The sequence below is a fragment of the Kistimonas ophiarachnellae genome (assembly GCF_057552235.1).
In genome coordinates this window covers 115,344-230,686 of sequence record NZ_BAAJPA010000007.1, presented here as the reverse complement: position 1 = coordinate 230,686, position 115,343 = coordinate 115,344, and the positions used below count along the sequence as shown (strand labels likewise).

At 52.5% G+C, this 115,343-nt stretch carries 103 protein-coding genes (2 of these 103 cut by a window edge); 55 read left to right on the top strand and 48 right to left on the bottom strand.

The annotated features are described in order from the left end of the window. Window positions 1-1,247 carry the 3' portion of a histidinol dehydrogenase gene (hisD, locus tag AC27K1_RS11165; protein ID WP_487150604.1) on the top strand. Its footprint begins 73 nt before the window's first position, so only the last 1,247 of its 1,320 coding nucleotides appear in the window; the start codon falls outside the window, past its left edge; it ends in the stop codon at window positions 1,245-1,247. Between the two features lie 51 nt (window positions 1,248-1,298). On the opposite strand, the gene AC27K1_RS11160 is transcribed toward hisD, so the two are convergent. Then, window positions 1,299-2,438 carry a S1C family serine protease gene (locus tag AC27K1_RS11160; RefSeq protein WP_487150603.1) on the bottom strand — a complete coding sequence of 380 codons (1,140 nt, stop codon included), beginning with the start codon at window positions 2,436-2,438 and terminating at the stop codon, window positions 1,299-1,301. 252 nt (window positions 2,439-2,690) lie between these two features. Continuing rightward, window positions 2,691-3,149, bottom strand: a complete 459-nt coding sequence (locus tag AC27K1_RS11155; RefSeq protein WP_487150601.1) for a pilin — start codon at window positions 3,147-3,149, stop codon at window positions 2,691-2,693. Between the two features lie 211 nt (window positions 3,150-3,360). On the opposite strand from AC27K1_RS11155, the gene AC27K1_RS11150 reads away from it, so the two are divergent. Then, the gene (locus tag AC27K1_RS11150; RefSeq protein WP_487150599.1) at window positions 3,361-4,122 is read left to right on the top strand and encodes a Nif3-like dinuclear metal center hexameric protein; all 762 of its coding nucleotides are present in this window, start codon (window positions 3,361-3,363) and stop codon (window positions 4,120-4,122) included. 75 nt (window positions 4,123-4,197) lie between these two features. Here the strand turns inward: AC27K1_RS11150 and AC27K1_RS11145 are convergent, their stop codons facing one another. After that, window positions 4,198-5,733, bottom strand: coding sequence for a YfcC family protein (locus AC27K1_RS11145; protein WP_487150597.1), 1,536 nt, complete (start codon window positions 5,731-5,733; stop codon window positions 4,198-4,200). A gap of 96 nt (window positions 5,734-5,829) precedes the next feature. Continuing rightward, window positions 5,830-7,131 (bottom strand): peptidase T, encoded by a 1,302-nt coding sequence (gene pepT / locus AC27K1_RS11140; RefSeq protein WP_487150596.1) that lies wholly within the window; start codon window positions 7,129-7,131, stop codon window positions 5,830-5,832. 438 nt (window positions 7,132-7,569) lie between these two features. Here pepT and AC27K1_RS11135 point away from each other — a divergent pair, with 438 nt between their 5' ends. The 3 genes from AC27K1_RS11135 (at window position 7,570) to cysN (ending at window position 10,907) form a co-directional block, all read left to right on the top strand. Next, window positions 7,570-8,070: a TIGR00645 family protein gene (locus tag AC27K1_RS11135; RefSeq protein ID WP_487150594.1), complete on the top strand. Its 501-nt coding sequence runs from the start codon at window positions 7,570-7,572 to the stop codon at window positions 8,068-8,070. Window positions 8,071-8,292: 222 nt separating this feature from the next. Continuing rightward, on the top strand, window positions 8,293-9,204 hold the full coding sequence (cysD, locus tag AC27K1_RS11130; protein ID WP_487150592.1) for a sulfate adenylyltransferase subunit CysD: 912 nt from the start codon (window positions 8,293-8,295) through the stop codon (window positions 9,202-9,204). 62 nt (window positions 9,205-9,266) lie between these two features. Continuing rightward, window positions 9,267-10,907: a sulfate adenylyltransferase subunit CysN gene (gene cysN / locus AC27K1_RS11125; RefSeq protein WP_487150590.1), complete on the top strand. Its 1,641-nt coding sequence runs from the start codon at window positions 9,267-9,269 to the stop codon at window positions 10,905-10,907. 36 nt (window positions 10,908-10,943) lie between these two features. Here cysN and AC27K1_RS11120 read toward each other — a convergent pair whose 3' ends face one another. Beyond that, window positions 10,944-11,735: a hypothetical protein gene (locus AC27K1_RS11120; protein WP_487150588.1), complete on the bottom strand. Its 792-nt coding sequence runs from the start codon at window positions 11,733-11,735 to the stop codon at window positions 10,944-10,946. Window positions 11,736-12,060: 325 nt separating this feature from the next. On the opposite strand from AC27K1_RS11120, the gene AC27K1_RS11115 reads away from it, so the two are divergent. The 4 genes from AC27K1_RS11115 to AC27K1_RS11100 all read left to right on the top strand — a co-directional run bounded on the left by AC27K1_RS11115 (window position 12,061) and on the right by AC27K1_RS11100 (window position 17,402). Beyond that, window positions 12,061-13,257, top strand: coding sequence for a glycine C-acetyltransferase (locus AC27K1_RS11115; RefSeq protein ID WP_487150587.1), 1,197 nt, complete (start codon window positions 12,061-12,063; stop codon window positions 13,255-13,257). Between the two features lie 27 nt (window positions 13,258-13,284). Then, window positions 13,285-14,310 carry an L-threonine 3-dehydrogenase gene (tdh, locus tag AC27K1_RS11110; protein WP_487150585.1) on the top strand — a complete coding sequence of 342 codons (1,026 nt, stop codon included), beginning with the start codon at window positions 13,285-13,287 and terminating at the stop codon, window positions 14,308-14,310. Window positions 14,311-14,448: 138 nt separating this feature from the next. Continuing rightward, window positions 14,449-15,303, top strand: a complete 855-nt coding sequence (locus tag AC27K1_RS11105) for a hypothetical protein (protein WP_487150584.1) — start codon at window positions 14,449-14,451, stop codon at window positions 15,301-15,303. Between the two features lie 41 nt (window positions 15,304-15,344). Beyond that, window positions 15,345-17,402 carry an LTA synthase family protein gene (locus AC27K1_RS11100; protein ID WP_487150582.1) on the top strand — a complete coding sequence of 686 codons (2,058 nt, stop codon included), beginning with the start codon at window positions 15,345-15,347 and terminating at the stop codon, window positions 17,400-17,402. A gap of 47 nt (window positions 17,403-17,449) precedes the next feature. Here AC27K1_RS11100 and folE read toward each other — a convergent pair whose 3' ends face one another. Further along, window positions 17,450-18,001, bottom strand: coding sequence for a GTP cyclohydrolase I FolE (gene folE / locus AC27K1_RS11095; protein ID WP_487150581.1), 552 nt, complete (start codon window positions 17,999-18,001; stop codon window positions 17,450-17,452). Continuing rightward, window positions 17,998-18,762, bottom strand: a complete 765-nt coding sequence (gene folM / locus AC27K1_RS11090) for a dihydromonapterin reductase (RefSeq protein ID WP_487150579.1) — start codon at window positions 18,760-18,762, stop codon at window positions 17,998-18,000. Before folM ends, folE begins: the two co-directional genes overlap by 4 nt. 185 nt (window positions 18,763-18,947) lie before the next feature. Here folM and AC27K1_RS11085 point away from each other — a divergent pair, with 185 nt between their 5' ends. Both AC27K1_RS11085 and AC27K1_RS11080 read left to right on the top strand, forming a co-directional pair. Beyond that, window positions 18,948-19,955 (top strand): amino acid ABC transporter substrate-binding protein, encoded by a 1,008-nt coding sequence (locus AC27K1_RS11085; RefSeq protein WP_487150578.1) that lies wholly within the window; start codon window positions 18,948-18,950, stop codon window positions 19,953-19,955. A gap of 101 nt (window positions 19,956-20,056) precedes the next feature. Beyond that, complete coding sequence (locus tag AC27K1_RS11080) at window positions 20,057-21,109, top strand: amino acid ABC transporter substrate-binding protein (protein ID WP_487150576.1); 1,053 nt, start codon at window positions 20,057-20,059, stop codon at window positions 21,107-21,109. Window positions 21,110-21,143: 34 nt separating this feature from the next. Here the strand turns inward: AC27K1_RS11080 and AC27K1_RS11075 are convergent, their stop codons facing one another. Beyond that, a complete protein-coding gene (locus tag AC27K1_RS11075; RefSeq protein WP_487150574.1) occupies window positions 21,144-21,353 on the bottom strand; it encodes a hypothetical protein in 210 nt (69 codons plus the stop codon). A gap of 51 nt (window positions 21,354-21,404) precedes the next feature. Between AC27K1_RS11075 and AC27K1_RS11070 the strand changes: the two genes are divergently transcribed. The 4 genes from AC27K1_RS11070 to AC27K1_RS11055 all read left to right on the top strand — a co-directional run bounded on the left by AC27K1_RS11070 (window position 21,405) and on the right by AC27K1_RS11055 (window position 25,157). Continuing rightward, a complete protein-coding gene (locus AC27K1_RS11070) occupies window positions 21,405-22,589 on the top strand; it encodes an amino acid ABC transporter permease (RefSeq protein WP_487150572.1) in 1,185 nt (394 codons plus the stop codon). 2 nt (window positions 22,590-22,591) lie between these two features. Next, window positions 22,592-23,692 (top strand): amino acid ABC transporter permease, encoded by a 1,101-nt coding sequence (locus tag AC27K1_RS11065; RefSeq protein ID WP_487150571.1) that lies wholly within the window; start codon window positions 22,592-22,594, stop codon window positions 23,690-23,692. A gap of 44 nt (window positions 23,693-23,736) precedes the next feature. Further along, window positions 23,737-24,507 (top strand): amino acid ABC transporter ATP-binding protein, encoded by a 771-nt coding sequence (locus AC27K1_RS11060; protein ID WP_487150569.1) that lies wholly within the window; start codon window positions 23,737-23,739, stop codon window positions 24,505-24,507. 119 nt (window positions 24,508-24,626) lie between these two features. Next, window positions 24,627-25,157 carry a TIGR00645 family protein gene (locus tag AC27K1_RS11055; RefSeq protein ID WP_487150567.1) on the top strand — a complete coding sequence of 177 codons (531 nt, stop codon included), beginning with the start codon at window positions 24,627-24,629 and terminating at the stop codon, window positions 25,155-25,157. 173 nt (window positions 25,158-25,330) lie between these two features. Here AC27K1_RS11055 and AC27K1_RS11050 read toward each other — a convergent pair whose 3' ends face one another. Then, on the bottom strand, window positions 25,331-26,269 hold the full coding sequence (locus AC27K1_RS11050; protein WP_487150565.1) for a lysophospholipid acyltransferase family protein: 939 nt from the start codon (window positions 26,267-26,269) through the stop codon (window positions 25,331-25,333). Between the two features lie 449 nt (window positions 26,270-26,718). Between AC27K1_RS11050 and AC27K1_RS11045 the strand changes: the two genes are divergently transcribed. Next, window positions 26,719-27,330: a trimeric intracellular cation channel family protein gene (locus tag AC27K1_RS11045; protein WP_487150563.1), complete on the top strand. Its 612-nt coding sequence runs from the start codon at window positions 26,719-26,721 to the stop codon at window positions 27,328-27,330. Between the two features lie 376 nt (window positions 27,331-27,706). Further along, complete coding sequence (locus tag AC27K1_RS11040; protein WP_487150562.1) at window positions 27,707-29,083, top strand: OmpP1/FadL family transporter; 1,377 nt, start codon at window positions 27,707-27,709, stop codon at window positions 29,081-29,083. 112 nt (window positions 29,084-29,195) lie between these two features. Here AC27K1_RS11040 and AC27K1_RS11035 read toward each other — a convergent pair whose 3' ends face one another. Then, window positions 29,196-29,360, bottom strand: coding sequence for a hypothetical protein (locus AC27K1_RS11035; protein ID WP_487150560.1), 165 nt, complete (start codon window positions 29,358-29,360; stop codon window positions 29,196-29,198). 372 nt (window positions 29,361-29,732) lie between these two features. Here AC27K1_RS11035 and AC27K1_RS11030 point away from each other — a divergent pair, with 372 nt between their 5' ends. After that, the gene (locus tag AC27K1_RS11030) at window positions 29,733-31,055 is read left to right on the top strand and encodes an OmpP1/FadL family transporter (protein WP_487150559.1); all 1,323 of its coding nucleotides are present in this window, start codon (window positions 29,733-29,735) and stop codon (window positions 31,053-31,055) included. Between the two features lie 115 nt (window positions 31,056-31,170). Next, a complete protein-coding gene (locus AC27K1_RS11025; RefSeq protein ID WP_487150558.1) occupies window positions 31,171-31,614 on the top strand; it encodes a flavodoxin in 444 nt (147 codons plus the stop codon). Between the two features lie 60 nt (window positions 31,615-31,674). Here AC27K1_RS11025 and yaaA read toward each other — a convergent pair whose 3' ends face one another. Further along, on the bottom strand, window positions 31,675-32,448 hold the full coding sequence (yaaA, locus tag AC27K1_RS11020) for a peroxide stress protein YaaA (protein ID WP_487150557.1): 774 nt from the start codon (window positions 32,446-32,448) through the stop codon (window positions 31,675-31,677). Window positions 32,449-32,579: 131 nt separating this feature from the next. Next, on the bottom strand, window positions 32,580-33,113 hold the full coding sequence (gene sodC / locus AC27K1_RS11015) for a superoxide dismutase [Cu-Zn] SodC (protein WP_487150556.1): 534 nt from the start codon (window positions 33,111-33,113) through the stop codon (window positions 32,580-32,582). A gap of 213 nt (window positions 33,114-33,326) precedes the next feature. Here sodC and AC27K1_RS11010 point away from each other — a divergent pair, with 213 nt between their 5' ends. From AC27K1_RS11010 to AC27K1_RS10975, 8 genes are all read left to right on the top strand, one after another. Further along, the gene (locus AC27K1_RS11010; protein WP_487150555.1) at window positions 33,327-34,697 is read left to right on the top strand and encodes an anaerobic C4-dicarboxylate transporter; all 1,371 of its coding nucleotides are present in this window, start codon (window positions 33,327-33,329) and stop codon (window positions 34,695-34,697) included. Window positions 34,698-34,847: 150 nt separating this feature from the next. Beyond that, entirely contained in the window at window positions 34,848-35,576 is a 729-nt protein-coding gene (locus AC27K1_RS11005; protein ID WP_487150553.1) for a hypothetical protein, read from the top strand. Between the two features lies 1 nt (window position 35,577). After that, entirely contained in the window at window positions 35,578-36,270 is a 693-nt protein-coding gene (locus tag AC27K1_RS11000; RefSeq protein ID WP_487150551.1) for an RDD family protein, read from the top strand. After that, a complete protein-coding gene (locus AC27K1_RS10995) occupies window positions 36,267-37,262 on the top strand; it encodes a stage II sporulation protein M (protein WP_487150550.1) in 996 nt (331 codons plus the stop codon). The genes AC27K1_RS11000 and AC27K1_RS10995 overlap by 4 nt, the downstream gene beginning before the upstream one ends. Next, complete coding sequence (locus AC27K1_RS10990) at window positions 37,243-38,793, top strand: DUF4129 domain-containing protein (RefSeq protein WP_487150548.1); 1,551 nt, start codon at window positions 37,243-37,245, stop codon at window positions 38,791-38,793. Before AC27K1_RS10995 ends, AC27K1_RS10990 begins: the two co-directional genes overlap by 20 nt. Continuing rightward, window positions 38,786-40,024, top strand: coding sequence for a DUF4350 domain-containing protein (locus AC27K1_RS10985; protein ID WP_487150546.1), 1,239 nt, complete (start codon window positions 38,786-38,788; stop codon window positions 40,022-40,024). The genes AC27K1_RS10990 and AC27K1_RS10985 overlap by 8 nt, the downstream gene beginning before the upstream one ends. Further along, window positions 40,021-41,010 carry an AAA family ATPase gene (locus tag AC27K1_RS10980; protein ID WP_487150544.1) on the top strand — a complete coding sequence of 330 codons (990 nt, stop codon included), beginning with the start codon at window positions 40,021-40,023 and terminating at the stop codon, window positions 41,008-41,010. Before AC27K1_RS10985 ends, AC27K1_RS10980 begins: the two co-directional genes overlap by 4 nt. Continuing rightward, complete coding sequence (locus AC27K1_RS10975) at window positions 41,007-42,338, top strand: DUF58 domain-containing protein (RefSeq protein WP_487150542.1); 1,332 nt, start codon at window positions 41,007-41,009, stop codon at window positions 42,336-42,338. The genes AC27K1_RS10980 and AC27K1_RS10975 overlap by 4 nt, the downstream gene beginning before the upstream one ends. A gap of 18 nt (window positions 42,339-42,356) precedes the next feature. Here AC27K1_RS10975 and truC read toward each other — a convergent pair whose 3' ends face one another. Together truC and AC27K1_RS10965 are read right to left on the bottom strand one after the other, a co-directional pair. Beyond that, the gene (gene truC / locus AC27K1_RS10970; RefSeq protein WP_487150540.1) at window positions 42,357-43,121 is read right to left on the bottom strand and encodes a tRNA pseudouridine(65) synthase TruC; all 765 of its coding nucleotides are present in this window, start codon (window positions 43,119-43,121) and stop codon (window positions 42,357-42,359) included. Between the two features lie 285 nt (window positions 43,122-43,406). After that, window positions 43,407-44,378, bottom strand: coding sequence for a pilin (locus AC27K1_RS10965; RefSeq protein WP_487150538.1), 972 nt, complete (start codon window positions 44,376-44,378; stop codon window positions 43,407-43,409). A 259-nt stretch (window positions 44,379-44,637) separates the two neighbouring features. On the opposite strand from AC27K1_RS10965, the gene AC27K1_RS10960 reads away from it, so the two are divergent. After that, the gene (locus tag AC27K1_RS10960) at window positions 44,638-46,428 is read left to right on the top strand and encodes an AMP-dependent synthetase/ligase (protein ID WP_487150537.1); all 1,791 of its coding nucleotides are present in this window, start codon (window positions 44,638-44,640) and stop codon (window positions 46,426-46,428) included. Window positions 46,429-46,502: 74 nt separating this feature from the next. Here AC27K1_RS10960 and AC27K1_RS10955 read toward each other — a convergent pair whose 3' ends face one another. Both AC27K1_RS10955 and rhlB read right to left on the bottom strand, forming a co-directional pair. Continuing rightward, window positions 46,503-47,906 (bottom strand): PhoH family protein, encoded by a 1,404-nt coding sequence (locus AC27K1_RS10955; protein ID WP_487150535.1) that lies wholly within the window; start codon window positions 47,904-47,906, stop codon window positions 46,503-46,505. 272 nt (window positions 47,907-48,178) lie between these two features. Then, window positions 48,179-49,384, bottom strand: a complete 1,206-nt coding sequence (gene rhlB / locus AC27K1_RS10950) for an ATP-dependent RNA helicase RhlB (RefSeq protein ID WP_487150631.1) — start codon at window positions 49,382-49,384, stop codon at window positions 48,179-48,181. A gap of 420 nt (window positions 49,385-49,804) precedes the next feature. Between rhlB and AC27K1_RS10945 the strand changes: the two genes are divergently transcribed. Further along, entirely contained in the window at window positions 49,805-50,794 is a 990-nt protein-coding gene (locus tag AC27K1_RS10945; RefSeq protein WP_487150533.1) for a pyridoxal-phosphate dependent enzyme, read from the top strand. Here AC27K1_RS10945 and AC27K1_RS10940 read toward each other — a convergent pair whose 3' ends face one another. The 8 genes from AC27K1_RS10940 to AC27K1_RS10905 all read right to left on the bottom strand — a co-directional run bounded on the left by AC27K1_RS10940 (window position 50,795) and on the right by AC27K1_RS10905 (window position 61,565). Then, window positions 50,795-51,049: a hypothetical protein gene (locus tag AC27K1_RS10940; RefSeq protein WP_487150531.1), complete on the bottom strand. Its 255-nt coding sequence runs from the start codon at window positions 51,047-51,049 to the stop codon at window positions 50,795-50,797. A 134-nt stretch (window positions 51,050-51,183) separates the two neighbouring features. After that, entirely contained in the window at window positions 51,184-52,098 is a 915-nt protein-coding gene (locus AC27K1_RS10935; protein ID WP_487150529.1) for a glutaminase, read from the bottom strand. Between the two features lie 375 nt (window positions 52,099-52,473). Continuing rightward, the gene (locus AC27K1_RS10930) at window positions 52,474-53,535 is read right to left on the bottom strand and encodes a hypothetical protein (protein WP_487150528.1); all 1,062 of its coding nucleotides are present in this window, start codon (window positions 53,533-53,535) and stop codon (window positions 52,474-52,476) included. A 369-nt stretch (window positions 53,536-53,904) separates the two neighbouring features. After that, window positions 53,905-54,366 carry an aspartate carbamoyltransferase regulatory subunit gene (gene pyrI, locus AC27K1_RS10925; RefSeq protein WP_487150526.1) on the bottom strand — a complete coding sequence of 154 codons (462 nt, stop codon included), beginning with the start codon at window positions 54,364-54,366 and terminating at the stop codon, window positions 53,905-53,907. Window positions 54,367-54,379: 13 nt separating this feature from the next. Then, window positions 54,380-55,303: an aspartate carbamoyltransferase gene (pyrB, locus tag AC27K1_RS10920; protein WP_487150524.1), complete on the bottom strand. Its 924-nt coding sequence runs from the start codon at window positions 55,301-55,303 to the stop codon at window positions 54,380-54,382. A 495-nt stretch (window positions 55,304-55,798) separates the two neighbouring features. Next, on the bottom strand, window positions 55,799-58,912 hold the full coding sequence (locus AC27K1_RS10915) for an efflux RND transporter permease subunit (RefSeq protein WP_487150523.1): 3,114 nt from the start codon (window positions 58,910-58,912) through the stop codon (window positions 55,799-55,801). Next, window positions 58,909-60,141 carry an efflux RND transporter periplasmic adaptor subunit gene (locus AC27K1_RS10910; protein WP_487150522.1) on the bottom strand — a complete coding sequence of 411 codons (1,233 nt, stop codon included), beginning with the start codon at window positions 60,139-60,141 and terminating at the stop codon, window positions 58,909-58,911. The genes AC27K1_RS10915 and AC27K1_RS10910 overlap by 4 nt, the downstream gene beginning before the upstream one ends. A 5-nt stretch (window positions 60,142-60,146) precedes the next feature. Then, the gene (locus AC27K1_RS10905; RefSeq protein ID WP_487150520.1) at window positions 60,147-61,565 is read right to left on the bottom strand and encodes an efflux transporter outer membrane subunit; all 1,419 of its coding nucleotides are present in this window, start codon (window positions 61,563-61,565) and stop codon (window positions 60,147-60,149) included. Between the two features lie 292 nt (window positions 61,566-61,857). Here AC27K1_RS10905 and AC27K1_RS10900 point away from each other — a divergent pair, with 292 nt between their 5' ends. Further along, window positions 61,858-63,930: a hypothetical protein gene (locus AC27K1_RS10900; RefSeq protein WP_487150519.1), complete on the top strand. Its 2,073-nt coding sequence runs from the start codon at window positions 61,858-61,860 to the stop codon at window positions 63,928-63,930. Between the two features lie 188 nt (window positions 63,931-64,118). On the opposite strand, the gene yfaE is transcribed toward AC27K1_RS10900, so the two are convergent. From yfaE to AC27K1_RS10880, 4 genes are all read right to left on the bottom strand, one after another. Beyond that, complete coding sequence (gene yfaE, locus AC27K1_RS10895) at window positions 64,119-64,412, bottom strand: class I ribonucleotide reductase maintenance protein YfaE (RefSeq protein WP_487150518.1); 294 nt, start codon at window positions 64,410-64,412, stop codon at window positions 64,119-64,121. Between the two features lie 74 nt (window positions 64,413-64,486). Next, complete coding sequence (nrdB, locus tag AC27K1_RS10890) at window positions 64,487-65,617, bottom strand: class Ia ribonucleoside-diphosphate reductase subunit beta (protein ID WP_487150516.1); 1,131 nt, start codon at window positions 65,615-65,617, stop codon at window positions 64,487-64,489. Between the two features lie 108 nt (window positions 65,618-65,725). Continuing rightward, window positions 65,726-67,999, bottom strand: coding sequence for a class 1a ribonucleoside-diphosphate reductase subunit alpha (gene nrdA, locus AC27K1_RS10885; protein ID WP_487150514.1), 2,274 nt, complete (start codon window positions 67,997-67,999; stop codon window positions 65,726-65,728). Between the two features lie 60 nt (window positions 68,000-68,059). Next, complete coding sequence (locus AC27K1_RS10880) at window positions 68,060-68,185, bottom strand: hypothetical protein (RefSeq protein WP_487150513.1); 126 nt, start codon at window positions 68,183-68,185, stop codon at window positions 68,060-68,062. Window positions 68,186-68,824: 639 nt separating this feature from the next. Here AC27K1_RS10880 and AC27K1_RS10875 point away from each other — a divergent pair. Next, a complete protein-coding gene (locus tag AC27K1_RS10875; RefSeq protein ID WP_487150511.1) occupies window positions 68,825-69,544 on the top strand; it encodes a winged helix-turn-helix domain-containing protein in 720 nt (239 codons plus the stop codon). An 8-nt stretch (window positions 69,545-69,552) separates the two neighbouring features. Further along, the gene (locus AC27K1_RS10870) at window positions 69,553-71,142 is read left to right on the top strand and encodes an ATP-binding protein (protein WP_487150510.1); all 1,590 of its coding nucleotides are present in this window, start codon (window positions 69,553-69,555) and stop codon (window positions 71,140-71,142) included. Between the two features lie 209 nt (window positions 71,143-71,351). Here the strand turns inward: AC27K1_RS10870 and AC27K1_RS10865 are convergent, their stop codons facing one another. Further along, entirely contained in the window at window positions 71,352-72,293 is a 942-nt protein-coding gene (locus AC27K1_RS10865; RefSeq protein ID WP_487150508.1) for a LysR family transcriptional regulator, read from the bottom strand. A gap of 145 nt (window positions 72,294-72,438) precedes the next feature. Between AC27K1_RS10865 and metE the strand changes: the two genes are divergently transcribed. Further along, window positions 72,439-74,745, top strand: a complete 2,307-nt coding sequence (metE, locus tag AC27K1_RS10860) for a 5-methyltetrahydropteroyltriglutamate--homocysteine S-methyltransferase (protein ID WP_487150506.1) — start codon at window positions 72,439-72,441, stop codon at window positions 74,743-74,745. An 18-nt stretch (window positions 74,746-74,763) separates the two neighbouring features. Here metE and glpD read toward each other — a convergent pair whose 3' ends face one another. Beyond that, window positions 74,764-76,314, bottom strand: a complete 1,551-nt coding sequence (gene glpD / locus AC27K1_RS10855; protein ID WP_487150505.1) for a glycerol-3-phosphate dehydrogenase — start codon at window positions 76,312-76,314, stop codon at window positions 74,764-74,766. Window positions 76,315-76,448: 134 nt separating this feature from the next. Beyond that, a complete protein-coding gene (locus tag AC27K1_RS10850) occupies window positions 76,449-77,207 on the bottom strand; it encodes a DeoR family transcriptional regulator (protein ID WP_487150504.1) in 759 nt (252 codons plus the stop codon). A 148-nt stretch (window positions 77,208-77,355) separates the two neighbouring features. Between AC27K1_RS10850 and AC27K1_RS10845 the strand changes: the two genes are divergently transcribed. After that, window positions 77,356-78,177 (top strand): M48 family metallopeptidase, encoded by an 822-nt coding sequence (locus tag AC27K1_RS10845; protein ID WP_487150502.1) that lies wholly within the window; start codon window positions 77,356-77,358, stop codon window positions 78,175-78,177. Window positions 78,178-78,186: 9 nt separating this feature from the next. Here the strand turns inward: AC27K1_RS10845 and AC27K1_RS10840 are convergent, their stop codons facing one another. After that, window positions 78,187-79,221 (bottom strand): ABC transporter ATP-binding protein, encoded by a 1,035-nt coding sequence (locus AC27K1_RS10840; RefSeq protein ID WP_487150500.1) that lies wholly within the window; start codon window positions 79,219-79,221, stop codon window positions 78,187-78,189. Between the two features lie 396 nt (window positions 79,222-79,617). Here AC27K1_RS10840 and AC27K1_RS10835 point away from each other — a divergent pair, with 396 nt between their 5' ends. The 5 genes from AC27K1_RS10835 (at window position 79,618) to AC27K1_RS10815 (ending at window position 84,393) form a co-directional block, all read left to right on the top strand. Then, the gene (locus AC27K1_RS10835) at window positions 79,618-80,928 is read left to right on the top strand and encodes an MFS transporter (protein ID WP_487150498.1); all 1,311 of its coding nucleotides are present in this window, start codon (window positions 79,618-79,620) and stop codon (window positions 80,926-80,928) included. Between the two features lie 48 nt (window positions 80,929-80,976). Further along, window positions 80,977-81,333, top strand: a complete 357-nt coding sequence (gene grxD / locus AC27K1_RS10830; RefSeq protein WP_487150496.1) for a Grx4 family monothiol glutaredoxin — start codon at window positions 80,977-80,979, stop codon at window positions 81,331-81,333. A 280-nt stretch (window positions 81,334-81,613) separates the two neighbouring features. Continuing rightward, window positions 81,614-82,216: a peroxiredoxin gene (locus AC27K1_RS10825; RefSeq protein WP_487150494.1), complete on the top strand. Its 603-nt coding sequence runs from the start codon at window positions 81,614-81,616 to the stop codon at window positions 82,214-82,216. Window positions 82,217-82,603: 387 nt separating this feature from the next. Beyond that, complete coding sequence (locus AC27K1_RS10820) at window positions 82,604-83,182, top strand: hypothetical protein (protein ID WP_487150492.1); 579 nt, start codon at window positions 82,604-82,606, stop codon at window positions 83,180-83,182. 269 nt (window positions 83,183-83,451) lie between these two features. Beyond that, window positions 83,452-84,393, top strand: coding sequence for a hypothetical protein (locus tag AC27K1_RS10815; protein ID WP_487150490.1), 942 nt, complete (start codon window positions 83,452-83,454; stop codon window positions 84,391-84,393). A 298-nt stretch (window positions 84,394-84,691) separates the two neighbouring features. Here the strand turns inward: AC27K1_RS10815 and AC27K1_RS10810 are convergent, their stop codons facing one another. From AC27K1_RS10810 to pyrC, 3 genes are all read right to left on the bottom strand, one after another. Further along, a complete protein-coding gene (locus AC27K1_RS10810) occupies window positions 84,692-86,017 on the bottom strand; it encodes a Na+/H+ antiporter family protein (protein ID WP_487150488.1) in 1,326 nt (441 codons plus the stop codon). 398 nt (window positions 86,018-86,415) lie between these two features. Then, on the bottom strand, window positions 86,416-87,018 hold the full coding sequence (gene rnt, locus AC27K1_RS10805) for a ribonuclease T (RefSeq protein ID WP_345194172.1): 603 nt from the start codon (window positions 87,016-87,018) through the stop codon (window positions 86,416-86,418). Window positions 87,019-87,133: 115 nt separating this feature from the next. Then, on the bottom strand, window positions 87,134-88,174 hold the full coding sequence (gene pyrC, locus AC27K1_RS10800; protein ID WP_487150486.1) for a dihydroorotase: 1,041 nt from the start codon (window positions 88,172-88,174) through the stop codon (window positions 87,134-87,136). A 298-nt stretch (window positions 88,175-88,472) separates the two neighbouring features. Here pyrC and AC27K1_RS10795 point away from each other — a divergent pair, with 298 nt between their 5' ends. Further along, a complete protein-coding gene (locus AC27K1_RS10795; RefSeq protein ID WP_487150484.1) occupies window positions 88,473-89,690 on the top strand; it encodes an argininosuccinate synthase in 1,218 nt (405 codons plus the stop codon). 55 nt (window positions 89,691-89,745) lie between these two features. On the opposite strand, the gene gloA is transcribed toward AC27K1_RS10795, so the two are convergent. Beyond that, entirely contained in the window at window positions 89,746-90,150 is a 405-nt protein-coding gene (gene gloA, locus AC27K1_RS10790; protein WP_487150482.1) for a lactoylglutathione lyase, read from the bottom strand. A 476-nt stretch (window positions 90,151-90,626) separates the two neighbouring features. Here gloA and AC27K1_RS10785 point away from each other — a divergent pair, with 476 nt between their 5' ends. Further along, window positions 90,627-92,333, top strand: a complete 1,707-nt coding sequence (locus tag AC27K1_RS10785) for a hypothetical protein (protein ID WP_487150481.1) — start codon at window positions 90,627-90,629, stop codon at window positions 92,331-92,333. Window positions 92,334-92,405: 72 nt separating this feature from the next. On the opposite strand, the gene AC27K1_RS10780 is transcribed toward AC27K1_RS10785, so the two are convergent. The 3 genes from AC27K1_RS10780 to purM form a co-directional block, all read right to left on the bottom strand. Further along, window positions 92,406-93,134 carry a DUF3108 domain-containing protein gene (locus AC27K1_RS10780; protein WP_487150479.1) on the bottom strand — a complete coding sequence of 243 codons (729 nt, stop codon included), beginning with the start codon at window positions 93,132-93,134 and terminating at the stop codon, window positions 92,406-92,408. Continuing rightward, window positions 93,131-93,799 carry a phosphoribosylglycinamide formyltransferase gene (gene purN, locus AC27K1_RS10775; protein WP_487150478.1) on the bottom strand — a complete coding sequence of 223 codons (669 nt, stop codon included), beginning with the start codon at window positions 93,797-93,799 and terminating at the stop codon, window positions 93,131-93,133. The genes AC27K1_RS10780 and purN overlap by 4 nt, the downstream gene beginning before the upstream one ends. Window positions 93,800-93,873: 74 nt before the next feature. Then, the gene (gene purM, locus AC27K1_RS10770) at window positions 93,874-94,920 is read right to left on the bottom strand and encodes a phosphoribosylformylglycinamidine cyclo-ligase (RefSeq protein ID WP_487150477.1); all 1,047 of its coding nucleotides are present in this window, start codon (window positions 94,918-94,920) and stop codon (window positions 93,874-93,876) included. 208 nt (window positions 94,921-95,128) lie between these two features. Between purM and AC27K1_RS10765 the strand changes: the two genes are divergently transcribed. Beyond that, a complete protein-coding gene (locus AC27K1_RS10765) occupies window positions 95,129-96,640 on the top strand; it encodes an ankyrin repeat domain-containing protein (RefSeq protein WP_487150475.1) in 1,512 nt (503 codons plus the stop codon). 76 nt (window positions 96,641-96,716) lie between these two features. On the opposite strand, the gene AC27K1_RS10760 is transcribed toward AC27K1_RS10765, so the two are convergent. Beyond that, window positions 96,717-96,983 carry a YihD family protein gene (locus AC27K1_RS10760; protein WP_487150474.1) on the bottom strand — a complete coding sequence of 89 codons (267 nt, stop codon included), beginning with the start codon at window positions 96,981-96,983 and terminating at the stop codon, window positions 96,717-96,719. A 198-nt stretch (window positions 96,984-97,181) separates the two neighbouring features. Between AC27K1_RS10760 and grcA the strand changes: the two genes are divergently transcribed. The 5 genes from grcA to AC27K1_RS10735 all read left to right on the top strand — a co-directional run bounded on the left by grcA (window position 97,182) and on the right by AC27K1_RS10735 (window position 103,331). Next, window positions 97,182-97,565: an autonomous glycyl radical cofactor GrcA gene (gene grcA / locus AC27K1_RS10755; RefSeq protein WP_395177699.1), complete on the top strand. Its 384-nt coding sequence runs from the start codon at window positions 97,182-97,184 to the stop codon at window positions 97,563-97,565. A 312-nt stretch (window positions 97,566-97,877) separates the two neighbouring features. Then, window positions 97,878-99,002 carry a DUF2066 domain-containing protein gene (locus tag AC27K1_RS10750; RefSeq protein WP_487150472.1) on the top strand — a complete coding sequence of 375 codons (1,125 nt, stop codon included), beginning with the start codon at window positions 97,878-97,880 and terminating at the stop codon, window positions 99,000-99,002. Window positions 99,003-99,077: 75 nt separating this feature from the next. After that, window positions 99,078-100,154, top strand: a complete 1,077-nt coding sequence (locus tag AC27K1_RS10745; protein WP_487150471.1) for an AI-2E family transporter — start codon at window positions 99,078-99,080, stop codon at window positions 100,152-100,154. A 44-nt stretch (window positions 100,155-100,198) separates the two neighbouring features. Next, the gene (gene hda / locus AC27K1_RS10740; protein ID WP_395182893.1) at window positions 100,199-100,906 is read left to right on the top strand and encodes a DnaA regulatory inactivator Hda; all 708 of its coding nucleotides are present in this window, start codon (window positions 100,199-100,201) and stop codon (window positions 100,904-100,906) included. A 181-nt stretch (window positions 100,907-101,087) separates the two neighbouring features. Further along, window positions 101,088-103,331, top strand: a complete 2,244-nt coding sequence (locus AC27K1_RS10735) for a DUF748 domain-containing protein (RefSeq protein ID WP_487150468.1) — start codon at window positions 101,088-101,090, stop codon at window positions 103,329-103,331. 99 nt (window positions 103,332-103,430) lie between these two features. On the opposite strand, the gene AC27K1_RS10730 is transcribed toward AC27K1_RS10735, so the two are convergent. From AC27K1_RS10730 to arsC, 3 genes are read right to left on the bottom strand one after another with little or no spacing between them, the layout of a single operon-like run. After that, a complete protein-coding gene (locus AC27K1_RS10730) occupies window positions 103,431-103,838 on the bottom strand; it encodes a DUF2069 domain-containing protein (RefSeq protein WP_487150467.1) in 408 nt (135 codons plus the stop codon). After that, window positions 103,831-104,442, bottom strand: a complete 612-nt coding sequence (gene wrbA / locus AC27K1_RS10725) for an NAD(P)H:quinone oxidoreductase (protein WP_487150465.1) — start codon at window positions 104,440-104,442, stop codon at window positions 103,831-103,833. The genes AC27K1_RS10730 and wrbA overlap by 8 nt, the downstream gene beginning before the upstream one ends. Then, window positions 104,442-104,792 carry an arsenate reductase (glutaredoxin) gene (arsC, locus tag AC27K1_RS10720; protein WP_487150463.1) on the bottom strand — a complete coding sequence of 117 codons (351 nt, stop codon included), beginning with the start codon at window positions 104,790-104,792 and terminating at the stop codon, window positions 104,442-104,444. The genes wrbA and arsC overlap by 1 nt, the downstream gene beginning before the upstream one ends. A 69-nt stretch (window positions 104,793-104,861) precedes the next feature. On the opposite strand from arsC, the gene AC27K1_RS10715 reads away from it, so the two are divergent. From AC27K1_RS10715 to AC27K1_RS10700, 4 genes are all read left to right on the top strand, one after another. Next, window positions 104,862-106,127, top strand: a complete 1,266-nt coding sequence (locus tag AC27K1_RS10715; protein WP_487150461.1) for a YihY family inner membrane protein — start codon at window positions 104,862-104,864, stop codon at window positions 106,125-106,127. 19 nt (window positions 106,128-106,146) lie between these two features. Then, window positions 106,147-106,596, top strand: coding sequence for a TlpA family protein disulfide reductase (locus AC27K1_RS10710; RefSeq protein ID WP_487150459.1), 450 nt, complete (start codon window positions 106,147-106,149; stop codon window positions 106,594-106,596). A gap of 17 nt (window positions 106,597-106,613) precedes the next feature. After that, complete coding sequence (yccX, locus tag AC27K1_RS10705; RefSeq protein ID WP_487150458.1) at window positions 106,614-106,889, top strand: acylphosphatase; 276 nt, start codon at window positions 106,614-106,616, stop codon at window positions 106,887-106,889. A gap of 477 nt (window positions 106,890-107,366) precedes the next feature. Next, window positions 107,367-108,170 (top strand): hypothetical protein, encoded by an 804-nt coding sequence (locus AC27K1_RS10700; RefSeq protein ID WP_487150456.1) that lies wholly within the window; start codon window positions 107,367-107,369, stop codon window positions 108,168-108,170. Between the two features lie 156 nt (window positions 108,171-108,326). Here the strand turns inward: AC27K1_RS10700 and AC27K1_RS10695 are convergent, their stop codons facing one another. Next, window positions 108,327-108,911, bottom strand: a complete 585-nt coding sequence (locus AC27K1_RS10695) for a lytic transglycosylase domain-containing protein (RefSeq protein WP_487150455.1) — start codon at window positions 108,909-108,911, stop codon at window positions 108,327-108,329. A gap of 23 nt (window positions 108,912-108,934) precedes the next feature. Further along, window positions 108,935-110,653 (bottom strand): proline--tRNA ligase, encoded by a 1,719-nt coding sequence (locus AC27K1_RS10690; protein WP_487150453.1) that lies wholly within the window; start codon window positions 110,651-110,653, stop codon window positions 108,935-108,937. A gap of 203 nt (window positions 110,654-110,856) precedes the next feature. Between AC27K1_RS10690 and AC27K1_RS10685 the strand changes: the two genes are divergently transcribed. From AC27K1_RS10685 to AC27K1_RS10675, 3 genes are all read left to right on the top strand, one after another. Continuing rightward, window positions 110,857-111,294 (top strand): PaaI family thioesterase, encoded by a 438-nt coding sequence (locus AC27K1_RS10685; protein ID WP_487150451.1) that lies wholly within the window; start codon window positions 110,857-110,859, stop codon window positions 111,292-111,294. Between the two features lie 75 nt (window positions 111,295-111,369). Then, a complete protein-coding gene (locus tag AC27K1_RS10680; RefSeq protein ID WP_487150449.1) occupies window positions 111,370-111,810 on the top strand; it encodes an HIT domain-containing protein in 441 nt (146 codons plus the stop codon). 15 nt (window positions 111,811-111,825) lie between these two features. Continuing rightward, on the top strand, window positions 111,826-112,023 hold the full coding sequence (locus AC27K1_RS10675; protein ID WP_395177761.1) for a SlyX family protein: 198 nt from the start codon (window positions 111,826-111,828) through the stop codon (window positions 112,021-112,023). A 33-nt stretch (window positions 112,024-112,056) separates the two neighbouring features. Here AC27K1_RS10675 and AC27K1_RS10670 read toward each other — a convergent pair whose 3' ends face one another. Further along, window positions 112,057-112,698 carry a cold-shock protein gene (locus AC27K1_RS10670; RefSeq protein WP_487150448.1) on the bottom strand — a complete coding sequence of 214 codons (642 nt, stop codon included), beginning with the start codon at window positions 112,696-112,698 and terminating at the stop codon, window positions 112,057-112,059. A 498-nt stretch (window positions 112,699-113,196) separates the two neighbouring features. On the opposite strand from AC27K1_RS10670, the gene AC27K1_RS10665 reads away from it, so the two are divergent. Further along, complete coding sequence (locus AC27K1_RS10665; protein WP_395177763.1) at window positions 113,197-113,535, top strand: HU family DNA-binding protein; 339 nt, start codon at window positions 113,197-113,199, stop codon at window positions 113,533-113,535. Window positions 113,536-113,589: 54 nt separating this feature from the next. Here AC27K1_RS10665 and AC27K1_RS10660 read toward each other — a convergent pair whose 3' ends face one another. After that, window positions 113,590-114,432, bottom strand: coding sequence for an SDR family NAD(P)-dependent oxidoreductase (locus tag AC27K1_RS10660; protein ID WP_487150447.1), 843 nt, complete (start codon window positions 114,430-114,432; stop codon window positions 113,590-113,592). A gap of 190 nt (window positions 114,433-114,622) precedes the next feature. Continuing rightward, on the bottom strand, window positions 114,623-115,343 hold the 3' portion of the coding sequence (locus AC27K1_RS10655; RefSeq protein WP_487150445.1) for an OprD family outer membrane porin. Its footprint extends 710 nt past the window's final position; 721 of the gene's 1,431 nt are visible here — the last part of the coding sequence; its start codon lies beyond the right edge, outside the window; it ends in the stop codon at window positions 114,623-114,625.

The following is a 115,343-nucleotide window of genomic DNA, read 5'->3' as shown; positions in this document are numbered from 1 at the left end:
ATCAGCTGCTGGCATGGGAATCGGTGTCTGATAACGATGTCCAGCAAACGGTGACTCAGATCGTCAACCGGGTTCGTGATGAAGGCGATGCAGCCGTCGTTGATTTTACCCGCCGTTTTGATCGTGTTGCCGTTGATACTATGCAGGCGCTGGAATTGAGTGAGCAGCGGATCGCTGAAGCCCTGAAAGCCATCTCTGATGCACAATTCGAGGCGCTGCAGTGTGCCGCAGACCGTATCCGCCAGTACCATGAAAAACAATTGCAGTCATCCTGGCAGTATGAAGAGCGTGACGGCACGGTGCTGGGACAAAATGTCACACCACTGGACCGGGTCGGTATTTATGTTCCCGGTGGGCGCGCAGCGTATCCTTCCTCTGTTCTTATGAATGCTATTCCTGCCAAGGTGGCGGGTGTATCCGATGTTGTCATGGTGGTTCCTACCCCTGATGGCATCATTAACGAGATGGTTCTGGCGGCAGCGGCGCTTGCCGGCGTAGACCGGGTCTTCACCATCGGTGGTGCCCAGGCGGTCGCGGCGCTGGCCTGGGGAACGGAATCCATCCCGAAAGTCGATAAAATTGTCGGCCCCGGCAATATCTATGTAGCGACGGCGAAACGGATGGTATTTGGTCAGGTCGGTATCGATATGATTGCCGGACCATCAGAAATACTGGTTATTTCTGATGGGGGTACGAATCCTGACTGGATTGCCATGGATCTGTTTTCCCAGGCTGAACACGATGAAGATGCCCAGGCGATCCTGATCGCCACTGACAGTGACTGGCTGGATCAGGTAGAAGCGGCCATGAACCGTTTACTGCCGGATATGGAGCGTCGTGACATTATTGCTGCCTCTGTGAATAACCGGGGAGCCCTGATCCATGTGCCTGACCTGGATGCGGCAGCGGCGCTGTGTAACCGGATTGCGCCTGAGCATCTGGAGTTGTCAGTGGCAGACCCGGATGCATTAGTGCCATCAATCCGCCATGCCGGCGCAATTTTCATGGGACGATATACCGCGGAAGCCCTGGGGGATTACTGTGCGGGTCCGAACCACGTACTACCGACGTCGGGAACGGCACGTTTTTCATCCCCCCTGGGGGTTTATGATTTTCAGAAGCGCTCTTCACTGATTCGCTTTTCCGCAGAAGGTGCTTCAGAAATGGGGAAAGTGGCGTCGGTTCTGGCGAGGGGAGAAAGTTTGACGGCTCATGCCCGATCAGCGGAATACCGTATCAAATATTAGGACGTACGTCTTAGGCAGCAGCCAGGTAAGCTGCTGCCTGTATCACCATTTTTAATGCCGGTTACTGAGTAAAGGGGGGCGCTCACCGACCCGGGATACCAGTTTGATGGTGTCGCCACCACGCAAAACCGTGATGGGAACTTCGCTGCCGGGGGCCAGGTTCGCTACCTGGTTCATGATCTGCTTGCCGTCATTGGCTTCCATATGATTGATACTGATGATGACATCGCCGCGCTGCAGGCCAGCTTCAGATGCCGGGCTGTTGTCATAAATGCCGGAAATCAGGATGCCGTTGCCGGGTTCAAGCCCGAAGGCGGCGGCAAGTTCCGGCGTCAGGGCCTGGGATTCTATGCCCAGCCAGCCCCGGATCACGCGGCCGTTTTCAATAATGGCACTCAGAACCAGGTTGGCGAGGTTGGAGGGAATGGCAAAACCCAATCCTTCGCTGCCACCGTCGCTGGTCAACAGGGCAGTGGAGATACCGACCAATTCTCCCTTCGCATTCACCAGGGCGCCACCGGAGTTGCCAATGTTGATGGCGGCATCCGTCTGAATGAAATTCTCATAGGTGCTCAGCCGAAGGTTACGTTGGGTTGCACTGATGATGCCCATGCTGACGGTTTGTCCCAGGCCAAACGGGTTGCCAATGGCCAGTACGACATCACCAGTGCGGATGGCCTGGGAGTCCGTCCAGGTGATGCTCGGCAGTTTGTCCAGCTGGATCTTTAATATCGCCAGATCGGTTTCCGGGTCGGTACCAATAATGGTTGCATGGGTTTCCCGGCCATCCTGCAGGGCAATAATGATATCGTCTGCGCCTGCGATGACATGGTTATTGGTCAGGATATAGCCGTCTGGCCGGACAATGACACCGGATCCGAGACTGGACTGGATGCGTTGACGGCGGGGAACCCTGTTATAACTGTACGCATCCTGTAGCAGCGGATTGTCAAGCTCGGCCGGGGGGCGCCGTATGGCGCGAGTCGTAAAGATATTGACGACGGATGGCGCGGCATGCTCTACGGCATCGTTATAGGAGACGGGGCCTGAAAAAGCGGTCAGGTGATTTCCCGGCTGGCCGTCTTGAGCGCCACGAAAACCATTCAGCCGGGGAAAGAGTTGCAAAAGCACGATAGCAAAAAGCAGCCCACACAAACCAGGCCAGCCGAAATAACGCAGAAAATGCTTCATCCGTTTGCTGATACCACTCCGGTGTTGATTTGTAATAAATTATCTTGAGAACGAAGACATGATGATCCACGAATTGTATGTAATTGTCTGATTGATGGCAAAACGAAGTTTTTATCCTGTACTGGTTGGGGAAGCGGTAAGGCGCGAGTTTCCCGAACCTTTTTCTGTTCCGTCCGGGGAACCTCTATCCGGGTGCTCCAGTGTCATTGCGCTTGATGCCAAATCAAGGCAGTGGACAGCTGTTTGACGTTTTTATGGGAGTGAGGGGCCAGTGGTATTACGGCAGCTTGTAGGCAGGTACTCAGTTTTCATGCCTGATGCCGGGAGAGCAGCGCATGTCCATATAATAGCGCCGTTGTGTATATTCGGCACAATAACCAGCATGGCGCCGTTGACAACTTTTGCGTTAAACATTATCGAGATTGAGCCACCAGATTGTATGCGCACACTGGTTACAGCATTTCCCGACGGCGTGTTGTCAAGACCCGCACTTTCATTGGATGTGGGCCACGTACCCTCAGAGGCGTAATACTCAGAAACCGCCGCTTTGACACCAGACGCCATGTTCAACCCCTCCGAGACATGGGCGCGCTTTGTGTAATCCTGGTAAGCAGGAATCGCTATAGCGGACAAAATGCCAATGATGGCGATCACAATCATCAGCTCTATCAAGGTAAAACCTTGTTTGCTGACCTGGCTGCCAGAGGGCATGACTCCTCTCCTTGGAATATGCGCTTTATTTTTTTGATTACAAAAAAGTGTGGTTGGCCTCTTCCATTTTGTCTAGAAACGTAACCTGCCTTGAGCAGACCGCAGGGAGGTGCATTGATGGCCAACTTCAAATAACACGGTTAGTTGGGCTTTTTGTCAGATGTTTTTGATAAAGTTATGGAAATACCGTTTGTCAGAATGGAAACCGTTTATGCCAGTAACGCTGAATGACCTGGTTGAAACCACCGAACAGAAACTCAAACCCTGGCTGTTCAAGGACTATGCACCCAATGGGTTGCAGGTAGAAGGACGTAGCGAGATAACGCGGATTGTCTCGGGCGTCACGGCCTGTGAGGCACTGCTGGATGCTGCCATCGCTGCCGATGCGGATGCCATTTTGGTGCATCATGGTTATTTCTGGCGGGGGGAAAATGCCTGTCTGACAGGCATGAAGCGCCGTCGTATCGGTAAACTGATCCAGCATGATATCAGTCTTATCGCTTACCATCTGCCGCTGGATGCTCACCCTGAACTGGGTAACAATGCCTGCCTGGGAAAGCGTCTTGGATTTGAAACCACTAGCGGCATGGATGCCGATGAACAAACCTCAATTGGCCTGACAGGACGCCTGACCAATCCACAGACGCTGGACGCGCTGGGTGGGCATGTCGAGCAGGTTCTGGGGCGAACACCGTTACTGGTGAGTGGTGGTGACCATCCGATCAGGACCGTTGCCTGGTGTACTGGCGGAGCCCAGGGTTACATTGAAAAAGCCCTGATGCTGGGAGTCGATGCTTATATCAGTGGTGAAATCTCTGAGCAGACCACCCACTTTGCCCGTGAAAATGGTATCCACTACATTGCTGCCGGCCATCATGCGACGGAGCGTTACGGCGTGCAGGCGCTGGGAGAATGGTTAGAGACAACGTTGGGGATTGATCATCAGTTTGTGGATATTGATAACCCGGTCTGAGTCAATGTTTGGTAATAGCGATTATCTATCCTGTCGATGATTAGCAGCCAGCCCGGAGGCTGGCTGCTTTGTCTATCAGAGGTAGGCCGTGATCAGAAGCAGCACGGCTGCGAGACCTGTCAGCATACCCAGCAGTGGTAACACGAACTTCAACCACTTATCAAAGGTCACGTTGACCATGGCCAGAGAGGCCAGTACCAGTCCAGTCGGGGTGATGAACGCCATCAGACCCATACCATACTGGTAGGCGCTGACAATATTATCCCGGGGCAGACCCACGACATCGGCCAGTGGGGCCATGATGGGCATGGAAAGTACAGCCAGGCCGGAAGAGGAGGGTACAAAGAAAGAGATACCGGCAAACAGAATCATCATCACAACGATGAAGAAGCCTTTATCCATGCCATCAACCAGACCGGCGCTGGCATGCAGGATACTGTCGCTGATCATGCCCTGATCCATCAGGATGGTGACGCCGCGGGCAATGGCAATAATCATGGCCACGCCCAGCAGATCACTGGCGCCCTGCAGGAATTCTCTGACAAAAGCCTTTTCGTCACTGCGGGAGAGTACCCCGACGACCAGTGATGCGACGAAGAACAGTGTGGTCATTTCCATGAACCACCAGCCCAGCTGGGAGACCCCGTACACCATGATAATGAAGGTCGCTGTAAACACACCAAGAATCAACTTGGTTTGAGAGCTCATCTGGGTATTGTCAGTTGAGTGGTTGCCGAGGAAGCGGGCTTCCAGTTCGGCTTTCTGACTGAAGATGAGTGATTTCTCGGGGTTGGCCTTTACTTTCTCGGCATAACGGATCAGGTACCAGATACACAGGGCGGTGCCCAGCACCAGCATGATCAGACGGGGTGTCAGGCCATCGGTCCAGTTAATGCCGGCGGCGTTGGAGGCAATGATAGTGCTGAACGGGTTGACGGTAGAGCACATGGTGCCTATGGATGACCCTAGGTAGATAGCCGCAAGGGCGACGATGGCGTCATAGCCGGCGGCCAGGAAAATCGGTACCAGGATCGGATAGAAGGCGATGGTTTCTTCCGCCATACCGAAGGTGGTGCCGCCAACGGAGATCAATGCTGTCACAATGATGATCAGCCATTTTTCACGACCTTCCAGAGCGGTAGAAAGGCTCTGAATGCCCGAGTTGAAGGCGCCCGTATGGTTGACCACCCCGATGAAGCCACCAATCACCAGTACAAAGAAAACGACGCCAATGGAGTCGTACATACCGGCGATAGGTGCCTGGAAGAAGGCTGACACGCCCTGAGGGCTGGGCTCGACCGTGGTATAGGTACCGGGAATGCCGATAGGCTTGCGGATATCGCCACCGGTGAATTTGTCGAGTTGTGCCTTGATATCAAACTGGTTCAGCGTTTCCTGTGTGGCGGGAAAGGCTTTCATCTCGCCGGACGCGTAAGTAACCGTGAACGTATTGCTGACGTCGTCGTACGACAATTTATCGTAGATACCCGGTGTCACCATCCAGGTCAGTATCGCGACCAGTGCGGCAACGATTAACAGAACCGTGTAGGCGGATGGAAATGACAGTTTTTTCTTCTGTTCAGAATGCGTAGCGGTCGCAGTACTGCTCACGGTAGAGTCCCCCTAATAGCAACAGGATGTGCGGTGTTTTTGGTGTTACCGCCGCTGGTGATGTCCCCCATGACCAGCGGCTGGAATAAGGTGGTTTTATTCGGTGTCCCAGTGTTTTTCAGCCGTCAGGCGGCAGATACTGATGATGGTTTCAATGGTTTTCAGCGCCGAATCAACACAGAGATATTCATACGGACCGTGGAAGTTATGGCCGCCGGTGAAAATATTGGGTGTGGGCAGTCCCATGAAGGACAGGCGGGAGCCGTCGGTGCCGCCCCGGATGGGCTTGATGTCCGGCTGAATGCCACAGGCTTCCATGGCTTCACGGGCAATAGCTACCACATGGGGCACTTTTTCCAGCTCTTCGCGCATGTTGGCGTATTCTTCCGTCAGCTTGACGATGACCCGCTCTTCGCCGAGCTGCTGGTTCATGCTGTCAGCAATGGACAGCAGGAGTTGTTTGCGGTGCTCGAAGTTGTCGCGGTCAAAATCACGGATGATGTATTCCAGCTGGGCCTCTGATTCACTGCCGGACATGCTGCAGAGGTGGAAGAAGCCCTCATAGCCTTCGGTTTTCTCTGGCACTTCGTTGGCCGGCAGCTCATTGGCAAACTGCCGTGCCAGATGCATGGCATTGATCATCATGTCCTTGGCGGTTCCGGGATGAACATTCCGCCCACGGAACAGGATATCGGCACCTGCAGCGTTGAAGTTTTCGCATTCCAGACCACCAAGTGCCCCGCCGTCGATGGTATAGGCCCAGCGGGCGCCGAAACCGGCGACATCAAAATGATCTGCGCCACGGCCGATTTCTTCATCGGGGGTAAAGCCGATGCAGATGTCGCCATGGGGAATATCTGTATGTTTAGTCAGATAGGTAATAGCGGTCATGATGGCGGCAATACCGGCCTTGTCATCCGCTCCCAGCAGGGTGGTGCCGTCAGTGGTGATCAGCGTCTTGCCAATATACTGTTTCAGCGTGGAGAAATCGCTTGGTGACAGGCGGAGATTCTGCTCCTGATTCAGCAGAATGTCCTTGCCATCATAGTTTTCAATAACCTGTGCTTTGACGTTTTCACCGGAGGCATCCGGTGCGGTGTCCATGTGTGCGATAAAGCCGATCGGAGGTACACGGTGGGATGTATTGGCGGGCAGTCGTGCGGTCACATAACTGTTGCCGTCCAGTTTGACATCCGCCAGTCCCATGGCTGCCAGTTCATCACGCAGCTGTTGTGCTAACACCTGCTGACCGGGCGTGCTGGGCACCGTGTCACTCGCGTCATCTGAGCGGGTGTTGAAGGATACGTATCGGAGAAAGCGATCTGTAAATGCCTGTTGCATACCTGCGTACTTCTTCTGGGCGAGAGAAAGGGTGCGGCATAATCTAGCGTGACTCATGGCCTGTTATATTGATTTGGATTAGGCTGATTTTGAAAACCGGCTTTCCGAGAATATTCGTGGTTTATTGTTGAAAACCCGGTAGGTAAAAGACAGAAATAATGCATATGCCGATAAAACGACAATTATTTTTATGCAGATATTGTCTTGTAAGTGTTAAAGGCAAAATGTGACAGGTTGTTTCTTACAATGATGCTATTGATTGCGCTGGTCTGCTCAACAGGATTTGAGTTTTTTAGTGCGTGACAAGGCGTCATGCTGATCAAGTGATACTTCCTGCTCAGTTGGCACGTTCCTCATTCAAGGCGCCAGTGTTTTTTATAGGCTGCCTGTAGCAGCAGGTTTACCCGAAAGGCACTAAGCTAGAAAAAGTTAATGGCTTACAGAGAGACATGACGGAATCCCCGCAGAAGGGGGCATCATGGAGGAAGGCATCATATGGAAAAATGGCTTGAGAACATGCTGTATGCATCCCGCTGGTTGCTGGCGCCAATATACCTTGGCCTAAGTCTTGTGCTGATTATTCTCGTTGCCAAGTTCTTCGAGAGCGTCTTTTTTTTGCTGTTGAATCTTTTTGAACTGACGGAAATTGCGGTCCTCCTCAAGATTTTGTCCTTGATTGATGTTGTGCTCGTGGGAGGGTTGCTGGTGATGGTGATGTATTCCGGTTATGAGAATTTTGTTTCCAAGCTGGATATCAAGGAAGGCGCAGAAAAGCTCAGCTGGCTGGGGAAAATGGATTCCGGTTCCCTGAAGGCCAAGGTGGCCGCTTCCATTGTAGCGATTTCATCCATTCACCTGCTGAAAATATTCATGAATGCAGAGCATGTTGATAATGACAAGTTGATATGGTTTGTATTGATCCACCTGACCTTTGTGGTATCCGCTATCGGAATGGGGATGCTGGATTTTGTCATGAAAAACAAAAAGCAGGTGTAACCCTTCAGGTTGTGGGAGGATGATGTTCTCCTCCCTTCCCGTCATATATATATAATTTAATCATCTAAATACCCTCTTATTTATGCCTTAGTCTTATTGGTATAGTGGCATTCCCTGACAGTACCCGAATAATCATAAGCCCGCACTGCAGACGAAGGGAGAGCGCTGATACAGGCCTCACCGGTCAATGGACGACTGCAGTGTCAGAAAACGAGTGACCGCATGAGCACGGATTACCACCAGAACCACCTCAAGCAGCTGGAAGCCGAAAGCATTCATATCATTCGCGAAGTGGCGGCCGAGTTCGATAACCCGGTGATGCTGTATTCCATCGGCAAGGATTCCGCGGTGATGCTTCACCTGGCCCGCAAGGCATTCTTCCCTGGTCGTCTACCCTTTCCCCTGTTGCATGTGGATACCACCTGGAAGTTCCGCGACATGATCACTTTCCGGGATGAACAGGCCAAAAAGCTGGATCTTGACCTGCTGGTGCACAGTAATCCACGTGGACTGGAAATGGGCATCAGCCCGTTTGTTCACGGCAGCAGTCGTCATACCGACATCATGAAGACCGAAGCCCTGAAGCAGGCGCTGGATAAGTATGGTTTTGATGCAGCCTTTGGCGGCGCCCGTCGGGACGAGGAAAAATCCAGGGCCAAGGAGCGGGTCTACTCGTTCCGTGACAAAAACCATCGCTGGGATCCGAAAAACCAGCGTCCGGAACTCTGGAATAACTACAACGGACGGCACGAGAAAGGCGAGAGTATTCGTGTTTTCCCGCTATCCAACTGGACTGAGCTGGATATCTGGCAGTACATCTATCTGGAAAACATCGAGATTGTCCCGCTCTACTTTGCGGCGGAACGGCCCGTCGTTGAGCGTGATGGTACCCTGATCATGGTGGACGATGACCGGATGCCGCTGGAGCCGGGTGAAACACCAGTGATGAAGAAGGTTCGGTTCCGCACACTCGGCTGCTACCCGTTAACCGGTGCGATTGAGTCTGAGGCAGATACTCTGCCCTCGATCATCCAGGAAATGCTGCTGACCCGTACATCGGAACGGCAGGGAAGGGTGATCGACCATGACCAGTCCGGCTCCATGGAAAAGAAAAAGCAGGAAGGCTATTTCTAGCGTTTCCAAGTCAACCATAAAACAGAATATGTCGTTTACCAGCTGATTCCGGGACGCTTGCCATGAGTCACCAGTCTGAATTGATCGAAAAGGATATCCTTGGTTATCTCAAGGAGCACGAAGAGAAAGCATTACTGCGGCTTTTGACCTGCGGCAGCGTGGATGACGGGAAAAGCACCCTGATCGGTCGTCTGCTGCATGATTCCAAGATGATTTACGAAGACCAGCTGGCGGCGATCAATGCGGACAGTCGTCAGTCTGGCACGCAGGGTGAACGGCCTGACCTGGCCCTGCTGGTGGATGGCTTGCAGGCAGAGCGTGAGCAAGGCATTACCATCGATGTTGCGTACCGTTATTTTTCCACGGCAAAGCGAAAGTTCATTATTGCGGATACTCCCGGACATGAGCAGTACACCCGTAACATGGCAACCGGTGCATCGACCTGTGACCTGGCGATTATCCTGATCGATGCCCGGTATGGCGTGCAGACGCAGACCCGTCGTCATACCTATATTGCCAACCTGCTGGGTATCAAGCACCTGGTTGTTGCTATCAATAAAATGGATCTGGTGGATTTCTCTCGTGAGCGATTCGAGCAAATCCGCAATGACTACCTCGATTTTGCCGAGAAACTGAACCTCGGTGATGTCCGGTTTGTACCGATGTCTGCGCTGGAAGGCGACAACGTGGTGAACCGGAGTGATCGGACTCCCTGGTATACCGACGGTTCGATCATGGAGATTCTGGAAACGGTTGAAATTGATGGCGACAGGAACCTGGCTGATTTCCGTTTTCCCGTACAGTATGTCAACCGGCCGGATCTGAACTTCCGTGGGTATGCTGGAACAGTCGCTTCCGGTGTGGTTAAACCGGGTGATGCTGTCACAGCCCTGCCTTCCGGAAAGCAGTCTACCGTGAAATCCATTGTTACCTGGGAGGGTGAGCGGGACGAAGCCTTTGCCGGCCAGGCTGTCACCTTGACCTTGAATGATGAAATTGACATCAGCCGCGGCGATACACTGGCCCTTTCTGACAATCTGCCGGATGTGCATCATGAGCTGGATGCGATGGTCGTCTGGATGGCAGAGCAGCCGTTACAGCCGGGCCGTCGTTATGCCATCAAGCTGGCGTCGACAACGGTGGATGGCACCGTGCGGCGTATCGGGTACCGGGTTGATGTGAATACGCTGGAGAAAGGTGCTGTTGATCAGTTGGCATTGAATGAAATTGGTTTTTGCCATCTGTCTCTGGAAAAGGCCATTGTTTTTGATCATTACCAGGATAACCGGACCATGGGGGCGTTCATTGTTATTGACCGGATGACCCATGTGACGGTAGGGGCCGGTATGATCAGGGGAAAGGCGCAAGCCCATCAGGAAAGGCTGTTACCGGTTTCTTCTCAGGATCGACAGGTTCGTCTTGGTCATAACCCCGCCTTGGTTATTCTCCCGAAGGGAACCGATGCTGAACAGCTGGAACGCAAGTTGTTTGACCGGGGTTATTTGCCAGTGATTGTGACTTATGGCTCTGAGGGCTGGCGTGGGCAGGCTGAAGCCCTGAGTCGTGCAGGGCTGATTGTGCTGGTGTCTGGTTTTTCTGAACAATACTGTCAGGAGGTATACCCACAGTCAGCCATGGTGATGGTCAATGACTCGCCATTGTCAGATCATTTGGTAGCGCAAATTTTGTCTCAATGTGAATAGGCGTTACGCGTTATCTGGTTGTGATGACCTGCCGTATTATTTCGGCAGGTCATCAGGAGTTGGGGCTCGAAGGGGATAGGCTATGGGCAATCCGTTTTTATCATTCCCAACTCCCACGCAATAGAGTTGCGAAATGCGATCGATTTCTTTTTCTTTCCTGGCAATGCTGATTTCGTTTGAGCGATATGCCTTTGAAACCTGTTCCAGCCGGGTTTTTGAAGAGCGTTCATCAATGACCCGTTGTTCGTATAGATCATTTTCATGAATAGCATCTTTTTCAAGTTCGATCATGCGTGATTCATGGCGCTTGTTTTCATTAACAAGTACGTTTATTTCCAGTTGCTTCTTCCTGCACCAGTCCAGGGCCTGACACTGTAATGCATTGGCTTTTTCCTGGTTACAAGGACCTAAAACCTGTTGGGCGTGTTTCCTGCTGCTTTTTGAATGAATATCTGAAAAGTAAATCGCTGAACCCATACCAACAAGGACCGGGCATGCCAGGGAGGTTAATATGAACAGGGGAGAGATAATCGGGATAATGACAGAAACAACCATCAGGGTGATATAGGCTGCAAAAAATAACACTACGCCGGCAATTAACCAGACGGCAGCTGCATTATCCACTTTACGTTCGTCGATGGTTGTTCCATTCAACAGGTCATGCTTATAGAAACAGTCAGAATATCGATGTTTAAGCTTTGGAGCTGTAGTGGTGGCTTCTGGAACGCAACAAGCGAGAGAGCCCTGGGATTGAGGGGGTACAACCCCATCGTAAGAAGGTGGAATTGCGGCAAAGGTTGCCGGTTGAACCTGAACTTCTGACTGCATATTGATTTCCTCCCGAAGAATCAAAATTCTTATTACTGACAGCTGACGTAATGTTTATCTGGATGTTGTTGCAATTCTGATGCGTTGGTTTACTGGGTTTGATTTTAAAAAACGCCATAAGTTCAACGTGTTAGCAATAGTTGCCGGTATTGTATTCGTTTACTAACCTGTTTCTGGCCTGTTTGGCCTATGCTGGAAATTAAGGTTTATCGGTTTGCAATAACGTATGTAGTAAGGCCGTTAATGGATGATTAAACCCAAAAGGCTCAAATTTGCCTTCACAGGGTCTCATTCGATTGATCTACATCGGGAATCAGGAAACTGTATGAATATTGCTTTTTATGATCAGTTATCAGTGCAGCTGGAGGAACTGAAACAAAAAGGCCTGTACAAGGATGAACGGATCATTACTTCACAGCAGCAGGCCGATATTCAGGTTGCCGGTGGAGCGGAAGTCATCAATTTCTGCGCCAACAATTACCTGGGGCTTGCGAATGCGCCGGAACTGATCGAGGAAGGCCAGGCCGCTCTGGAAACGTATGGTTATGGTATGGCCTCTGTGCGTTTTATCTGCGGTACACAGTCTATCCATAAAGAACTGGAGCATCGCATTGCTGACTTTCTCGGCATGGAAGATACCATTCTTTATTCCTCCTGCTTTGACGCCAATGGGGGGTTGTTTGAAACCTTGATGGGGCCGGAGGACGCGATTATCAGCGATGCGCTTAACCACGCCAGCATTATTGACGGCATTCGTCTGAGCAAGGCGCAGCGTTACCGGTATGCCAATAATGATATGGCAGAACTGGAAGCCAGGCTGCAGGAAGCCAAAGCGAATGGCGCACGGCACACGCTTATCGCCACCGATGGCGTTTTTTCCATGGATGGCATCATTGCCAATCTCAAGGGAGTCTGTGATCTGGCTGACCAGTATGGGGCCATGGTGATGGTGGATGACTGCCATGCGACCGGTTTTATTGGTGAACAGGGCCGCGGTACCCATGAATACAATGACGTCATGGGACGGGTGGATATCCTGACCGGTACCCTGGGTAAAGCATTGGGTGGGGCCTCGGGAGGGTATGTCTGTGCCCGTAAACCGGTGGTTGACTGGCTGCGTAACCGGTCGCGGCCTTATCTGTTCTCCAACACCCTTTGTCCGGTCATCGCTGCTGCTTCTATCCGGGTGCTGGATATGCTGGAAGCCGGTGGGGAGCGGCGTCAGAAAGTGAATGACAACAGTCGCTATTTCCGCACCGAAATGGAAACGCTGGGCTTCACGCTGGCAGGTAAAGACCACCCGATCATTCCGGTTATGATCGGTGACGCGGCGCTCGCAAAGCAGTTTGCCGACCGGATGCTGGAAGAAGGTATTTATGTGATCGGCTTCTCTTTCCCGGTCGTGCCTGAAGGCAAAGCGCGGATCAGAACCCAGATGTCGGCAGCCCATGATCGTGAACACATGGACAAGGCCATCGCTGCCTTTGCCAAAGTCGGGCGTGAACTTGGCCTTATTCAATAATCAATACTGTCACAGCAGGTAGCCGTCATGAGAACGCTGGCAAAGCTGAAACCTGAAAAAGGCATCTGGATGGACGATAAGCCCATGCCGGAGGTCGGTTATAACGATGTATTGATCAAGATCCGCAAGACGGCAGTCTGTGGTACCGATATCCATATTTACAACTGGGATGACTGGTCACAGAAAACCGTGCCTCTTGGCATGACCACCGGGCATGAGTTTGTCGGTGAGATTGTGGATATGGGAGAAGGGGTCCGGGGCTTCAGCAACGGGGATCGTGTCTCCGGGGAAGGCCACCTGGTCTGTGGTTATTGCCGCAACTGCCGCGCGGGCAGGCGCCATCTTTGTCGTAATACCATCGGTGTTGGTGTCAACCGGCAGGGGGCGTTTGCCGAGTACCTGTGTATTCCTGCGGTCAACGCCTTCCCGATACCCGATGATATCAGTGATGACCTGGCGTCGATGTTTGATCCTTACGGCAATGCCGTGCATACCGCGTTGTCTTTTGACATGGTGGGTGAAGATGTACTGGTGACCGGTGCGGGCCCCATTGGCATTATGGGGGCGGCCATTGCCCGGCATGTTGGTGCACGCCATGTCGTGATTACCGATGTGAATGATTACCGGCTGAGCCTTGCCCAAAAGATTGGTATAACCCGTACCGTCAATGTCGCCCGTGAGTCACTGGATGACGTGATGGCAGGGCTGGGCATGGTCGAAGGGTTTGATGTTGGGCTGGAAATGTCAGGCAATGGCGCCGCCTTTGAACAGATGCTGGAAAAAATGAACCACGGCGGCAAGGTGGCGTTGCTCGGCATACCATCTGCGGATACAACCATCGACTGGAACCAGGTGATATTCAAGGGGCTGGTGATCAAGGGCATTTACGGACGTGAAATGTTTGAAACCTGGTACAAGATGGCCACCATGTTACAGTCAGGTCTGGATATTGAGCCCGTTATTACCCACCACTTTCCCGTGGATGACTATGAAGAAGCCTTTGAGGTCATGGCCAGCGGCATGTCTGGTAAGGTGATTCTTGACTGGCAGTAGCCAGAAATGCGTTCTTTACTTCCCCTCAATAAAACGACATTGGTTAGGCAGATGCGCAGAGTACTTGTCTGATTTATTTCGTTTGGTGTGCCAAAGCGTTTTTTCCACGGACAAACATTCACTCCGGACAATATAGCTATGACGTTGTGGGCAAGCAGGTTGACGTTGTCGGTATGGCTGTTGTTGCTTGTTGCTTTGCTAACATGTCTGTTGGTCGGTTTTTATGTTCGCTATTTTCCTGTCACCACGGCAAAGGGCTGGATTGCCCGCACCTGGATTGACAATGTCCCTCGTGTCTCAGCATTGGCGTTACATCCTGACGGCGGTCTGTATGTCACGCAGGAGTTTTATCCACCCCATGGCACCTTGTTGCATATCCGGAAGAATGGCGTGCGCCAACTATTGCTGGATAACCTGGGCAAACCCGATGGTCTGGCCCTTTTCGGTGATGGCATAGCCGTAGGGCAGGAAAGTGGTGTTGCCCCCGTTTTGTGGTATCGGCAGGGTAAGGCTGAAGAACTGTTTACGGGTAATGCCGTAGAAGCACTGGCCGTCTGGCGCAATCGCTATCTTTATACGGTCGAAGATCGCAGGGGAGGGCGTTTATTACGCTACGATCATCAATCGAAAAACCTGGATGTGCTCTATTCAGCCGGTGACGGGATGGAGGGAATTACCCGCTGCCCTGATGGGGCACTGTATTTTTCTGAAAAAAGACTGGGCAAGGTTTACCGGTTTCATGAACAGCTTGGGCCAGAACCGATTATTGAAGGACTCAAAAAACCCAATTATCTCCTGTGTACCGCCACAGGGTTATGGATTACCGAGGATGCCACAGCCCATGCCCGGGTATTGTTGTTTGTGAATGGTGAAATTTCCGTGATTGCCCGCCACCTCCGCAGTGCGCAGACTATTATTGAAGCCGGTGAACAACGCATGTTAGTGGCAGAGCAGGGCAGAAACCGGATTCTGGAATTGATCAGGGACGAGTAGACCTGTGCGCTGATTCATACGCATCTTCGGAATCATTCCCCATGATAAGTTGGCATTCGCGGCATCAACAGTCCCTTTCTCTGTCTGCGCATTCGCTGTTTCTCCTTTATAGCCTGTTGATTCTTATTATCCTGTTTGCACTGCTTCGTTTGCTTCTGCTGCTATATAACGTCGATCTTGCAGCAGGCATGGGGGTATCTGACGGGTGCCACGCTTTCGCCACCGGGTTGCGATTTGATCTGCGGGTAATAGCCATCATCTGCCTGCCGCTGGTTTTAGGGATGTTATTCCCGGCGGGCCTCAAAGCCCGCCGGTTTTACTGCTTGTGGCTGACCCTGTGGTCAAGCCTCAGTATATTCCTGGGGTTGCTGGAGTTGGATTTTTACCGGGAATTCCATCAACGCCTTAATAACCTGGTATTTCAGTACCTGAAGGAAGATCCGTCCACGGTTCTGAGTATGTTATGGCATGGCTTCCCTGTGGTCCGCTATCTGCTGGGCTGGCTCATATTGACGCTGTTGTTGTTTTTCCTGTTTCGCCGGGTTGACAGAAAAACACGGTTTTATACCGAAAAGACGGCTGAAAACAGAGTAGCCGCATTGGCTAAATACCTGGCGGCTTTTGCCTGTGTATTGTTGATGGACCTGGCGCTGGCAAGGGGAACCTTTCGCAGTGGGCCGCCTTTGCGATGGGGGGATGCGTTCCAGGGACAGTCACTGTTTGCCAACCAGCTGGCGCTCAATGGTGTCTTCACACTGACCCAGGCCGCCATCCAGCATTTCAGTCATTCTGGCGAATATGCCTGGATTGATTTGATGCCGGAGTCTGAGGCGATAGCGCAGACGCGGCAGATGCTATTGACGAAGCGTGATCAGTTGATCGATACAGAGGCTGCGGTCATCCGGCGAATAACCTATCCATTGGCGACGGGTGTGGTGCCTGACATTCGTCATGTGGTCATTATTCTCATGGAAAGCTTTGCCGGGCGTTTTGTGGGAGCGCTGGGAGGCGCTGGTGATGTTACGCCCAATTTTGATGCGTTAGCGGAAGAGGGGGTGTTATTTTCACGGTTTTTCTCGAATGGCACACATACCCATCAGGGCATGTTCGCGACCATGGGATGTTTTCCCAATCTTCCGGGTTATGAATACCTGATGCAGCAGCCTGAAGGCGCACACCGGTTTTCGGGTCTGCCAAGGCTTTTATCCGATCGCGGCTACCGTGACGTGTATGTTTATAACGGCGATTTTGCCTGGGATAACCAGTTTGGTTTTTTTCGCAGTCAGGGTATGACGACCTTTATTGGGCGAGACGATTTTATTGATCCCGTGTTTATTGACGATACCTGGGGAGTTTCAGACCAGGATGTCTTTGATCGTGCCCTTGCCGAATTGGCAGACATGCCTGAAGACAGGCCTTTCTATGCCCTCGTACAGACGTTGTCGAATCATACCCCCTATGCACTACCCGATCCGCTTCCCGTTTCGCCCGTAACCGGACAGGGTGAGATGAATGAACACCTGACAGCCATGCGTTATGCGGACTGGGCGCTGGGACGGTTTTTCCGGCATGCGCGAGCCTATCCCTGGTTTAGCCAGACATTGTTTGTCATTGTTGGAGACCATGGGTTTTCATCCCCTTTGCAGCTGACCGATATTGATTTGTTACGCTTCCATGTACCCCTGTTGATGATTGCGCCGGGCATACAGGCACAGTTTGGTCGTGAACGGGCAACGGTGGGTACCCAGGTTGATGTTGTGCCAACCATCATGGGGCGTTTAGGTGGGAAACAGCAGCATCAATGCTGGGGGCGTGATTTGTTAAGTCTGCCCCCGTCTGCGCCGGGGTTTGGCATCATCAAACCCTCGGGCGGTAGTCAGATGGCGGCGATCATTGAAGGTGACCTGGCACTGGTGTTGACGCCAGGGTTTGGCAGCCGTTTATACCGATATCACTTTGGCAAACACCCGGAGGCTGATGTGATAGACGATAAAACCGTAGCGGAAAACATGCGGGAGCAGTTGGAAGCCTATGTTCAGACTGCCACCCGGGCGCTTCAGAAGAATACCACCGGGACCGGCGTGTTGATTCGTCAATAGTAGAAAAAGGTTACTGGCACAAAGCCGCCAGTAACCCTGGTCGTCGATCAGCTGATATGGCGGAGAAACTCTTCCCGGGTCGGGAGGTGGGTACGGAAGTCGCCCAGCATCACGGAGGACGTCATGGATGAATTCTGCTTCTCTACGCCGCGCATCATCATGCACATGTGCTTGGCTTCAATCACAACAGCCACGCCGCGGGCACTGGTGACTTCCATCACCGCTTCGGCAATCTGCTGGGACATGTTTTCCTGGATCTGAAGCCGGCGGGCGAACATATCCACGATACGGGCAAATTTTGACAGCCCCAGCACCTTGCCGTTGGGCAGATAGGCAATATGGCATTTGCCGATGAATGGCAGCAGGTGATGTTCGCACAGGGAGTAAAGTTCAATATCCTTCACCACCACCATTTCATCATTGCGGGACTCAAATACCGCGCCATTGACGATTTCCTGCAGGTCCTGGTGATAACCCCGGGTCAGGAAGGCCATGGCTTTTGCCGCGCGCTGTGGGGTATTGCGCAGGCCGTCACGCTCAAGGTCTTCGCCCAGGGACTGGAGGATGCTGCGATAGTGTTCGGTCAGGTTATCAATCATTCTGAATCCATGTTGTTGTGGGTTGCCGGAAGCGGGAGCTGAGTGAGACTCATGCCGCCGTCAACAGGGATGGTTGCGCCGGTGATATAAGGATTGTCCAGCAGGAAACGGATGGTTTGATAGATGACATGCTCACCGGGGGCGAGTCCCATCGGCGGTGTCTGCAGGCGTCCGGTCTTTTCTGCTTCCCGGTCCTGGTCGTTCATGATGATCAGGTAAGGGGCGATGGCATTGACCTTGATCGTCGGGGCAAACAGGCGGGCCATGGAAGCTGTCATGTTCTCAAGACCTGCCTTGGTGGCTGAATAGGCGGCGTGTGTCGCACTTCCGTGACGGGTATTGTGATCCGTCATGTGGATGATGTCAGCGATGCCGTTATCGGCATTGTCGAGCAAAGGCTGCAAGCCTCGGTTGATCAGCCAGGGTGTCATCATATGCACCTGGAACAGGGCGGCCAGGGTCTCAGTATCCAACGGTGTATCGGCGTCGGGTGTAAACTCTGACGCATTGTGGATGATGGCCCGCAGGCTGTCAGTTTCCTGTTGCATCCGGGTAATAAACGCCAGAATATTTTCGTTGCTGGAAAAGTCCGCCTTTATAGTGTGTATGCCTTCCCGTTGCAATGCCTCCAGTTCATTGTTCTCCGTCCGGTACGTGATCATCACGGGATAACCGTCCCGCTTGAGAGCCCGTGCATTGTACAGGCCAAGGCGTCGGGCGCCGCCGGTGATCAGGATCGGGGAACGGGAGGTTTCCGCCATGGGGTGTCATGCCATTATTGTTAGCTGTCATTGGCACCGGAGTGTAACACAGCTGTTTGGGATTATATCCCGGCACTTTCAGTGGGAAATGCGGGTGAAGTCATCCGTTGTCCGTTGCTTAATGGCAGCAATAAACGCTATGGTTGCTGCAGTTCAGGATCAAATAACAATAAAGATAACCGGTCATGAAACCGTTCTGGTATCGCGTCACAATTCTGGTTCTTTTGGCCTTTGCGCCGCACACTGCATGGGCTGGCACACTGGCCGCCGTCAAGGAGCGAGGCTTTCTTCGCTGTGGTGTCCATCCGGGCCTGCCGGGATTTTCCTCCCGTAATGACCAGGGCCAGTGGCAGGGATTTGATATCGATTTTTGTCGCGCTGTCGCTGCAGCGGTTTTCAGGGATGCCAAAGCCGTTCGCTTTGTTCCCCTGGAGCCGCAGGAGCGCTTTACCGCATTACAAACCGGTGCGATTGACCTGCTTTCCCGTAATACCACCTGGACACTGTCCCGCGATACGTCGCTGGGACTCGATTTTGCAGGTGTGAGTTATCACGACGGGCAGGGTTTCCTGGTCTGGAAAAAGCAGCGCATTCGTCGCGTCACTGAACTCGATGACGCCTCAATCTGTGTCATTGCCGGCACTACCACGGAACTCAACCTGGCAGACTGGTTCAAGCAGCACAGGCAGTCTTACCGTCCTGTCGTTATGAAAAACTACGATGCCGTTGCCCGCGCGTTCAGGGAGGGGCGTTGTGATGTGGTGACGTCAGACCAGTCTCAGCTATACGCCCTTCGCCTGAGACTGGAAAAGCCCATGGATGCCATCGTACTGCCTGATATGATCTCCAAGGAACCCTTGGGGCCGGTGGTCAGGCAGGGCGATGACCAATGGTTCAATATTGTGCGCTGGACACTGGCGGCGCTGATTAATGGTGAAGAGTTAGGGCTGACTCGCAACAGCATCACCCGGCCCCCGCGAGGTCCGGCGGTTGAACGTTTTCTTGAAATGCCGTTACCGGCAAAAAGCATGGGGTTGCCGAAGGACTGGACAGTGCAGGTGATCGGGCAGGTCGGTAACTATGGCGAAATATTTGAACAAAACCTGGGTATTCTCTCACCGCTGTTGATGGATCGAAGCCTCAATGCGCTATGGCGGGATGGGGGGATTTTATACGCGCCGCCGTTCCGGTAAGGTAGCGGAAAGGTCATTGCGCAACATGATGTCTGGCCTGTAACTTGCATTACGGACTTGCTGAAAAAAACAACAAACAAGAAAAACCACAGGAATGGGACATGAAAGCAAACACTGATCATTCACCCGTCAGGAGCCGCCGTCGTTCATGGCTGGCAGGTGCGGCCCTTGCCCTGGGCGCTGTTTCCTCCATGGCCATGGGTGCCACGACACTGGAGAGCGTGAAAGAGCGCGGCTACCTGCAGTGTGGTGTGAATACCGGTCTGCCCGGTTTTTCGGCACCGGATGAAAAAGGCAACTGGTCAGGCCTGGATGTGGAAGTCTGTCAGTCCATCGCGGCTGCCGTACTGGGCGACAAGAGCAAGGTACGTTACACCCCCCTGACATCAAAGGAACGTTTCACGGCGCTGCAGTCCGGTGAGATTGATGTGTTGTCCCGTAACACGACCTGGACCCAAACCCGTGACAATACGCTGGGTCTGCATTTTGCCGGTGTTGCCTACTATGATGGCCAGGGGTTCATGGTGAGCAAAAGCCTGAGTGTAAAAAGTGTCCGTGAACTCGACGGTGCGGCCGTGTGTGTACTTTCCGGCAGTACGACAGAGCTGAACCTGGCAGATTACTTCCGTCACCACGGCATGGAATATCAGGCGGTTAACTACGACACCGCTGACCAGACCGTCAAAGGTTTTGAGTCCGGCCGCTGTGATGTACTGACCGCCGACCAGTCCGGCCTTTATGGTCAGCGTCTGCGCCTGGCAAAACCGGATCATGCGGTTGTCCTGCCAGAAGTCATTTCCAAGGAGCCATTGGGGCCCGTGGTACGCCAGGGCGACGATCAGTGGCTCAATATCGTGAAATGGACCCTCTTCGCGCTGGTCAATGCCGAGGAACTCGGTATCAATTCCATGAATGTCGATAAAATGCAGACGTCCAGTAATCCGGCTGTTGCACGGTTTATGGGCTCCGATGGCCCCGCCGGCAAAGGACTTGGGTTATCTGACGACTGGGCTTACCAGATCGTCAAACAGGTCGGGAATTACAGCGAGATTTTTGATCGTAATGTTGGCGATAAATCACCCCTGAGAGTGGCCCGTGGCATTAATGCGCTATGGAACCAGGGCGGGATTCTTTATGCGCCGCCTTTCCGGTAAGGGATGATGGACGGGTGAGCATGCCCTGGGCTGGTTACCGGGAGGCAGCCGGCGACGGTATCTCTCTTTCGCTCGCGCCGAAGGGCCTTCCTGGCCCTGCGGCGCTACCGCGGCCTCCCTGCCGCTGCTGCAGAAAGATACCGTCGCCGGCTGCAGCAACGGCGTCGTTGTTGTTGAGCTTTTCCTGGTCACGTGCATAAAAAAGAATCATGGGGTTTCGGGCCGGACTCTGTATCTCTGGCATTAACTCTGTTCGGATTAACATGGGTTGCTGTTATAAAAAGAAGGGGCTGGAATGGGTGGAAACGCTTCCCGCAGTCAGGTAAAAACCCGTTTCTGGAATGATCCCGATAAACGCGCTTTGCTGTTTCAGGTGATTGTTGCAGCTGTCGTTGCTTTCCTGGTTATCGTGATTGTTGATAATACCGTAACCAATCTTGAAAAACGTGGGATAACAACCGGTTTTGATTTCCTGGATCAATCCGCAGGTTTTGGGATTACGCAAACCCTGATTGAATTTGATGAATCCCATAGTTTTGGTCGTACATTTATTGTTGGCCTGCTTAATACCATTCTGGTGTCTATTCTTGGCATTCTTTTGTCAACTGTCGTGGGTTTTCTTGTTGGTGTCGGGCGATTGTCGGGTAACTGGCTGGTGTCCCGTCTCTGCGGCGTTTTTATTGAAATATTTCGTAATATTCCGGTGCTGCTGCAGATTATGTTCTGGTATTTCGCGGTACTGCGAATCCTGCCGCCACCCAGGCAAAGCCTTTCGCTGGGGGAAAGTGTTTTTCTCAACGTCCGCGGATTGTATGTGCCTGCGCCGTTGTTGCAGTCGGGGGCTGCCTGGTTGGGGGTAGCCCTGTTGCTGGCTGTTGTGAGTATTATCCTGCTGGTGTTCTGGAACCGGCAACGTCAACGCCGGACCGGGCGAACATTGCCTGTAGCCATGGTGTCAATCGGAATACTGTTGGTTTTCCCGGCACTGGCCATGCTGTTTGGTCACAATATGGTGGTCTGGGAATATCCGGTTCTGAAAGGCTTCAACTTCCGTGGTGGTATAACCGTATTACCGGAATTGACGGCATTGTTGCTGGGGCTTGTTTTTTATACGGCGTCGTATATTGCAGAAAATGTCCGTTCCGGCATTGAAGCGGTCAACAAGGGGCAAACGGAAGCCGCGCATGCCCTGGGTCTCTCCCGGGGGCGCACATTGCGGCTGGTGATCATACCCCAGGCGATGCGGGTCATTATTCCACCGCTCTCTACCCATTACATGAACCTCATCAAGAACTCTTCCCTGGCAACCGCCATTGGGTACCCGGACATGGTCAGCGTGTTTATGGGAACCACGTTGAATCAAACCGGACAGGCGATAGAAATCATCGGTATGACCATGGCCGTCTATCTCACCATGAGCCTGCTGGTTTCGCTGTTGATGAACCTTTACAACCGGAAAATGGCGCTGGTGGAGAAGTAAGCATGAGGGTGAATGACAAATCATTGCCGGATCGGCCTGCACCCGTTGCCCGCAGGGGAGTGCCCGGCTGGTTGAGGGAAAATCTCTTTGACGGGCCGGTGAATACATTGCTGACGTTGGCCGGACTGGCGTTTCTCTGGTTCACGTTGGCGCCATTTGTTCAATGGGCTGTTCTTAGTGCGGACTGGCTGGGTGACAGCCGTACAGACTGTGACAGCGGCGGCGCCTGCTGGGTGTTTATTGGTTCACGGCTGCAGCAGTTTATCTATGGTTTTTATCCTGACAGCGAGCTCTGGCGGGTCAACCTGTTTTTCGTACAGCTTGCCGTTGTGATCGTCTGGGTGCTATGGGATCGCATGCCGGCCCGGCAGTGGGGCGCTCTCTGGTTTCTTACCGGGTTTCCGATCAGTTCATGGTGGCTGCTCTATGGTGGCCCCGGATTTACCGTTGTAGAAACCCATTACTGGGGCGGCCTGATGCTGACCCTGGTGCTGGCGCTTGTCGGCATGGTCTTTGCGCTGCCTGCCGGGATCTTGCTGGCGCTCGGGCGTCGCAGCAATATGCCGTTGATTCGTGCGTTATCTGTCGTGTTTATTGAAGTCTGGCGTGGTGTGCCCCTGATTACCATCCTCTTTATGGCGTCGGTGATGTTGCCGCTGTTTGTGCCCGAGGACATTGATCTCAACAAACTGGTCAGGGCCATGATTGGCATTATCCTGTTTGAGGCGGCATTGCTGGCGGAAGTGATCCGTGGCGGTATGCAGGCGATTCCCAGGGGGCAGTATGAAGCGGCGGCCGCCATTGGTCTTGGCTACTGGCGAAGCATGGGATTGGTGGTTATGCCGCAGGTGCTGAAGATTTGTATCCCCGGCATCGTGAATACCTTTGTTGCGCTATTTAAAGACACCAGCCTGGTATTGATCATTGGTCTGTTTGATTTGCTGGCGATTGTACAGGCAGGGCTGAATGACCCTGAATGGCTTGGGTATGCCTCGGAGGGCTATCTGTTTGCGGGTTTTGTTTTCTGGGCTTTCTGCTTTGGCATGTCCCGTTACAGCCTGGCGCTGGAACGAAAACTGGATACCGGTCATAAGAACAGCTGACGGCCACAGGTTTAATCAGAATAACAATGGGTGGGGGTGTCTCAATGGATACAACAGGGTCACAGGTTGAGTCAAAGTCTGAGCTTGTCATCGAACTGGATAACGTTAACAAATGGTACGGTGATTTCCATGTGCTTAAAGATATCAACCTGACCGTACGACGGGGAGAACGGATTGTTATCTGTGGGCCATCCGGCTCAGGGAAATCGACGATGATCCGCTGCATAAACCGGCTGGAAGAGCACCAGGAAGGAGATATCACCGTTGGCGGCGTCCCACTGACCAACGACCTTAAGAATATTGAACATATCCGCAAGGATGTGGGGATGGTGTTTCAGCATTTTAACCTGTTTCCCCATCTGACGGTTCGTGAGAATTGCACACTGGGTCTTGTATGGGTACACAAAATGCCCAAAAAGGAGGCGGATGTCATCGCGATGAAATATCTCGAACGTGTCCGGATCCCCGACCAGGCCGATAAATACCCGGGTCAGTTATCCGGCGGGCAGCAGCAACGTGTAGCCATAGCCCGCAGTCTGTGTATGAATCCACGGGTCATGCTGTTTGATGAACCCACCTCTGCGCTTGATCCGGAAATGATCAAGGAAGTGCTTGATGTCATGGTCGAACTGGCAGAAGAGGGCATGACGATGCTTTGTGTCACCCACGAGATGGGCTTTGCCAAGACGGTGGCTGACCGGGTGATCTTCATGGATGGTGGTCAGATCATTGAAGAGAACGATCCGGACAGGTTCTTCAACCATCCACAGTCTGAACGGACCAAACTGTTCCTCGGGCAGATATTGAGTCATTGAACCTGTTGCCGCGCTGTCTTGCCTGAACGTGGACTGAATGGCTGTCCGGTTTTCCTGTTTTTTCAGTATTTCATCGGGTATTTTATCCCCCACCAGTTCAGGTTTTCTGGTGGGGGATTATGATAGAGAAGTTTTTTGATACCTGTATCTACGCGGCGCGCTGGCTTCTGGCGCCACTTTACCTCGGCTTGTCGCTGATTCTGCTGGCGATCCTGATCAAGTTTTTCCAGGACGTGTGGCTCCTGTACTCACACCTGCTGGAACTGCCTGAACGTGACCTGATTCTCCATATCCTTGGCATGGTCGACCTGGTGCTGGTCAGTGGACTGGCCTTGATGGTGATGTTCAGCGGGTATGAGAATTTCGTCTCGCGCCTGGATGTCGGAGAGTCTGAGCGTGAAAAACTTTCCTGGCTGGGCAAGATGGATGCAGACTCCCTGAAAGCGAAGCTGGCGACTTCCATCGTGGCCATCTCTTCCATTCACCTGCTGCGGGTGTTTATGAATGCCAGCAATACGCCGAGCGAAGAAATCATGTGGTATGTCATCGTACACCTGACGTTTGTCGTTTCAGCGGTGGGTATGGCGTTTCAGGAGCGTCTGCTGAAGCGGGCCAAAAAGCAGGACAGCATGATTATTCACAAGGCCTGAGTTTTCGAGTCGTTTGGGAGGGACGGGTATGCCGGCATCGGCCATACCCGTTTTACGCCCGTGTCGACGGTCTGTCCTGACCGGCGACACTACCGCGGCATCCCTGCCGCTGCTGCAAACGGGTATGGCCGATGCCCGCTTGCAAGTTCCGGGTGTGACGTCGTTTTTTATCGTTATGTGGCAACATCCGTCCGGGCTTTCTCGGCCTTGCGGTGTTTGCGCTTGAAACGGTAGAGCTTTTTCTTGCCTGCCGGACGTGTCTTGAACCGGGCGTAGTTCCATTGATACAGCGCCGGACACTCGTTAATGCACTCTTCAATGGAGGCGTTCATTGCGGTGGCGGCAATGGCCGGGTCCTTATCCCTGATAGCGTCAGGCGCTGGCTTGATAACCACTTCATAACCGCCGTTGTCACTCCGTCTGGCGTACATGCTGAGCAATGCCGCGGGATGTGTAGTGGCAAGATTGTTCACCAGTTTGCCAGTCCATGCCTGCTCGCCAAAGAATGGGGCAAAAACACCACTCTTGGGGCCAGGTTCCTGGTCCGGCAGAACGGCAACAACGGCTTTTTCCCGTAATACGCGATGCAGGGTTTTGACACCGGTAACATTCGCGGGTATCAGGCCAACCTTGACACGGCTGCGTGAACGATAGATCCACCGGTCAAGCGCCTTGATCTTGGCCGGTTTGTACATGGCATACATATACAGGTGATGGCGCAGGAAATGGTTGAGAATCTCCCATGTGCCATGATGCGGCAGAATCAGAATAATTCCCTGTTTTTCGTCGAGCGCTTTTTGCAGGTGTTCCATGCCGGTCACGCGGGTGATCAGGCGATCGACTTTTTCCAGTGGCCAGAACCAGGTCATGCCAGCTTCGAACAGGGTTTTTCCGGATTCGATCATGCTTTGCCTGACCAGTGCTTCGCTTTCGGTTGCGCTGAGATGGTGATAGCACAGCTGGATATTGGTCCGGCTGATTTTTGTCCGGCGATTGTTGCGTCGCCAGCTCAGCCAGCCAAAACCGGCGCCAATGGCATGGGCCACGGAAAGCGGCAGCCATCCAATCACGCGGGCAATGCCCATGGCCAGGTAGATCAGAAGGGTTTTCAAACAGTCGTTCCTCAATGAGCAGGCGTCAGGGTCATGGTTTTGCTAAATCCAACATAGCATGCGGAGGTATGTTATACACGGCTTCCAGGTCTTGCGGGGGCTTCATTGTAAAACAGCCCTTTCACGCAGGTGACGAAGATCATGCCCAGCTCGCGCTACACGGACGGATCACAGGCTTCATGGGCGGCAGAGGCGCTGTTTCACGGGTCCGGCGCGCCGCTCCCGATGATCCATCAGCGATTGCCAAAGACGTTGACCATGCATGCGAAGTCCGGAATCATACGACGCTGTCATAGTTACCTCGTTATTGTTATAGCAATCACGGGTGACACGGTCATGCCTGATGGGGAGTGGCGGGACAAGCCAGGGCATTATTAATACCCGCAATAAAGCAATATTCCGTAAAACCGGACGATTTTACAATCCCGGCGAACCACAAGGGGGGCAAAATGACACTCTATGCGCTGGATTTGTTTGGTACGGCGGTATTTGCCATCTCCGGTGTGCTGCTGGCCTGCCGGAGTAATATGGATTTTTTCGGTGCCCTGGTGCTGGCGTTTGTCACCGCGGTGGGTGGAGGGACGATCCGCGATGCGCTGCTGGGCAGTACGCCGGTCTTCTGGATTCAGAATACGCATTACCTCTGGGTGATTCTGGCCGCCGTTATCCTGGGGCTGGCAACGTTGAGCTGGATGGCGCGTATCCACCGTATCCTGCAGATTTTTGATGCGCTTGGGCTGGCAGTTTTCAGTATTGCGGGTGCACAAAAGGCCCTGGCTTTCGGAGCCGAGCCGGTGGTTGCCATCATCATGGGGGTGCTGACCGGCGCTGGCGGTGGGGCAATCCGCGATATGCTGGCGGGACAAGTGCCTATGGTCTTGAAGCAGGAAGAACTCTATGCAACGCCTGCAATTTTTGGTTGCCTCATTTATCTCCTGTTACTGTCATGGTCCGTTAACCCGACGCTGGCGACAGTCATTGCCGGTATCCTGATATTTTCCACGCGAATGCTCTCCGTCATACGAAAGATTGCCCTTCCGCGTATCGCGTTACCCGGTTGATCAACGGTTTCATCGTGGTTCCTTTTCTCTCGTCAGTTATTGATTGAGAGGGGAGAGGAATCACGGTTAATACGGCAATTTGTGAGTGTTATTCCTACCCGGTAGTACTTTGGTTTTGCTTTGTTTCTTTTTGTTGCCGCTATCTTTTTGGAGCGTATGTAAGGGTTACGCAAACACCACAAAGACCCCGGTGACAGCCCGCCTTGGCAGACAGTAGACTGCCGCCGTCAAAATGCAGAAAACGCAGTAATCACGCTCGTATCCGCATTAAAAATACAGGCATCTCTCGCAAATGGGTCAATGGGCTGCGAGAAGTTCGCCGAGCACAATCCGTACTTCACACAACACAAATTCTGGTGAATGACCAGGGGGTAGCATGAACTTCAGGCCGTATCCGGGCAAACTGTCTTTGGTGTCGCTGGCTGTCAGCGCGTGTATTGCTAGTGGCGTTGCGCAGGGCGCGGGCTTTGCGTTGAATGAGCTGTCTGCCAGTGCGGCGGGTACTGCGAATGCCGGTCGTGCGGCCAGTGTTGAAGATGCTTCTATTCAATCTTCTAACCCAGCGGGTATTGCGTTTCTAGATCAGGCTCAATGGACCTTTGGTGGCGCCTTGGTTATGCCAAAGGCGGACTTGAAAAATGTTTCTGGTAAGCGTGATCCAATGATTGGTGCTCCTTTAGATGCAGATGCAGGTGATGGCGGTGACATCATGAGCCCGGCGTTTGTACCTTCAGCTTACTTTGCGACACCAATTAATGAAAAGTGGTCTTATGGTCTGGCAATGTACGTTCCCTTTGCCTCAGCCACAGATTACGATGATAATTTTGCTGGGAAATACCTTGCGACAAAAACAGAACTGACAAGTATCAATCTTCAGCAAACTCTTTCATATAAATTCAGTGATGATCTTGCCGTAGGTGTTGGCCTTTTCGCATCGCATCTGGAGGGGACACTTGGAAACTGGAGATCAATAACAGGTGAATCTGTTATATTACCAAATGAGCTGGAAAATATTAGTCTTGCTTCAGAAATGGCAGGTGACGACTGGAGCTGGGGGTGGAATGTAGGTTTACTGTGGAAAGCTACGTCTCGCACAACGGTAGGTATGTCTTATACATCAAAAGTTGATTTTACCGTTGAAGGTGATTTGGAAGTTACTGGGCAAGCTATTCCGGAAATTCCTGGTTTGTTCCCTGGGTTCGGTGGATATGATAAAGCGGCAGGCCACCTGGATGTAACACTCCCTGATAAGTTTGAAATTGGTATAACACACCAGTTAGATGATCGCTGGACATTAATGGCTGGAGCCTTATGGACTGGCTGGAGCACCTTTGATGAAATCAATGCGATTGCAGATGAAGATTTGTTGGTTTACGAGCCAGGTGATGTTGTATCTCATGTACCTGAAAACTGGAATGATAGTTGGGCATGGTCAGTAGGTGCCTCATATAAGTACAATCAAAACTGGACGTTTAAGACAGGCTATGCTTACGATAATTCGCCAGTTAGTAATGTAGATCGCACAGCTCGTATACCCGATGTCGATCGTGAATGGCTGACAATCGGTGCCAAGTATCAGCCCAATGCTGATTACACCATTGATATGGCGTATGGATACATGCTTAAAAATACAGCCAAAGTTGATGAGTATGAGCATGATCCGGAAACTGGTGATAAAACTGGAACCAACTTCAAGGGTGAGTATGAAATGAGCGCTCACGTCCTGATGGTCTCCCTGACTCGCCGCTTCTAATAGCCCACTGAGTCCCGAAATATCCCCACACCCGGTTGTGGGGATATTTTTATCCGCCGTTTCCCCATCAATTTCAAAAGACGTGACAAAACATCACGCCCGCCATTAACCCTCAATTCAGCGTCATCTCGCTCCAGTCTTCAACGGCCAGGTTCTCAACCCGCTTAAACTCCCTGAGATTATTGGTCACCCGCGTAAAACCACCGGCGCGGGCATGGGCGCCAATCATCAGGTCGCTGGGCCTATCAGCCGTCCTTCCATTTTTAATGTTTCCCATAAATCGCCATATTCGGTAGCGGCTGACACGTCAAAGGGCGCCACGGACACACTCCCGATCAGCGCGTTCACTGACTGATCCACAGCCTCTTTCCGAAGAAGCCGGTAGTGCATGCACGCCGCGACGCAGCTCCAGCGCCGTGATGGCGGAAATCGTCAGGTTGGCGGCATGCTTCAGGCCTCCTGTCAGCGCGCCCCTCCATGTATAGCCGACAATCGAACATAAGGTTCAAACCATTTTCAAGTGGCAAGCCGTATCGGCGACATCGCCCGATAATGGGAAACTTCCCCAAAAACGTGACAGAACCGCATTCCCCAACTAAATAAACAAGCATTTCAAAGTCAGGCTATACGCCTTTGCGTGGGGATAGTGATGAATTCCGGGTGGTTTGATGATGCAGTGAAAGGCGGGCTCTTGCTCATTGGCAGTTGTGTGGCGGGCAATGTCATCGCTGCGGGCTTTTCCCTCAATGAGACCTCGGCGGGGGCTGCCGGCACGGCCTATGCCGGGCGGGCGGCGAATCCGGAGGATGCGTCGATCATGGTGGCGAATCCTGCCGGCATCGCTTTTCTGGATCACGCCCAGTTTACCCTCGGCGCGGGACTGATCGCGCCTGACGGCGAGTATACGCGTGCGGAAGGTAAGGACGGCGGCGGTCAACCCGTTACGGGGCCCGACCGTGGCGACTTCATCAGTCCGCAGGGCGTGCCGTTTGGTTTTGTCAGCCGACCGGTGAATGACGAGGTGAGCGTCGGCCTGGGTTTCCACGTACCCTACGCCGCCCTGACGGAATATGACGGGGATTTTGTCGGTCGCTACCTGGCCCTGAAGACCGAAATTGTCACGCTGAACCTGCAACCCACCGTTTCCTGGAAGCTCTGTGAAGACCTGGCGGTTGGCTTTGGCCTGGTGGTGTCTTACCTGGAAGGGGAGCTGACGCAGGTCAAGGGCATAGAGCAGGGCGATTTAAACGCCCGCTCCAAAATGACCGGGGATGACTGGGGGTTTGGCTGGAATGTCGGCATGTTATGGCAACCGACGGACGCCACTACCATCGGAATAGCCTATACCGCGGATATTGACTACAAGATTGAAGGCAAGTTGAAACTCAATGGCGCCCTGCCGCTACCAACACCGGGGCCTGTGAGTCAGGAAGTTGATGGGCATATCAAATTAACGCTGCCTGAAAAACTGGAGATCAGCGGCACCCACAGGCTGGATGATCACTGGATGCTGATGGCGGGCGCGGTCTGGACCCGCTGGAGCCGGTTCGATGAAATCAAGGCGATTGACGAAAGTGGCCCATTGGCCGGGAAACCCGGCGGCGTCGCATCCTACACCCCGGAAAACTGGAGCGATGTCTGGGCCTGGTCTATCGGCGCCGCTTATCGCTACAGCCAGGCATGGTTACTGAGAGCCGGGTACGGCTACGACAAATCGCCGGTCGGCACCGCGTGGCGCACCATGCGGATACCGGATGTTGACCGCGAATGGCTGACCATTGGCGCCCGTTATCAGCCAGCGCCGGACTATACCCTGGATCTGGCCTACGGCCATATGTTCAAAAAGAATGTCAATGTCAACGAGCATGAATATGAACCCAATGGCGTGATAAACGAGAAAGGCGCATCTTATAAAGCCAAGTACAAGGTGAGCGCCAATGTACTGGTCGTATCCCTGACGCATCGACTGTAAAGCGAAACTGACATTACGGTTCTTCAGTGTCGGGGGGCTCTGTTATACACTGCCCTGCAGGAGCGGGGAGTAGACCAGGTTCCTGCAGGAATAGTCAGAAAAAAACAGGGTAAAAATGGCAATCATCAAGCTACTGACAGGCAGTGTCTATGGAACGGCGGAAGCTGTTGCCACAGACGTTAAGGCAGCCCTGGAGCAGGCCGGGCATACGGTGATCAAGGCTGAGGGAATGGATGCGGTACTCAGGGATGGCGCTGACGCCGTTCTGGTTTGCACGTCAACCACGGGGCAGGGGGATCTGCCGGACAATCTGCAACCGGTATACCTTGAGTTAAAAGAGCGGTTTCCTCTGTTGGGTCACCTGGTTTACGGCATTATCGCACTGGGTGACAGTTCTTATGGTGATACCTATTGTGGCGGTGGAAAACAGATGGATGAACTGCTGGCAGAGCTGACGGCTAAACGGGTATCTGAGCCATTGATGATTGATGCCTGTGAAACCGCATCACCGGAAGAAATTGCCGTACCCTGGGCCATTGAATGGGCCAGCCAGCTGTAAGAAAGGCAGGTTAAGTTATATACGCGCTGGCGTTAAAGGCCGGCGCGTTTCCCGGTATCTTCAGGCTTCATCCCGGGTAAAGACCCACTCATTACCCTGGCTCATATCGGCACTAAAGGCGTAGCCTTCGTAATCAAACCCCTTCAGGTCTTCGACTCGGGTAATCTTGTTGTCGATAATGTAGCGAACCATTAATCCCCGCGCTTTCTTCGCATAGAAACTGATGATTTTGTACTGGCCGTTTTTCAAATCCTTGAAAACCGGGGTGAACACTTCACCATCGAACGCGGCGGGTTTGACAGCCTTGAAGTATTCATTGGAGGCGAGATTGACCAGCACATTATCCGTTTGCTGCTGCACCTCCTGGTTGAGTTTTTCCGTGATACGGTTGCCCCAGAAAGTGTAGAGATCCTTGCCACGGGTATTCGCAAAACGGGTACCCATTTCCAGGCGGTAGGCCTGCATCAGGTCCAGTGGTCGTAGCAACCCATAAAGGCCGGACAGTATCCGCAGATGATTCTGGGCAAACGCAAAGTCGTCAGCGGAAAGCGTCTCGGCATCCAACCCTGTATAGACATCACCCTTGAAAGCCAACACGGCCTGCTTGGCGTTTTCGGGTGAAAATGGCGTTTGCCAGGCTTCAAACCGTGCGGCGTTGAGACCGGCCAGTTTGTCGCTGATGCTCATCAGGTTGGCGATATCAGCCGGGCTCAAAGTGCGCAGCTGGTTGATCAGTTCAGCGGAATCGGTCAGGAAATCCGGTGTTGTGTAATCGGTGGTGACCGGCGGGGTGTCATAATCCAGGGTTTTGGCGGGCGAAATGACAATAAGCATAAGCGGTATCCGGGGTTATGGTGCTTTAGTACGGGATTGTAAACCAGCACTGGTCTTCCAGCTATCCACACCCGGATTGAAATGCTTTATCAGGCTGATAGTGTGACTAACCAAACGGTTATATGACCAGGTTACCGAATCACGCCGCACAGCATCCGCGCGCCGCCACCGCCCAGGGGAGAGGGTTTGTCGGCGTAGTTGTCACCGCCAACGTGTACCATCAGTGCGTGACCGGTGATTTCCCGGATGCGTTTGAGGCGTGGAGCCAGAACACTGTAATCCGCAATCCCCTGCGGGCTGACGACCAGCGCCGGAAGATCGCCGCGATGGCCGTTACCGTAGGGGCCTTCATGGGAGCCACTGTTGTCAGGATCAAAATGCCCCCCGGCTGCACCGGCCGGAATGGTTTTACCCTCTTTTTCGCTGGGCCCGCAATTTGGATTTTCATGGATATGGAAACCATGATACCCGCTGGGTAAATCCGTAAGAGCCGGCTGGAACAAAAGCCCGTAGGGTGTTTCAACAATACTGACAGTGCCTGCTTCAGCGGCAGTACCCTGCTCATTCACGTTATATAAGGTTACGAGGGTTTCAGCAGCCATCAGGGGATTGAAGAACAATAAAGCTATGACGCTGAGAATCTGAAAGGTGTTCCGGTTGCTCATGTGCACGTTAACCACGGGATAAATAACATGTAATTATAGACAGGGATTTGTTAGAAAAAGTTTCACTGACCGTGTGTGGATAAAACAGGGAAACGCAATGTGACCCATGGTAACCGTTAGATCTGTAAGGTTTTGATGACTGTCAACACAGTGTCAGGTTGATCAGCGCACAATAACGGCCCTTCGCAAGCCGGTTCACAGGGAGCATCCGGGATGTTCATTTTGAACCGGCTTTTTCTTTCTCAAGGGATATTGGGGGTTAGTGTGCTTGTTCTGCAGTTTCTTTTCCTGTTGCTGATGCTTTACCTGGGCAGCAGGAAAGGCGGTATTGGCCTGGGTGTGGTATCGGGTATTGGACTGGTCATCGAGGTGTTTGTTTTCAGGATGCCTCCGACGTCGCCGCCGGTGAGTGTCATGTTGATCATCATGGCTGTCGTTACCTGTGCCGCCATACTGGAGGCTGCGGGCGGACTCAAGTATATGCTGCAGGTGGCGGAACGGATTCTCCGGAATAATCCCAGACACATCACGCTGCTGGGACCGCTGGTGGCCTACACCATGACGCTGATGCTGGGAACCGGTCATGCTGTTTATTCGGTTATGCCGATCATCGGTGATGTGGCGCTGAAAAACGGCATTCGCCCGGAGCGTCCCATGGCTGCGTCGTCTATCGCTTCGCAGATGGGGATCACGGCAAGCCCGATTTCTGCGGCAGTGGTTTATTACCTGGCTCAAATGTCGGGTGTGGATGGTTCCATCACGCTGCTGACGATTCTGAGCGTGTTAATGCCCGCAACGTTGTGCGGTGTACTGGTACTTTCTATTTACAGTATGCGACGCGGGTTGGAACTGGAGAATGATCCTGAATACCAGCGTCGTATGCAGGATCCGCTCTGGCGCGACAAGATCCTCTCAACCACCTCAACGACACTGGATGAGACATTGCCCGCATCAGCACGACATGCCGTGCTGCTCTTTTTGGCGGCCCTGGGCAGTATTGTGGTGATTGCCATGTTCCCCGAAGTGCGGACGATTAACGGTCATGCCATCAGTATGTCGGTGATTATCCAGATGATGATGCTGGCATTTGGCGGCTTGATTCTCCTGGGAACGGATACGCCGGTTGCCCGTGTGCCGGAAGGCGTTGTGTTCAAATCCGGTATGGTGGCGGCGATTGCCATCTACGGTATCGCCTGGATGAGCGATACCTATTTCCAGTATGCCATGCCCTCTTTCAAGGCGGGTATCACGGAGATGGTGCATGCGTATCCCTGGACGATCGCATTGGCTATGTTCACCGTATCGGTTGTGATCAACAGCCAGGCGGCGACAGCGCGGATGATGTTGCCGGTTGCGATGGGGATGGGGTTGCCGCCGCAGTTGTTGATCGGGATTATGCCATCAGTCTATGGTTACTTTTTTATTCCCAATTATCCGTCAGACATTGCAACCTGCAATTTTGATGTCACCGGAACGACGCGTATCGGGAAATATTATTTTAACCACAGCTTTATGGCGCCGGGTCTGATTGGCGTCATTGTGGCCTGTTCGATAGGTTACCTGTTGGCAGGCATGGTGATGTAATCCGGGTGCTAAAGCCGGTTCCTTTCATGGCATGGAGGGAACAGGATAATGCTGGCGATGTTCTTGTTGATGGTTCCCCAAGTCGTTATCCTTGTGCTGATTTGATTTTGCCAACCATTCATAACTGATAAAGATGCAGAAGGAATCAGCATGTCGTCCATTTATGAAGCGCCGGAGTCTGATCTCAGCCGACAGCCTGACATAGAGGGGCACGGCTCCCTGGAAAAAGGTGTCGCGGGCGAATATGCCTTTTCCATTGGTGAAACCCTCGGTGAAGCCTGGGCGAAAACCCGTGGCGCCAAATGGACGTTGCTCCTGGCGATGGCGATTTATTTCATCATTTACTTTATCGCGATGCTGGTTATCTCGGTTGTCACTGCCCTGTTGCCCGCCAGCGTGGGGGTGGGGATTGTTACCCAGCTGGCGTTGATGGCTGTCAGTACGCCCCTATGGGCAGGGCTGTATATGATGGGCGTGCGTCGTGCAGTCGATGCACCGATACAGGCGGGTCAGGTGCTGTCTTGCTTCACCTGTACATTGCCGCTGCTGTTGTTAAGCATCGTGACGACCCTCCTGGTTTTGCTCGGCCTGGTATTGTTCGTGCTGCCGGGTATTTACCTGGCGGTTGCTTACCTGCTTGCCGTGCCTTTGATGGTGGATAAAAACCTGGGCTTCTGGCAGGCGCTGGAAGCCTCCAGGAAAGCCATCACCAAACGGTGGTTCTCTGTGTTTGGGCTGATGCTGGTGCTGCTGCTGATCAATCTTGTTGCGATGATTCCGCTGGGAATTGGTCTGATCTGGACCGCGCCCATGTCGGTGATTGCATTCGGGGTTTTATACCGGAATATTTTCGGCTGCAGCAGCCAGACGCCTGCCTGATATGCGCCAGCTGCTGGATACCACCTGTCGGGTGGAAACCCCTGAGTCTATTGACCTTCAGGCTGAAGTCGCGGGGGTTGTTCCCCGTGCACTGGCCTTTGCCCTGGATCTGTTGTTTCGATTCATCATTGTCATTGCTGTTTTGATCGCTCTTTCATTGGCAGGGCAGACGGGAACAGGCTTGTTTCTGGTGGTGCTGTTTCTGCTCGAATGGTTTTACCCTGTCGTTTTTGAAGTCTGTCGTGGCGGGCAGACACCGGGGAAAAAAGCGTTTGGGCTGGTCGTCGTCAATGATGACCTCACGCCTGTGGCGTTGGGACCGTCTGTTATTCGAAACCTGCTGAGAAGTGTCGATTTCTTACCGTTTCTCTATTGTGCCGGAGTCGTCAGCCTGGTCTTGACCCGTCGCTTTCAACGGCTGGGGGATTTGGCCGCAGGAACACTGGTTGTCTATCGGCCTGCGGAAAAAGCACAGGGGGAATTACCGGATTGTCGGCCGGTGCCCCCATCAAGATCCCTGGATATGGATGAGCAGGTTGCCCTGATGAGCTTTGCGAGGCGTCATGCTTCACTGAGTCCTGCCCGGCAAGAGGAATTGGCTAATATTCTGCTGGGCGTTACACACGATGATAAAGAAGACAGTGTTGCCAGGCTTCAGGGTATGGGGTTGTGGTTATCGGGTAAACGGCAGTGAAACAGCAGGATTTTGAAACACGGTATAACCCCGGTTGGGTGACCCTGGAAAACTGGATGACCCGGACTGGCGGCAAAACGTCACCAAAGGGGTCGAAAGAGACTATTTCGGCTGAACAGGTTGTGCCGTTGTATCGCCAGCTTTGTCATCATTGTGCGTTAGCACGCTCCAGGGGTTATAGCCCTGAACTGGTCGGGCGGCTGAACCGGCTGGCGCTGGAATTGCATCATGTGCTGTATCAACACCCTCAGCGTTTACGGCATCAGATAGTCCATTTCCTGTTCCTGGGGTTTCCCGAGGCCTTACGCGCCAATGCCCGGTTAATTGGTTTGTCGGCTGCCTTTTTTCTTCTGCCCGGGCTGGCCATGTTTATGGGTTGCCTGGTCAATAATGAACTGATTTATACCTTGATGCCGCCTGAAGATGTCTGGCACTTTGAGACTATCTATGATCCGGCGAATTCTGTCTTGGGGCGTGAACGGGCCTCCGATACTGATCTCTATATGTTTGGTTATTACATCAAGAACAATATTGGTATCAGTTTCCAGGTTTTTGCGGGTGGGCTGTTGTTTGGCCTCGGCAGTCTGTTTTACCTGGTTTATAACGGTCTGGCGATTGGTGGTGTCGCGGGCCATATAGCCCATTTGGGTTTTGGTGAAACCTTTTTCCCGTTTGTTGTTGGTCATGGTGCGTTTGAACTGACAGCCATCGTATTCAGTGGCGCCGCCGGTCTGCGTTTGGGTTTGGCGTTGATTGACCCCGGACCATACCGGCGGTTGACGGCTCTGCGCCTTGCTGCCAGGGAGGCTGTGTGGCTGATTTATGGCACAACACTGATGTTGTTGCTGGCAGCCTTCCTTGAAGCCTTCTGGTCTTCCAGCGCCACCATTCCCTCTTCGGTTAAGTATGCGGTGGGCGCCGTTTTCTGGATGATGGTTTTTCTGTATTCATTGTCAGCAGCATGGAGGCAGCGTGGATCTCGGTCAGCTTAGTATTCGTCCGCGACTGCGTAGTCGTTATGAGGCCATGGATCTGGGCTTTGTCCTCGCCAGGCAATGGTGGCGCGCCCTTTTTCTGGCCTGGTTGATCCCGAGCGGTGTCCTGTTTCTGGTCGCCAGTCTTCTGGTCGGGGAGCGTCAATGGCTTGCACTGTTGCTGGTCTGGTGGTTCAAACCCCTGTGGGATTGCGCGCCACTGTATATTGGCAGTCGTCTGCTGTTTGGTGAAACCGTCACAGCCCGTGCCGGGATAAGGGCAATGCCTGGGATGTTAAGGGCCGACGGGTTTGCCTGGTTGACCTGGCGACGCTTCAGTCCGGGGCGTTCATTTGTCATGCCTGTGACTGCCCTTGAGAAACTGACCGGTAAACGTCGGCGACAGCGTATAGGCGTGCTGGATCAACGGGAGGGTGGCAGCTCAGCCTGGTTAACCATCGTTTGCGCGCATATGGAAGCCATTTTCTCAATGGGGTTTGCATTTCTTCTGTTGTCGTTTCTTCCCGGCAGTGTCGGGTTTGAGTGGTACAGCTCCGATGCCCCCCTGTGGTGGTTAATTGTGACGAATCTGCTGGGGTGGCTTGTCATGTCGCTGGTGGCGCCCTTTTACACCATGGCAGGTTTTGCGCTGTACATTAATCGGCGCATTGAGTTGGAAGGCTGGGATATCGAGATTCGTTTTCGGGCGATGGCCCAGCGCTTTGATGAGACAAAGCGCGCGAAAGGCCCGGCAACACTGAGAGGTCTGGCTTTTCTCGCTGCTTCGTTGGTCGCGGCCCTGTACCTGATTACGCCGGAGCCAGCATGGGCTCGTTCATCCATGACGGCTTCATCTTTTCCGCAGCATGAAATTGGGCAAATGGAGTCCCGGGAACTCATTCAGTCCGTTCTGGCAGGAGAGGCTTTTCACCAGCAGGAGACTAAGCGGGGGTGGCGTCTAAAAAACATCACTGAAGAGGAGCCAGAATCGACCAATGATTCGTGGGCTGCCGATTTTTTGCAATGGCTATACGACTGGAGTAATAAACTTCACCCGTTTCAGCAAGGCATGGCGGTTGTGTTGGAGGTGTTGTTATGGATGATACTGGCCATTGTCGTTGTTTATCTGTTGTATTTTTATCGAAAACATTTTGCCAGCCTGCTGACAGTCATTCATTCAGGGACACCAAAGTCACCGGCGCCGGATGTGCTGGCCGGGATGGATGTGCGTCCGGAGAGCCTGCCTGACGATGTGCCGTCTACAGCAGAAACGCTTTGGCATGACGGTGATCACAGGGCGGCCATGGGGCTGCTCTACCGGGCGAGCCTGTCGAGGTTGATACACAGCTTTTCTGTCCCGTTGACCTGTGGGCATACTGAACAGGAGTGTGTGGCTTTAGTGGCTGGTCTCCCGGACCACAGACTGCATGCCTACATGCACAATTTAACGACGGACTGGCAACGTCTTGCGTATGGCCATCAACGAATAGAACAACAACAGTTTGAGGTTTTATGCCAGCAGTGGCGGGAGGTGTTCTGCCGTGGCTAAACGACGGGTGATTATCAGCGTTGTCGTACTGCTGATGGTTTTGGGCGTCTACGGTTTCAAAACCTTCTTTGAACCCTGGGAAAAAACCATTGATCTTGGTTTCAGTCGTGAAGCCCGACTAAATCCTTTTCTTGCGGCAGAGCATTACCTGACACAAATCGGTTATGACGTCCAAAGTCATGACAATGCAGGGATTCTGAATGACTTGTCAGCAGTCTCGACGTTGTTAATCAGTCAGGCTGAAATAGTACGTTCCGAATCTCGCAGTAAACTGCTGGAGGCGTGGTTGTTACAGGGTGGGCATCTGATCGTTGAGGCACCGGAAGCCAGCAGGCTGGAACAACATGTGTTATTGGCGCCCTATGCTATCAGTCGTATTAAACCCGCGACCACTGAACTAAAACCGGATGGGCCGAATCATCCTCCTGCCAATGAGCTGGCTGCGATTATAGAGCAGGCTTCAGACAGTACATCGTTGATTCCTCCGGAACAACTGACCCAGATACTGTTTGAGGATGCTTCTGAACCAGTGGCAGTTCATTTCTCTCCTGATTTCATCCTCGATTATCAAGCTGATCAGCAAGCGAGCGATGCGTCGGTCAACAAACACTTGGCGTTATACCAGGCTGGCAGTGATACCGGCGTACATTTTATTCAGTTTCAGGTTGGAGAAGGTCTCCTGACCATCATCTCGGATAGTGGTATCTGGCATTCAAAGCGGATTGACCAGTTTGATCATGCTTATCTGCTGCATGCATTATCCAGTCGCAGGGTGGGGGATGAACAAACGGTACGCATTGTTCGGGGCACCCGGATGCCACCATTGACAACCATGGTCTGGCAGGCAGCGCCTGAACTGGTGATTGCGACAGGTGTCTTGTTAGTGGCCTGGCTGGTTTACCGGTCACGGCGTTTTGGTGCGGTGCAGGAACCAGACTTTAGTCGGCGACGGGCGATCTCTGAACATATCCGTGCAGCGGCTGATTTTCTCTGGCGTCATCAACGCTATGCGGCCTTGCTGGAACCGCTTCAGCAGGAGATTGTCAAAAAGGCACACCAGCGTTATCCAGATCATCAATCAGACGAAAATAAACTTTATTGTTTTCTGGCGGAAAGAACAGGTTCGACGACAGGGGAAATACGTCTGGCTATGTCTGTTCCCGACAAAATGAATGAAACAGCGTTTGTCCGCCAGGTAGCGCTATTACAAAAAATCAGGGAGTCGTTATGACAGAGAATACGGAACCGGGGACAGAAAGGCATGATGCCCAACCGTTGCTGGAAAAGCTGGGGGGCCTTCGCCAGCGTATCAACCAGGTTGTTATTGGACAGCCGGAAGTCATTGATCAGGTGCTGGTGGCCTTGTTGGCAAAAGGACACGTACTGGTTGAGGGGGTGCCAGGTTTGGGCAAGACACTGTTGGTTCGAACCCTTGCCCGGTCTTTTGATGGTGAGTGCCGGCGAATCCAGTTTACCCCTGACCTGATGCCTGCAGATGTGACCGGGCATGTGCTGTACAACATGAAAGAAGGCGAATTCCGGATTCGGCGCGGGCCTGTATTCACGAACCTGTTACTGGCGGATGAGATTAACCGTTCACCGGCGAAAACCCAGGCAGCACTGCTTGAGGTGATGGAAGAGCATCAGGTGACGATTGAGGGGCGTGCGCAATCGGTACCGGAACCTTTCATGGTTATGGCGACCCAGAATCCGATTGAGCAGGAAGGCACCTATCCCTTGCCGGAAGCGGAGCTGGACCGTTTTCTGCTGAAAGTGTTTATCGGTTATCCGGGTATGGAGGATGAGCTGGCGCTTACCCGTCAGGTGACCGGTATCGAGGAAAACAATCATTCGGATAAGCCATCCGAATCGCTGTTAACTGCCAATGATATGCAGAGGCTTCAGAGTGCTGCATCAAGGGTGTCGGTTGATGATCAGGTGGTAGCCTATGCCGTCAGGCTGGTCAGGGCGACGCGGGAGCGGCCTGTTTTCTCCCGCGGCGCCGGAACCCGGGCCTGCATTGCACTGGTGAAATGCGCACGTGCGTACGCTCTGCTTCACCAGCGCAGTTATGTGCTGCCGGATGATGTCAAAGCGATGGCTATTCCGGTTATGCGACACCGGGTGGCCTTGTCTGTCGATATGGCCATTGAGGGGGTGACTGCCGATTACCTGCTGGCAGAGATGATGGATGATATAGAAGCCCCTCGCCTATGAGACCGTCAAGGAAACTGATAACACTGCTGCTGTGTTGGCTATGTCTGTCTTTTTTCCCCGCACTGGCCCGGTATTTTTTGTCTGTCGGGATGGCAGATGTCGTCATTGCTGCCTGGTGGGGAATGGGGGGCATGATTGCGCTGGCACTGGTGGTTGACCTGGTGCTCAGCCGGCCGGTCAGCCCGTTAATAGTTAAGCGTCAATTGCCAGGCAATCTGTCTGTCGGTGTCGCTAATACTGCTTCTCTTATTTTGGAGAATCCTTCTAAAAGGGAGATACGGTGTACCATCACGGACCAGCTGGCAGAAGGGTTTGTTGCTGATAATTTACCCGTGACGATAGTTCTGAAGGCAGGATATAAAAGAATTATTCACTACCCTGTTTACCCAGGTCTTCGTGGTCTGTTCCATTTAGGGGGCATTGATATACGCATCACCAGTGTCTTGCAGTTATGGGAACTGCGTCAGCAGGCATGTCATGCGCAGGCAGTGAAGGTCTACCCGAATTTCAAACCTGTTCTGGACAGTAGAATACTGACAATGGAACAGCAGCTGGCGAGTATGGGGGCGCATGTTGTCCAGCGTCGTGGGCAGGGGCTGGATTTTCACCAGCTACGTGAATTTCAACAGGGCGATGTTTTGAGGCAGGTTGACTGGCGAGCCAGTGCAAGGCAGGCACGATTGATTTCCCGTGAATACCAGTCCGAAAAAGATCAGGATGTGATCTTCCTGTTGGATTGTGGTCGACGAATGAGAGTTAAAGAAGATGACCGCAGTCATTTTGATCATGCGTTGAATGCAATGCTTGTCACTGCATGGATGGCCCTGCGCCAGGGCGATGCTGTCGGTATGATGAGCATAGCGGGTGCTGAACGCTGGGTGTCACCGTTAAAAGGGCATACCGCCATGAACCTGTTGCTGAACCAGGTTTATGACCTGCACAGTACAACAGAGAACAGCGATTATTTACTGGCTGCTGAACAGTTGATGAGGCGTCATCGCAAGCATGCGCTGGTCGTTATTATCACGAATGTCCGTGACGAGGGGACTGATGACTTGCTGGCGGCTATCCGGCTCTTGTCCGGTAGCCACCAGGTGATGTTAGCCAGCCTGAGGGAAAGGCAGCTTGATCAACTCTTATCTCAACCGGTGCAGTCATTTGACCAGGCATTGGCTTTTTGTGGTACTTCCCGCTATCTCCGGGAACGTCAACAGGCATTGCGGCAGGTCGGTTCCACGGGGGTTGTTATGGCGGATGTTTTACCTGCAATGTTGCCGGTGACTCTGGTTAATCATTATCTCAGTATTAAGGCAAGTGGGGGACTGTAGTCTTTCGGCAGTGTCAGGTTAAGCCTTTTCCAACCATTGCTGTGGGATGCTGTCTTCCCACTGAAAGCGTTTAATGAGTTGTGACATCACCGGATCCAGTGGAGCCTGTATCAGCAGAGGCTCGCCGGTGACAGGGTGGGTTAATTGCATTTCCGTACAGGCCAGTAGCAGTCGCCCGGCTCCCAGCGATTCAGCAAAATAACGATTATGTTTTCCCTTGCCGTGCTTGGCATCGCCAATGATGGGATGGGAGATATGTTTCATATGTCGTCTTATCTGATGTTTGCGACCCGTTTCAGGGTAAGCGACAACGAGTGAATACCGGGACGTTGGATAACGGTCGATACTCACGGGGAGTTCGACGGTATTCAGACGGTGAAAGCGGGTGATTGCTTCCTGGGCGGGTTTATTCTGGTCAGCCCGTTGGTCCGTCATTTTATCCAGCTGCTCTTTTAGCGGATGATCAATAATCCCTTCTTCTGGCGTTATGCCACGAACAATGGCCAGATAGGTTTTTTGTATGGAATGGGACTGGAACTGCTCACCCGCCAGTTTTGCAATGTCCGGGGAAAAAGCGAACAACAGAACACCGGAAGTGGGTTTATCGAGGCGGTGTAAAGGGTAAACCCGTTGGCCAACCTGGTCCCGCACCATTTGCAGGGCAAAGCGGGTTTCATGCCGGTCAATCATGGAGCGGTGTACCAGCAGTCCGCTGGGTTTGTTGATGGCTATCAGGTGATCATCACGAAAGATAACGGGGAGTGGCGTGTCAGGATATATCATTGAGCTGTTTAAAAAGCAGGAAGGTAAATGTTTTTTAGAAAGATTACAAAATATCGAACCATAAGGGTGTGGATATTTATTGATGATCAACAGTCAGGACAGTGACTAACGGCTTTTTGAGCGTGCTATGTTGGTGCCTGGTTATACGTATCGTAATTTGTACGTGTGGAGGCGCTTTTTGAAAAGGGCCTCCACGGATATTAATTGTAACACTTCAGCGTGTTGATAATGTTGAGGAATCCCATCTGACTGAAAAGACCGCAGATGATCATTTGTTGATACTGGTTATGGCGTATTGTACGCGTCAGGTATGTGGCTACCGTATCCAGAATCTTTGATATCTTGTATGACCTCCTGGTGTTTCGCGAGTGCATCTGGCCTGAATTCAGCCCAGTCCAGAAATGCCTCCATTGAAACGATTCTGTTTTGTATGCAATAGCCAATTGTCCCCCCCCAGTTAGCCCATTCATAATCCGAACAGCCTCCCGGCCAGCCACCTTCCTGGCCAACATAGTAACCGTCTAATGGGTTTACCCAGGGTTGCCCCGGTCCGGATGGAGTGTAAGCTGTAGGTGAAAGTTGTTTAGCAACGGTAGGCAAAGGTTTTGAATTTGTAGTTGTTGTAGTTGTTGTAGTTGTTGCAGGTGTAGATGAAGGGGTACGTACAGGTGGTGTGCCTGTATTTGTTTTGGATGTTTCCACTAACTGATTTTGTACTTCCCATGTTTCAATGGCTTCGTCCAGGTTATTCCTGCAGACACCCGGGAAGTAGTTGTATGCTTTTAACTGGTCCTCTTCGCTGGGCATGGCATAATCCAGTTCTAATTTCTTCCATACGTCCAGGGCGTCAGGGTGAGCGGGAATGCAGCGCCACTTGACGACGTTACTGTTGGACGTTAATGAATCTGCAAATAACAACATACTTGCATGATTGAGGCTTTCATCAAATCTTACATAGACATGACCGCCGCCAAGAAAAACATGATCAACATGCATATGTTCTGGATAATGAATATATCCGTCACCATCATCATTGATGCCTAAATCACCAACGGTGGTTGGCCAGCTGCCAGCACTGCTGAAGTATTCCATGGATTGCTGCTTGAAGCCGCCAGCCAAAGCCAGCCCTTCAGTGATTTTGGCCCGTGCGACATAATTTTGATAGGCGGGAATGGCAACAGCCGATAGCAATCCGATAATGGCGATCACAATCATTAATTCAATGAGTGTGAATCCTTTTTGAATGTTACTTTTCATGCCCCTGTCCCACAAATAATGGTGTTATTAATTAATCCTAGTGGTTTTTGAATGGCGGTAGCTTTGTGGCTTTTGACTTTGTTATGTCTATTATTAATCAAATTTTATTTATTTATTAAAAAATAATCTTTTATGGGTTGTTTGGGATTATTTTTAGTCGAAAAAGGTTGTGTACCTGCGCTCAGACCGTATTGACCGTATTATCCCTACACGACAGACTTGCGTCCGCTCAATTCGAGCGGATATTCCGGAATACTTCATGCAAAGTGTGACAGACTGGCACCTGGTTCGACTGTTTCGTGAACGCGTCAGCCAATATCGTGACAGAATTGCCATCAAATACCAACAAGGACGGTCCTGGAAAACCATCACCTGGCAACAATTTGGCCATCATGTTGATGAACTGGCCTGTGCTTTGTTGCGGGAAGGGGTGGATGTTCAGGGTAAAGTGGCGATATTTGCCCGCAACATGCCCGAGTGGACGATGGCTGACCTGGCTATCCTGTCATGTCGGGCGGTGACAGTACCGATTTATCCAACCAGCACGACCGGGCAGGCTGAATATATCATTAATGATGCTGAGGCCAGTATCCTGTTTGTGGGTGAGCAGGAGCAGTTTGATAAGGCCGTATCACTTCTCTCAGCCGAGTCATCATTGAAGAAGATTGTCGTACTGGATCCTGCGGTGTCTATTGATGGCTGTCCGCAAGCCGTTTATCTTGGCGATTTTGTCGGGAGTGCAACAACGGCCGCTTTCCGTGATCTGCTGACAGAGCGGGTTGATACCTGTGCTATGGATGACCTGGTTACCCTGATTTATACCTCAGGCACGACGGGGGAGCCCAAGGGGGTGATGCTGGATTATCGGAATTTTGGCACGGCTCTCCGCCTCCATGATCAGCGGTTATTGCTGACAGATGCGGATGTTTCGCTCTGTTTCCTTCCCCTTAGTCATGTGTTTGAAAGAGCCTGGACGTTTTACGTTATGTACCGGGGCGCTACCAACGCTTATATACGTGATCCTGCGGCTGTCAGGGAAGCACTGACAGCGGTGCGTCCAACCGTCATGTGTGCTGTGCCGCGTTTCTACGAGAAAATCCATTCGGCGATACTGGCCCGGGTTGAGCAGGCAACGCCTTTCAGAAAGCGATTGTTCAACTGGGCGCTGGCGACAGGGGAACGCTATTTTCTGCGTCGGCAGTCGGGCCAGTGGGTGACACCGGGGCTTCGCCTGACGCATGCGATTGCCGAAAAACTGGTATTACAGAAATTACGGGCCCTTGTGGGTGGAAGAGTACGCTTCTTCCCATGTGCGGGCGCCAGGCTGGCAGACGACATCAACCTGTTTTTCCAGGTCATAGGCCTGAATATCAAATACGGCTATGGTTTGACAGAAACAACGGCCACCGTCAGTTGTTACGATGATGCCATTGAGTTGGGCTCGATTGGTAAACCATTGCCTGAAGTTGACATCAGAATCGGCGCCGATAATGAAATCCAGGTGCGCGGTGGTACCGTGATGAGGGGGTATTACCGTAAACCTGAAGCAACCCGTGAAGCGTTTATCGATGGCTGGTTCCGCACGGGGGATGCCGGGTATATTGATGCTCAGGGCAACCTTGTCATGACCGAGCGCATCAAGGAACTGATGAAAACGTCCGGTGGCAAGTATGTTGCGCCCCAGGTGATTGAAGGGGCTATTGTCCGCGATCACTTTGTTGAGCAGGTGGCGATTATTGCGGATGCCAGGAAATTTGTGTCTGCCTTGATTGTGCCGGCTTATGAAGCGCTGGAAGAGTATGCGCGATCCATGGGCTTGAAGTTCGAATCGCGGATGGACCTGATTCGGCACCAGTCAATTCAGGATCTGTTTCACCATCGTCTGGAAAGCCTGCAGAAGGAATTGGCCCGTTTTGAGAAAGTGAAGAAATTTACGTTGTTGCCGCGGGAGTTCTCACTCGATCTTGGTGAAATGACGCCAACGCTGAAGCTGAGAAGAAAAGTGATCATGGAACGCTTTGGCAAGGAAATTGAGGCAATGTATACCTGACCTGGTTGCGTCGTCTTAATAAAAAGGCCTGATGATTCACTCATCAGGCCTTGTTTGTTTCTGCAACGTATCAATTACAGGTTTTCTTCCGCGAAGGCTGCCAGCGCAGAGCGGGGAACCCCTTCCAGTTGCACCATTCCACCAAATTCGAAACCCCGGAAGCGGCCTGTCAGGTAGGTCAGTCCGGAACTCGTTGGGCTCAGGTAAGGCGTATCAATCTGGGCCAGGTTGCCCAGGCAGATCACCTTGGTGCCCATGCCTGCACGGGTGATGATGGTTTTCATCTGGTGCGGTGTCAGGTTCTGGCACTCATCAATGATGATCAGGCTCTCCTGGAAACTTCTTCCCCGTATGTAGTTCAGTGATTTGAAGTGAATCGGTACCTGGTTGAGGATGTAGTCCACACTGCCATTGGTGTTTTCGTCATCCCGGTGCAGTGCCTCCATGTTGTCTGTGATTGCACCTAACCAGGGCTCCATTTTTTCCTGTTCAGTACCCGGCAGATAACCGATATCTTCATCCAGTCCGCGCGTGCTGCGGGTGGCGATGATGCGCCGGTATTGTTTGGATGCGACGGTCATTTCAATGGCCGCTGCGAGGGCCAGGATGGTTTTACCGGAACCGGCCGGGCCATTCAGGTTGACCAGCTGTATATCGGGATCAAGCAACAGGTGCAGGGCCGTGGCCTGGTAGATGTCCAGTGGCTGCAATCCCCAGGCTTTCTGGTTCATCAGGCTTTCCTCTGACAGATGTAATAGCCTGATTTTGTCGTCTGTCGCCTGGATGACCCGCCCAACAAAGCCCTGTTCATCAATGATGAACTCATTGATGGTGATTTCTTCCAGGATGCCGGTCCGGGGAAGGGTATGATAGGTACGACCGTTTGCCTGTTCCGTATCCACCTGGTCAATGTTATCCCAGAAACTGCCTTCCACTTCCAGGAAACCCTTGCTGAGCAGGTTGACGTCCGAGATCTGCTGGTCGTTATGGTAGTCCTCTGCAGGAATACCGCAGCCCCTGGCCTTGAGGCGCATGTTGATGTCTTTGGTAACCAGTACAAACTCACCGTCAGGGCGTGCTTTCTGCAGTTGACAGATGTCGTTGATTATCTGGTTGTCATTAAGGTTATTGGAGAGGTGTGTGAGGTTATCCTTGGCGTGTTCCATCATAATCGAGAGCGTGCCTTGGGGCGGGTCCTGCTCGCCACGCTTGATGGGGACGCCGCGGGCAATGTCTTCCGGGTTGGCGCTTCCGACAATCTTGTCAATCAACCGGATGGCTTGCCGGCAGTCCGCCGCGATGGTTTGTTTACTGTTCTTGAGGTGGTCCAGTTCCTCCAGGACGGTCATCGGGATGATAACGCGGTGTTCGTCGAAGTTCAGTAGAGCGTTTGGATCGTGTATCAGAACGTTGCTGTCCAGTATGTAGGTGGTTGTTTGAGGGGATGTGATCGATTCAAGCTTCACTGCTCGAGGCATATTAGCAGCTCCATTTCGATGGTTGGATCACCGGCCTGGTAACAGTCCATATTACCCAGACCTGTTTTCATTATGAGATAAAGATTCGCGAGCATGCAAGCGCTGCTTATAATCTCTGGAAATAAGAAATCAACAAGTCTGGACCGGATTTGCCAGAACGTTCTGGAGGGCTTGCCGGGGCTGGGCTGATGCGTCTTGAAAGGGGCACACAATCACCATAAATGGTGCGTGTGCCCGAATGAGATATGCTGAAAAACTGGCGCTTGTCAGCTTCAGTGGCTGAGCAATTCTTCAGGCGGTGATGTCATTTTGAGCTTGTCGCCCAGCAGTTCTTCCAGTGTGGGAATCAGGAAGGCGTCGTCCTCACAGGCGAAGCTGACAGAAATTCCGGTGGCGCCGGCACGACCGGTTCTTCCGATGCGATGGACGTAGTCCTCAGGGTCTTCTGGCAGGTTGTAGTTGATGACATGGGAGATGCCTTCCACATGAATGCCTCGACCGGCAACATCAGTAGCCACCAGTACCCGGATCTTGCCGTTCTTGAAATTCTCCAGGGTACGGATACGTTTGTTCTGGGGAATCTCACCGGAGAGCATGTCTGAATTGATGCCGTCTTTCTTCAGCTTTTCCGTCAGGCGTCGGGTCTGGTCGCGTCGATTAGTGAAGACAATAACCCGATCAAGTTTCTGTCGGGTAATCATGTTGTGAAGGATTCGGTACTTTTCTTCCGTGGATACGATGTAGACCTTTTGCTCCACGTTATCCGTTGCCACATGGTCAGGCTCAATTTCAACCCGCACCGGGTGCCAGGTCCATTGCTCCGCTAAACGCATCACATCGTCATTAAAGGTGGCGGAGAACAGCAGCGTTTGTCGATCACCCGGGCGCGGTGTCGCACGGACGATACGGCGCACCTGGGGAATGAATCCCATGTCGAGCATACGGTCAGCTTCATCCAGCACCAGTGTTTCCACCAGGTCCAGGTAAACATCACGCTTCTCGTGGTAATCAAGCAGGCGTCCCGGTGTGGCGATCAGGATGTCAACATAGTTTTCCTGGAGATGCTTGCGCTGCTTTTCATAGTCCATGCCGCCAACCACCATGACGACATGCAAGTCGGTATAGCGGGTTAACGCCTTGGCATCTTCACAGATCTGGATGGCTAGTTCGCGGGTGGGTGCGACGACGACCGCGCGAGGCTCTCCCAGATAGCGTTCGGCGGGCGGGGGGGTTTCCAGTAATTGCTTGATGGTCGCAATCAGAAAGGCGGCTGTTTTACCGGTGCCTGTCTGTGCCTTGCCGATGGCATCCTGACCTTCCAGGGTTGAGCCCAGTACTTCTGCCTGGATGGGGGTGCAGTATTGGAATCCCTGTGCCTGGATGGCCCGCATGAGCGGAGCAGGCAGGTTGAAGTCGTGAAAACGGGTTTTGCCTTTTTCGGCGGGCACATCAAACTGGCTGATATCCCATGGCGTCATAGCCGGTTTCGGACTGTTACGTTGCCTGTGATGCCGGGACTGCGGTTTTTTACCGGGTTTGCCACTACGGTTGCCTTGGCGTCCTGGCTTCTTGGCTTGCCGGGGCGCAGTGTTCGCAGGCTGCTCTTTCGGCGCCGACGATTTTTTTCGAAAAATGTTCAGGAAACCACTCAAAGCTACTGTCTTTCCTTGCACGGCCTGCTGGTATTAGAAAGCAGGGTATCAATAGGATTGGACGGCTGAATCACTGACATTCTCTCAGGGAACTGTCTCAGCCTTGGTCACATAATGGATGAAATAGTACAGCCTTGTCGCGATATTGCCTAGTTGAACCGACAGTTATGTCATGGACTTTAGTCCCTCCCACCCTAGACTTGGTCAAGGCGACGACATCCCGGAATCTGTTACATGAGGTAAAACATGGTTAACAGCCTTTTATGGGTGGCGCAGGCTGAACAGAAATTGATGTCTGAACTGTCTGGGCAGACACCGTTACTGGAACTTAAGGTCATCCGCCCAGGCGGGCTGAAACTTTATCTCAAGGATGAGTCCCAAAATCCGGTGGGCAGCTGGCGTCAGCGGGTGGCACGCGTACTGTTTCTGCAGGCACTGAGTCAGCGGCGCCTGGAAGCAGACAAACCGGTGATCAGTAATTCACCGCCTGCGATGGCGATTGCGGAAGCCTGGTATGCGCAAATGTTAGGCCTGCCTTATGTGGCTGTTATCCCTGATCATTGTCCGTTAAAAGAATCCATGCAGATTGAGTTTTGCAGTGGCATTTGTCATAGGGTGGCATCGGATGATTTACAGGATGCGACAGAACAGGTGGCCATGGAGCTGACCGGGGTGCAATTTAATAATCTGACTTCCGATTCCAGTCTGTTAAGAACGGCGGTAGAACCGTTAGTGCGTGAAACACAGGAGCAGTTGATCCATTTTGCAGCGAGCAGCACGCAATTGACCTTTATGATCGGCGCATCAGAACAGGAGCTGAATAAGGCGCTGTGCGTGTTACATAATGAATCGCGTTGTCGCAGTGTGCTTTGTGTCATGGTGTCAGGGATGGACTACCAACAGCGAGACATAGACCCCCAGTATTTAAACGATGCGATTTCAGACATTTCACCCGCAGCCTCTCAAGCGGGTGTGGAGTGGTTGAATGATTTGACCGGACGACGTTTTTCACTCGAAACCGGCGCGGCGTATGTTGCCATCATGGAGAAAGACGATGTATTTGAAACGGATGAAAGCAGCAATGAATGTCTGGTCATTATTGCTGAAAGTGCTGGCTGTCATGAATCTGATCAGTTGATGACACGAACAAAGCGGGAATGGTTACGCTATCGGGAATCCTTTCAGCTTGAGCGGTGGGCGGGTCATTTTTCCCGCCCGCCCGATAAATCAGATTGATCAGAAATGCTGTTTCATAAAAGTGAAACTGGTACGGTTTTTACGGCTCACCTTTTCGATTTTGTGGTGTCTGTCCATGTCCTCTTCCTCGGTGGACTCAAGACAAGGGGCTAGCTGTCGTTCTACAACCGGTGTTACGACCACATACATATTGCAGAACACCTGGCGACTGGCTGAGAAATTACCCATGGCTGGGCAGGTTCCCGGAGAAGGGGGGTGGCCCATCGAGATGGGCGATATCTGTAAATCACTCATGATAATACCTCGCATTTCAGAACTGATTTCAAGCGCCCTAAATACCCTTGAATAAGCCTGGAATTCCGGTTTCTCATGAATTTTGACTGCCTGACGCTGCCAAGGTTCCCAGTTTAGCAGCGATGACGTATCTGTCAGAAAATGGCCAGCCCGGTTTTCTGGCAGAACAGCTCCAGGGCCCGCATGCCTGCCAGGGAGTTCCCCTTGGGACCCAGGGCAGGACTCCAGACACAGATGCTCATCAGCTTGGGGACAATGGCCACAATACCCCCGCCAACGCCACTTTTGCAGGGTAGCCCGACATGGAAGGCAAACTCGCCAGCCTCATCGTAGGTTCCGCAGGTCATCATCAGGGAGTTGATCCGGCGGGTCTGGTGGCTGGACAGGATCGGGCTGACGCTGCCTGGCATCCGGCCGGCATTGGCCAGGAAGCGGAAGGAGCGTGCCAGATCCATACAGCTCATGGCGAGGGAGCACTGGTAGAAGTATGTCGTCAGGATTTGCTCAGTATCGTTGGCGATATTGTCGAAACTGCACAAATAGTTAATCAGCGCCCGGTTGCGATGGCCATGCGCCAGCTCGGAGCGGAAAACTTCTTCATCGTAGGTGATTTCCGGATTGCCGGCACAGCTCCGGGCGAATTCCAGGATGACGTCAACCGGTTCACTGGAGCGACTGATGATGCTGTCAGTGATCACTAACGCGCCGGCATTGATAAACGGATTTCGAGGGATTCCGTGCTCATAGTCCAACTGGGACAGGGAATTGAAAGCATTGCCGGAGGGCTCAACTCCGACCCGGCTCCAGAGCTCGTCGTCGCACAGGCGCATGGCCAGCGCCAGGTTAAATACCTTGGAGATACTCTGGATGGAAAACGGTTTGAACGCGTCACCGGCGGCAAAATCTTCGCCGTCCATCGTGCTGATGGCAATGCCAAACTGGCAGGGATCGACTTCCGCCAGCGCGGGAATGTAGTCCGCTACTGCGCCCTCTCCCAGCGTGGGACGGATTTCTTCAATAATTTCTTCTAGGATTTTCTGATAATACATGGATGACAACGCAGCTATCCGTAAACCAATTCTGAGCTAAAGGCGCATTCTTATACCATTTTGATTAAGTTGGTGCAAAAGAGTTGTTTGAACCGTATATCTTCCGATGCGGTTGTTGAATGGTTGTAGATAGTGTGCTGGGAAGTGTTTGTTTATTTTACTGAATGAAAAGTTTTTTGAGTTACTTTAGTTTTATTGGTTTCTATGTGTCTATTAATTATTTGTGTTGTTTGTATTGTTTTAGATAGAGAGTTTGGGTTATTTATAATGTCTAAGGCGCTCGATCGGTATCTGTTTGTGATAGTGCTTACCTGTACTTACCTTTGCTGGCCAAGGTTGATGGTAAGCTGTTTTATTTTGATGTAATGAGAGTTTCTATGGCAACTCGCTGTAATTTTTCAACCAGCCCCGCCATTTTTTGAACTCTGGATAATATTTTATTGCCACCTTGTCCAATAGCGCTTCCAATTGTAGACGATGCCAGGCTGATTCATCATAAGTGATTTTTTCTCCACAGGTTTTCATGTTTTTACTAACGCCAATGCTGGAAAAAAAACGGAACAGAATATCGCGAAGTATGTAGAAATCTTTGTGTTTTTGACTACCTGTTTCTGATAATGGTTCAAGGTTTTTCTCTTGGCAATCTTTAAGAGAATCTACCAGGTCATAGAGTAAATCCCAAAGGCTCTGTGTGATCGATTCTGGCTTTTTTTCTATCAAAAGATCTTTCTTTTCAAGGCCTATGGATAACATTGTTTCGGTGTCTAAGCCTTTTCTTGATAGATGAAGGTTTTCCATTTCATCAAATTTAAAAAACAGAGTTGGATTATGCGTTATTGAGCAGTCTTGTTCGCTTAGCCATTCATTCAGCCATTCGTTATTGATATCAAATCCTTCGGATGCAAAAGTGTATCTTAGCCATAGTCTTACTATTGCTTTAGATTTAGTATCAAGTCCCGACTGTCCTTCGGGAAGATGTAATGCCTGTAATACGGATCGTTTAACAATAAGGCTCAAATAAGGATCATTTCTCATGGTCTTGTGCAGGAGTTGATCCAGACTCAGCACTTTTTTCTGTTTTTTCGATGTCTTCCTGATTGCATTATCAAATATAGATATCGCTTTCCAGACCCAGCGAGACTCAAACCAGGAAGGTTTTTTAAAGGCAGAAATATCACTGCGGGTAAGACTATGAATCTTGCCGTCGGCAAAAATTTTCATGAATACAGGATCAATTTTATCCTTGGGGATAGGACGAAGTTTGCCTGTATGATGAGAAACTTTCATTTTCTTTAAAGGTCTTGTTTCACCTGGGGCGTCTGTGGACATTCCCTGAGTACTTTCCGAAGAGCGTTTTGCAGTTTGTTCTTTGGGCTTGGCCTCTCTGTGGCTAGTGGATAATCTTTCTGATGAAGTGCTTGGTTTTGAAGGTTCCATAGGCTGTTTCCTGACAATAGAGTGATCCAATCCAACAAATAATACAGTGGGTATGTGCGTTTTTTTCTAACTGAATGGCTGGGGTTTATGACAAATTTGTATCTTGCTGTGATTGTGAATGCTGTTAAACAGCCCGGCAGTGATTGAAAGAGGCTTTTAATTTTATAGTCTTTTTTGTTGAAGTGGTTGATGCTCAGATAATCGTGTAACTAAAGTGGTCTTATTACCATGGTGTTGGGTATGTCGAGGTTTTTAAAAATATATGCAGTGCCGGATAAGGCCAAAAGCGCTTAATTGGCAATGGTAAAGATAAGCAGCTTTTTTGTTGAAGCTGCTTATCGTTTGATGTTGCTGGAATAAAAAGATCGTTTAAATGCCAGCCACAATATCCTTGCTGAAACTTTTCTCGCAGTACTTGCACTTCATCTGCAGAGACTCTTTGGACTGGCGCAGGGAGAAGTAGGTCTGTACCGGCTCATTGTGGGTGATGCAGTTGGAGTTCGGGCATTCGAACACACCTTCGATAGACTCAGGAATGCTCATTTCGAACTTGTGCTGCACCTTGTACTCATCAATCACGTTGATGGTCGCGCCCGGTGCGAAGATGGCCAGCTCGTTGGCTTCCATTTCGTTGAACAGGCGGTTCTCAACCTTGATGATATCCTTCAGTCCCAGCTCCTTGCTGGGCAGGTTGAAGCCGACGGTGATGCGGACATTGGAATCCAGCAACTGGAGCTGCTTGAGGATCTTGATGCCCTGTCCGGCCGGGATATGGTCGATCACGGTGCCCTTGCGGATCGCTTCTACCTGGAGTTTATGCTTCTCAACCATGATGTCCTGCTCCTCAGATAGTTTCGTTCAGTACCAGCGCCAGCAACGCTTCCCGGGCGTAGACACCGTTTTCCGCCTGCTGGAAGTAGTAGGCGTAAGGGGTGCTGTCGACATCCACGCTGATCTCGTCAACACGGGGCAGCGGGTGCAGAACACGCAGGTTGGGCTTGGCTTCCTTCAGGGTTTCGGCGCTGAGGATATACTGGGAGGCGATCAGCTTGTACTCGGTTTCGTCGAAACGTTCTTTCTGAACCCGGGTCATGTAGATGATGTCCACGTCGTGGGCGATCTCTTCAATGCTCTGGGCGGTGCGCCAGGTGATGCCTTTCTCGTCCAGCTCTTCCAGCAGGTAGTCGGGCATGGCCAGGGCGTCAGGCGAAATGAAGGTGAATTCGGCGTTGAAGTGGCTCATCGCCTGGGTCAGGGAGTGCACGGTACGTCCGTATTTCAGGTCACCGACGAAAGCGACCTTCAGGTCGTCCAGCCGGCCCTGGCATTCGTGGATGCTGAACAGGTCCAGCAGGGTCTGGGTCGGGTGCTGGTTGGAGCCGTCACCGCCGTTGATCACGGGTACGCTGGAGAATTCGGAGGCAACCCGGGCTGCGCCTTCCTGTGGGTGGCGCATCACGAATGCGTCAGTGTAGGAAGAGATGACCTGAACAGAATCCGCCAGGGTTTCACCCTTCTTGGCCAGAGAGGTGTTGCTGCCGTTATCGAAACCAATGAAGGTGCCGCCGAGTCGCTGTACGGCGGTTTCGAAGGAAAGCCGGGTCCGGGTGGACGCCTCGAAGAAGCAGCTGGCAATGACCTTGCCTTTCAGCAGATCCGGCCGGGGTTCCTTTTTGAGGCTTTCGGCGGTGGACACAATCAGCTCCAGCTCCTCACGGGTAAGCTCGGGGATGGAAACAATGTGTTTCTGGTAGAGAGGATTAGCCATGTTTCAGCGCACCTGTCCTTTTCCTGGGTGAAGTCTGAAAGCCGGCTGCCGATCAGGCAGGCGGTTTCCCTGTTGTGGTTCGAGCGTATTGCGGTCAAAAAAAAGCCCCTGAAATAAGGGGCTTTTTAAAATGAATAGCGATAAATGGGGAATAACAGCGCAGGGCTCAACACTGTGTGCCATTCGGTGTGTGTTTGTGCGTGCTGCGCAAATCATCACTGGCGGTTATCCCTGCTGCAAAATGATTCAGAAAACGCGTCCGGCCAGAGGGCTTCGGACAAATTGTGCGGCATTATACGGATGGCCGGTTCTGGGTCAAGCCGATTTTCATAGGTTTTCGTCTGACGCCAGTCGAAGCATTCTGACAGTATTCCTATCAATGTATCCCGCTGACCGGCGGCTGACAAGGGCATTGCACGGTTGTTGTGTTAGATGCACTTGCTTAGTGGTCAGTCCCCCGGACAGGGGCAGGTTTGTCCGGGAGCGACTGCATGGTTAAGGATTGCTGGCCGTCTGATGGCCCGGGTCAGAGGTAAAAAGCGCCTTGGTATCTTCGAGAATACCGTACAGGCAGGGCAGCAGTACGAGCGTAATCAGCGTTGCAAACAGGATACCGAAACCCAGGGAGATCGCCATCGGGATCATGAACCGTGCCTGACGTGAGGTTTCGAAGATCATGGGCGCCAGACCGCCAAAGGTGGTAATGGTGGTTAGCATAATCGGTCGGAACCGGCGTACGCCCGCCTGCATGATGGCGTCATAACCGTTCAGCCCTTTCTGTCGCTGCTGGTTGGCATAATCCACCATGATCAGGCTGTCATTCACCACCACACCGCACAGGGCGACAATGCCGAACAGACTCACCATGCTCAGGGTATAACCCATCAGTACATGACCAATGACGGCGCCGACAACACCAAAAGGGATCACCGCCATGACGATCAGTGGCTGCGAATAGCTGCGGAACGGAATGGCCAGCAGCAGGTAAAGCATCATCAGTGCCAGTGCGCCCCCCGTTACCATGCTGGAGAGGCTTTCCCGCTCATCGGCCTGGCGTCCCTGCAGGCTGATATCCAGCCCCGGGTAGGCAGCCTGCAGTTCCGGAAAGACCGATTTTTCCAGCGCAGCAATCACCTGCGGTGTCTTGCCCAGCGGTGTGACATCGGCTTTCACATCGACGGTCCGGCGACCGTTACGACGGTTGATGGTTGAGGCGGACTCATCGCGAATCACGTCTGCAACCTGAAACAGCGGCACATCATCACCGGCCGGGGTGCGGATCATAAGCTGCTCCAGATCATATTCGCTGATGCGCTGGTTCTCCGGTAGCCGAACCATGACCCGCACTTCATTGCTACCCCGTTGCTGGCGGAAGGCCTGGGCGCCATAAAAGGATGATCGTACTTGACTGGCAAGATCCCGGGCAGTCAGTCCGAGGCTGCGGCCTTCGGGGCGAATCTTGAAGCTGAGCTGGGGTTTGCCGCTGGCAAAGGTATTTTCAATGTCTGAAACCCCCTGGAATCGGGCCAGTTCCTTAGCCAGTTGGTCACTGGCTGCTCTCAACAGTGCCGTTTTACGATGACTCAATTCAACCGTCAGGGCCGAGCCTCCGCCAGGTCCCCGTCCGGTGGCTGAAAACGCCAACCCCTGGATACCGGGTATCGGGCCGACAGCTCCACGCCAGAGCCGGGTGACGTCTGTCGTGCTGACCGGGCGGACACCGTTTTCCTGCAGGTGCATGAACACCTTGACTTCATTGCTGTTGATCCGGGCCTCAATGCTGTCAAGCAGCTGGTCGCCGCCGTTGTTTTCAGCCACTTGTCGGGCTGCGGTTTCCAGTTGTTCACGGACCGCTTCAGCCTGACTGAGTGGGTTGCCATAGGGCAAGGTGGCTGTCGCCGTGGCGCGGTCGGATTCGGTGCGGGGCATCAGTGTAAAACCCAGTCGTCCGCTGCCCATGTAGGCAATGGCAATCATCAGCAGGGCGATACCGGCAGCCATGGTCAGATAGCGATGGCGCATGAACTGTGCGATAGCAGGCTGGTAACGATGCTGGATAAAGCCCTGAAGGCGACGATCCACGCTTTCCTGGAACTGATCCAGTCGGCGACCGAGTTGGCTTGCCGGACGCTTTTTCATCCAGGCAAGGTGTGCCGGCAGAATAAACAGCGATTCAATCCATGAAATCAGGAAGACGCTGATCACCACGATGGGAATGACCATGAAGATCTTGCCCAGGAATCCGGGCAGGAACAGGATCGGCAGGAAGGCCACCACGTTGGTCAGAATGCTGAAAGTCAGAGGCACGGCGACCTGTCGGGTACCGATAATCGCCGCCTTGTGAAAGTCCATGCCCTGCTGCATGTTTTCATAGATGTTTTCGCCGGCGATGATGGCGTCATCCACCACGATGCCCAGGGCAATAATAAAGGCGAACATCGAGACCATGTTGATGGAGACATCCAGCCCCGGCAGGATGAGCAGGGCGCCCAGGAACGAAATCGGAATGCCCATGGTGACCCAGAAGGCCAGGCGGAACTCCAGGAACAATCCCAGTACGACCAGCACCAGCAACAGACCCATAAAGGCATTTTTCAGCAGCAGATCCATCCGTGCCCGATAGATGTCGGAGTCATCATCGGCAACAACCAGGCTGATGCCCGGCGGCAGTTCGGCGGTGATAGCCGGCAGTACATCATGCACGGCATCAGAGATTCCAATAGGAGTCTGGTCGCCTACCCGGAATACGGTAATGGCAATCGACGGGTTACCGTTCCAGGTGTTGTAAACATCACTGTCTTCAAAGCCGTCTTTGACGGAGGCGACATCTCCCAGCGTCAGCAGGCCGCCTTCCGCGGAGGTGACCAGGGGAATGCCGGCAAAATCCCGGGCCCAGTCCCGGCGCTCCTGAACCTGGAGGCTGATTTCGCCGCCTTCCGTTTTCAGGGTGCCGCCGGACAAATCCAGCGCACTGTTGCGGATCGTATTCGCAACATCTGACAGGGTTAGCTGATAACGGCGCAGGATGTCACGGTTGATTTCCACCTGGATTTCGTAATTACGCGCACCGTCCAGTTCAGCCTGGGTAATGCCGGGTGACTGCAGCAATCGGTCGCGTATGGTTTCCGCCTGCTCTCGCAGAGTGACTTCATTCACATTGCCGTGCAGCACCAGATCCAGCACGGCATGCTTTCTACCGCCCAGGCTGACGACCGGTTTTTCGGCTTCTTCCGGGAAAGTGCTGATCCGGCCCACAGCCTGCTCAATTTCCTGCAGGGTACGGTCAGGATTGGCGCCGTTCATCAGCTCCGCGGACACCATCGCACTGCCTTCACTGGCCCGGGCGGTGATTTCCTCGATACCCTCAATGCCGCGGATTTCATTTTCAATCGCAAGGACAATCCCCTGTTCGACTTCTTCCGGCGTCGCCCCGGAGTAGGCGACGCTGACATTGACGATATCCAGGGTGAATTCCGGGAATACCTCCTTGCGGATCTGCATGGACAGCATCAGGCCGCCAATCAACAGGAAAAGCATCAACAGGTTGGGTGTAACCCGGTTGTTGACCATCCAGGCGATGGGGCCGCGGTTCAGGGATGCTCGGCTCATAGAGGCTGATCTCCCTTGGCTTGGGGAGCACTGACCAGCTTATTAATGTCTGGGGATTCTTTCCGTGTTCGCAGGGGAAGGCCGGGAACCGGAGCGGGCAGGGCAGAGGTGACGATGTGCTCGCCTGTCGCAATGCCATTGGCAATCAGTACCGTGTCCTGACCGGTAAACAACGGGGCTACTGTACGAACCTCGAGCGTGTTGTCATTGCTCATGAGCCAGACGGTATTGCCGTTATGCAGGTGTTCCCTGGGCAGTGCGACCACATTAGCGAGGGTGGGACCCTGAATGTCAGCCCGCAGGTAGTCATTGACGCGAACGGCTGGCTGCTGGTGGTTTTCCGGTTTCAGCGCCAGCGGATCGGGAATAGCCATCAGGACCCGTGCCATGCGTGTGCCGGCTTCCAGGCTGGGCGAAACCGACAGCACGTAACCTTCCCTGAACTGGTTGTCTGGCCAGGAAGGGCTGTAGACCTTCACTGGAGATCCACTGACTGAGTCACCACCGGTCAGCCATTGCAATTGCTCAACGGGCACGCTGGCTTCCAGGCGGAATTCGGAAACATCCACCATCTCCAGCAGGGCTGTAGAGGTATTGACGAAACTGCCCAGCTCGACGTTAAGACTGACAACCTGACCATCAAAAGGTGGCTTGATGGTTGTGCGTTCCAGAGACAGGTTGGCTTGTGCCAGATCCGCTTCTGCCAATGCCAGCGCAGCCTCGGCCGCCTGAAGCTGGGGCTGGCGCAACACCAGACTTTCGTCGGCGGGTGACAGTTTACGTCCAGTCAGTTCATACTCCTGGCGGGCGATGGCTTGTTGGCCTTGTTCCAGCAAAAGATCGGCATTGGCCCTGGCAACATTGCTGGCCATACGCTGCAGGGCGATGCGGTAGTCACTGTTGTCCAGTTGGATGACAGTTTCATCGACGTTGACGGTGTAACCGGGCACCAGTGTCGGGCTGACCTGGATAATTTCACCACTGACCTGCGGGTACAGTGTCACCTGTCTCTTTGCGACGACCTGCCCCATGACTTCAATGATGGGTCGATGTTCAGCCTTTTCGACCCGTAGCGTATCGACCAGGCGGGTATTGTCAGCCGGTGTTGCCGTCCCCGCCCGTGGGGGGCTTTTGAGCAACAGGGCTGAGGCTGTGATGCCGGCCAGGATAACGACGACAGGCAGTGCCAGTTTGAGCCAGCGGGCGTTGGGCGTGGTTAGGGTATTCATAGTCTTCATACCTCCTGACCTGCAGGCGGTTCGTGATGGTCAGTCTTATCCGGATGCCAGCCACCGGCTAAAGCGCGGTAGAGTGCGATGCGGTATTCAATCAGCTGGCGCTGTGCCGTCAGTTGTTGACGCTGGAGATCCTGAAGGCTTTTCTGGGCCTGCAGGACATTGAGATAGTCAGTGGCGCCTTTTGCATAACGCAGTTGGGTCTGATCAAGAATCCGGGTGGCCAGGGTGACCTGCTGGATCAGCTGAGCCAGGTACGCCTGCTGGTGGTCTTCACGAACCAGTGCGTCTTCCACTTCACCGAGTGCTTCCAGTACGGTCTGGGTGTAGTTTTGAACCGATTCCTGCAAGGCATAAAGCGCCCGGTCAGCTTCCGCCTTCCGTTGTCCGCCATCAAACAGGGGAGCCGTGATGCCGCCCAGCAGGCTCGCCGCCCAGGTGTCAAACAGGTTGTGCCAGTGATCACTGGTTGTCGACAATGAGGCCGTCAGTGTCAGGCGCGGAAGACGATCTGCACGAGCTACCACGACGTCCTGGCGCAGCGATTCGACTTCAAACCAGGCCTGGCGCAGGTCTGGCCGACGTTCAGTAAGTGTTGCGGGCAGGCCGGTATCCGGCAGAGTCGGGAGTGTCGGGAGTGCGGCAGGGTTCCAGGTCAGGGGTGCTGATGGCGCCTGACCGGTCAGAATGTTGAGCTGGTGGATCAGCACCTGCTGTTGGGCCCTGGCCTGGATGATATCCGCTTCAATGGCTTCCAGCTGAAGCTGCTGCTGCATGACATCGGTTGCGGGTGTGCGGCCTGATTGATAGCGAACATCTATCAGTTTCAAGGTGTTAGTCAGATTTTCACGTTGTTCAGCCAGTAGTGTGAGCTGGTTGGCTTGTTCCTGCAGTGCATACCAGGTATTAGCCAGGGTCGCAGCCAGGGTCATGGTGGCGGCATCCAGCGATTCCCGGCTGGCCAGCCAGTCATAGCGGGCGCTTTCCCGGATGGCCTGGTTTCTGCCCCAGAAATCCAGTTCATAGGCGGCTTCCAGGCCAAGGGTGTAATCGGTGCTGTTCCCGAGGGTGGTGCCGTTATCGGCACGGGTTCGTTTCCCGCTGCCAGAGGCGCTGAGCTCTGGAAAGAGGGAGGCTCCCGCCTTCCTTGCCTGGGCTTCGGCCTGATTCAGACGTTCGCGGGCAGCCTGCAGAGAGTAATTCTGGGTAAATGTCTGCTGCATCAGTGTCTGGAGCTGGGGGTCTTTGAAGTCCTGCCACCAGTTATTGTCCAGTTTGGCGGTACCTTGTGCAGTGAAATGTCCAGACAGCGGCAAATCTGGCGCGGTGTCTGGCGGCGTAAGCGCACACGCTGTCAGCAGCAGGCAGAGCGCCGCAGTGCCCAGCGTTGGCCGGAGGATCCTTGATCGTTGAAGCATAGGGTGTTGTGGTGTGTCCCGGATACAGCTTTTTGGAATATGGACAGAGTGTCTCAGAAGTAGTTCTAAAAAGATTGCCGTTATTTTTACTTTTTGTAACTAATTTTCACAAGCCTTTTGTGTAAATGATTCTCAATAGCGTAGTAGGTGTTAACCTGCCTCAATGAGCTTTAATGGGGCTTCTAGACTTTAGTAGAAAGGTTTCACCAAGGTCTGATTGAGTCACGTCTTGCAGGGGAGAAAAATGGTGAGGCCACTAAAAGGACTTGAAAGATAAAAAGGAGGCGTTTTTATGGGTAGGCCAATCATTACCCCTGTACAAGGGCTGACGAAATCGGCGTCACCTGCCAATCAGCCAGATGCGACGAAAACATCCCCGGATACTCGCAGGTATGCGTTTTCCTCTTCAAGGCCACGAACCGTCGAGCTGAAGAATGCGGAAGCTTCGCTGCTTCCACGGACGCAGGAGGCGTCAGCACCTGCCGGAGAAAGCAGGCGTGTAACAGAAGGATGGCAAGACAGGCTCGCTGCCAAGGCAAGATATATTAAGTCGAATGTTGGCCAGCTGCCGGAGCAGCAAGCGGTCATCAACAAGCAAGAAGTATTGCAAGTCGCTGATCAATTTTTAGCCGTGTCAAAAACGTTAAAGACAGCAAATCCTGAGACGGTTGATCAGATGATGCAGGTTCTCAATGATCTGGATCATGCTGTTCAAAAAGTATTGTCTGCCACCCGGTATCTTATTGAGACATCACAACCGGCATCGTCTGGTAAAGAACAGGTATCAGAAAGCTCAAAAGCACTGGCCTCTGAGTCTGCCAGTACGGAGAAACAAGCCCGTAAAATGGCGTTACCTCAAAAGCAGCAAGTTTCCCAGTCCGCGGCTACTTTGTCGCCAAAACAGGGGGGTGATTTGCCGATAGGTGGGGGGCAAACACCTGCGCCAGCATCTGAAACGCCACCGCCACCGCCACCGCCACCGCCACCGCCACCGCCACCGCCACCGCCACCGCCACCGCCACCGCCAATGGGTATGACTTCGGCTCCCAGCGCGGGTAAAAGTAAGGCAACTACAATCAGTGGGGGATTGGGAAGGTTAAGAAAAACGGCTACGCCATCTAAAGTCGATCACTCTCAACCACCAGGCAAGGCCGTCCTCTCCCTTGAGGACACCATAAAAGCCGCTCAACAATTGAGAGATGAAAAAAACATTCCTTACATCACGGCCGAGACATTGATTAACAATGGCTTTGACGTGGCGGGGGACGATCTTGATAAACGCCTGGATGAACACATCACGCTGCTGGCAGAACGTTTTTACACTGAACCGCTGGCGGATGCCATGCGCGGCCAGATTCTGAAAACGATCAAAAAACCGGGAAGTTCTGATGAGAGGCTTTTTTTGCAGCATGTTCAGACAACCCTGGATCGTCAATATCAGAAAAGTAGCCGTGGAAAGGCGTCAGAATATATTAAGCAGCCGCCACGCATGTCGAGCTTTAGAGATTTTGAGGCATTAAGCAACTGTTCTGGTTATGAGCACTACGATAAGCAAGCATTGATTGATGATTACATGGCTTCCCTGATCAAACCCGCCATGGAAACCATTTTGAGGCCAAAAAACGACGCGAATGCGTCGGAAGTTCTTGGTCTCAGCACAATCCAGGAACGGTATAAAGACGCTTGTTTGGGTTTGAACTGTATGCCTGTGGATCAAACAGCATTTGCTGCTTATTTTTCTGGTGCCAAAGAAAGCACGTTTGTTGACCTGATGAAGGCGCAGGGTCTTGACCCTACACAGCTAACGCCGGGCGAGTACCAGGATATCGATACTTATATAGGTGTACTCAAAGGTACCTTTGAAATTCGTGATGCGGATGACAGGCGTATTGAGCATGCGGTTGGTTTACTCGAAGCCCGATTGCTGGAGGGTGATGAACGAGCACTGGCTATGTTGGAACGACTGATCATGGCCGGGGAAGGCCGTAAGCCTGTACCGATGCAGCAGTCACAGGAAAGTCGTCTTTCTGATGACAAGACGGCTTCAGTAGCGACACCGGCATCACCTGCCCAGTCTTCCAGTGGTAGTGATACCGATTTCATCAAAGAGCAGATCGGTTTATTTATCAAGGGTGATCTCAAGGCTGGCGATATTCAACGTTGGTTGCAGGCGCATGACTTACTGACACTCCGCTACCTGCAGGCGAATGTTGGAGAACTTGTCGATAAGCCCTTTGCAGGGAAAATGGATTCAGAGCAGCGCAGACAGCTTATGAATGCATTAACTGCAGCGATTAACGCTTCCAACAAACCCTCGTCAGCGATTGATGGCAGGCATCCAAATGCAGGGACAGTGCAAAGCTGAGGACTGCACCTGAAAATAAACCCGGCTTTAGCCGGTTTTATTTTTTCTGCTTATCGTATGTGGCTGGTAAGCGGGCGGATGTGAAATGATCGAAAGCTGATGACGTGGCAGGTATCTCTACGGGAGTTTATTGAGGCGTCATCAATGTGAAGAGCGGTTAAACCTGTCTTTTCTCTCAATGGGTAAGATCAAGCTGAATTTTTTTGTTTCTGCAGCATCGCCAGGGGCATCGGCAATTCAACGGTGATATCCCCAGCAGGCCGGCAGCAACAGGGAAGGATTTTACCCTCGGGTACAAAGGCGATAGGTTCTTCCAGGTACTCTACAGCCCCTTCGATCAGGTCAATCTGACAGCAACCACAGAACCCCTGACGACACTGGTATTCCATTTCAAGGCTCTGGTGTTCCAGCGCTTCAAGCAGGGTATGTTCGGAACGGGGAATGAAGCTGTAACCGTCGACGATCTTAACGATGTTGGCCATCGTACCTTTCCCTTGCTGTCGCCCGGTGTCGGGGCGGGTGAAAAAAAAGCGCCCGGGTGGGCGCTGTCAGCAGGTTACAACGAGAAATCGCTAAAGTCTTCGGACTGCAGGTCGCTGTCGATCTGGCCCACCAGGTAGGAGCTGACTTCAACTTCCTGGGGCGCCACCTGAACGTTATCGCTGTTCAGCCAGCTGTTCATCCAGGGCAGTGGATTCTGTCGGACGCTGAACGGGGCGTCAAAGCCGATGGCCTGCATCCGCTGGTTGGTGATGTACTCGACGTACTGGCAGAGAATATCCTTGTTCAGGCCGATCATGGACCCGTCCTTGAACAGGTAGTCCGCCCATTCTTTTTCCTGCTCGGCGCCGGCGATGAAGATTTCGCGGGCTTCTTCACGCAGCTCTTTGGCAATCTCGGCCATTTCCGGGTCATCTTTGCCGTCAGCCATCAGCTGCAGGATATGCTGGGTGCCCGTGAGGTGCAGGGCTTCGTCCCGGGCAATCAGTTTGATGATCTTGGCGTTGCCTTCCATGGTGGCGCGTTCGGCAAAGGCGAAGCTGCAGGCAAAGCTGACGTAGAAGCGGATCGCTTCCAGTACGTTAACGGACATCAGTGTCAGGTACAGCTTGCACTTGATGTCGCGGACAGCGACGTTGATTGTCTGGCCATTCACCGTGTGGGAACCTTCGCCCAGGAGGTGATACCAGTGGCAGGCTTCAATCAGTTCGTCATAGTAACGGGTGATCGCCGTGGCGCGCTTGGTGATAGCGTCGTTGGAGACAATGTCATCAAAGACTTCTGACGGCTTGGGCACCACGTTACGCATGATATGGGTGTAGGAGCGGGAGTGAATCGTCTCGCTGAAGGCCCAGGTTTCAATCCAGGTTTCCAGTTCCGGCAGGGATACCAGCGGCAGCAGCGCCACGTTGGGCGAGCGGCCCTGGACGGAATCGAGCAGGGTCTGGTATTTCAGGTTGCTGAGGAAGATGTGCTTTTCGTGTTCCGGCAGGCCGTTGAAATCGCTGCGGTCGTTGGAGAGGTCCACTTCCTCCGGACGCCAGAAGAACGACAGCTGCTTTTCGATCAGTTTCTCGAAAATGCTGTAGCGCTGGACGTCGTAGCGCGACACGTTCACGTTGCGGCCGAAAAACATGGGCTCGCGGGTGGCGTCGAACTGTTCCTGGTTGAAGGTTGTATAAGCCATAGTCGGTCGGGTTGTCCTCAGCGGCAGGCCGCCTGAAGTCAGTTGTCTTGTCGGTCAGTGGCTGTCGCCTTGCGGGCGACAGCCGTTGTTTTTGTTACGGTGCGATCATCAGATCTTGCAGGCGCCGCCTGCGCAGCCGTCGTCGTCTTCCTTGTGGTTCTCGTCACTCGCACCGTCACGGGTGTTGTGATAGTACAGGGTTTTGACGCCGAGTTTATAGGCTGTCAGCAGATCTTTGAGCAGCAGTTTCATCGGGACTTTGCCCCCTTCGAAACGGCTGGGATCGTAGTTGGTATTGGCCGAGATGGTCTGGTCGATGAATTTCTGCATGATGGCGACCAGCTGCAGGTAACCGTCGTTGCCGTTGATATCCCAGAGCAGCTCGTAGTTATGACGCAGGCGCTCGTATTCCGGTACCACCTGCTTGAGGATACCGTCCTTGCTGGCTTTGACGCTGACAAACCCGCGAGGCGGTTCAATACCGTTGGTGGCATTGGAAATCTGGGACGAGGTTTCGGATGGCATCAGTGCGGTCAGCGTGGAGTTGCGCAGGCCATGGGCCTTGATGGATTCACGCAGGGCTTCCCAGTCGCAGTGCAGGGCTTCGTCGCAAATGCCGTTGACGTCATCCTTATAGGTGTCGATTGGCAGGATACCCTGGCTGTAGGTGGTTTCGTTGAATTTCGGGCAGGCACCCTGTTCCTGGGCCAGACGGTTGGAGGCTTTCAGCAGGTAGTACTGAATGGCTTCGAAGGTCTTGTGGGTCAGGCCGTTGGCGGAACCGTCGGAGTAGCGGACGCCGTGCCTGGCCAGGTAATAGGCGTAGTTGATGACGCCGACACCCAGGGGTCTGCGACCCATGGTTGAGGTGCGAGCGGCTTCCACCGGGTAGTCCTGGTAATCCAGCAGGCTGTCCAGGGCGCGGACGATCAGGTCGGCCAGGTCTTCCAGCTCATCCAGGTTGTCCACTTTGCCCAGGTTAAAGGCGGCGAGGGTGCACAGCGCGATTTCGCCGTCAGGGTCGTTGATATCTTTCAGCGGCTTGGTAGGCAGCGCGATTTCCAGGCAGAGGTTGCTCTGGCGCACCGGTGCCACGGCCGGGTTGAACGGGCTGTGGGTGTTGCAGTGATCGACGTTCTGCAGGTAGATGCGACCGGTACCCGCACGCTCCTGGGCGAACAGGGAGAACAGCTCCATCGCTTTCAGGGTCTTTTTGCGAATCGACGGATCCTGTTCGTACTGGACGTACAGGGCTTCAAACTTTTCCTGGTCCGCGAAGAAGGCATCGTAGAGGCCGGGTGCATCGCTGGGTGAGAACAGGGTGATGTTGCCGCCCTGAATCAGGCGCTGATACATCAGGCGGTTCATCTGGACGCCGTAGTCAATATGGCGCACCCGGTTCTCTTCCACGCCGCGGTTGTTTTTCAGTACCAGCAGGTTTTCCACTTCGTAGTGCCAGAGCGGGTAGAACAGGGTGGCGGCGCCACCGCGCACACCGCCCTGGGAGCAGGATTTCACGGCAGTCTGGAAATACTTGTAGAACGGAATACAGCCGGTATGGAACGCTTCGCCGCCGCGGATCGGGCTGCCAATGGCGCGGATGTTACCGGCATTGATGCCGATACCGGCACGCTGGCTGACATATTTCACAATGGCGCTGGCGGTGGCGTTGATGGAATCCAGTGAGTCGCCGCACTCAATCAGGACGCAGGAGCTGAACTGGCGGGTCGGGGTGCGCACGCCGGACATGATCGGGGTCGGCAGTGACAGCTTGAAGGTGGACACCGCATCGTAGAAACGCTGAATGTAAGCCATCCGGGTATCTTTCGGATAGCCGGAGAACAGGCAGGCGCCAATCAGCATATAAAGGAACTGCGGGCTCTCAAAGTATTCGCCGGTGACCCGGTTCTGCACCAGATACTTGCCTTCCAGCTGCTTGACGGCGGCATAGCTGAAGTCCATGTCGCGGTTGTGATCCAGGAAGCTGTCCATGGCGTCGAACTCTTCCCGGGTGTAGTCCAGCAGCAACTGGTTGTCGTATTTTTTCAGTTCCACCAGGCGGACGACATGATCGTAGAGTGCCGGCGGCTCAAACTGGCCGAACGCTTTCTTGCGCAGATGGAAGATGGCCAGGCGGGCGGCCAGGTACTGGTAGTCGGGGGTTTCCCGGGAAATCAGGTCAGCGGCGGATTTGATCAGAGTCTCATGAATGTCTACCGTCTGGATACCATCGTAGAACTGGATATGGGATTTCAGCTCGACCTGGGAGACGGAGACATTGTCCAGCCCTTCGGCAGCCCAGGCGATCACGCGGTGGATTTTATCGAGATCCAGCCGGTCCTTTTGTCCGTTACGCTTGGTGACCTGAAGATTTTTGTTCATGAAGCCCTGTACCTGTGATCACTATATCTTGTGGTGCCTGAAATGTGGTGGTAAGCAAACTTAATGCCTGTCAGACGTCTGTTTGCGGGCACCGGCGACCTGTTGTGTGCTGTTTCGATGGCGCAGAAACGCCGCACTGACGACCGGGTTAGCCCCGGGCGGGTCAGTGGTTAGTGGTTCATGCATGGAACCCCTCCCTGGTTTTTGACACACTGCGCAAGACCTTGTTGCTCTACTTATTTCTGGTCTGGTGTCATCCTTGCCGGCCGAGAGCCGTTTTGCAGGATCTACAACATATTGGGTAATTGAAACGTATAAACACAAGATAAAGCGGTATGGCCAAGTTTTCAAGTTGGGTCATACCCGCGGGGACTGTGAATAAGGTGTGAGTAATCCCGAGAGGGTTAGTGGTCGCACACGCAAGAATTTCGATTCCAGCGATGCTCGTTGAGGGTTGAGCCAGTGTACAACCCGGGTCTTCAGCAGCACTATATTTTTTTTCAATCAACGTTTGTTCAGGGATAGATTTTTTCTTTAATTCAGGTTTCAGGCGGCTCCACTATATCTTGTGGTGGGTGTCAATGATTTTTGTTGAGGTGGATGTGGCGTTTCGTGGTTACCGGGTACAAGGAAAGCATGGGCATCGAATTGTTACAGAGGGTGACGAAGGCTGTTCTGGTTACAGATTGCAACAGTCATTATCATAAGGCATCGGTAAGCTATGCCTATCGTAATGTTGCAGGGGCCGCTGACGCCGGACGTCAGTATTGTCACTGGACAGGCACCTGTTTAGCCGGTTTAGACCAACTGCTAGTGGAAACGATTGTGGAAAATGCCGACTCCGGACGCATTCTCATTGTTGAGGATGATGAGCGTCTTGCCGCTTTAACCAAGGAATACCTGGAAAACAACGGGATGTCTGCTGCCATCGAGGGTGATGGCGCCAGGGCAGTTGCCCGTATCCTGGAGGAACAACCGGACCTGGTGGTGCTGGATCTGATGCTGCCGGGTGAGGATGGTGTCTCTATCTGTCGCCGGGTACGGCCAGAATACCGCGGCCCGATCCTGATGCTGACCGCCAGGACCGATGATCTTGATGAAGTGCTCGGGCTGGAAATGGGGGCGGATGACTATGTCGCCAAGCCGGTGCGTCCGCGGGTGTTGCTGGCCCGGATTCGTGCCCTGATGCGCCGCCGGCTTCCCGCTGTCGAGAAAACGGAAGAAACCGGTGTTATTCGCCTGACCTTCGGCAACCTGGTCGTGGACAGCGCCATGCGTGAAGCCTGGCTGGAAAACCAGAGTGTTGACCTCACCAGTGCTGAATTCGATCTGCTCTGGCTGCTCTGCTCCAATGCCGGGCGCGTATTGAGCCGGGAAGAGATCTTCGAAAAACTCCGCGGCATCGAATACGACGGCCAGGATCGCTCCATTGATGTGCGCGTTTCCCGCATCCGTCCCAAAATTGGTGACGATCCCATGCATCCCCGGTTGATTAAAACCGTCCGCTCCAAAGGCTATCTGTTTGTCAAAACCGGTACGGACTGAGTCATCTTGTGAGCAGTATATTCCTTCGCATATACGGTGGCCTGCTGTTTACGCTGGTGCTGGTCGCCGTCCTGTCAGGTATGGCGCTGACCATTATTAATGGTGTCAGGCTACAGGATTACCGGGAAAGCACGGCCCAGGGCACGTTCGGGATGATGGCCTGGCAACTGGATCGGTTGGAGCCGACACAGTGGAACGCCAGGTTGATGGACTGGGGGCAGCGACTGGGGATTCCGCTGGAGGTCATGCCAGATGATCAGTCAGGTCTCAGTCAGCGTATGCTGGATCGGTTGTCCGGTGGTCGCGCCATTGTCGAATCCAATAGTGATGACAGCTTTCTGGTGTTCTCCCGCATTAACAAGCAGACATTACTCGTCGGTACGGTGACGGACCTGACCGAACAGTTGGCCTCGGGTAACGCCACGCTGACCCGTAACTGGTTGCAGTCATTCCCGGCGGCCGAGCGGAAGCAGGTACTGTCAGACTTGGGCCAGCGCCTGTTCAAGTACCCATTGACGCTGTTGGAACCGCTGGTTGCAGGTCTGGAGCCTCGTCAGTTGGCATTGTTGCGTACCGGTTATCCGCTGGTGATGTTTAATCCCAATGGACGAACCATGACCATGTATGTCGGCATGGATGACGACTCCCGTGTGCTGCGCATGGGGCCTGTGGAGTTGCTGGATCTTTACCCGTTCCGCCTGCTGGCCACCATCGGTCTGTTCATGTTGGCGTCGATGAGTATTGCCATTTATGTCCTGGTGCGTGGTCTGGAACGTCGGTTGCGCAAGATGGAAGAGGCGGCTACCCAGATATCCAGGGGCAACCTGGATGTCAGGGTGAAGATGCATGGCTCCGATTCCATCGGTCAGCTGGCATTGGCTTTTAATGGCATGGCCAGTCATATCCAGCGATTGCTGAGTATCCAGAAAGAAATGATCCGTGGCGTGTCCCACGAACTGCGCACCCCGGTGGCACGGCTCCGTTTTGCCCTTGAAATGGTGGCTGATGCAGAAACACCGTCTGAGCGGGAGCAGTATATCAACGGGATGGATCACGACATCGAAGAGCTGGACAAGCTCGTTGATGAGATTCTGACCTACGCCAACCTGGAGCAGGGAACCCCGGTTATCCGCTATGAACGGGCTGATGTGGATCATATTGTGGCGCAGGTGGTTGAAGAACATCGTCGTCTGCAAACCCGAATCACTATCGAACATGTGCCGTGCAAGGCGCTGGAGCACCGTCGCCGGATTGATGTGGACAAACGTTATATCCACCGGGCCATCCAGAACCTGGTCGGTAATGCCTGCCGCTATGCGGAATCGACGATCAGGGTGAGTTTCAGTGTCAGCCATGACAGCTGTCGTGTGGATGTTGAAGATGATGGCCCGGGCATTCCAGAAGAGCAGCGCGACCGGGTGTTCACTGCATTTGCACGACTGGATGACAGCCGCACCCGCGCTTCAGGCGGTTATGGCCTGGGTCTGTCGATTGTGCGTCGCATCATGAACTGGCATAACGGTCAGGCCATGGTGGGCAAAAGTGAGGCATTGGGCGGGGCGCGTTTCAGTTTGGTCTGGCCCAGGCGACAGGCATGATGGAAAAATCATTCTGTCGTCTGATGGTCAATTGTAAAGATTCATTTGTTTACGCCGCTGCTATGGCATAACGCATGCGTATTTGACATGATTGACAACGCAGCTTTGTCAGATTAGTCAAGGATGCAAGTGAGGTTGTAGTTGGAATTTTATTCCTGATTATTGTTCTTGTCTTGGGCCCACCGTTTGGTGGGTCTTTTTTTTTTTTTTTATCCGCTGACAGCGTCTGCTTCAGGCAGTGGTCTGCGAATCTGTGGCAATGTCTTGAAACAGGTGGCTTTGGCCGTTTTGAGAAAATCTGCCATGAATGGCATATCCCGCTGCTCTTCCCGAATAGCCGCGTAAAGCGTGGACCACAAGCCTTTCTCGCCCAGTTTCAGTGCCTTTATGTATCCTTGCTCCAGGTATTCATGCATAGCCCAGTTGGGCAGTGCGCAGACGCCCCGGTTGCTGACCACGAGCTGAACCATCATGACGGTCAATTCCGTGAGGCGGATGCTGGCAGGCTCGGCATTCGCCGGATCCAGGAATTGTCGGAAGATATCCAAACGTTGCCGTTCGACGGGGTAGGTGATCAGAACTTCCGGCGCCAGCTGTTCAGGGCGTATGCAGGCCTGTCGGGCCAGGGGGTGGCGATTACTCACCGCCAGCAGCATTTCGTAGCGAAACAGGGGCTCGTAGTGGATGCCGGGCAATTCGTCAGGATCTGAAGTTACAACGAGATCAAGATCGCCGCGGGTCAGCGCCGGCAGGGGCGTGAAATTAAAGCCGCTGGCCAGATCCAGTTCGACTTCCGGCCAGTGGTCACGGAATTTGTCCAGCGTTGGCATTAGCCATTGGTAACAGCTGTGGCACTCAATGGCCATATGCAGCCGGCCTGATTGCCCACCTGCCAGTCGGGCAAGATCCCGTTCCGTATTCCGAACCGTAGGCAGGATGTCATCTGCCAGTTGTAACAGCCTGAGGCCTGCCGTGGTGAAGCGAAGCGGTCGGGTTTTGCGGATAAACAACGCCTGCCCGAGCCGTGCTTCCAGGTCCTTAACCTGGTGAGAGAGGGCTGACTGGGTCAGGTGTACCCGTTCGGCGGCTTCGACCAGGCTGCCGCATTCGCGCAGGGCTTCGAGGGTTTTCAGGTGGCGGATTTCAATCATGACTATTAGAAATTCTCATTGTTATGTTTAGAAATATGAGATTGATTCAATTTTAACCGGCTTCCAGAATACGACTCAACCGGTCAGGAGTGACCCGGTACACATAACAACCAGAAATCGACAGACGAGCGTGGGAGTTACAGGAATGACGATTGCACATGTGCCCGGTTTTCCCCGGATGGGCGCACAACGAGAATTAAAGCGTGCGGTAGAAGCCTATTGGGCTGGCAAGATGGATCAGGCGGAACTGATGGCGGCGGGTCAGGCCATGCGTGCCACAAACTGGCAGCAGCAACAGGCTGCAGGTCTTGATGTTGTGACCGTGGGCGACTTTGCCTGGTATGACCATGTGCTGAATCATTCCATGATGTTTGGCGCCATTCCGGCGCGTTTTGGTGATAGCGATGTGGCGTCAGCTTCTTCCCTGGATACGATGTTTCGTATGGCGCGGGGACGGGCGCCGAGCGGTCAGCCGGCGCCGGCCTGTGAAATGACCAAATGGTTCGATACCAACTATCACTACATTGTGCCTGAATTTACCGCTGACCAGACGTTCTCGCTGGATACGGAAAACCTGTTTGCGGAAATCGCCGAGGCGCAGGCTGCGGGGTATCAGGTCAAACCGGTCTTAATCGGCCCTGTCACTTACCTTTGGTTGGGCAAAGAGAAAGGCGAGGCCTTTGACCGGTTAACCCTGTTGCCGGATTTGTTGGCTGTCTATGCTGAATTGTTGCATCGCCTGGAGACGCTCGATGTCGAGTGGGTTCAGATGGATGAGCCGGCGCTGGTGCTGGATCTCCCGCCAGAGTGGCAGCAGGCCTATGAATCTGCCTATAACCGGCTTCAGGGAGCGGGCTGCAAGACGTTGCTGACCACCTATTTCGGGCATCTGGATGACAACCTGGGTCTGGCGGTTAACCTGCCGGTGGATGGGCTGCATATTGATGTCGTGCGGGCGCCAGAACAACTGGATGCCGTTCTTGACCGCCTGCCGGCCTATAAGGTTCTGTCGCTGGGCGTGGTGAATGGTCGTAATGTCTGGCGTAATGACCTGCGGGTTTCTCTGACCTTGTTGGAACGAGCTTATCAGCGTATTGGCGAACGGCTCTGGGTGTCTGCCAGTTGTTCGTTGCTGCACAGTCCTGTTGACCTGACGCTTGAAACCGAACTGGATGGTGAAGTCAAAAACTGGCTGGCGTTCAGTGTGCAGAAGCTGCATGAGATTGCTGCCCTGGGACGTCTGGTAGAGGGCAATGGGCGTGATGAAGACCACTTGTTATTGGACGCCAGCAATGCTGCCCAGGCAGCGCGCGCCGATGCCCGGCGTATCCATGATCAGCAGGTGCAGCAGCGGGTGAGCCAGATAACGTCGGCAATGTGTGAGCGTCGTTCGGCCTATGATAAGCGTGCCAGGGCGCAGCATGATCGGTTTGGTTTGCCGCTGTATCCGACAACGACTATCGGCTCCTTTCCCCAGACAGCGGAAATTCGGACGAATCGTAACCGCTTCCGTAAGGGGGAGTTGGATGAAAGCGCGTATGTCCGTTTGATGGAGGAGGAAATTGCCTCCGTTATTGCCCGACAGGAGGCGTTGGGGCTGGATGTGCTCGTCCATGGTGAGGCCGAACGGAATGACATGGTCGAATACTTTGGTGAGCAATTGGAAGGCTTTGCCTTTACCCGCAACGGCTGGGTGCAGAGTTATGGCTCTCGCTGCGTTAAACCGCCCATCATTGTCGGAGATATCTATCGCAACGGGCCAATGACCGTGGAATGGACGACATTTGCCCAATCCTGCACCGAAAAACCCGTCAAGGGCATGCTGACAGGGCCGGTCACAATCCTTTGCTGGTCATTCCCTCGGGAGGATGTGTCGCGAGAGACGTCCTGTCGGCAGCTGGCGCTGGCATTGCGTGATGAGGTGCTGGATCTGGAGCGTGCTGGCATCGGTATTATCCAGATTGATGAACCTGCGATCCGGGAAGGTTTGCCATTACGGCGTGCAGAGTGGCAGGCTTATCTTGGCTGGGCGGTGGACTGCTTCCGGATTGCGGCGTCTGGTGTGGATGACCATACGCAGATTCATACCCATATGTGTTATAGCGAGTTCAACGACATTATCGAAGCGATTGCAGCCATGGATGCGGATGTCATTACGATCGAGACCTCCCGCTCTGACATGGAGTTGCTGGATGTGTTCAAGGACTTTGCCTATCCCAATGAAATCGGGCCGGGTGTCTATGATATTCATTCACCGAATGTGCCCAATGCCGAGTGGATGCGGGAACTACTGCATAAAGCGGAGGAGCGGATTCCCGCCCGGAGATTATGGGTTAACCCGGACTGCGGCCTGAAAACACGGCAGTGGCCAGAGGTCGAGCAGGCTCTGGCACAGATGGTTTCCGTTGCCCAGACCCTGCGAGAGGAACATGAGGTGATAGAGGCGGTTTGATGGTGTCACTGAAACCGGTCAGGAGGCCGGTTTCAGTGCGTCATAGGGCACGGCCTTATGCCCTGCGAGGTATTGGCTTAAACGATTCACCTGGGTTGCCGGCATTTCCATGCCGGTCTTGGTTCGACGCCAGAGAATATCGTCAGCCGTCACCGCCCATTCCTGTTCAACCAGGTAGTCGACTTCCCGGGCATATAAACCATTGCCAAAGTGTTCCCCCAGGTCTTCCAGGCACTGGCTGTGCTGGAGCAGGTCTTTGCTGCGCGAACCATAGGTGCCAAGGTAGCGCAGACGCATTGATTCGGGTAGCCAGGGATAGGTTTCAGCAAGTTCACTGGCACTGGTTTCGATATCAGCGCATTCACCACCGGGCAGTGGTGATTCAGCCGTCCACGCAGGTTTCAGGCCAGGGAACCATGGCGACAGCTTCTTCAGTGCTGCCTCGGCTAATTTCCGGTAGGTGGTCAGCTTGCCGCCAAAGACGTTAAGCAAAGGCGCATTGCCGTTTTTATCGCTGACGGTCAGCGTATAGTCCCGTGTGATAGCGGATGGGTCGCTGGATTCATCGTTACACAGCGGACGCACGCCGGAGAAGGTGTGAACAATATCGGCTTTGGTCAATTGCTGACGGAAACTGTCGTTGACCAGGGTGAGAAGATACTGGATTTCATCTTCAGAAATGGCTGCTTGTGCAGGATCCCCTTCGTACTCCATATCCGTTGTACCAATGATGGAATACTTATCCAGCCACGGGATCACAAACACAATGCGACGATCCTTGTTTTGCACGATATAGGCATGGGGCTGATCATGCAGTCTGGGAACAACGATATGGCTGCCCTTGATCATGCGAATGCCGTATTCCGGCTGTAAATGCAGCTGGTTTTCTATGACGTTGGCCACCCACGGGCCGGCAGCATTGACCAGGCTCCTGGCGTAATACAGGACGATTTCCCCGGTATCCCGGGTCAGCTCTATTTGCCAGCAGGGGTTAGCGCCCTCAAGGCGTTTGGCGCCCGTGCAGCGGGTCCGGACCAGGATTTGGGCCCCTTTTTCCCGGGCGGCAATCGCATTACAGATGACTAACCGGGCATCATCGACCCAGCAGTCCGAGTATTCAAACGTGGTTTTGAAGGCTGGTTTCAGCGGTGAGCTTTCGTCCAGTTTGACGGTGCGGCAGCCGGGCAGGACTTCCCGGCGAGCCAGGGTGTCGTAAAGAAAGAGGCCGCAGCGAATCATCCATGCAGGGCGCAGATGAGGCGCATGGGGGAGCTGGAAACGCATGGGTTGCACCAGGTGGGGGGCACTTTTCAACACCACTTCCCGTTCCCTTAATGCTTCACGAACCAGCCTGAATTCATAATGCTCCAGGTAGCGCAGGCCGCCATGAATCAGTTTGCTGCTGGTTGACGAGGTAGCAGAGGCCAGATCGGCCTGCTCACAGAGCAAGACATTTAACCCTCGCCCCGCCGCATCGCGGGCGATACCAACGCCGTTGATGCCACCGCCAATGATGACCATATCCAGAGGGTTTTCAGCCGTTATTCCCGGTTGCTCGACAGCCTGCATGGTTAGATTCCGTTTTCGAATTAGAAAATGTTGTGTTCATAAACGAAAATAATATGTTCATTTTAGAATTTGTGAGTGAAAACTCAATCGTTTCTGAACAATAAATAACGAAAACGGAACAGGGAGCCGGGTAATCAGTCTGCCAGGGTCAGTTGGACGCTATGTTCTTCCAGCAGCTGGCAGATGGCGGTTGAGGGTTTGCTGTCAGTAAACACGCGGTGAAAGCGAGTGATGGTGTCCAGCCGAACAACCGCGTTTCGACCAAACTTGGAATGATCCGCTGCCAGGAACAGCTGCCGGGAGTTGTTCATAATGGCGCGGGAAACATGGACTTCCTGGTAATCGAAGTCCAGCAGGGAGCCATCCTCGTCAATCCCGCTGATGCCGAGGATGCCAAAATCCACCTTGAACTGTTCGATGAAATCCTCGGTGGCCTGGCCGACCAGGCCACCATCTCCCCGGACGGTGCCGCCGGTCAGCAGGATATCAAAATCATCTTTCTGGCTGAGAATCGTGGCAACATGGATATTATTGGTAATGACCCTGAGGCCGCGGTGTTCCAGCAATGCCTGGGCGATGGCTTCGGTGGTGGTGCCGATATTGATGAACAGGGAGCAGTGGTTCGGGATAGCGGCCGCTACGGCAGCGGCGATCCGCTGTTTTTGATTGGAGGACTGGGCGACCCGGTCATTGTAATCGGTGTTCTGGATAGACGAATCAATCCCTGCGCCACCGTGATAACGTTTCAGTTTTCCCTCGTTGGCGAGCTGATTGATATCCCGGCGGATAGTTTGCGGTGTGACACGAAAATGCTGGGCCAGTTCGTCAATGGTGGCGTAGCCACTGCCGGTGATGTGGTCGAGAATGGCGGTGCGGCGGTCGAAATGGTCCATACGGGTGTTTCATTTCCGGTCAGGTGTGGCGTGGATTCTGCCCGGCAGGGGGCTGAGCTTCATGGTAGCATTACTGCCATCGAATAAATAACTGTCGCATGTGATGATGAGAATGCAGGCAATAAGTGAATGTGTCAGGGGTCAGGGCATGACAATCAAAACAGTGTTGGCAGGTTTGCTGTTATCGGTGCTGGTGGGTTGCCAGACGATTAATACGACCGGCAGCGGTGTGGTGGGTGTTCAGCGGGAACAGCGGATGTTTGCCCTGCTCAGCGCTGAGCAGGTGGATACCATGTCGGCAACGGCATACCACAATACCATCAAGGCAGCGGGGGGTAAGAAAACCCTGAATACGGATGATGCGACCCTTAAACGGCTGCGCCGCATTGCCGCCAACCTGGTGGATGAAACCCGGGCGTTTCGGGTCGATGCCCAGCAGTGGCAGTGGGAAGTGAACGTAATCCAGAGTGACATGATGAATGCCAGCTGCATGCCGGGCGGTAAAATCCTGTTCTATAGCGGTATTATCGATAGGCTCAAGCTGACCGATGATGAAATTGCCGCCATCATGGGGCATGAAATGGCCCACGCACTGCGTGAACATGGTCGTGAGGCCATGTCCGAAGCCTATGCCGTTGAACTTGGCAGGGGGGCGGTCGGTGCACTGCTGGGGCTGGATGACAATGTGATGGGGCTGGCAAACAATGTTGTCCAGTATGCCCTGACATTGCCCAACAGTCGGGAGAAAGAAGCAGAAGCGGATATCATCGGACTCGAACTGATGGCCCGTGCCGGCTACCATCCGCAGGCCGCTATCACGCTCTGGCAGAAAATGGCGCAGCAGGGGGGCGATCGGTCGCCAGAGTTTATGAGCACCCATCCGGCGACAGAAACACGCATTGCCGGTCTTCGCCACTATTTACCGAAGGTGCTGCCGCTTTACCACCAGGCCCGTAATTATTCATCCTGATTACAGTCGTCAGTCAGCGAGGTATGCCGACAGGGATGCCTCGTTGAGGCTGAGGCCCGTTTCATCGCCATTGTTCAGTGACGTTTCTCCCGTAACCGTAACCATGATGACCTGGCCGGAAGGCAGCTCAATGTGAAGCAGGGTATGGCTGCCCAGGAATGTGCGTCGAATGACCCGTCCCCTGTAATCACTGCGGCTTTCCAGCGTCAGGTTGTCCGGGCGAACAAGGACTTCGACAGTACGGTTATCAGGGTAGATCGGGTGGTTTTTTACGATTCCCAGCTCGGTTTGTATGCGATCCCCCATCACTCTGCCGGGGATCAGGCAACCCTCACCAATGAAGCGGGCAGTAAAGGCGGTTGCTGGTGAGTCATAGAGGTTCTCAGGTGTATCCCACTGCAACAGCTTGCCGTTGTGCATGACGCCGATCTGGTCGGCAAAGGAAAAGGCTTCATCCTGGTCGTGGGTGACCAGGATCGCGCTGATTTGTGCTTCCAGGAGAATATCACGCACTTCCCTGGCCAGGCTGGTGCGCAGTTCGGCATCCAGGTTGGAAAAGGGTTCGTCCAGCAGTAACAGGCGGGGTTCAGGGGCAAGGGCCCGGGCCAGGGCAACCCGTTGCTGCTGGCCACCGGACAGTTCATGGGGGTAGCGTTTGGCCATGGATGCGAGGCCGGTCAAATTCAGTAAACGGTCCACCCTTTCTCTGCAATTTGCCTTCCTGTGAATGCCGAAGGCGATGTTGTCGCGGATTGTCAGGTGAGGGAACAAGGCATAATCCTGAAAGACCATACCCAGGTGGCGCTTTTCCGGTGGAACCTGGAACCCGGGCGTCGACAGGGCGGTTCCCGCGAGCAGAATGCTGCCTGATGTGATCCTTTCAAAACCGGCAATGGCACGCAGGGTCGTGGTTTTACCACAACCGCTTGGACCCAGCAGGCAGGCTGCCTCACCTTTTTCGATGGTGAAACTGACTTCATCAACCGCTGCCTGGGTACCGTAATGGCAGGATAGGCTGTCAACTGTGAGCAGGTGTGGTGTCATGAATTCCCGTTACTTGGTTGCACGCCCGGTGCGGGTAGTGGCATAGGGTCACCCCTGACAGGTGGTGGATGTTGATGGTAATCGGCAGGTGGATGGATGGCAATTCACCTGCGTGAAAACGCCGTCAGGCGATGGGTTGGAGTCTCAAGGCAACCAACGTGTTCATCGTGTTGCAGGTTTAGTTTTTCGCGTTATTGTTTGACGGCATTTAAGACTGTTTAAGCTTATACCTTTTTTGTCTGTGGCTGATTGCGAATGCGTGAATATACTTACCTGTGCTGCATGTTTTGCTTATTGATTATCGCTTGACACGTAGTGGGTTGCAGGCGCCCGGATGTGATATCCGGATACCCTGTTAAGCACCAATGTAAGTTGTTCGCACGTTGGGGTGTGAAGATGACTGGCAAGAGAGCGGGCTGGCGTGCTGCGGTGGTATGTGGCACAGCCTCACTGTTTTGTTTCCTTCAGTTCATGTTGCAGGGCGCACCGGGAATGTTTGTACCGGCCTTGATGGATGATCTCTCCATCTCTCCCGCCCAGATCGGTTTTATATCCAGCGCTTTCGTCTGTACCTATATGATTTGTCAGGTTCCTGCGGGGCTGGCCATTGATCGATGGGGGGCCAGGTGGGCGATGTTTCTGTCATTGTTGGCGATTGCCCTTGGCTGCCTGCTGTTTGCCTGGTCCGAGACCTGGGAAATGGCCGTGCTGGGTAGAATGCTGATGGGTATTGCCGCAGCGGCGGGGATTACGGGATGTATGTACCTGGCGGGCAACTGGTATCCTGCCGCGTGGTTTCCTCTGATCGCTGGGTTCATTGAAATGGTGGCGATGCTGGGCGGGGGAGCCGGCAGTGTGATGCTGGAAACGTATGATGGGCAGTGGCGATCCGCGTTTCTTGATATGGGCATGATCGCGGCTGTGATTGCTGTTGCCATCGTTTTCCTGGTCAGGGACCGGCCTGCCTTTGCCTCCAACCCCGTGGCCAGCAGCGATGACAGTGATCCCCGGGCGCTGGGACTGGTCGATACGCTGGGCAAGTTACTCCATGTGCCCGTATTCTGGATCTGCGCATTCTACGGCGGTGTGATCTATGCCCTGATCAGCAGTTTTGCCCAGCTCTGGTGTATTCCTTATCTCAACAGCCTTTATCCGGAATGCCAGCGTGAGGTCGCAGAGGGAACCGCCTTGATCTTCCTGGGGCTGGCGGTGGGAACGCCCATGTGCGGCATGATGGCCAGTCTGACCGGCAAGAACAAACCGGTGCTGGTGGGCGGTGCTGTCCTGGTGGCTGTGGCCATGTGGGTTGTGATGTACCGGCCTTTGTCGTTGCTGGGGATGTCTGCCATTCTGTTTTTCCTGGGGCTGGCTTCGGGGTCTTATGCGCTGGTCTATGGGGCTGTACGTAACATTGTCTGCAGTCGCATCCGGGCAACCGCCATTGCCTTGTTGAATGCCCTGATGCTGCTGGGCTCCCCCCTGTTCCAACCGGTGTCCGGCTGGTTGCTGGATCGGGCGCTGGCCAGCCAGGGAGCATTGGACATTACGTCTTACCAGGTGGCCATGCTGCCGTTGCTCGGCTGCATGGTGCTGTCCATTCCGTTATGTTTGCTGATCAGCGAGCAGCGGCCAAAGCGGCCTGCCCGGCGATTGCGGCATGCCCATGTCTGGATTGTCAGAGGGAAGTGGTTGAACTGTATCCGCTGATGAAGGTTATAATTCGCGCTGTTTTATATCCAAGACCAGAGGTGATACATGTCAGAGGACGTGATTGAACAGATTAAGCAGCAGATAGCCGAGAATGATGTCCTGCTGTACATGAAAGGATCTCCGAGAATGCCCCAGTGTGGCTTTTCTTCCCGCGCTGTTCAGGTTCTGATCGCCTGTGGTGAGAAATTCGCGTATGTGGATATTCTGGCTAACCCGGAAATTCGTGCGAATCTTCCGAAATACGCTAACTGGCCAACCTTCCCACAGCTGTGGATCAAGGGAGAGCTGGTCGGTGGCAGTGATATCCTGGTGGATTTATATGAAAAGGGTGAGCTGCAGACACTGATCAAGGCTGCCGTACAGGGCGAGTCAGAAGCCTCTGACAACGCAGGGCAACAGTAGTTTTTGTCTGTGACCGGTTATCCCTGCGGGATGACCGGTTTTTTTAAAACCATTGGTTTCCTTTCCGTTTTGCCTCTCTTGTTTCTCTCTGTTTTTTCATTCCATCGCTATTGATCGCTGATTACATTTTTCTATCAGGCATAGATAAAATTTCTATCAGGATTTCGGGTGTCGGCGGTAGGCGATCTTCGGTGCAGGGTATATGATGTAGATCATTTGTCCCGGTCGGATAGGGGTAATCCTTGTCTGTCCAGTTGATCAATACTGATGGAGAAACTCAATGGGCGTATTGGTAGGTAAGAAAGCACCTGACTTCACTGTTCCTGCAGTTCTGGCTGACGGCTCGATTGTCGACGAGTATAACTTTGCAGAAGCCATCAAGGGCAAGTACGGCCTAGTGTTCTTCTATCCGCTGGATTTCACCTTTGTCTGCCCTTCCGAGCTGATCGCGCTGGATCACCGTATTGAGCAGTTCAAGGAAAAGGGTGTTGAAGTGGTTGGTGTTTCCATCGACTCCCACTTCAGCCACAACGCATGGCGTAATACCCCGGTCGACAAAGGCGGTATCGGTCAGGTGGGTTACACGCTGGCAGCCGACATGCGCCATGACATTGCCAAAGCCTATGATGTTGAATCCGAAGGTGGTGTAGCGTTCCGCGGGGCTTTCCTGATCGACAAGGAAGGCACTGTTCGCGCCCAGATCGTGAACGACCTGCCTCTGGGGCGTAACATTGACGAGCTGCTGCGTCTGGTTGACGCCCTGCAGTTCCACGAAGAGCACGGCGAAGTTTGCCCGGCTAACTGGGAAAAAGGCAAGAAAGGCATGCAGGCTAATCCGAATGGTGTTGCTGCTTACTTGTCTGAGAATGCTGACGAACTGTAATTGTCAGCGGATGAGACATTAATCTTAAAAAAGCCCCGCAGTGCGGGGTTTTTTGTTGTTTTTGGCGTCATGATTAATAGGGGGCTTTTTTATTTTCTGATTTGTGTGTTTGTTGTTCTGTCTGAATTGGTCATTAAAATTAATCTGCTACGTCTTCTGGCAGGTAGAGTTGTTCGCTGAATGTATTGGTTTGATGTGGGTTTTACGATGGCTTGTTCCTGTTTATTGCCTCGGCTGTTTTCTGTTGGTTTTGAGCGAGTGGGTTTCTTTGCCAGCAATTAGTGACACTCTTGTTTGGTTATTTGTTAAATATGGCGAACTTTTTGTGGGGTTGTTGGTCAGAGTGATTAACTGTAATTACCGTTATTAATTGCAGGATTTTAGTGAGTGTTATTAATAACCAGTTGTGGGAGTTTTATTGCTATGATGGAAAAAACATTTAATCAATTGATGGCTATCGGTTTACTCGTGGGGCTGAGTTTTGGTATTTCAGCAGAAATGATTGAAATGCATGATGTGCCAGCGTCTAATTCAACGGTTGAGTATTCAGGTATTGCTATCAGTGATGTCAATATTCATGGTGAAGGTACAACGGCTCATGTGAAACCTGGTGAAACCATTGGTGTGCATGCACATTATGAGTGGCGTTGGGCAAGAGAGCAGGGCAGTATCGTTCAGATCATTGTCGGTATTCATGGTGAAGGTGCCCAGGCTACTATTGCTAATGGATTTGTTAAAGGTGGGCGCTACTTTGATCACCATCCTCTCTATTTCAGAGGTCAATGGATCGATATCACGGAGAAGGATGTTAATTTTGTGATCGTTGCACCTGACAAGCCGGGTTCTTATGAAGTACGCTTCCGGTATGCGCAGGCCTATTTACCCCACGAGGCAGTTGCTGACTGGTGGTCTGTTGATCAGGCGCCTACAGAGAAAGCGACCATAGGTAAGATTATCGTAGAATAAATAATTACGCGTACGATATTGATTTATTCTTTCTTAACTTGCAGCTAATTATGAATGTTAGTTAAGGTTGGTTTTTTGAGCCCTTGGTAAAGGGCTTTTTTATTGGCTTGATTTGAGTTTGATTTTTTTTGTTGGTATTTAAATGCTTTTTCTGGTTCTTTATTAAGGTGGGAGTAATTGGTTATGCTTTTTATGTTAAAGTAAAATATCACGTTTTAAATCAATAAAGAGTTGTAGTCTTTAAGTTTTTTTCAATAAGGAAGCGTCATATGGAATCTTTAGCCTCTTATGGAAAGAGCGTGTCTGGTTCGTCAAGTCAAGAGTTGGCCGCAACAGGTGGTGATGTAGAGTGGTCATCTAAATCAGTTAAGAAGATTTCTGATGGACTATTTACATATATGAAAGAACCAGGTCATTTTTATGTGATGGAAAGGGTCGATGATGATGGGCAGTGTCAATGGGAAAAGTACAGACGCCAACAAACTCAAGTTTGTAATCAGGTAGTTGTACGGCTCGCTATGGCCAAACACAAAGTTCAGCAGCCCGGTTCGTCACTTCTCCCATACAAAAAAGATGAACTGGTTTATCAAACGAGAGAGCCTATAGGCCTGTTTGAAAAATGTTTAAAATATTATCATCATGATGATGTAGATGTGTGGTGTGCCTATGTATCAACGATAGATGTCAATAGGAAGTTCAGATATGACGATGAACAAGGCGGTAAATCCGTTGAAATGGCTGTTGCGGTTCTAACGCACAAAAATGCACCATTTCAGATGCATCTGGGTATTCATAGATGTCCTGAGCACATATTAGGAGAGGATAGTATTCGACATGGATACATTTCCGTGGATTTGCATAGGTTTTCGGCTTATGTAATGAGAAAGTTTATAGATGAAGGGAAACAGTTTGTCATCACTTCTCCTCTGAAGGTTATGGTAAAACGTTTCAAAGAATGCCTTGATGCTTCCAGCTATCAGGAAGGGTGTAATTTTGAGGGGAGTTTTATTAAAGTGCCTGCGGGGCTTAATTTTGAGATTGTTTCTGGTTATAAATTATTACTGTTAAATTCTGATGGTTCTGGCGATGTGATTTTTAAAGTTGATTCGTTAGATGGAATAAAAGATCACGGTTGGTTTTTTTATAATATTCGTCACGAAAGTTACTTTGTTATCAAGGTTGATGATGTTGCAAAGTTGCCAGGTTCTTAAATTGTCTTTCACGAGTACCGGTCATGCATTATAGATGTTGATGGTGCTATTGTAAGATGAATTCAGCGATAACTTGGTCGTGCATTTCGGTAGGGCGCTAATGACAGATTGTCTTTTCTGGTTAGTTGCATTGAATCAAATTTGGCAGATTCTCATATGTTATTTCCAGAATATGTATCCTGTATACAGAAAATGTTCTCAAGATCAATCATCATGCTTTATCAACGATCCCTGTTAATTGACATCTCAGGGATCGTTGATAAGCATTATCCTCCTCAGCTGGAGGATGGTGCCCCTGTTAGAGGATCATTGCAGCGACCCAGCCAAACGCCAGCAGTGGCAGGTTGTAGTGGATGAATGTCGGGATGACAGAATCCCGAATGTGGTCGTGCTGACCATCAGCATTCAAGCCGGCAGTGGGGCCGATGGTGGAATCGGATGCCGGTGAACCGGCATCACCCAGTGCGCCGGATGTGCCTACCAGCGCAGCAACGGCCAGTGGCGAGAAACCAAGGGAAAGGCCAAGTGGTACGTACAGGGTTGCAATGATCGGTACGGTCGAAAAGGATGAGCCGATGCCCATGGTAACCAGCAGACCAACCAGCAGCATCATGAACGCAGCCAGTCCTTTATTTCCCTGAATCATCTCGCCGATAGCGCTCACCAACTGAGGTACGGCGCCAGTGGTTCTGAGCACCTCAGAAAAACCGGCGGCAGTAATCATGATAAAGCCGCAGAAGGCCATCATTTTCATGCCCTGTACAAACACGTCATCCGCTGAGCGCCAGCAGATAACACCGCCAATCACCAGTGTCATACAGCCGACCAGGGCGCCAAGGCTCATGGAACCGGTTTGAAGTTGTGCGGTCAGAGCCAGCGCGACGGCGAGTCCTGTAATCAGCGCATTTTTTCTGGATACCTGGGGTACGGTCTGGGCACCGGAAGCTGTTTTTTCATCAATGCGGTAGGTTCTTGGTTTGCGATAGGTAATGAATACAGCGGCAAGCATACCCAGAAACATGCCGACAACCGGAATGATCATGGCGCTGGACATGGAGAAACCGGTCGTGTCGAGGCCGTTGGTTTTCAGGTTGGCCGCCAGGATCTCATTCAGATAGATATTGCCGAAACCGACCGGGAACAGCATATAGGTAGCCGTCAGGCCGAAGGTGATCACACAGGCGACTTGACGGCGATCCAGCTGCATTTTGCTGAAAGCGCTCAGCAGGGGCGGAATCAGGATCGGTATAAAAGCGATGTGGACGGGAATCAGGTTCTGGGAGGCGATTGCCATCAGCATGATGCTGCCCAGCAGGCCAAGCTTGATCAGGCGAGGGTTGCCTTTTTCCTTTGCCTTATCCATCTGCGTTATGATGCTGCCAGCCAGGGCTTCCGGAATACCGGAGCGGGAGATCGCCATGGCAAAGGCGCCGAGTAAGGCGTAGCTCAGGGCGATGCTGGCGCCGCCACCCAGTCCTGCGCCAAAGGCGGACAGGGTTTCTTCCAGGTTAAGTCCACCGGTCAGGCCGCCGGCCAATGCGCCCAGGAAAAGGGCCAGAATTACGTTCACGCGCATCAGGCTCAACGCGAGCATGATGACCACCGCAACAATCACTGCGTTCATGGGTCAAACCTTCAGGTCTTAAATGTTTGGGTTGCCGCCGTGTGTTTAATTATGCATCAGCTTATGCGATGACACGGACAGAATGACTGTCGGAAGCTGTCAGAATAGATAACAGAATCCGGTTGAAACGTTGGTTTCAGTGATGATGGTGGTGCAGGTGGGAATGATGCAGGCAGGCAGAGCAGACAGATTCAGAAGTGACCGTTGGTAGTGAGCAGTATGAGTCAAAGAGTATTAGCATCTTATTGTCTCGGTAATAGTGTATCTGGGCTGAGCTGCGTCTGCAGTTGCTGGAAAAATAACCTGAACGGCGGCAGCTCTGCAAGGGTTTTGTCAGAATTTTTTGAGGGAGAAAACGCTCTGGCACGGGGCTCAGAGCGTTCGGGTGAGAAGGGGGGTCAGTCGTTCCAGCCGCCCAGCTCTTTCCAGCGGTTTACGATGGTGCAGAACAGTTCGGCGGTTTTCCGGGTGTCATACCGGGCGGAGTGCGCTTCGTTTTTGTCGAAGCGAATACCGGCCACATCACAGGCGCGGGCCAAAACGGTCTGACCATAGGCAAGGCCTGAAAGCGTTGCCGTATCAAAGCAGGAGAACGGATGGAACGGGTTTCGCTTGATGTCATTTCGTTCTGCGCAGGCGTTGACAAAGCCCAGGTCGAACGTGGCGTTATGGCCCACCAGAATGGCACGTGAACAGCCATACCGTTTAACGGCCTTGCGCACAGACTTGAAGATGTTGGTCAGTGCTTCCTGTTCCGGATGCGCAATGCGCAACGGATGGAAAGGGTCGATCCCGATGAATTCAATCGCTGCCTTCTCAATGTTGGCGCCGTCAAACGGTTTCACGTGATAGGCGATTTCATCTTCTGGCATGACATAGCCGTTTTCGTCCATACCAATGGTAATGGCGGCTATTTCCAGCAGGGCATCGGTCTTGGCGTTAAAGCCGCCGGTCTCTACATCAATGACGACGGGTAGGAAACCACGGAAGCGGTCTGCCATTTGGGAATGTGAACGGTTGTATTCCTCGTTACTCACACCAATGCCTTAATTGTTAACTGAGAGAGCCGGACTGTCTTAAGACAGTCCGGAGGTACTGCATTGTTTGACGCTATGTCTAAACGTTTTCCACCATCCAGTGTAACTGCTCACCTGCCTTCAGGGGAACGACTTCCTCGTCGCCCAGTGGCAGGGAGGCGGGTACATCCACGGTCTGTCTGACCAGGGTGATGGTATCGGTATTGCGTGGCAGTCCGTAGAAGTCAGCGCCGTAATGGCTGCTGAACGCTTCAAGGCGATCCAGCGCATTCATGGATTCAAAGGCCTCGGCATAAAACGCCATGGCGCCGAAGGCGGAGAAGCAACCGGCGCAGCCGCAGCTGCTTTCCTTGGCACCTTTGGCATGCGGCGCAGAGTCTGTGCCAAGGAAGAACTTGGAGCTGCCGCTGGTGGCGGCCTGCAACAAGGCTTCCTGATGGATGTTGCGCTTCAGGATAGGCAGGCAGTAAAAATGCGGTTTAATACCGCCAACCAGCATGTGGTTACGGTTATAGAGCAAATGCTGAGGCGTAATGGTAGCCGCAATGTTATCAGAGGCACCCGCGACAAACTGGGCAGCTTCCTTTGTGGTGATGTGTTCCATGACCACTTTCAATTCCGGGTAACGATCAACCAGCGGCATCAGGTGGCGGTCAATAAACACCTTTTCCCGGTCAAAGATATCGATGTGATTCTCAGTGACTTCGCCGTGCACCAGCAATGGCAGATTGTTTTCAATCATTGCTTCAAGCGCAGGAAAGATTTTTTCCAGGGACGTGACGCCGGAATCGGAGTTGGTCGTGGCACCGGCCGGATACAGTTTCAGAGCATACACATCGCCCATGGCTTTTGCTTCGCTGACAATGGCCGCTGTGGTGTTGTCAGTGAGATAGAGTGTCATCAATGGCTGGAATGCACTACCCGCAGGGATTTGCTCGATGATACGTGCTTTGTACTCGGCCGCCTGTTGCGCGGTGGTGACCGGTGGACGCAGGTTGGGCATGATAATCGCGCGCCCGAAATCCCTGGCGCTGGCCGCCACGGTCTCTTTCAGAACCTTGCCGTCACGCAGGTGAAGGTGAAAATCATCCGGGCGGGTAATCTGCAATCGTTCTGTCATTGACGCAAAAGCCTGTCTCTGAAGCCGTTGGGGGCGGGTAACTGGTCGGCGAATCTTACCCGAAGCATCGCCTGAAAGGTATACAGGGTTAACCGGTTGGTTAGTACGGGCCGGTGAATCCGGGGCTGGTTTTGTTCAAATACGGTGGGAGTGGGTGAAAAGCTGCGGTAAATATCGCTGAAATAGCGGCTTTCCCGCGACAGGCTCTATGCTTTCAGGCGGAGAGCGGGGTAGAATGGCCGCCCCGACGCAGAGAATTACAACGTTTAAACGAGAAGTCGATCGGAGTCAGTCTTTAATGAAAGATATCAGCAAGGTTGTACTCGCTTACTCAGGAGGTCTTGATACCTCTGTGATAGCGAAGTGGCTTGAGGATACCTACCACTGTGAAGTGGTCACCTTCACGGCCGACCTGGGCCAGGGTGAAGAGGTAGAACCTGCACGTGCTAAAGCCGAAGCCCTCGGCATCCGAGAAATCTACATTGAAGACCTGCGAGAAGAGTTCGTCCGAGACTATGTTTTCCCCATGTTCCGGGCGAACACCATCTATGAAGGGGAATACCTGCTGGGCACGTCCATTGCCCGTCCTTTGATTGCCAAGCGTCTGGTTGAGATTGCCAGTGAAACCGGTGCGGATGCCATTTCCCACGGTGCGACGGGTAAGGGGAATGACCAGGTGCGGTTCGAGCTGGGCGCCTATGCGCTCAAGCCCGGTATCCAGGTGATTGCTCCCTGGCGGGAATGGGATCTGAATTCCCGTGAAAAGCTGCTGGCCTATTGTGATCGCCATGGTATTGCCGTGGAGCGTAAGAAAGGTAAATCACCGTATTCCATGGATGCCAACCTCCTGCATATCTCCTATGAAGGTGGCATTCTGGAAGATCCCTGGGCGGAGCCGGAAGAGGATATGTGGCGCTGGAGTGTCTCGCCGGAGGCTGCGCCAGATTCACCATTGTACCTGGAGTTGACATACCGTAACGGCGATATCGTTGCCATTGATGGTAATGACATGACGCCGGCTGAAGTGCTGGCTTACCTGAACAAGGTGGGTGGTGAACATGGTGTGGGCAGAACCGATATTGTTGAGAACCGTTATGTCGGCATGAAGGCCCGGGGCTGTTATGAGACGCCCGGAGGTACCATCATGTTGAAGGCACACAGGGCGATTGAGTCCATTACGCTGGATCGTGAAGTCGCGCACCTGAAAGATGAGCTGATGCCGCGCTACGCCAAGCTGATCTATAACGGTTACTGGTGGTCGCCGGAGCGTCGCATGTTGCAGAAAATGATTGATGAATCCCAGATCAATGTCAGTGGTCGGGTTCGGATCAAGCTGTATAAAGGCAATATCACGGTTGTTGGCAGGGAGTCAGACCAGTCTCTGTTTGATGAAAGTATCGCGACATTTGAAGACGATGCCGGTGCGTATGATCAGGCGGATGCAGCAGGCTTCATCAAACTCAATGCATTGCGTTTGCGCATTGCAGCGGGTAAGGGTAGAAACCTGTTGGATTGATGTTGTTTGTGTCTAAGTAAAAAAGGCCCGTTCAAGGGCCTTTTCTATTGTCCGTTCAACCTAATCCTTGCCCTGCATGGGTCATCTGGATCAGTTCGATCTTGTAACCATCCGGATCTTCAACAAAAGCGATCTCGGTTTTTCCGCCCTTAACCGGACCCGGTTCCCGGGTGATATTGCCGCCGGCGGCGCGGATCGCTTCGCAGGTGCCGTACAGGTCATCGACACCGATGGCAATATGGCCAAAGGCGTTACCGTGATCGTAGCTCCCGGTGCCCCAGTTATAGGTCAGCTCAATCACCGCGCCCTGGCTTTCGTCGCCATAGCCCAGAAAGGCCAGGGTGTACTGGTACTCCGCGTTTTCCGACTGGCGGATCAGCTGCATCTTCAGCACATCCCGGTAGAAGGCAATGGAGCGGTCAAGGTCACCGACCCGCAGCATAGTATGCAGTACTCTCATCAGGTTTTCTCAATGTCAGATATTATGGCGGGAATTGTACAGGGGTAAGTGTAACTCCGGTATCGGTTTGCCAGTAGGCAGCGATTTATTGTTGGATTCGTTGTAATTGGTTTGTTTGGTTAACCACTATGTTAGTGCGCCTGATATGAAATCAATGTGTCATAGATTATTGATTGTTGCTGTCCTGCTATTTTGAGCCACATGTTGTTCTTTTAATGGTCAAGATAATAGCAATCAAGTTATCTCTTCCTCTCTTTTCCACGTTGGAGGTATCTGTGATACGTCGTTCGCGGACATGCAGTGAAGCATTGTCAGATTTTTTCTGTTGTGTTCTAGCAGTCATAACGTGCTGGTTTTGCTGTAGGAAGGTCAGTCGGACAGCGCCGCAGCCTGGTGTTGCACAGCAATCCCGTAGGCGGCAATCCAGTAATTCAGGTACTTCTCCTCGCAATGTCACGCAGATTAATGTCGGTAGTGTGCATGTTTATCCTGGAGCAGGTGGTCGTCAGTATCAAAGCAATGGAGTGAGTACTTCAGGTGGTGGGGCGACGTTCAATGCTGATAATGCAAATGGGCCTCCAGTCGTCTCGCCTGCAGCATTGCTAGCAAGGGAGGATGGGTCGATAGCGATCCTGGCTGATACAAGTGCTTCGGAGTCAGGATTTGACCATTATCATATGGCATCGCCTGCCACTGGTTTGATTGCTGGTACTCATGATGATGAGGGCATGGAGGCCATTAGTGGTGAAGTATCGCGAGCTATTGGGCATTCGTCTGATGATGATCATTTCGAGTCGGCATCCGAAAATGAAGCGCCTTTATCCCCTGCTGGAGTAATAACAGGGACTCACGGCAGCGAAGATGAGGGGGCTGTTGGTAGTAGTGTGATATCAACAGCAGGGCCTCTTGCTGAGGGCGGTGCTGCTGATATAGACGTCGATAATGATGCACGAGCAACGCCAGCGACAGAGATTGCTGGCACGAGTGGCGAGGGGGCTGCTTTCATTGGCAATGTGACAAGGCGTGAGAAGGTAACCGTTACTGCTGAACATGTTCGGAAGTTGCACGCACTTGGTTTTACCAGTAAGACTCTGAACGAGACTGATAGAGGGCTGTTGCAACTCCGAGTGGATCAAGGGTATTGCTACCTGGACCAAATTGTAAGAGGCAACGGCGATCTGGATCGGATGTTGGCTGAGCAGGTGGATGATGTTTGGCAAAAAGAAAAGCGTCGAGTAGAAAGTGGGCAGGGTGTGACAGGGCAGGATGAACCATCGACATTGCTGATGGCGATAAAACAAGCAATAAGGACTGCAGTGGAAGAGGGGGGAGTGACAGGCGATGTCGAGGAGGTGGCGAAGAAAAAAGCGCTTCAATCTGCTACGAAAGAAATCATTACTCAAATCTGTAACTATTTATATTTCCGTGCAGTCAGTGTTGGTCAAGGTTTCACAGATGGTGCTTATATGCTGGTTGATAGTTGTAATGGGGAGCATCTTGAAAAGTTGGCTGCATTTCTACAGCGTGATGGAAATGGCCACTATCCGCGTCGCTCTTCACATTTAGGCAGGGAAACTGATAATAAAAAACATTATGGTTATGATTTGGATGAGGGGGAAATACTTCCAGAGAGTCATAGGCATGTTCTGTTTGTTTATTATGAAGATCATAATCATAAAAAGAAACTGTTTTTAAAGCCGGAACATTGTGGTATTGCAACCTATTACGATTATGTACACCATGCTATTGATTATTGTTTTTCATTGGCAAGGCAAATGAGTTCTTGGGTTTCGGTTGGTGCTGGAAAGGTTGAAAGAAAAGAGCGGGTGAAATACCTATCTGAAGAGATGAGGTCTCTGTTATGGAAATTTATTGATAAATTTAAAGAGCCTATCTGTATTGACGAAAAGGACGAGTTTGGTGAACAGGGCTCATTTGTAGTGGTGTTAAGGGTGCCTACTGAAGAGGAAAGGAAAGAAATCGAGAATGTTAAGGATTTTGGCTTTGAGGAAGTAAGCGTTCAGTTGAATAAAGTTAAATCCCAGTTTTCAAAGGAATATGGCGATAAATCAGTGGAGCTGGAGAAGGTTGAAGCACACTTTCGACCAATTATGGATGAAATAATAAAGAAACGCCCTGATTATAAACATCACATTGCAAACGAGGTGGTTATAGAGATTTAACGGGTGTTTGGAATGGTTGGTCAGGGCGGGATTTTTTGGGTTATATGTTTTTGGTAAATCCCGCCACTGTAGTTACTTTTTGGTCATGGTAACAGGTTCGAGTCTCTTTCCATCAATAGAAGCATTTTTCAGATGGATGACATAATCTTTGTTTTTCTCAACCTGCCGTAGCTTGACCAACATATAGTTCCAGTCTTTAGCCAGCCAGATCCATGTTTGCCGCTTGTTGTTATCGCGCTGCATTTTGAGGCGAACCGTGTTGATTTCACCGAGTGGTGTTTGCAGTATTTCTTCTTTCTCGATCAGAAACTGGTAATCATCCCGCTCATCTTCATTGACGACCTGGTAGTGAAGGTCTTTGCGTCCCTGGCGCATGTCTTCCTGCAGCTGTAGCTGGTAGCTGATTTTATCCAGGTCGCCGGGTTGAATGGCCAGTGCCCACTGGTCATTGTCTTCCCGGCTGTCGGCCTGTTTGCGTTTCCAGTCGAAGTTAACCGACGCCTGTCGGTTCTTGCCCAGTGCGCCTTTGCTCAGTTGGTAACTGATCGGCTGGATGCGGTTGTTCTCATCCAGCTTGAACCGGCTTCGTTCAGAAAAGCTGTAGAACAGCATCTCGGCATTAAAGGTGAGTTGCCAGGTGCCATCGGGCTGTTTGACCAGTTTGCGTTCCGCCGTGCCATCCACGGGTACGTTGCCCATGGTGGCGGAATAGCTGGCTTCAAATGCCTGAGGGGCTTGAGTCGCAGCCATGCCTGTGATGGGGAGAATTGCGAACAGGCTGGCCAGAAGCAGGTGTTTCATGATAATTCCGCTGTTTCTTCAACAGGGTAATCATACCCAGTGGGTGGTAATGCTGCATCATCAAGGAAGGCCTGGTTGTTGATCAGTTTCAGGCGTCCTTCGGCAAACCAGGCGACCGCCTGGGGGTAAATCCGGTATTCCTGGGCATGCACACGCTGTTGCAGGGTGTCTTCGGTGTCGGTGTCAGTAATCTGTACTCTTGCCTGAATAACCGGTGAGCCGCCATCCAGCTCTTCTGTGACAAAGTGAACAGTGACACCATGTTCGGTATCGCCCGCTTCCAGCGCCCGGCGGTGGGTGTGTAAACCTTTGTATTTGGGCAGCAGGGATGGATGGATGTTGAGCATGCGGCCGTGGTAGTGACGGGTAAAGCCTGGCGTCAGAATACGCATGAAACCTGCAAGCACGACCAGTTCCGGATTGTGCTGATCAATCTGCTGCATCAGTGCGGCATCATAGGCTTCCCGGTCGGTGTATTGCTGATGATCCAGCGTAATGGCGGGGATGCCGGCTTCCCGGGCCCGGACCAGGCCATAGGCGTCGTCACGATTACTGACAACAGCGCTGATGCGAATGCCCAGGTCTGTCTGTTGGTCTATCAGGGTTTGCAGGTTGCTGCCATTGCCGGAGACAAGGACAACAACGGATAAAGCGTTACGGGTCATGAGTCGTACACGTGGAAAAGAAGATGTATCAGTGTTATCAAAAGGCCGGCGTGGTGACCGGCCCTGATCCCTTCTTACAAACCGGTCAGTTCGACCTGTTCATCGCCCGCTTCGCAGTTGGCGATAGTTCCGATTTCCCAGGCGGTCTCACCCTGTTCCCAGAGGAAGGTGATGACATCCTGCCTGGCTTCTTCGGGAACGGCGATGATCATGCCGGCGCCGCAGTTGAATGTGCGGTACATTTCCCGCTCATCGACGTTGCCCTGCTCACGCAGCCACTCAAATACGGCAGGCCGCTGCCAGCTTTGAGTATTGATAACGGCTTTGGTTCCCTCAGGCAACACCCGGGGAATATTTTCCAGCAGGCCGCCGCCGGTGATATGGCTGAGGGCATTGACCGGGTGGGCCTTGATCAGGTTCAGCAGTGGCTTGACGTAGATCCGGGTGGGTTCCAGCAGGGCGTCAGCCAGCGGACGACCGTCGACTTCGGCGCCCAGGTCAGCCTGGCTGACTTCGATGATCTTGCGGATCAGGGAGTAGCCGTTGGAATGAGGGCCGCTGGAGGCCAGCGCGATCAGGGCATCGCCCGGGCGCACGGCAGAACCGTCAATAATGCCGGATTTCTCCACAACGCCGGTACAGAAACCGGCGAGGTCGTAATCTTCACCCTCGTACATGCCGGGCATTTCAGCGGTTTCACCACCGACTAACGCACAGCCAGCCTGTTCGCAGCCCTTGCCGATACCGGCAACAACGCTGGCGGCGATATCCACATTCAGGTGGCCGGTCGCATAATAATCGAGGAAAAAGAGGGGTTCTGCGCCACAGACAATCAGGTCGTTGACGCACATGGCGACGAGGTCGATACCGATGGTGTCATGCTTGCCAAGGTCCATGGCGAGGCGGAGTTTGGTGCCGACACCGTCGGTGCCGGAGACCAGCACCGGCTGCTGGTAGCCGACCGGGATTTCGCAGAGGGCGCCGAACCCGCCGAGTCCACCCAACACTTCCGGGCGATGGGTGCGTTTCGCCACATGCTTAATACGTTCTACCAGGGCATTGCCGGCATCAATATCCACGCCGGCGTCTTTGTAACTCAGAGACTGGGAAGACTTGGTCATCAGTGGGCCTGTCTGGTTCATTCGTACAGGTTTGGAAGGCGGCGGTATTGTAGCAACGGTTGCAGGGGTTGGCTATGGATGGCAGGGGTGTTCAGCAGACTTTCGTTCCTGTTATGAACTTGTGTCGTGTTTAAATGCCACACTTGTTTGAGGAGTCCAATAGTGCCGGGTTCGAATTGTAGCGTTAAGCATTGGGATTTTTATAGTTATGGATGTGAGCCCCCGTCGTAAAAAAGGCTTATCTTCGGCTGAAAAAACCGGTATCAGTGATACATCACGTTCATCCGGAGCGGCTTGGGCATTTTATTCTGTCTCTGCACGGCTCAATGAATACAAAATTTTGTATGCCGCCAATACGCATGCTTTATATAAAAAGCATCATGTCGCTACATTTAATGCAAAGTATTCATGGCTAAGTATTCGTTCTGTGCCTGTCAATGTCTATGGACGTCTACCTGAGAAAACACCATCCTCTCGAGATATCAGGCCTGGGGGGATCAGTGAATGCTGTTTTACTGATGATGGTGAAGGTTTTATTTATAGCCAATCGGAAGGAGTGATTGTTTGCTGCGAATGGAATCTTAAAACCAGGTGTTGGAAAACGATTGGAAGCATTTCAAGCAGGAGCCAGTTTGTTGGTGGAGCAGCATTAAATCCTGAGGAAATATATTGTGAGATGCTAAAAGAATCGAATGCTTTTAGCCGAGAGTGCATTCATCGAAATATACGATTGTTTTCTAGAGCTGCCAAACTTGGGTATTTAACATTAGCGCAAGTGTTGTGTGAGGCCGGTGTGCCATATGACAATCCTGACAATACTTCAATGACACCACTTCAATGGGCAGTTTTTTATAATCGCTTTACAATAGCAGCGCTTCTGTTGAGTAAGGGGGCGAACGTTGATGTGGTATCCCAGCTGGGGAAAAGTCTGGTTCACGATGCTGTGAACAATAAGAATCCCGAAATGCTGGAATTATTAATACAGTATTTGGCACCATGCGGTAAAGTAACCGTATTGGGTGAAACGCCTCTTCACTATGCTGTAGAAAGTCAGCAAGTTGATCTTGTTGAACAATTGCTTACGCAAAACATCAACTGCAATCAATGTAGTCGTCGTTACTTTAGAGGAGAGTTTGCGCCTGTCAGCGGTGATTATGGTGCTGCACCATTACACCTTGCTGTTCACTATGGCCGGTACGATATTGCAAAACTGTTGTTAGAGCATGGGGCTGATTCGATGATAACGACATGGGGGAGCAATCAAACAGCACTCATGAAAGTGTTGCTGGAGCAGTCTGTTTGTGAAATCAATGTTTTTGAGTTTGCGCGTTTGCTGTTGACGCATAATGCTGAGCCACTGTTTGTTCCGGATGAGAATACAGTCATGGAAAAAAATCCTCAGCTTTTCATGATGATGAAAGTCGCTGCACAATTATCGAAGGGAGAGCGTCTGGATTATCTGCTGGAAGCGCAGCCGCAAATGCCGGTAAGCGATGACGGCATGCCAGGATTACATCAACCGTGCAGTTTGCATGCTAATGCCGGACAGGGTGTTTGGCGAGCACTTTATGCTGCCAGGAGAGGGGCGGCACTGGGCTTGATTTATGGTGATAGTGAAATAGCGTTGGAGGCCTTAAAAATACCGCGGGCAAAATTGGCTTTTCTGCGCTCTGGCTACTGTCAAACAGCAAAAAAAGAAGACATCCTGTTTAACGTTTAATGATTTTAACCGTGTTCATTGATTATGGCCAAGTGCCGGCATTTAGTGTGAACACTGGCCGGCATATTAAGGTGTTTTATCGGGTAATCCCGCGTGCTTTCAGCAGTGCACTCTTGAAATCATCCTCACAATCTTTCTGGATGCCCGGGATCATGGCGTCCTTCGCCGTTCCGCGCATTTTCAGGTGATAAATCAGCACATCATCGGTCAGGTCTGACAACTGGCCATCAAACCCTGCTTCTTCAGCCAGCTGGGTCAGCATTTGAGCCAGGTTCAGGTTGTTGTGCGCCAGCCAGACGGGCTTGAGCAGTTCAATCAGTTCTTCTATACGGTGGCATTGCATGGGAGGATTCCATCATACGACAACAGCGATGGGCAGTGGTGAAGCGGTCAGAGAAAGATTCACCACCATGAAAACAGTGGATAGTTAAACGCGTAAGAATATCCGTGCAAAACAGTAAATTAAAGGCTTACCTTTTTCAACTTTTGTTGGTAGCATTCAAACCAAGTTGAACCCTAAGCAGTAAAAAGGGGATTTACCATGGCTGTTAAAGGTATCCAGATCACTCAGTCCGCCAACGCTGATCTGCTGAATTCCATCTGGCTTCTGGACGAAGAAGCTGCCACTGCACGCTGCCTGTGCGCCAAGGGCGACGCCTTTGCCCAGGATCAGGAAGTGGCTGTGGCCGAACTGGGCGAGATCGCTTTCCGCGAACTGCCGGTTGAAGGCCAGGCGGTACGTGAAGGTGGCCAGCACCTGAACGTAAACGTACTGTCCCGCGAAATGCTGGAAGATGCCGCCGCTAACCCGGAGAAGTATCCTTCCCTGACCATCCGTGTTTCCGGTTATGCTGTACGCTTCAACTCCCTGACGCCTGAACAGCAGCGCGACGTTATTACCCGTACTTTCACCAGCTCCATGTAAGCTGGTGTCGCATGCCGTCTCAGGCGAGGCGGCATGATGAGACTCTTCCTGCTGTATTTTCCTTCCTTTATATCTTTCATTTACAGGGATAGTGCCTGTACGCATTGATTGATGGCTTTGATTTTAATGTCAGAGCTGTAATGACAATCGGCGCATTCAGATACCTTCATGGCAGAGTGTTGATCTAAAGGTGCCGATGCTTGCAAAAAATCGGTTACCCTATACTCTTCGCAGATTTTGCACCCGATACTCAGACAGCGGTGTCTGTGGTAACGCGGTGTGCTTGGGAAATTCGTTGTTCGGGGACAGGAAATGACCAGACTTTCATGGGGTCTCGGCGTGAGATTATGGGTGACGGCACTCTTGTGTGTCATTGCCGCGCCTGCCCTGCAGGCTGCAGAGATCAAAAATCTGTACCAGGCGCAGGTTCTGGTGCCTGATCAGGGGCGTGAAAGTCGGACGCAGGCATTTTCACAGGCGCTGTCACAGGTGGTTACCAAAGTCACCGGGCAGATTGATGCGCCTGCACGGGAAGGTATCCTCGCTGCCATGCAGAAACCGGAAGCTCTGGTCAGCCGGTATGACTATCGCAAGGTCAGCCCGGCGGAGAGTGATCAGGCAAGTCACCAGCCTGGCTTTTTACTGGATGTCAGTTTTAACCGGGCAGCTGTTAATAAGCTGTTACATGATAACCGGCTGCCGCTGTGGGGGGATAACCGACCTGAAACCCTGATCTGGATCGCGGCGGAAGAGCATAGTGGTCGCCAGATGCTGGGGGAAGAAAATCCTTCAGCGGTTATTGATGCGCTGAAGAACGCATCAGATCAGTGGGGAGTGCCCTTGCTTTACCCCTTGCTGGATGTGGAAGACAGTCTGTCATTGTCCATGGCAGAACTTTGGGGCTTGTTCCCGGGACCCGTTGTGCAGGCCTCTGAACGGTATGGTGTGGCGACTGTCCTGGCCATGCGGGTGTACCCATCAGGTCAGGACAAGGTCAGCGGTCGGGTGATGTTTGCGTTCCGCGGCCAGGTGTTTAATGAAGATATTAATGATGTCACGCTGGATGTATTTACCAGCCGGGCCTTGTCGCTGGTCGCCAGCCGTCTTGCCGCATTTTATGCGATTCTTTCCGATGGTTCGTCAGAGCATCCGTTAAGGCTGCAGGTGAATGCGGTAAATGATGTGCATGATTACGCCGGCCTGTTGCGATACCTTGATAATTTGACGGCGGTGCGAACGGTCATGCCTGTGAGGGTTAAAGGCGATACGTTGACGCTGGACCTGGTGATTGACGGTAGTCCGGAGCAGCTGGATGCCGAGATCAGTCTCGACCGAAGCCTGGCAAGGGCCTACCCTGCGTTGCCTGCGACACCGGTGGATATGCCAGCGGGTGAACTTGTTCGCCGTCCTGACCTCTATTATGTATGGCAAAAGTAATCTGTTGCCCCGTGATCAACGACAGCTCAGCGTGGAAGGCTGGGCTATTTACCCGTCATTAAAGGGATTCACGCTATGAATGCAGAAAGGGATTATACGCAGCGCTGGTTTATTCTTGGCTTTGTCCTGGTGGCCGGTTTCTTTATTTACCTGCTGCAGCCTATTCTGACGCCTTTTCTGGTCAGCCTGGTGCTGGCTTACCTGGCCGATCCGGTGACTGACCGGCTGGAGCGGCTGGGTTTATCCCGAACGCTGGCAGTGACAACGGTTTTTGTTGTGGTCAGCCTGTTGCTCGTGGTGACCCTGCTGATTCTTATTCCCTTGCTCACCAACCAGATCAAGGTGGTGATCTCATTGTTGCCCCATTGGGGGGACTGGCTGCAGCATAACCTGGTGCCTCGCTTATCAGCCTATGTAAACCTTGATCCCGAGCTGTTCAACCTGCGGGAACTCAGTGCCCGGCTAGGCCATGAGTGGCAGCAGGCGGGGGGGATTCTGGCCAGGATAGGACGTTCGTTTTCTGCTTCGAGCATGGCGCTGGCCGGCTTCCTCGCCAACCTGTTTTTGATCCCGGTGGTCAGTTTCTATCTGCTCAGGGACTGGGATCGCATGATGGAAAATATTCGTGCGCTGCTGCCCAGGAATATTGAGCCAACGGCAGTCACTTTGGCCCGTGAGTGTGATGATGTGCTGGGCGCCTTCCTCAAGGGGCAGCTTATGGTCATGTTCATGCTGGGCATTATTTATGGCACGGGTCTGTGGTTGCTTGGATTACAGTTTGCCATCCTGATTGGATTGATTGCCGGTCTGGCCAGTATTGTGCCTTACATGGGCTTTATTGTGGGTATTGGTGTGGCGCTGGTAACGGCGTTCTTCCAGTTTGACAGCTGGTGGCCCATTCTCGGCGTGGTGGTTGTCTTCGGCATTGGCCAGATGATGGAAGGCATGGTGTTGACCCCCTTGCTGGTCGGTGACCGGATCGGTCTGCATCCCGTAGCGGTGATCTTTGCCATTATGGCCGGTGGTCAACTGTTCGGTTTTGTCGGTATTCTCCTGGCGCTCCCGGTGGCGGCCATTGTCATGGTGGTGCTGGTTCATTTGCATCGCAACTATAAGGAGAGTCACCTGTATCATGCCAGCCGCAAGTCGTGATATGGTATGGGCTGCAAAGATGCTGTCATCACAGTCGTTGATATATGAGTCTGCCGTTGCAACTACCACTTGGTGTCCAGTTACGAGATGATGCGACATTCGCCAATTATTACGCCGGTCGTAATGAGGCGTTGGTCAATATGCTGGACGTTGAGCGTTATCCGGCCGGCGTAACGCCTGAGCAGTTTATCTACCTCTACGGATCCCCCGGCGTTGGCTGCAGTCACCTGTTACAGGCTGCCTGCCATCAGGCTGACGCCATGGGCCAGCGCAGTATCTACCTCCCCATGAAAGAGCTGGCGGATTATCCGCCACGGTTGCTGGAAGGCATTGAGTCCCTTCGGCTGGTCTGTATCGATGATATCAGCGCCATTGCCGGTGACCGGGCCTGGGAAGAAGCTTTCTTTCACCTCTTCAACAAGTTACGGGAAAAAGGCCATCGTTTGCTGGTAGCCGCGGAAGTCGCGCCCCGTCAGTTGAATATTTGTCTGCCTGACCTGGTGTCGCGTATGAGCTGGGGCATGGTCTTTCATGTCGAGCCGCTCACTGACCAGGAAAAAGTGATGGCGTTGCGGTTACGTGCGCATCTTCGGGGCATGGATATGTCGGACGAAGTGGCCCGCTACATCCTTCATCGCGGTTCCCGGGACATGCAATACCTGTTTGATGTCCTCGGACGTCTGGATGGTGCAACCCTGCGGGCGAAACGGAAATTAAGCGTACCGTTTGTTAAGCAGGTCATGGGTTGGTAAGGGCGGAACCTGACAGGTAAGTCTGTCTTTACCCTTACCGTCATTCGTGTTCTCTTTCTCGTTGCTTTCAAGTCGAAACTGCCACGATTTTTTCCGAAGTAACTGCAGTTTTGCTTTACCCGCTTTGCGGGTACCATCACACCACTGATTTTCATCATCCAGAATTGACTTAAAAAATACCATGCGCCGAATAATTCGTTTTCTTTTGGGGGGATTCGTTGCTTATCTCCTGTTGGGGTTTGTCATCTTGCCGCCTGCCATTCATGGTATTGCTGCCTGGCTGGCTCCCCGGTTTTTGTCAGCGCCGCTGGAGATTGCTGCCGTTTACTTTAATCCACTGACCCTTAAGGCGACGGTCAGGGGGCTGGTGCTGGGTGATTCGCACAACCCTGTTGCTGGTTTTGAGCAATTCAGTATTAACCTGGCGTGGGATTCCCTGAGTCGTGGTCATTTGCATGTACAGTCCATCACGCTGGAGGCTCCCCAGGTTGACGCCATAATGGACAAGGAAGGGCAGTTGAACCTGTTGAGCTTGCTCAAACCCGTGCCAGGGCAGAATACGGATAAGACTGAGGAAAATAGTGCTGAAGAAGCCAAACCTTTCTCGGTCACGATTGATGACATCAGGATAAAGCAGGGGCAGTTCGCGTTTACCGATAACCAGATGATCGGGCGTGGAGGAAGGCCGTTGTCGGTTTCATTGTCTGGATTCAACCTGGGCATCCAGTCACTGGGCTTGCCGGCATCGCAGGCTGAGCTGACCTTGAAAACGATGATTGATGAAACAGGCTCGCTGGGTATCAATAGCACCATTCAATTACCGCAAGGGAATGTTAATGCCCAGGTGGAGGTGTCGTCTGTGGACCTGACGACATTGCAACCGTTGTTAGATAAGTTGACCTGGCTCCATCTTGATCAGGGCCTGTTATCTGCCAGCCTCTCTGTGGCCCGTGACTATGAAACCGGTGTGATGGCGTCGGGGCAGTTAGGGGTTAAATCGCTGCGTCTTGACGATGTGCGAACTGAAAAACCGGTGGTCAGCTGGAATGCCATGAACCTGGTGGGTATGCATTTCTCTGAAAAGGAGAATCGCTTCAGTATTGGGGAATTGCTGTTGGCAGGTCCGGATGTGCGGGTTGCCATTGATAGGAATATGCAGGTCAATCTTGCCAGGCTGATGGTTGAAGATACTGCCCGGGCGCCTGCAGATCCTGGGGATGAAAAAGCAAGTGCCGGGAGTCAGGCCATGGTTGTGGATATCGGAAAAATCCGGATCGCGGATGGACGGATGGATTTTTCTGATGTTTCATTCAAACCAGGTTTTGCCACAGAGGTGGTGAATCTGCAGGGCGATATCTCGGATATCAGTACCAGCGGCAAGAGTGACGCCACAGTGGCTATTCGTGGTCAGGTTGACCGTTATGCGCCTGTGCAGATTTCCGGACATCTCAATCCCCTGCAACCGGAAGCCAATACGGATATCGGGTTGTCTTTCCATAATGTGGAATTAACAACGCTCACTCCTTATTCAGGCCGGTTTGCCGGTTATGCCATTCGCAAGGGGCGCATGAACCTGGATCTCAATTACCGGATTGAGCAGGGGCAGTTGCAGGCATCGAACAGGCTGGTGCTGGACCAGTTGCAGCTGGGCAATACGGTAGACAGCGATGAGGCGCCTGACCTGCCATTACGTCTTGCCATTGCGCTTCTGAAAGATCGTGATGGCAAGATTGACATCGATATGCCGATCCAGGGGGATCTGGATAATCCGGAATTCGCCTATTGGGGTGCAGTCGGTAAAGCGTTGATGAACATGGTGATCAATATTGCTGCAGCGCCATTTAATGCACTGGCTTCGCTGGTGGGTGGCGACGCCGGGCAGATGGAAAAAGTCGAATTCATGCCGGGGGATAGCTTGTTGTCGCCGGATCAGCAGAAAGTGTTGAGCACGCTGGGCAGTGCCTTGAATGAACGGCCCGGGTTAATGCTGGAAGTGTCTGGCCGCGCTGATCGACTGGCAGACTGGCCGCTGCTGGAATCGCAACAGCTGGAAATGACACTGAAACAGATGTGGCAGGCGCAGCTAATGGCGCGCGGAGAGTCAGCGTTGACGACGCTGGATCAGGTGTTGGTACCGGGTGATGAACGGCCTGCGCTACTCCGGGAGTATGGAGGCCAGCTGGGTATTGCTGACATTGATAGCGTGTCTGAGGATGATCTGCAGGCTCAGGTGTTGACTGCCATGCCTTATGATGAGATGGCAATGCATCAGCTGGCGCAGCAGCGGGCCCGTAGCATCAAGGATTTCCTGGTCGATCAGGCGCAGGTTCCGGCGGAACGGGTTTATTTGTTGAATACCGTCATTGGCGATCAGGCTGATAGTGGCAATAAAGTGGTCAGTTCAATGTCGCTCGGAGCACTTTAGGTGCTGTGAAGGTATTGGCTGCAATGGAACCGGGACAGTGTGAACGTTAAAAAACGTATTTCCCGGTTTCATTGCCATGCCTGATTGATGTCGCGAGTTTTATTGTGTTTCGCCAGCTGTGCTGGTTGCCTCATGCGCTTTCCATTTCAACCCCTGGTAATACCAGCGGACATAGAACATGCTGCTGATAAACAGGATGACGCAGAGTGCTGTTTGCAGCCATCCAGATATATCCTTTCCAAGAAATGCATCCACGACGGCACTGGTAAAATAGAACAGCACCACAAAACAGAGCCAGGCAAACCCGCGAGGCTTCTTGAGTGCGACCGCCGGAATAAAGATCAGCAGTGGACCGATACGCGCCAGCCAGATCAGCAGGGGGGAATCCACGGCTGGTGGATTCAGCCACCAGTGTTCCAGGCTCAGGCTCAAAAGGAGAAGGCTGTAAGAAAAAGCTGCAACCATCCAGGCCTGATGGGCCAGTTTGTCTTTTTGTTGGCTACTCATTGGGTGTCCTGTGCAGTTTGATGGCCAGTGTGGCCAGTCGCTTGCCCTGGGCAATACAGAGTTGCTCCTCGTGAGCTGACAGGGGAAGATTGCTCTCTTTGCCTGCTAAATGGCTGGTACCGTAAGGTGTGCCGCCGGATTGGGTTTCTGTTAAAGCAGGTTCAGTGTAAGGGACACCATGGATAACCATGCCATGATGCAGTAATGGCAACATCATGGCGATCAACGTGCTTTCCTGGCCGCCATGCAGGCTGGATGTCGAGGTAAATACGGTGGCGGGTTTGTCGACCAGTGCGCCGGTGAGCCAGAGGCTGCTGGTACCGTCAAGAAAGTATTTCAGGGGCGCCGCCATGTTACCGAAGCGCGTGGGGCTGCCCATGGCCAGACCGCTGCAGTGACGCAGGTCATCCTCGGAACAATAGACGGCCCCTTCCGCCGGGATGCTGTCCTGCGTCGCTTCGCAGACGGTGGAGACAGGCGGTACGGTTCTCAGCCGTGCTTCTACACCTGCTACCTGTTCAATACCGCTGGCAATACGTTGTGCCATTTTCATCGTGGCGCCATGGCGGCTGTAATAAAGCACCAGTACATAAGGTGATGACATCAGAGAATCTCCAGCACCGCTTCAGGCGGGCGCCCGATGCGGGCATTGTTACCCTTTACGACAATGGGGCGCTGAATCAGCTTTGGCCAGCGAACCATGGCGTCCAGCAGCGCCTCGTCATCCAGGTCGGTGTTTTTGAGGTTGTTGTCCTTGTAGTCCTGTTCACCGGTGCGGAGCAGTTCCCTGACCGGTATGCCGAGCTTGCTGACAATCGCTTTCAGTGTATCCCTGTCTGGCGGCGTTTCCAGATAGAGTACAATGGCAGGGGTAATGTTGTGTTCTTCAAGCAGCTGCAATGTCTGGCGGGATTTGGAACAGCGGGGATTATGATAAATTGTGACGTCATTCATGTCGTGGTCTCCCTCCTTTTCAATATGCGGTATTCTAGCGAGAGAAAGGATTAAGGGGTACAGTCAATCATGTTTGTCAGAATACCCGGGCCGGATGCCTTGAAACGGCTTGCCCTGGATGTGTCGCGTCGCTTTATGGATGATGGTTGCACCAATCATGCGGCAGCACTGACCTATACCACGTTATTTGCCATTGTTCCCATGCTGACGGTCACCTACAGCATGCTGTCCGCGATTCCTTCATTCCAGGGAACCGGGGAACGTATCCAGGAATTCGTATTTGCGTATTTCATGCCTTCCGCCGGGGAGGCGGTGAGTAACTGGCTGTCGGAATTTTCACGACAGGCACGCAACCTGACGGTGCTTGGCATGGCTTTCCTGCTGGTCACGGCGCTGATGATGTTGCGCACCATTGATGTGGCGATCAACCGGATCTTTCGTACGACGGCCCGGCGTCGGCCTGTCACCAGCTTTCTCCTGTATTGGGCGATTCTCACGTTAGGGCCGCTGCTGCTGGGTCTGGGTTTTGTCGCAACCTCTTACCTCACAACCATGAAAATGCTGGCAGAGGCTTATGCGATGATCGGGGCTGAGCGCTGGTTTCTGCGGGTATTGCCGTTCCTGCTGAGTACGGCGGCATTTACTCTGCTGTATATGGCGGTTCCCAATCGGCGGGTCAGGCTGAAATATGCGCTGATTGGCGGTTTGGTCACGGCATTCCTGTTTGAAGTCGCTAAAGGCGGATTCACATTATTCCTGTCGATGTCACCAACCTATGAATTTATTTATGGTGCCTTTGCCGCCGTTCCCATTTTTCTTGTCTGGGTCTACCTGAGTTGGCTCCTGGTACTGTTGGGGGCCGTGATTGTACATAGCCTGGCGTGTGTACAGCCGGTGGGAAATGGGTTGTCCTTACCGCCGGGCCTGGCCATTCTGGCGATTCTTTCTGTGTTTGAGCGGCGTTTTGCCAGGGGTAAATCGACGGGGCTGATCCATGTTCATGCAGACGGTTGGCGCCTTGGGCAGGATACCTGGGATGCCTGTACAGAATGGCTGTTAAAAGAGGGATTGATCTGTACCGCCACCCGGGGAGGAATGATTCTGGCGCAATCGCCGTCGTCTGTTGCAACAGCGGATCTTTTGGAGCGTTTCCCCTGGCCGTTACCCAGTCGCAGTGCATTGGTCAAGATCAGCGATGATCAATGGCCGGCATGGTTTTCACGCTTGCTGGCGCGATTGACGGATGTGCAGCGGGAGCAGGCTGCTATTCTGTCCGGTGATCTGGGCATGTTGTTTCGTGGTGAGGTGCCCGGGGCGGGGTTCGTGAAATCATAATGTTTCAGGCGGGGATACTGTGAATACCAGGTTTAACTATTTGATTCTGTCGGTTTTACTGGTTGTGGCTGGCTGTAGAGACACCGTTCATAGCGACTACCAGGGTAATGCCCTGTTGCTTAAGGATGGAAAGAACCAGTGGGTTGCAGTGAATTACTGGGCAGAATGGTGTGATCCCTGCCGGGAAGAAATACCGGAATTAAACGCCCTCCATGATGCCGAAAACGGTATCCGGGTCTGGGGCGTGGATTTTGATGGTTCCGCCAGTCAGGATGAGCTTGCCAAAAAGGTGGGCAGAATGGCAATCAGTTTTCCGGTGTTAAGTCGGGAGAGTATTGTTGCTTTGGCGCTTAAACAACCGCCAGTTTTGCCCGCCACCTATATTCTTGATGCTGAGGGCAAACTCAGAAAACGACTGGTCGGCCCGCAGACGCGTGAAGGGTTGGAATCGGCCATTGCTGAGCTGTAGTACCGGAGGTGATGAAAATGGCTATGGTGTGTAAATGCGCACTGGTGAGCGGTAAGGTACAGGGGGTCTGGTTTCGGGGCTCCACGCGTGAACAGGCGCGGGCACTGGGTATCACCGGTTATGCGAAAAACCTGCCGGATGGGCGGGTCGAAGTGATGATGTATGGCAGCGGGGAGAGTGTCAGTGTTCTCCTTGATTGGTTGAAGAAGGGGCCGCCGCTGGCTGTTGTTAAATCTCTGGAGGTGTCCTCTGCCCCGGAAGAACAGTCTTTTTCTGATTTTGCAGTGTGTTAATCAGGTCTGAACTATTGGCTTAATGATCTGCTACGAATGCGTTTTTGCAAGAGTACATGATGAACCTTGGGGTGTGATCATAAACCTGGATGCCCACGATCTGCGGTTGTAGATTCGTCGGTATCTGGATCGCGAAACTAAGCTTCCAGTAGGTCGCAGTGTCCGTGAAAATGATTAATCTTGATCGTTTCAGGCCATATGAGTCCCCATTTTTCCAAGTGTTTTTCCATCTGACAGGTGTGCCCATAAAATAGCAGTTTGTGCCTTTGACTCACTTGCTGATTCTGGGTATGCGGAAAGAAATGTGACGCACACCGTGCGAGGCCCCGATAAAATCAATAATCATATTCTGTCCATTTTTATGTTGATGGCAATATTGTTATAAATTTTTTTGGTTTTTTTGTTTATGTTTCATTATCTAAATTCTTTACAGTCTGTGAGATAGTATTTATGGCATCAATTTAAGGAGGTTATATTTTGCAGCAGGTTACGGTTAAACCCGGTGTGGCGGCAAGTCATCTATGTAGCGTACAAGGTGCCGAGGGTGGTGTTAAAGGAACTGTCAGTATTGTAAAACAGCGTTTGCTGTCTGTTTCTGAAACGGTACGAGATCCTTATTTTTCATTTAATTATGTACTTTCAAGTTCACCAATAGCTGTATCCACCTATAGTGGAAGGAAAATTCGGGTTTCTGACTTTGTGAGGGGAGAATTTAATAAATGCACAGGTCTGGATAATATACCATCTGATGACACTGTAATAACTTTCGGAAATTGTTACTGGATCCATATGGGATTTTGTAGTTGGCTTGATAAACATGACATTGCGGATAAGACGGGCTACGTTTTCGAACAGCGGTGTCTTGTTCAGAAATCTGGATGCTCCATACCTGCAAAGAGATGGCAACATGATGTGCGTCATAGTTATGTAGTGGTCACTGGCGGCGATATCCCTAAGACGATAATTGATGGGGCAACAGGAGAATATAGAAGCGATCAACCTACCTTTATAGGATCTATTGACGATCTTGTGTTGTTTTTGCGTAAACTGTTAAAAGATGAAAGCGATTTATTTGTCTTGGGCGAAATGGGTTTAGTCGAAGATGATCCCTTGTTAAGGTATATGGCGGCGGAGGATAAAGAACAGGTCCTGCCGTTATTGGAAGAGGCAACAAAAAGTTTATTTACTTACTGTTACGGAAACGACATGTGGCCGTCTTCAGATGATGAATTAGGTCCGTTGAATATCGCAGGACGGAATATATTCGATACAGAAGGCTAAGCGACAATATTTACTCTGTCACCCATTGCTGTATCAACAGATGTGACACATGATTCATATAGTCATAATGGCTATTTCAGGCAAATTAATCGGTAGTGATGTAATTCAAATCATATAGCTGTATATGCTTTTCATTGTGTGATGGAAGCTTAGGAATCAGTAGATTTGCCAGTATTTTTCCCAGTTCGTGAATACACGCTCCGGATACCAGGTTTTGCCAAGGCTGCCATTGTAACGAGCCAGTGCGCGTGTCAGGTTGCCTTTTTCTTTCTCCAGGTAATAACTGAGAATGGTGCAGCCATAGCGCAGGTTCGTCGCAACCTGGGTGAGGTTGTCATCCTCCCGGCCGATTTCGTTCTTCCAGAAAGGCATCACCTGCATTAATCCCTGGGCGCCCACCCTTGAGATGGCAAACTGGTTGAAAGCGCTTTCCGTTTGAATGACGGCAAGTACTAACTCTGGCTGAAGTCCTGCAAGTGTTGCTTCGGTATGGATCAGGCGAAGCAGGTTGAAACGTTCTTCATCCGATGCGATAAATCGTTCCAGCCGTGAAGACATATCGACCAGCCAGACTTCTGCGTCAAATCGGTCAGCAAAACTATCGGTCTGGTTAATGGTGGCCTGCAGGATATCCCTGAGTTCGTTATCAATAGTGGGAGTCGTCCCTGATGACAGCGCTTTGGGAGCCGCCACCAGGGACAGGGTCAGCAGGAGTGATGTCAGGACGCGCTGTTGTCGCACCGTATCATTGCCTGCCAGTTGAATTAACGCTGGACGCGTTCTTTCATGAGGGTGATCACGTCTTCAATGCGAACGTGCTCAACATCACCACCGCGACGCTGTTTGTATTCCAGGGTGCCGCTTTCCAGGCCGCGATCACTGATGACCAGGCGGTGTGGAATACCGATCAGTTCCATATCCGCGAACTTGACGCCGGGGCTGGCCTTGCGGTCATCCGTCAGTACGTCGAAGCCAGCAGCTGTCAGTTCAGCATACAGTTTGTCTGTCTGCTCACGAACCTGCTCGGATTTCTCAATTTTCAACGGCACCAGGGCAATCTGGAAAGGCGCCAAAGCGTCAGGCCAGATAATCCCGCGATCATCGTTATTCTGCTCAATTGCCGCAGCGACGACGCGAGAAACGCCGATACCATAACAGCCCATGGTCATCACCACGGCCTTGCCGTTTTCGTCGAGCACGGTGGCGTTCATCGATTCGCTGTACTTGTTGCCCAGCTGGAAGATATGACCGACTTCGATACCGCGCTTGATGAACAGTTTGCCCTTGCCGTCAGGGCTGTCATCACCTTCGACGACATTGCGCAGATCCGCTTCACGGGTGTACTGGCAATCGCGTTCCCAGTTAATGCCGAAGTAGTGTTTGCCATCGATGTTGGCGCCGGCGCCGAAATCGCTCATCTGGGCAACGGTACGGTCAACAATGCAGGGAATAGTCATGTTGACCGGCCCCAGGGAACCCGGGCCTGCATTCATTACCGGACGGATCTCGTCTTCGGTTGCGAAGCGCAGCGGAGACGCAACCTCGGGCAGGTGCTCGGCCTTGATCTCGTTCAGTTCATGATCACCACGGACCAGCAGGGCGACGAAGTCAGCTTCGCAGGCTTCAGACGCTGCAACGATCAGGGTCTTGATGGTTTTCTCAATCGGCAGGTCAAACTGGCTGACCAGGTCGGCAATGGTCCTGGCGTCCGGCGTATCAACCAGGTGCATGTCGATAGAAGGTGCTGAGCGGCTGGCAACAGGCGCCATGGCTTCGGCTTTTTCGATGTTGGCGGCATAGTCGCTGCCATTACTGAAGACGATATCGTCTTCACCGGATTCTGCCAGTACGTGGAATTCGTGGGAACCGCTTCCACCGATGGCGCCACTGTCGGCTTCTACCGCGCGGTAGTCCAGGTCGAGGCGGTCAAAGATACGGCTGTAGGTCGCGTACATGTTCTGGTACTCATCCTTCAGGCAGTCGCTGCTGGTGTGGAATGAGTAGGCATCTTTCATCAGGAATTCACGACCGCGCATGACGCCGAAACGGGGGCGGGTTTCGTCACGGAACTTGGTCTGGATCTGGTAGAGGTTCAGCGGCAGTTGTTTGTAGCTGCTGATCTCGTTGCGCACCATGTCGGTGATGACTTCTTCATGGGTCGGGCCAAGCACGAAGTCGCGCTGGTGGCGATCCTTGAAGCGCAGCAGTTCCGGGCCAAACTGGTCCCAGCGGCCGGTCTCCTGCCAGAGTTCGGCATTCTGGACCATGGGCATCAGGACTTCCTGGGCGCCGGAGCGGTCCATCTCTTCCCGAACAATATTTTCAACCTTGCGCAGGACGCGCAGGCCCAGGGGCAGCCAGGTGTACATGCCGGCCGCCAGTTTGCGGATCATACCGGCGCGCAGCATAAGCTGGTGGCTGATAACCACCGCGTCAGCGGGGGTCTCTTTCAGGGTGGGGATCAGATACTGACTGGTACGCATGGATCGTAGAGTTCTTTAATCAGCAAAAACCACAAGTGTACGAGGCCTGTCCGCTTCGGCCAAGCCGCGATTGCCGTATTATGAGAAAAAAACAGGCACCTTGATGGGCAATAACAATAAATGACAGCATTATTGGTTACCCTTCAACGATATAATGATTCCAATACCAGCTTGGCTATCATCACACGGCAGGGATTAGAGAAGTGGATAAAAAAGGATTGTCTGTAGAAGATGTTCAACACCACCTCAGTCATGGGATACCCATGTCTGAAGAGATGGGTGTCATTGTCGATGGCTTACCGGAAGACGGCGCAGTGCTTCGTGTGCCTTATTCGGATTCGCTTGTGCGTCCGGGAGGGACAATATCCGGTCCGGTCATGATGGCGCTGGCTGATGCGGCGATGTACGCCGCGATCCTGGGCAAGCTCGGGTCGGTGATTATGGCGGTTACGGCGAATCTTAATATCCACTTCCTTCATCGACCGGGCAAAAGTGACCTGATAGCCAATGCGCGGATATTAAAGCTGGGCAAGCGGTTGGCAGTCTGCGAAGTGGCGCTTTACTCTGCCGGCCAGCCAGAGATGGTGGCCCAGGTTTCCGGGAGTTACTCGTTGCCACCGGCAGAGGGTTCTGGTGGATAAAATCGGTTTTGTCGTATAGTGATTTAACGACCTGCGACGTATCTTGGTTCCAGTTAGAGTGATGAGGATGCTTTGATGACCGATGAAATAGCAGAATTTTCGCTGGCTCAGCCACTGGCCAACGATACGGTAGCCATTGGCGACTTTCCGTTGTGTCGTTTATTGCTGATGAATGACAGCCACTATCCCTGGTTTATTCTGGTGCCCAGAATTGCCGGCGTGGAAGAAATTTATCAGTTGACCGAAGAAGACCAGCGGCAACTGATGTGGGAAATGGCCTATGTGTCAGAAAAGCTGAAAGATATCTTTTCGGCGGACAAGATGAACGTGGCAGCCCTTGGTAATATGGTGCGGCAGTTACATGTTCATGTTGTAGTGCGCCATGAAAGTGATGCAGCGTGGCCCGGGCCGGTTTGGGGGAAAGTCCCGGCAAAAGCCTATACTGCAGAAGCCGTTGAGGAAATTCGTGCCAGACTGGCCGTGGTATTTACCACCTGGCTTAAATTTATTGACTAGCCGGAGCAGGGCTTCATGAGTGATGAGTTGCTTGAAGTTCAGACTCAGCTGAGCTTTCAGGAAGACAGTTTGCAGACCTTGAACGATGTGGTGACACGTCAGCAGAAGGATATTGAGCGGCTGACACTGGAAATTGAGCGGTTACGTGAACAGTTCCAGACGATGGTTACCATGCAGCTGGAAGAGCATGAGGAGCCACCGCCACACTATTGAAAAAAATGCCGGTGAAAACCGGCATTTTTTTATTCAGTGGGTTGGCGCTGATATGACATCTTCAGCCTGAAGCCCTTTCTCTTTTTTGGTCACAATAAATTCAACCCGTTGCCCTTCGGCAAGCGTCCGATGGCCTTCGCCCCGAATCGCGCGATAGTGGACAAACACATCCTCGCCCTGGTCACGGGTAATAAAACCGAAGCCCTTGGAGATATTGAACCATTTTACCGTTCCGGTTTCGCGGTCTGAAGTATCAATGATCAGTCGTGTTTTAGGGTTGAGGGCCCGCAGGTTGCATAGCAGGTGTGCGGCAAGTCCGGCAATCAGTGTGCCTAAAGGCAATAGTGCCACAGTAAGATCGCCCGGCATTTGGGGTAGACGAGCGAAGGTGACAATAGCCGCCGATAGTCCTGACAGGATGATCAGCAAGCTGCCGGTCATTTGTAGTAAACGACGATTGCCATGCAAGCCAACCAGGTAAGTGCCCAATAACAGGTTGGTTGCTGCTGTTGCCAGAAGCAATGTGCTGTTACTGCTGAGCAGGATATCGACTAAGGTATGGTTGGGGTAAACATCAGGGTAAAGACGCGTCAGCACGGTGTAACTGACCAGGTAGCTCGTTATGAGCGCTAAACCCAGCAGGGTGTGCAGGAATTTTAAATGTTTGAGATACATGTCCTTTGTGTTCATCCTGTTTATAGGTGGTACAGTTTTGTTAATCGTGATGAAACCAAATGGTTACTGCATGATGGCTGTCATAGAACCCTGTCATGTACGTCACTGGACGGGTAATGCTACTGAAATTGATCATAATCCAGCCATATCCCTACTGTAACCTGAGCGAGCTGTTACGAGCAAATTATGTAGAAGTATTGTCGTATATATAGCTGAAAAATCGATGAAACCTGTGAAAACAGGGGAAAAAGACGATTTTCTGGCCAAAAAATACTCGCATGGTCTAAATGCATCGTTTATATTGATTTCGTACCCGGTTATTTCTGTTCGCTTTCATGCCGTTGTTTTGATGGCGCTGTGTCGTCTGATTAGTGAAAGGTAGCGGGATACCGGTACACCTGTATTTGTCCTCGGGTTCGTTGTCAAAGATGGGTTGTTACGGGAGTGTAAAGCGGATTTTCGTTTAGTGTTAGGACGACATGCCTGGAGACGATCGTTATGGCAGCCAAAAAAAACGCAATCAAAGAAAAATACAGTAAAACTCAGATTCTGGCTGATATTGCCGAGAATACCGGTCTCACAAAACGGGACGTTTCAGCTGTGCTGGAAGAGTTAACTGACCTGGTTGAGCGTCATGTCAAGAAACGCGGATGTGGTGAGTTTACCCTGCCGGGACTTTTGAAAATTGTGACAGTGAAAAAGCCCGCTCGGAAAGCCCGCAAAAATGTACCGAACCCGTTCAAACCCGGAGAGCTGATGGATGTTGCGGCTAAACCTGCTTCCATACAGGTTAAAGTGAGGCCGCTTAAGAAGCTCAAGGAGTTTGCCTCCAGCTGATCCTCTGATTGATGCCACGCTGCTGCTTAACAGGTAGCGTGGCAATACTCCCGCCTAAGTTGTTTCAAATTGCTGTTTTTGTTGTTTTCCCTTCAAGCCTAATCTCAACAATTTATCGTAGCTATTAGGAAGTAGTCGCTGCATCCAGTCAATGGCGCGGGCATCTGCTCCAATCAATATGCGCTTTTTGTTTTTCAACATGCCTTTGAGAATGGTTTTGGCCGCTTTTTCCGGTGTAGTCATAGCTATCTTTGCAAATTCACAAGACGCGTCCTGCTGATTGGTAATGCCTTCCGGGCCTTCAAAATAGCGTGCATTTTTGACGATGTTGGTCTGAATGCCGCCGGGATAGACGCAGGATACATTGATGAGGGTTTCATGAAGTTCCTGGTGTAGTGCTTCACTGAGGCCGCGAACCGCAAATTTACTGGCGTTATACGCGCTTTGAGTGGGTACACCGATCATGCCGAAGACGCTGGAAACATTGACAATATGCGCATCGGAACTTTTTTCGAGCAGGGGCAGGAAGACTTTACAGCCGAAGACTACCCCTTTGAAGTTAACGTCCATCACCCAGTCAAGATTTTCGAGTGACATATCAGTGAATGGCTGGCATAACGCTACGCCGGCATTGTTGATGAGAATGTCGACATGCTTGTACCTGGCCTCGGTTTTTGCTTTCAGTTGTTCCCACTGTTGTAGCGAGGCAACATCGACCGCTTCTAATAGATGGTCGCCAGTATCGGGTAGTAATGTGGCAGTTTCTTGCAGAGCTTTATTGTTGATATCTGTCAGAATCAGTTTGCAATCCTGGTTGGCTAACTGAATGGCAAGTGCCCGACCAATGCCGGAACCGGCACCGGTGATGAGGGCAATTTTATTGTTGAGTGTTTGCATTGTTATTATTATTTTCTCAATTGTCGTGGGTTTGACGTGCGTGTCAACGCGTTACCATACCGCATTACGTTATTTCATTGTGATAAATCTTCAAGGGCAGAGATGCCTTCCTTTTATGTCATAAGGGGCATGTTTGAATAGTTGCCATGCAGGCAGCTACATGAGCTACCTGCAGAGGGGAAGGTTTATCTCACAGAAGGGCAATGCTGTAATCAACGATCAGCCGGTTTTCATTCAGGCTGTCAGATCCGTAGGTTCTGAATGTCGCGTTGCGCCAGGTGATGGTAAGGCCCTTGAGAGCACCGTCCATGAAGGCATAGCTGATATCGGTGTCACGTTCCCATTCATGACGGGTTTTTTTGGTCTTGCCGCTGTTTACATATTCGTGATATTCGCCCTTGACATAGCGGGTCATGAAATTCAGGCCGGGCATTCCCATGCCGGCAAAATCATAATCGACCCGCAGCATCCAGGAATCTTCATCCTTTCTGTTGAAATCGTTGTATTGGACGGAATTCCATACCATGAGTCCGTTGTCGTCAGAACCGCCCCACGCGTAGTCATAATAATCGCCGTCTACTTTCTGGTAAGACAGGGCTAGCTTGAGATCGCTGATGCCTAGCTGGGCGACAATATTCCAGAGATCGCTGTCCCAGTCTTTCCAGGTGTCGCCGTGCTGTTCTTTTACCAGGTATTTGCCGTCACCCTTGCCCTTGTAGTAGTAGCCATCGAACATAAGGCTGGTGTCTTCACCCATGTTGAGGGTGTAGTAGGCATTCAGGTAATCCTGTTTCTTGTAATCCTTGGCGCGGGCCATTTGCACATTGATGCCAGTGCCATCGCCGTTGTCAAAACTGATGCCGACGGAGTTGACTTTCCAGTCGCCTTTTTTGCCCTCTACCGGTAAGCCT

Excerpts from the sequence above, each read along its gene's own strand:
- AC27K1_RS11160 (WP_487150603.1), bottom strand. The coding sequence starts at position 2,438 with ATGAAGCATTTTCTGCGTTATTTCGGCTGGCCTGGTTTGTGTGGGCTG.
- AC27K1_RS11155 (WP_487150601.1), bottom strand. The coding sequence starts at position 3,149 with ATGCCCTCTGGCAGCCAGGTCAGCAAACAAGGTTTTACCTTGATAGAG.
- AC27K1_RS11150 (WP_487150599.1), top strand. The coding sequence starts at position 3,361 with ATGCCAGTAACGCTGAATGACCTGGTTGAAACCACCGAACAGAAACTC.
- pepT (WP_487150596.1), bottom strand. The coding sequence starts at position 7,131 with ATGAGTCACGCTAGATTATGCCGCACCCTTTCTCTCGCCCAGAAGAAG.
- AC27K1_RS11135 (WP_487150594.1), top strand. The coding sequence starts at position 7,570 with ATGGAAAAATGGCTTGAGAACATGCTGTATGCATCCCGCTGGTTGCTG.
- cysD (WP_487150592.1), top strand. The coding sequence starts at position 8,293 with ATGAGCACGGATTACCACCAGAACCACCTCAAGCAGCTGGAAGCCGAA.
- cysN (WP_487150590.1), top strand. The coding sequence starts at position 9,267 with ATGAGTCACCAGTCTGAATTGATCGAAAAGGATATCCTTGGTTATCTC.
- AC27K1_RS11120 (WP_487150588.1), bottom strand. The coding sequence starts at position 11,735 with ATGCAGTCAGAAGTTCAGGTTCAACCGGCAACCTTTGCCGCAATTCCA.
- AC27K1_RS11115 (WP_487150587.1), top strand. The coding sequence starts at position 12,061 with ATGAATATTGCTTTTTATGATCAGTTATCAGTGCAGCTGGAGGAACTG.
- tdh (WP_487150585.1), top strand. The coding sequence starts at position 13,285 with ATGAGAACGCTGGCAAAGCTGAAACCTGAAAAAGGCATCTGGATGGAC.
- AC27K1_RS11105 (WP_487150584.1), top strand. The coding sequence starts at position 14,449 with ATGACGTTGTGGGCAAGCAGGTTGACGTTGTCGGTATGGCTGTTGTTG.
- AC27K1_RS11100 (WP_487150582.1), top strand. The coding sequence starts at position 15,345 with ATGATAAGTTGGCATTCGCGGCATCAACAGTCCCTTTCTCTGTCTGCG.
- folE (WP_487150581.1), bottom strand. The coding sequence starts at position 18,001 with ATGATTGATAACCTGACCGAACACTATCGCAGCATCCTCCAGTCCCTG.
- folM (WP_487150579.1), bottom strand. The coding sequence starts at position 18,762 with ATGGCGGAAACCTCCCGTTCCCCGATCCTGATCACCGGCGGCGCCCGA.
- AC27K1_RS11085 (WP_487150578.1), top strand. The coding sequence starts at position 18,948 with ATGAAACCGTTCTGGTATCGCGTCACAATTCTGGTTCTTTTGGCCTTT.
- AC27K1_RS11080 (WP_487150576.1), top strand. The coding sequence starts at position 20,057 with ATGAAAGCAAACACTGATCATTCACCCGTCAGGAGCCGCCGTCGTTCA.
- AC27K1_RS11075 (WP_487150574.1), bottom strand. The coding sequence starts at position 21,353 with ATGCCAGAGATACAGAGTCCGGCCCGAAACCCCATGATTCTTTTTTAT.
- AC27K1_RS11070 (WP_487150572.1), top strand. The coding sequence starts at position 21,405 with ATGGGTGGAAACGCTTCCCGCAGTCAGGTAAAAACCCGTTTCTGGAAT.
- AC27K1_RS11065 (WP_487150571.1), top strand. The coding sequence starts at position 22,592 with ATGAGGGTGAATGACAAATCATTGCCGGATCGGCCTGCACCCGTTGCC.
- AC27K1_RS11060 (WP_487150569.1), top strand. The coding sequence starts at position 23,737 with ATGGATACAACAGGGTCACAGGTTGAGTCAAAGTCTGAGCTTGTCATC.
- AC27K1_RS11055 (WP_487150567.1), top strand. The coding sequence starts at position 24,627 with ATGATAGAGAAGTTTTTTGATACCTGTATCTACGCGGCGCGCTGGCTT.
- AC27K1_RS11045 (WP_487150563.1), top strand. The coding sequence starts at position 26,719 with ATGACACTCTATGCGCTGGATTTGTTTGGTACGGCGGTATTTGCCATC.
- AC27K1_RS11040 (WP_487150562.1), top strand. The coding sequence starts at position 27,707 with ATGAACTTCAGGCCGTATCCGGGCAAACTGTCTTTGGTGTCGCTGGCT.
- AC27K1_RS11035 (WP_487150560.1), bottom strand. The coding sequence starts at position 29,360 with ATGGGAAACATTAAAAATGGAAGGACGGCTGATAGGCCCAGCGACCTG.
- AC27K1_RS11030 (WP_487150559.1), top strand. The coding sequence starts at position 29,733 with ATGAATTCCGGGTGGTTTGATGATGCAGTGAAAGGCGGGCTCTTGCTC.
- AC27K1_RS11025 (WP_487150558.1), top strand. The coding sequence starts at position 31,171 with ATGGCAATCATCAAGCTACTGACAGGCAGTGTCTATGGAACGGCGGAA.
- yaaA (WP_487150557.1), bottom strand. The coding sequence starts at position 32,448 with ATGCTTATTGTCATTTCGCCCGCCAAAACCCTGGATTATGACACCCCG.
- sodC (WP_487150556.1), bottom strand. The coding sequence starts at position 33,113 with ATGAGCAACCGGAACACCTTTCAGATTCTCAGCGTCATAGCTTTATTG.
- AC27K1_RS11010 (WP_487150555.1), top strand. The coding sequence starts at position 33,327 with ATGTTCATTTTGAACCGGCTTTTTCTTTCTCAAGGGATATTGGGGGTT.
- AC27K1_RS11005 (WP_487150553.1), top strand. The coding sequence starts at position 34,848 with ATGTCGTCCATTTATGAAGCGCCGGAGTCTGATCTCAGCCGACAGCCT.
- AC27K1_RS11000 (WP_487150551.1), top strand. The coding sequence starts at position 35,578 with ATGCGCCAGCTGCTGGATACCACCTGTCGGGTGGAAACCCCTGAGTCT.
- AC27K1_RS10980 (WP_487150544.1), top strand. The coding sequence starts at position 40,021 with ATGACAGAGAATACGGAACCGGGGACAGAAAGGCATGATGCCCAACCG.
- AC27K1_RS10975 (WP_487150542.1), top strand. The coding sequence starts at position 41,007 with ATGAGACCGTCAAGGAAACTGATAACACTGCTGCTGTGTTGGCTATGT.
- truC (WP_487150540.1), bottom strand. The coding sequence starts at position 43,121 with ATGATATATCCTGACACGCCACTCCCCGTTATCTTTCGTGATGATCAC.
- AC27K1_RS10965 (WP_487150538.1), bottom strand. The coding sequence starts at position 44,378 with ATGAAAAGTAACATTCAAAAAGGATTCACACTCATTGAATTAATGATT.
- AC27K1_RS10960 (WP_487150537.1), top strand. The coding sequence starts at position 44,638 with ATGCAAAGTGTGACAGACTGGCACCTGGTTCGACTGTTTCGTGAACGC.
- AC27K1_RS10955 (WP_487150535.1), bottom strand. The coding sequence starts at position 47,906 with ATGCCTCGAGCAGTGAAGCTTGAATCGATCACATCCCCTCAAACAACC.
- rhlB (WP_487150631.1), bottom strand. The coding sequence starts at position 49,384 with ATGACGCCATGGGATATCAGCCAGTTTGATGTGCCCGCCGAAAAAGGC.
- AC27K1_RS10945 (WP_487150533.1), top strand. The coding sequence starts at position 49,805 with ATGGTTAACAGCCTTTTATGGGTGGCGCAGGCTGAACAGAAATTGATG.
- AC27K1_RS10940 (WP_487150531.1), bottom strand. The coding sequence starts at position 51,049 with ATGAGTGATTTACAGATATCGCCCATCTCGATGGGCCACCCCCCTTCT.
- AC27K1_RS10935 (WP_487150529.1), bottom strand. The coding sequence starts at position 52,098 with ATGTATTATCAGAAAATCCTAGAAGAAATTATTGAAGAAATCCGTCCC.
- AC27K1_RS10930 (WP_487150528.1), bottom strand. The coding sequence starts at position 53,535 with ATGGAACCTTCAAAACCAAGCACTTCATCAGAAAGATTATCCACTAGC.
- pyrI (WP_487150526.1), bottom strand. The coding sequence starts at position 54,366 with ATGGTTGAGAAGCATAAACTCCAGGTAGAAGCGATCCGCAAGGGCACC.
- pyrB (WP_487150524.1), bottom strand. The coding sequence starts at position 55,303 with ATGGCTAATCCTCTCTACCAGAAACACATTGTTTCCATCCCCGAGCTT.
- AC27K1_RS10915 (WP_487150523.1), bottom strand. The coding sequence starts at position 58,912 with ATGAGCCGAGCATCCCTGAACCGCGGCCCCATCGCCTGGATGGTCAAC.
- AC27K1_RS10910 (WP_487150522.1), bottom strand. The coding sequence starts at position 60,141 with ATGAATACCCTAACCACGCCCAACGCCCGCTGGCTCAAACTGGCACTG.
- AC27K1_RS10905 (WP_487150520.1), bottom strand. The coding sequence starts at position 61,565 with ATGCTTCAACGATCAAGGATCCTCCGGCCAACGCTGGGCACTGCGGCG.
- AC27K1_RS10900 (WP_487150519.1), top strand. The coding sequence starts at position 61,858 with ATGGGTAGGCCAATCATTACCCCTGTACAAGGGCTGACGAAATCGGCG.
- yfaE (WP_487150518.1), bottom strand. The coding sequence starts at position 64,412 with ATGGCCAACATCGTTAAGATCGTCGACGGTTACAGCTTCATTCCCCGT.
- nrdB (WP_487150516.1), bottom strand. The coding sequence starts at position 65,617 with ATGGCTTATACAACCTTCAACCAGGAACAGTTCGACGCCACCCGCGAG.
- nrdA (WP_487150514.1), bottom strand. The coding sequence starts at position 67,999 with ATGAACAAAAATCTTCAGGTCACCAAGCGTAACGGACAAAAGGACCGG.
- AC27K1_RS10880 (WP_487150513.1), bottom strand. The coding sequence starts at position 68,185 with ATGCATGAACCACTAACCACTGACCCGCCCGGGGCTAACCCGGTCGTC.
- AC27K1_RS10865 (WP_487150508.1), bottom strand. The coding sequence starts at position 72,293 with ATGATTGAAATCCGCCACCTGAAAACCCTCGAAGCCCTGCGCGAATGC.
- metE (WP_487150506.1), top strand. The coding sequence starts at position 72,439 with ATGACGATTGCACATGTGCCCGGTTTTCCCCGGATGGGCGCACAACGA.
- glpD (WP_487150505.1), bottom strand. The coding sequence starts at position 76,314 with ATGCAGGCTGTCGAGCAACCGGGAATAACGGCTGAAAACCCTCTGGAT.
- AC27K1_RS10850 (WP_487150504.1), bottom strand. The coding sequence starts at position 77,207 with ATGGACCATTTCGACCGCCGCACCGCCATTCTCGACCACATCACCGGC.
- AC27K1_RS10845 (WP_487150502.1), top strand. The coding sequence starts at position 77,356 with ATGACAATCAAAACAGTGTTGGCAGGTTTGCTGTTATCGGTGCTGGTG.
- AC27K1_RS10840 (WP_487150500.1), bottom strand. The coding sequence starts at position 79,221 with ATGACACCACACCTGCTCACAGTTGACAGCCTATCCTGCCATTACGGT.
- AC27K1_RS10835 (WP_487150498.1), top strand. The coding sequence starts at position 79,618 with ATGACTGGCAAGAGAGCGGGCTGGCGTGCTGCGGTGGTATGTGGCACA.
- grxD (WP_487150496.1), top strand. The coding sequence starts at position 80,977 with ATGTCAGAGGACGTGATTGAACAGATTAAGCAGCAGATAGCCGAGAAT.
- AC27K1_RS10825 (WP_487150494.1), top strand. The coding sequence starts at position 81,614 with ATGGGCGTATTGGTAGGTAAGAAAGCACCTGACTTCACTGTTCCTGCA.
- AC27K1_RS10815 (WP_487150490.1), top strand. The coding sequence starts at position 83,452 with ATGGAATCTTTAGCCTCTTATGGAAAGAGCGTGTCTGGTTCGTCAAGT.
- AC27K1_RS10810 (WP_487150488.1), bottom strand. The coding sequence starts at position 86,017 with ATGAACGCAGTGATTGTTGCGGTGGTCATCATGCTCGCGTTGAGCCTG.
- rnt (WP_345194172.1), bottom strand. The coding sequence starts at position 87,018 with ATGGCAGACCGCTTCCGTGGTTTCCTACCCGTCGTCATTGATGTAGAG.
- pyrC (WP_487150486.1), bottom strand. The coding sequence starts at position 88,174 with ATGACAGAACGATTGCAGATTACCCGCCCGGATGATTTTCACCTTCAC.
- AC27K1_RS10795 (WP_487150484.1), top strand. The coding sequence starts at position 88,473 with ATGAAAGATATCAGCAAGGTTGTACTCGCTTACTCAGGAGGTCTTGAT.
- gloA (WP_487150482.1), bottom strand. The coding sequence starts at position 90,150 with ATGAGAGTACTGCATACTATGCTGCGGGTCGGTGACCTTGACCGCTCC.
- AC27K1_RS10780 (WP_487150479.1), bottom strand. The coding sequence starts at position 93,134 with ATGAAACACCTGCTTCTGGCCAGCCTGTTCGCAATTCTCCCCATCACA.
- purN (WP_487150478.1), bottom strand. The coding sequence starts at position 93,799 with ATGACCCGTAACGCTTTATCCGTTGTTGTCCTTGTCTCCGGCAATGGC.
- purM (WP_487150477.1), bottom strand. The coding sequence starts at position 94,920 with ATGACCAAGTCTTCCCAGTCTCTGAGTTACAAAGACGCCGGCGTGGAT.
- AC27K1_RS10765 (WP_487150475.1), top strand. The coding sequence starts at position 95,129 with ATGGATGTGAGCCCCCGTCGTAAAAAAGGCTTATCTTCGGCTGAAAAA.
- AC27K1_RS10760 (WP_487150474.1), bottom strand. The coding sequence starts at position 96,983 with ATGCAATGCCACCGTATAGAAGAACTGATTGAACTGCTCAAGCCCGTC.
- grcA (WP_395177699.1), top strand. The coding sequence starts at position 97,182 with ATGGCTGTTAAAGGTATCCAGATCACTCAGTCCGCCAACGCTGATCTG.
- AC27K1_RS10750 (WP_487150472.1), top strand. The coding sequence starts at position 97,878 with ATGACCAGACTTTCATGGGGTCTCGGCGTGAGATTATGGGTGACGGCA.
- AC27K1_RS10745 (WP_487150471.1), top strand. The coding sequence starts at position 99,078 with ATGAATGCAGAAAGGGATTATACGCAGCGCTGGTTTATTCTTGGCTTT.
- hda (WP_395182893.1), top strand. The coding sequence starts at position 100,199 with ATGAGTCTGCCGTTGCAACTACCACTTGGTGTCCAGTTACGAGATGAT.
- AC27K1_RS10735 (WP_487150468.1), top strand. The coding sequence starts at position 101,088 with ATGCGCCGAATAATTCGTTTTCTTTTGGGGGGATTCGTTGCTTATCTC.
- AC27K1_RS10730 (WP_487150467.1), bottom strand. The coding sequence starts at position 103,838 with ATGAGTAGCCAACAAAAAGACAAACTGGCCCATCAGGCCTGGATGGTT.
- wrbA (WP_487150465.1), bottom strand. The coding sequence starts at position 104,442 with ATGTCATCACCTTATGTACTGGTGCTTTATTACAGCCGCCATGGCGCC.
- arsC (WP_487150463.1), bottom strand. The coding sequence starts at position 104,792 with ATGAATGACGTCACAATTTATCATAATCCCCGCTGTTCCAAATCCCGC.
- AC27K1_RS10715 (WP_487150461.1), top strand. The coding sequence starts at position 104,862 with ATGTTTGTCAGAATACCCGGGCCGGATGCCTTGAAACGGCTTGCCCTG.
- yccX (WP_487150458.1), top strand. The coding sequence starts at position 106,614 with ATGGCTATGGTGTGTAAATGCGCACTGGTGAGCGGTAAGGTACAGGGG.
- AC27K1_RS10690 (WP_487150453.1), bottom strand. The coding sequence starts at position 110,653 with ATGCGTACCAGTCAGTATCTGATCCCCACCCTGAAAGAGACCCCCGCT.
- AC27K1_RS10680 (WP_487150449.1), top strand. The coding sequence starts at position 111,370 with ATGACCGATGAAATAGCAGAATTTTCGCTGGCTCAGCCACTGGCCAAC.
- AC27K1_RS10675 (WP_395177761.1), top strand. The coding sequence starts at position 111,826 with ATGAGTGATGAGTTGCTTGAAGTTCAGACTCAGCTGAGCTTTCAGGAA.
- AC27K1_RS10670 (WP_487150448.1), bottom strand. The coding sequence starts at position 112,698 with ATGTATCTCAAACATTTAAAATTCCTGCACACCCTGCTGGGTTTAGCG.
- AC27K1_RS10665 (WP_395177763.1), top strand. The coding sequence starts at position 113,197 with ATGGCAGCCAAAAAAAACGCAATCAAAGAAAAATACAGTAAAACTCAG.
- AC27K1_RS10660 (WP_487150447.1), bottom strand. The coding sequence starts at position 114,432 with ATGCAAACACTCAACAATAAAATTGCCCTCATCACCGGTGCCGGTTCC.